Annotated in this window: 88 protein-coding genes and 3 pseudogenes (1 of these 91 only partly in view); 53 read left to right on the plus strand and 38 right to left on the minus strand. The window is 71.5% G+C overall.

Annotated elements, in window-relative coordinates; genetic code table 11:
• Nucleotides 1–413: the 5' portion of a MarR family transcriptional regulator gene (locus AB0M88_RS07290; RefSeq protein WP_364096772.1), read on the minus strand. It extends 52 nt beyond the left edge of the window; only the first 413 of its 465 coding nucleotides appear in the window; it begins with the start codon at nucleotides 411–413; its stop codon lies off the left edge, out of view.
• 118 nt (nucleotides 414–531) lie between these two features.
• On the opposite strand from AB0M88_RS07290, the gene AB0M88_RS07295 reads away from it, so the two are divergent.
• From AB0M88_RS07295 to AB0M88_RS07315, 5 genes are all read left to right on the plus strand, one after another.
• Nucleotides 532–3,810 (plus strand): efflux RND transporter permease subunit, encoded by a 3,279-nt coding sequence (locus AB0M88_RS07295; RefSeq protein ID WP_364096775.1) that lies wholly within the window; start codon nucleotides 532–534, stop codon nucleotides 3,808–3,810.
• A 57-nt stretch (nucleotides 3,811–3,867) separates the two neighbouring features.
• Complete coding sequence (locus AB0M88_RS07300; protein ID WP_364096778.1) at nucleotides 3,868–5,190, plus strand: MFS transporter; 1,323 nt, start codon at nucleotides 3,868–3,870, stop codon at nucleotides 5,188–5,190.
• 454 nt (nucleotides 5,191–5,644) lie between these two features.
• Nucleotides 5,645–6,556 carry a homoserine kinase gene (gene thrB / locus AB0M88_RS07305; RefSeq protein WP_364096781.1) on the plus strand — a complete coding sequence of 304 codons (912 nt, stop codon included), beginning with the start codon at nucleotides 5,645–5,647 and terminating at the stop codon, nucleotides 6,554–6,556.
• 356 nt (nucleotides 6,557–6,912) lie between these two features.
• The gene (gene rho / locus AB0M88_RS07310; protein ID WP_364096784.1) at nucleotides 6,913–8,937 is read left to right on the plus strand and encodes a transcription termination factor Rho; all 2,025 of its coding nucleotides are present in this window, start codon (nucleotides 6,913–6,915) and stop codon (nucleotides 8,935–8,937) included.
• A gap of 140 nt (nucleotides 8,938–9,077) precedes the next feature.
• The gene (locus AB0M88_RS07315; protein WP_364096787.1) at nucleotides 9,078–10,211 is read left to right on the plus strand and encodes a nitric oxide synthase oxygenase; all 1,134 of its coding nucleotides are present in this window, start codon (nucleotides 9,078–9,080) and stop codon (nucleotides 10,209–10,211) included.
• On the opposite strand, the gene AB0M88_RS07320 is transcribed toward AB0M88_RS07315, so the two are convergent.
• From AB0M88_RS07320 to AB0M88_RS07330, 3 genes are read right to left on the minus strand one after another with little or no spacing between them, the layout of a single operon-like run.
• Entirely contained in the window at nucleotides 10,200–10,919 is a 720-nt protein-coding gene (locus AB0M88_RS07320) for a class I SAM-dependent methyltransferase (RefSeq protein WP_364096790.1), read from the minus strand. The two genes, AB0M88_RS07315 and AB0M88_RS07320, sit on opposite strands and share 12 nt — an antisense overlap.
• 9 nt (nucleotides 10,920–10,928) lie before the next feature.
• Nucleotides 10,929–11,546 (minus strand): RNA ligase family protein, encoded by a 618-nt coding sequence (locus AB0M88_RS07325; RefSeq protein WP_364096793.1) that lies wholly within the window; start codon nucleotides 11,544–11,546, stop codon nucleotides 10,929–10,931.
• Nucleotides 11,547–12,446, minus strand: coding sequence for an AAA family ATPase (locus AB0M88_RS07330; RefSeq protein ID WP_364096796.1), 900 nt, complete (start codon nucleotides 12,444–12,446; stop codon nucleotides 11,547–11,549). It lies immediately after the preceding gene.
• Nucleotides 12,447–12,657: 211 nt separating this feature from the next.
• Here AB0M88_RS07330 and rpmE point away from each other — a divergent pair, with 211 nt between their 5' ends.
• Together rpmE and prfA are read left to right on the plus strand one after the other, a co-directional pair.
• The gene (gene rpmE / locus AB0M88_RS07335) at nucleotides 12,658–12,882 is read left to right on the plus strand and encodes a 50S ribosomal protein L31 (RefSeq protein ID WP_364096799.1); all 225 of its coding nucleotides are present in this window, start codon (nucleotides 12,658–12,660) and stop codon (nucleotides 12,880–12,882) included.
• Between the two features lie 64 nt (nucleotides 12,883–12,946).
• Entirely contained in the window at nucleotides 12,947–14,038 is a 1,092-nt protein-coding gene (gene prfA / locus AB0M88_RS07340; RefSeq protein WP_364096802.1) for a peptide chain release factor 1, read from the plus strand.
• On the opposite strand, the gene AB0M88_RS07345 is transcribed toward prfA, so the two are convergent.
• A complete protein-coding gene (locus AB0M88_RS07345) occupies nucleotides 14,022–15,359 on the minus strand; it encodes a hypothetical protein (protein ID WP_364096805.1) in 1,338 nt (445 codons plus the stop codon). The genes prfA and AB0M88_RS07345 overlap by 17 nt on opposite strands.
• Entirely contained in the window at nucleotides 15,356–16,861 is a 1,506-nt protein-coding gene (locus tag AB0M88_RS07350; protein WP_364096808.1) for a GGDEF domain-containing protein, read from the minus strand. The genes AB0M88_RS07345 and AB0M88_RS07350 overlap by 4 nt, the downstream gene beginning before the upstream one ends.
• A 92-nt stretch (nucleotides 16,862–16,953) precedes the next feature.
• Between AB0M88_RS07350 and prmC the strand changes: the two genes are divergently transcribed.
• Genes prmC through AB0M88_RS07370 form a run of 4 tightly spaced genes read left to right on the plus strand, consistent with a single transcriptional unit; the run spans nucleotide 16,954 to nucleotide 20,006 of the window.
• Nucleotides 16,954–17,811, plus strand: coding sequence for a peptide chain release factor N(5)-glutamine methyltransferase (gene prmC, locus AB0M88_RS07355; RefSeq protein ID WP_364097021.1), 858 nt, complete (start codon nucleotides 16,954–16,956; stop codon nucleotides 17,809–17,811).
• A 37-nt stretch (nucleotides 17,812–17,848) separates the two neighbouring features.
• On the plus strand, nucleotides 17,849–18,493 hold the full coding sequence (locus tag AB0M88_RS07360; protein WP_364097024.1) for an L-threonylcarbamoyladenylate synthase: 645 nt from the start codon (nucleotides 17,849–17,851) through the stop codon (nucleotides 18,491–18,493).
• A gap of 2 nt (nucleotides 18,494–18,495) precedes the next feature.
• Entirely contained in the window at nucleotides 18,496–19,089 is a 594-nt protein-coding gene (locus AB0M88_RS07365) for a phosphotyrosine protein phosphatase (protein WP_364096811.1), read from the plus strand.
• Nucleotides 19,086–20,006 carry an L-threonylcarbamoyladenylate synthase gene (locus tag AB0M88_RS07370; RefSeq protein ID WP_364096814.1) on the plus strand — a complete coding sequence of 307 codons (921 nt, stop codon included), beginning with the start codon at nucleotides 19,086–19,088 and terminating at the stop codon, nucleotides 20,004–20,006. The genes AB0M88_RS07365 and AB0M88_RS07370 overlap by 4 nt, the downstream gene beginning before the upstream one ends.
• Here AB0M88_RS07370 and AB0M88_RS07375 read toward each other — a convergent pair.
• Nucleotides 19,984–21,462 (minus strand): SDR family oxidoreductase, encoded by a 1,479-nt coding sequence (locus AB0M88_RS07375; RefSeq protein ID WP_364096817.1) that lies wholly within the window; start codon nucleotides 21,460–21,462, stop codon nucleotides 19,984–19,986. The genes AB0M88_RS07370 and AB0M88_RS07375 overlap by 23 nt on opposite strands.
• A gap of 80 nt (nucleotides 21,463–21,542) precedes the next feature.
• On the opposite strand from AB0M88_RS07375, the gene glyA reads away from it, so the two are divergent.
• From glyA to AB0M88_RS07450, 15 genes are all read left to right on the plus strand, one after another.
• On the plus strand, nucleotides 21,543–22,838 hold the full coding sequence (gene glyA, locus AB0M88_RS07380) for a serine hydroxymethyltransferase (RefSeq protein ID WP_364096820.1): 1,296 nt from the start codon (nucleotides 21,543–21,545) through the stop codon (nucleotides 22,836–22,838).
• A gap of 82 nt (nucleotides 22,839–22,920) precedes the next feature.
• Entirely contained in the window at nucleotides 22,921–23,472 is a 552-nt protein-coding gene (locus AB0M88_RS07385; protein ID WP_364096822.1) for a hypothetical protein, read from the plus strand.
• A 208-nt stretch (nucleotides 23,473–23,680) separates the two neighbouring features.
• Entirely contained in the window at nucleotides 23,681–23,920 is a 240-nt protein-coding gene (locus AB0M88_RS07390) for an AtpZ/AtpI family protein (RefSeq protein ID WP_364096825.1), read from the plus strand.
• A gap of 15 nt (nucleotides 23,921–23,935) precedes the next feature.
• Nucleotides 23,936–24,739 carry a F0F1 ATP synthase subunit A gene (atpB, locus tag AB0M88_RS07395; RefSeq protein WP_364096828.1) on the plus strand — a complete coding sequence of 268 codons (804 nt, stop codon included), beginning with the start codon at nucleotides 23,936–23,938 and terminating at the stop codon, nucleotides 24,737–24,739.
• Nucleotides 24,740–24,812: 73 nt separating this feature from the next.
• A complete protein-coding gene (locus AB0M88_RS07400) occupies nucleotides 24,813–25,052 on the plus strand; it encodes an ATP synthase F0 subunit C (RefSeq protein WP_364096831.1) in 240 nt (79 codons plus the stop codon).
• Nucleotides 25,053–25,077: 25 nt separating this feature from the next.
• Nucleotides 25,078–25,632 carry a F0F1 ATP synthase subunit B gene (locus AB0M88_RS07405; RefSeq protein WP_364096834.1) on the plus strand — a complete coding sequence of 185 codons (555 nt, stop codon included), beginning with the start codon at nucleotides 25,078–25,080 and terminating at the stop codon, nucleotides 25,630–25,632.
• Nucleotides 25,632–26,453 carry a F0F1 ATP synthase subunit delta gene (locus AB0M88_RS07410; RefSeq protein ID WP_364096837.1) on the plus strand — a complete coding sequence of 274 codons (822 nt, stop codon included), beginning with the start codon at nucleotides 25,632–25,634 and terminating at the stop codon, nucleotides 26,451–26,453. The genes AB0M88_RS07405 and AB0M88_RS07410 overlap by 1 nt, the downstream gene beginning before the upstream one ends.
• A gap of 86 nt (nucleotides 26,454–26,539) precedes the next feature.
• The gene (atpA, locus tag AB0M88_RS07415; protein WP_364096840.1) at nucleotides 26,540–28,189 is read left to right on the plus strand and encodes a F0F1 ATP synthase subunit alpha; all 1,650 of its coding nucleotides are present in this window, start codon (nucleotides 26,540–26,542) and stop codon (nucleotides 28,187–28,189) included.
• Between the two features lie 2 nt (nucleotides 28,190–28,191).
• Nucleotides 28,192–29,121 carry a F0F1 ATP synthase subunit gamma gene (locus tag AB0M88_RS07420; RefSeq protein WP_364096842.1) on the plus strand — a complete coding sequence of 310 codons (930 nt, stop codon included), beginning with the start codon at nucleotides 28,192–28,194 and terminating at the stop codon, nucleotides 29,119–29,121.
• Nucleotides 29,118–30,563: a F0F1 ATP synthase subunit beta gene (atpD, locus tag AB0M88_RS07425; RefSeq protein WP_364096845.1), complete on the plus strand. Its 1,446-nt coding sequence runs from the start codon at nucleotides 29,118–29,120 to the stop codon at nucleotides 30,561–30,563. Before AB0M88_RS07420 ends, atpD begins: the two co-directional genes overlap by 4 nt.
• A gap of 241 nt (nucleotides 30,564–30,804) precedes the next feature.
• Complete coding sequence (locus AB0M88_RS07430; protein ID WP_364097027.1) at nucleotides 30,805–31,851, plus strand: LCP family protein; 1,047 nt, start codon at nucleotides 30,805–30,807, stop codon at nucleotides 31,849–31,851.
• A 110-nt stretch (nucleotides 31,852–31,961) separates the two neighbouring features.
• Nucleotides 31,962–32,243: a F0F1 ATP synthase subunit epsilon gene (locus AB0M88_RS07435; RefSeq protein WP_364096848.1), complete on the plus strand. Its 282-nt coding sequence runs from the start codon at nucleotides 31,962–31,964 to the stop codon at nucleotides 32,241–32,243.
• 9 nt (nucleotides 32,244–32,252) lie between these two features.
• A complete protein-coding gene (locus AB0M88_RS07440; RefSeq protein WP_364096851.1) occupies nucleotides 32,253–32,720 on the plus strand; it encodes a DUF2550 domain-containing protein in 468 nt (155 codons plus the stop codon).
• 115 nt (nucleotides 32,721–32,835) lie between these two features.
• Complete coding sequence (locus AB0M88_RS07445; protein ID WP_364096854.1) at nucleotides 32,836–35,367, plus strand: tetratricopeptide repeat protein; 2,532 nt, start codon at nucleotides 32,836–32,838, stop codon at nucleotides 35,365–35,367.
• Nucleotides 35,368–35,377: 10 nt separating this feature from the next.
• Nucleotides 35,378–36,169, plus strand: coding sequence for a PhzF family phenazine biosynthesis protein (locus AB0M88_RS07450; RefSeq protein WP_364096857.1), 792 nt, complete (start codon nucleotides 35,378–35,380; stop codon nucleotides 36,167–36,169).
• Here the strand turns inward: AB0M88_RS07450 and AB0M88_RS07455 are convergent.
• Together AB0M88_RS07455 and AB0M88_RS07460 are read right to left on the minus strand one after the other, a co-directional pair.
• The gene (locus tag AB0M88_RS07455; protein WP_364096860.1) at nucleotides 36,166–36,555 is read right to left on the minus strand and encodes a VOC family protein; all 390 of its coding nucleotides are present in this window, start codon (nucleotides 36,553–36,555) and stop codon (nucleotides 36,166–36,168) included. The genes AB0M88_RS07450 and AB0M88_RS07455 overlap by 4 nt on opposite strands.
• Nucleotides 36,555–37,127, minus strand: coding sequence for a cob(I)yrinic acid a,c-diamide adenosyltransferase (locus AB0M88_RS07460; RefSeq protein ID WP_364096863.1), 573 nt, complete (start codon nucleotides 37,125–37,127; stop codon nucleotides 36,555–36,557). Before AB0M88_RS07460 ends, AB0M88_RS07455 begins: the two co-directional genes overlap by 1 nt.
• Before the next feature lie 42 nt (nucleotides 37,128–37,169).
• On the opposite strand from AB0M88_RS07460, the gene murA reads away from it, so the two are divergent.
• Nucleotides 37,170–38,456, plus strand: a complete 1,287-nt coding sequence (gene murA, locus AB0M88_RS07465) for a UDP-N-acetylglucosamine 1-carboxyvinyltransferase (protein ID WP_364096866.1) — start codon at nucleotides 37,170–37,172, stop codon at nucleotides 38,454–38,456.
• On the opposite strand, the gene AB0M88_RS07470 is transcribed toward murA, so the two are convergent.
• Nucleotides 38,453–38,764: a hypothetical protein gene (locus tag AB0M88_RS07470; RefSeq protein ID WP_364096869.1), complete on the minus strand. Its 312-nt coding sequence runs from the start codon at nucleotides 38,762–38,764 to the stop codon at nucleotides 38,453–38,455. The two genes, murA and AB0M88_RS07470, sit on opposite strands and share 4 nt — an antisense overlap.
• Before the next feature lie 135 nt (nucleotides 38,765–38,899).
• Between AB0M88_RS07470 and AB0M88_RS07475 the strand changes: the two genes are divergently transcribed.
• Nucleotides 38,900–39,748 carry a 3-hydroxyacyl-CoA dehydrogenase family protein gene (locus AB0M88_RS07475; RefSeq protein ID WP_364096872.1) on the plus strand — a complete coding sequence of 283 codons (849 nt, stop codon included), beginning with the start codon at nucleotides 38,900–38,902 and terminating at the stop codon, nucleotides 39,746–39,748.
• A gap of 75 nt (nucleotides 39,749–39,823) precedes the next feature.
• Complete coding sequence (locus tag AB0M88_RS07480) at nucleotides 39,824–40,150, plus strand: hypothetical protein (RefSeq protein WP_364096875.1); 327 nt, start codon at nucleotides 39,824–39,826, stop codon at nucleotides 40,148–40,150.
• Between the two features lie 6 nt (nucleotides 40,151–40,156).
• Here the strand turns inward: AB0M88_RS07480 and AB0M88_RS07485 are convergent, their stop codons facing one another.
• The 4 genes from AB0M88_RS07485 to AB0M88_RS07500 are packed head-to-tail and all read right to left on the minus strand — an operon-like array spanning nucleotide 40,157 to nucleotide 45,559.
• Nucleotides 40,157–40,909, minus strand: a complete 753-nt coding sequence (locus tag AB0M88_RS07485) for a hypothetical protein (RefSeq protein WP_364096878.1) — start codon at nucleotides 40,907–40,909, stop codon at nucleotides 40,157–40,159.
• Entirely contained in the window at nucleotides 40,902–43,526 is a 2,625-nt protein-coding gene (locus tag AB0M88_RS07490) for an FtsK/SpoIIIE domain-containing protein (protein ID WP_364096881.1), read from the minus strand. Before AB0M88_RS07490 ends, AB0M88_RS07485 begins: the two co-directional genes overlap by 8 nt.
• A gap of 57 nt (nucleotides 43,527–43,583) precedes the next feature.
• Nucleotides 43,584–44,933 carry a hypothetical protein gene (locus tag AB0M88_RS07495; RefSeq protein ID WP_364096884.1) on the minus strand — a complete coding sequence of 450 codons (1,350 nt, stop codon included), beginning with the start codon at nucleotides 44,931–44,933 and terminating at the stop codon, nucleotides 43,584–43,586.
• A gap of 8 nt (nucleotides 44,934–44,941) precedes the next feature.
• Nucleotides 44,942–45,559 (minus strand): DUF4126 domain-containing protein, encoded by a 618-nt coding sequence (locus AB0M88_RS07500; protein WP_364096886.1) that lies wholly within the window; start codon nucleotides 45,557–45,559, stop codon nucleotides 44,942–44,944.
• Nucleotides 45,560–45,611: 52 nt separating this feature from the next.
• Here AB0M88_RS07500 and nucS point away from each other — a divergent pair, with 52 nt between their 5' ends.
• Nucleotides 45,612–46,271: an endonuclease NucS gene (nucS, locus tag AB0M88_RS07505; protein WP_364096889.1), complete on the plus strand. Its 660-nt coding sequence runs from the start codon at nucleotides 45,612–45,614 to the stop codon at nucleotides 46,269–46,271.
• Here the strand turns inward: nucS and AB0M88_RS07510 are convergent.
• Genes AB0M88_RS07510 through AB0M88_RS07520 form a run of 3 tightly spaced genes read right to left on the minus strand, consistent with a single transcriptional unit; the run spans nucleotide 46,268 to nucleotide 49,954 of the window.
• A complete protein-coding gene (locus AB0M88_RS07510) occupies nucleotides 46,268–47,776 on the minus strand; it encodes a DUF6297 family protein (RefSeq protein ID WP_364096892.1) in 1,509 nt (502 codons plus the stop codon). The two genes, nucS and AB0M88_RS07510, sit on opposite strands and share 4 nt — an antisense overlap.
• Nucleotides 47,773–48,432: an ATP-binding cassette domain-containing protein gene (locus AB0M88_RS07515; protein WP_364096895.1), complete on the minus strand. Its 660-nt coding sequence runs from the start codon at nucleotides 48,430–48,432 to the stop codon at nucleotides 47,773–47,775. Before AB0M88_RS07515 ends, AB0M88_RS07510 begins: the two co-directional genes overlap by 4 nt.
• A gap of 25 nt (nucleotides 48,433–48,457) precedes the next feature.
• On the minus strand, nucleotides 48,458–49,954 hold the full coding sequence (locus AB0M88_RS07520) for an aldehyde dehydrogenase family protein (protein ID WP_364096898.1): 1,497 nt from the start codon (nucleotides 49,952–49,954) through the stop codon (nucleotides 48,458–48,460).
• On the opposite strand from AB0M88_RS07520, the gene AB0M88_RS07525 reads away from it, so the two are divergent.
• The gene (locus tag AB0M88_RS07525; protein WP_364096901.1) at nucleotides 49,953–50,342 is read left to right on the plus strand and encodes a hypothetical protein; all 390 of its coding nucleotides are present in this window, start codon (nucleotides 49,953–49,955) and stop codon (nucleotides 50,340–50,342) included. The genes AB0M88_RS07520 and AB0M88_RS07525 overlap by 2 nt on opposite strands.
• A 49-nt stretch (nucleotides 50,343–50,391) precedes the next feature.
• Nucleotides 50,392–51,183 carry an alpha/beta hydrolase gene (locus tag AB0M88_RS07530; RefSeq protein WP_364096904.1) on the plus strand — a complete coding sequence of 264 codons (792 nt, stop codon included), beginning with the start codon at nucleotides 50,392–50,394 and terminating at the stop codon, nucleotides 51,181–51,183.
• A 79-nt stretch (nucleotides 51,184–51,262) separates the two neighbouring features.
• On the opposite strand, the pseudogene AB0M88_RS07535 reads toward AB0M88_RS07530, so the two are convergent.
• The 4 genes and pseudogenes from AB0M88_RS07535 to mce all read right to left on the minus strand — a co-directional run.
• Nucleotides 51,263–52,453: pseudogene (locus tag AB0M88_RS07535) on the minus strand (AI-2E family transporter); the annotation flags it as partial.
• Nucleotides 52,454–52,664: 211 nt separating this feature from the next.
• Complete coding sequence (locus AB0M88_RS07540) at nucleotides 52,665–54,305, minus strand: Laminin subunit beta-1 (protein ID WP_364097030.1); 1,641 nt, start codon at nucleotides 54,303–54,305, stop codon at nucleotides 52,665–52,667.
• A 285-nt stretch (nucleotides 54,306–54,590) separates the two neighbouring features.
• Nucleotides 54,591–55,883 (minus strand): DivIVA domain-containing protein, encoded by a 1,293-nt coding sequence (locus AB0M88_RS07545; RefSeq protein WP_364096907.1) that lies wholly within the window; start codon nucleotides 55,881–55,883, stop codon nucleotides 54,591–54,593.
• 279 nt (nucleotides 55,884–56,162) lie between these two features.
• Nucleotides 56,163–56,648: a methylmalonyl-CoA epimerase gene (mce, locus tag AB0M88_RS07550; protein WP_364096910.1), complete on the minus strand. Its 486-nt coding sequence runs from the start codon at nucleotides 56,646–56,648 to the stop codon at nucleotides 56,163–56,165.
• 70 nt (nucleotides 56,649–56,718) lie between these two features.
• Between mce and AB0M88_RS07555 the strand changes: the two genes are divergently transcribed.
• Both AB0M88_RS07555 and meaB read left to right on the plus strand, forming a co-directional pair.
• Complete coding sequence (locus AB0M88_RS07555; RefSeq protein WP_364096913.1) at nucleotides 56,719–57,903, plus strand: acetyl-CoA C-acetyltransferase; 1,185 nt, start codon at nucleotides 56,719–56,721, stop codon at nucleotides 57,901–57,903.
• Entirely contained in the window at nucleotides 57,900–58,853 is a 954-nt protein-coding gene (meaB, locus tag AB0M88_RS07560) for a methylmalonyl Co-A mutase-associated GTPase MeaB (RefSeq protein WP_364096917.1), read from the plus strand. The genes AB0M88_RS07555 and meaB overlap by 4 nt, the downstream gene beginning before the upstream one ends.
• A 39-nt stretch (nucleotides 58,854–58,892) precedes the next feature.
• Here the strand turns inward: meaB and AB0M88_RS07565 are convergent, their stop codons facing one another.
• Together AB0M88_RS07565 and AB0M88_RS07570 are read right to left on the minus strand one after the other, a co-directional pair.
• Nucleotides 58,893–60,566 carry a methyl-accepting chemotaxis protein gene (locus AB0M88_RS07565; RefSeq protein WP_364096920.1) on the minus strand — a complete coding sequence of 558 codons (1,674 nt, stop codon included), beginning with the start codon at nucleotides 60,564–60,566 and terminating at the stop codon, nucleotides 58,893–58,895.
• An 82-nt stretch (nucleotides 60,567–60,648) separates the two neighbouring features.
• Entirely contained in the window at nucleotides 60,649–61,254 is a 606-nt protein-coding gene (locus tag AB0M88_RS07570) for a PadR family transcriptional regulator (protein ID WP_364096923.1), read from the minus strand.
• A 53-nt stretch (nucleotides 61,255–61,307) separates the two neighbouring features.
• On the opposite strand from AB0M88_RS07570, the gene AB0M88_RS07575 reads away from it, so the two are divergent.
• Entirely contained in the window at nucleotides 61,308–62,498 is a 1,191-nt protein-coding gene (locus AB0M88_RS07575; RefSeq protein ID WP_364096925.1) for an NAD(P)/FAD-dependent oxidoreductase, read from the plus strand.
• 370 nt (nucleotides 62,499–62,868) lie between these two features.
• Here the strand turns inward: AB0M88_RS07575 and AB0M88_RS07580 are convergent, their stop codons facing one another.
• Entirely contained in the window at nucleotides 62,869–63,123 is a 255-nt protein-coding gene (locus tag AB0M88_RS07580; protein ID WP_364096928.1) for a hypothetical protein, read from the minus strand.
• Nucleotides 63,124–63,431: 308 nt separating this feature from the next.
• Here AB0M88_RS07580 and AB0M88_RS07585 point away from each other — a divergent pair, with 308 nt between their 5' ends.
• Nucleotides 63,432–64,067 (plus strand): GGDEF domain-containing protein, encoded by a 636-nt coding sequence (locus AB0M88_RS07585; RefSeq protein WP_364096931.1) that lies wholly within the window; start codon nucleotides 63,432–63,434, stop codon nucleotides 64,065–64,067.
• On the opposite strand, the gene AB0M88_RS07590 is transcribed toward AB0M88_RS07585, so the two are convergent.
• Genes AB0M88_RS07590 through AB0M88_RS07600 form a run of 3 tightly spaced genes read right to left on the minus strand, consistent with a single transcriptional unit; the run spans nucleotide 64,064 to nucleotide 65,826 of the window.
• A complete protein-coding gene (locus AB0M88_RS07590) occupies nucleotides 64,064–64,216 on the minus strand; it encodes a hypothetical protein (RefSeq protein WP_364096934.1) in 153 nt (50 codons plus the stop codon). The two genes, AB0M88_RS07585 and AB0M88_RS07590, sit on opposite strands and share 4 nt — an antisense overlap.
• A 14-nt stretch (nucleotides 64,217–64,230) precedes the next feature.
• Nucleotides 64,231–65,460, minus strand: coding sequence for a DUF6596 domain-containing protein (locus AB0M88_RS07595; protein ID WP_364096937.1), 1,230 nt, complete (start codon nucleotides 65,458–65,460; stop codon nucleotides 64,231–64,233).
• A 3-nt stretch (nucleotides 65,461–65,463) separates the two neighbouring features.
• Nucleotides 65,464–65,826, minus strand: a complete 363-nt coding sequence (locus tag AB0M88_RS07600; RefSeq protein WP_364096940.1) for a YciI family protein — start codon at nucleotides 65,824–65,826, stop codon at nucleotides 65,464–65,466.
• Nucleotides 65,827–65,926: 100 nt separating this feature from the next.
• On the opposite strand from AB0M88_RS07600, the gene AB0M88_RS07605 reads away from it, so the two are divergent.
• From AB0M88_RS07605 to AB0M88_RS07620, 4 genes and pseudogenes are all read left to right on the plus strand, one after another.
• On the plus strand, nucleotides 65,927–66,499 hold the full coding sequence (locus AB0M88_RS07605) for a GNAT family N-acetyltransferase (protein ID WP_364096943.1): 573 nt from the start codon (nucleotides 65,927–65,929) through the stop codon (nucleotides 66,497–66,499).
• 43 nt (nucleotides 66,500–66,542) lie between these two features.
• The gene (locus AB0M88_RS07610; protein WP_364096946.1) at nucleotides 66,543–68,216 is read left to right on the plus strand and encodes a methylmalonyl-CoA mutase family protein; all 1,674 of its coding nucleotides are present in this window, start codon (nucleotides 66,543–66,545) and stop codon (nucleotides 68,214–68,216) included.
• A gap of 72 nt (nucleotides 68,217–68,288) precedes the next feature.
• Entirely contained in the window at nucleotides 68,289–69,215 is a 927-nt protein-coding gene (locus AB0M88_RS07615) for a tetratricopeptide repeat protein (RefSeq protein WP_364096949.1), read from the plus strand.
• 10 nt (nucleotides 69,216–69,225) lie between these two features.
• A pseudogene (locus AB0M88_RS07620) lies at nucleotides 69,226–70,347 on the plus strand (arginase family protein); the annotation flags it as partial.
• Between the two features lie 1,547 nt (nucleotides 70,348–71,894).
• Here AB0M88_RS07620 and AB0M88_RS07625 read toward each other — a convergent pair.
• Nucleotides 71,895–73,808 carry a penicillin-binding transpeptidase domain-containing protein gene (locus AB0M88_RS07625; protein WP_364096952.1) on the minus strand — a complete coding sequence of 638 codons (1,914 nt, stop codon included), beginning with the start codon at nucleotides 73,806–73,808 and terminating at the stop codon, nucleotides 71,895–71,897.
• A 277-nt stretch (nucleotides 73,809–74,085) separates the two neighbouring features.
• On the opposite strand from AB0M88_RS07625, the gene AB0M88_RS07630 reads away from it, so the two are divergent.
• Nucleotides 74,086–79,059 carry an NAD-glutamate dehydrogenase gene (locus tag AB0M88_RS07630; RefSeq protein WP_364096955.1) on the plus strand — a complete coding sequence of 1,658 codons (4,974 nt, stop codon included), beginning with the start codon at nucleotides 74,086–74,088 and terminating at the stop codon, nucleotides 79,057–79,059.
• Here the strand turns inward: AB0M88_RS07630 and AB0M88_RS07635 are convergent, their stop codons facing one another.
• Nucleotides 79,060–79,962 (minus strand): alpha/beta hydrolase, encoded by a 903-nt coding sequence (locus AB0M88_RS07635; RefSeq protein ID WP_364096958.1) that lies wholly within the window; start codon nucleotides 79,960–79,962, stop codon nucleotides 79,060–79,062. It abuts the gene before it with no gap.
• Nucleotides 79,963–80,014: 52 nt separating this feature from the next.
• Here AB0M88_RS07635 and AB0M88_RS07640 point away from each other — a divergent pair, with 52 nt between their 5' ends.
• Complete coding sequence (locus tag AB0M88_RS07640) at nucleotides 80,015–80,653, plus strand: TetR/AcrR family transcriptional regulator C-terminal domain-containing protein (protein WP_364096961.1); 639 nt, start codon at nucleotides 80,015–80,017, stop codon at nucleotides 80,651–80,653.
• Nucleotides 80,637–82,760, plus strand: a complete 2,124-nt coding sequence (locus AB0M88_RS07645; protein WP_364096964.1) for a heavy metal translocating P-type ATPase — start codon at nucleotides 80,637–80,639, stop codon at nucleotides 82,758–82,760. Before AB0M88_RS07640 ends, AB0M88_RS07645 begins: the two co-directional genes overlap by 17 nt.
• On the opposite strand, the gene AB0M88_RS07650 is transcribed toward AB0M88_RS07645, so the two are convergent.
• The 4 genes from AB0M88_RS07650 to AB0M88_RS07665 form a co-directional block, all read right to left on the minus strand.
• The gene (locus AB0M88_RS07650; RefSeq protein ID WP_364096967.1) at nucleotides 82,728–83,504 is read right to left on the minus strand and encodes a hypothetical protein; all 777 of its coding nucleotides are present in this window, start codon (nucleotides 83,502–83,504) and stop codon (nucleotides 82,728–82,730) included. The two genes, AB0M88_RS07645 and AB0M88_RS07650, sit on opposite strands and share 33 nt — an antisense overlap.
• A gap of 23 nt (nucleotides 83,505–83,527) precedes the next feature.
• Entirely contained in the window at nucleotides 83,528–83,944 is a 417-nt protein-coding gene (locus tag AB0M88_RS07655) for a hypothetical protein (RefSeq protein WP_364096969.1), read from the minus strand.
• Nucleotides 83,945–84,246: 302 nt separating this feature from the next.
• Nucleotides 84,247–85,008, minus strand: a complete 762-nt coding sequence (locus AB0M88_RS07660; RefSeq protein ID WP_364096972.1) for a TetR family transcriptional regulator — start codon at nucleotides 85,006–85,008, stop codon at nucleotides 84,247–84,249.
• A 120-nt stretch (nucleotides 85,009–85,128) separates the two neighbouring features.
• Complete coding sequence (locus AB0M88_RS07665; RefSeq protein WP_364096975.1) at nucleotides 85,129–86,580, minus strand: glycoside hydrolase family 3 N-terminal domain-containing protein; 1,452 nt, start codon at nucleotides 86,578–86,580, stop codon at nucleotides 85,129–85,131.
• Between the two features lie 180 nt (nucleotides 86,581–86,760).
• Between AB0M88_RS07665 and AB0M88_RS07670 the strand changes: the two genes are divergently transcribed.
• The 4 genes from AB0M88_RS07670 to fliQ are packed head-to-tail and all read left to right on the plus strand — an operon-like array spanning nucleotide 86,761 to nucleotide 90,036.
• Complete coding sequence (locus AB0M88_RS07670; protein WP_364096977.1) at nucleotides 86,761–87,951, plus strand: ROK family transcriptional regulator; 1,191 nt, start codon at nucleotides 86,761–86,763, stop codon at nucleotides 87,949–87,951.
• A 34-nt stretch (nucleotides 87,952–87,985) separates the two neighbouring features.
• Nucleotides 87,986–88,801, plus strand: coding sequence for an ABC transporter ATP-binding protein (locus tag AB0M88_RS07675; protein WP_364096980.1), 816 nt, complete (start codon nucleotides 87,986–87,988; stop codon nucleotides 88,799–88,801).
• Nucleotides 88,802–88,806: 5 nt separating this feature from the next.
• Nucleotides 88,807–89,718, plus strand: a complete 912-nt coding sequence (locus AB0M88_RS07680; protein WP_364096983.1) for a ribokinase — start codon at nucleotides 88,807–88,809, stop codon at nucleotides 89,716–89,718.
• Between the two features lie 48 nt (nucleotides 89,719–89,766).
• Nucleotides 89,767–90,036, plus strand: coding sequence for a flagellar biosynthesis protein FliQ (gene fliQ, locus AB0M88_RS07685; RefSeq protein WP_364096986.1), 270 nt, complete (start codon nucleotides 89,767–89,769; stop codon nucleotides 90,034–90,036).
• A gap of 13 nt (nucleotides 90,037–90,049) precedes the next feature.
• On the opposite strand, the gene AB0M88_RS07690 is transcribed toward fliQ, so the two are convergent.
• Together AB0M88_RS07690 and AB0M88_RS07695 are read right to left on the minus strand one after the other, a co-directional pair.
• Nucleotides 90,050–90,409, minus strand: coding sequence for a hypothetical protein (locus tag AB0M88_RS07690; protein ID WP_364096989.1), 360 nt, complete (start codon nucleotides 90,407–90,409; stop codon nucleotides 90,050–90,052).
• Nucleotides 90,406–90,885, minus strand: coding sequence for a DUF6232 family protein (locus AB0M88_RS07695; protein ID WP_364096992.1), 480 nt, complete (start codon nucleotides 90,883–90,885; stop codon nucleotides 90,406–90,408). The genes AB0M88_RS07690 and AB0M88_RS07695 overlap by 4 nt, the downstream gene beginning before the upstream one ends.
• Nucleotides 90,886–90,939: 54 nt before the next feature.
• On the opposite strand from AB0M88_RS07695, the gene AB0M88_RS07700 reads away from it, so the two are divergent.
• The 4 genes from AB0M88_RS07700 to AB0M88_RS07715 all read left to right on the plus strand — a co-directional run bounded on the left by AB0M88_RS07700 (nucleotide 90,940) and on the right by AB0M88_RS07715 (nucleotide 96,108).
• Nucleotides 90,940–91,713, plus strand: coding sequence for an enoyl-CoA hydratase-related protein (locus AB0M88_RS07700; RefSeq protein ID WP_364096995.1), 774 nt, complete (start codon nucleotides 90,940–90,942; stop codon nucleotides 91,711–91,713).
• 40 nt (nucleotides 91,714–91,753) lie between these two features.
• Complete coding sequence (locus AB0M88_RS07705; protein WP_364096998.1) at nucleotides 91,754–92,629, plus strand: hypothetical protein; 876 nt, start codon at nucleotides 91,754–91,756, stop codon at nucleotides 92,627–92,629.
• A gap of 96 nt (nucleotides 92,630–92,725) precedes the next feature.
• The gene (locus AB0M88_RS07710) at nucleotides 92,726–94,495 is read left to right on the plus strand and encodes an Hsp70 family protein (protein ID WP_364097001.1); all 1,770 of its coding nucleotides are present in this window, start codon (nucleotides 92,726–92,728) and stop codon (nucleotides 94,493–94,495) included.
• Between the two features lie 8 nt (nucleotides 94,496–94,503).
• Nucleotides 94,504–96,108, plus strand: a complete 1,605-nt coding sequence (locus tag AB0M88_RS07715) for an acetolactate synthase (RefSeq protein WP_364097004.1) — start codon at nucleotides 94,504–94,506, stop codon at nucleotides 96,106–96,108.
• A 4-nt stretch (nucleotides 96,109–96,112) separates the two neighbouring features.
• Here the strand turns inward: AB0M88_RS07715 and AB0M88_RS07720 are convergent, their stop codons facing one another.
• From AB0M88_RS07720 to AB0M88_RS07730, 3 genes are all read right to left on the minus strand, one after another.
• Nucleotides 96,113–96,451 (minus strand): PLD nuclease N-terminal domain-containing protein, encoded by a 339-nt coding sequence (locus tag AB0M88_RS07720; protein ID WP_364097007.1) that lies wholly within the window; start codon nucleotides 96,449–96,451, stop codon nucleotides 96,113–96,115.
• A 101-nt stretch (nucleotides 96,452–96,552) separates the two neighbouring features.
• Nucleotides 96,553–96,888, minus strand: a complete 336-nt coding sequence (locus AB0M88_RS07725; RefSeq protein ID WP_364097010.1) for a DUF202 domain-containing protein — start codon at nucleotides 96,886–96,888, stop codon at nucleotides 96,553–96,555.
• Nucleotides 96,885–97,271: a DUF202 domain-containing protein gene (locus AB0M88_RS07730; RefSeq protein ID WP_364097013.1), complete on the minus strand. Its 387-nt coding sequence runs from the start codon at nucleotides 97,269–97,271 to the stop codon at nucleotides 96,885–96,887. Before AB0M88_RS07730 ends, AB0M88_RS07725 begins: the two co-directional genes overlap by 4 nt.
• 313 nt (nucleotides 97,272–97,584) lie before the next feature.
• Between AB0M88_RS07730 and AB0M88_RS07735 the strand changes: the two genes are divergently transcribed.
• Together AB0M88_RS07735 and AB0M88_RS07740 are read left to right on the plus strand one after the other, a co-directional pair.
• Nucleotides 97,585–98,364, plus strand: a complete 780-nt coding sequence (locus AB0M88_RS07735) for an electron transfer flavoprotein subunit beta/FixA family protein (RefSeq protein ID WP_364097015.1) — start codon at nucleotides 97,585–97,587, stop codon at nucleotides 98,362–98,364.
• A gap of 12 nt (nucleotides 98,365–98,376) precedes the next feature.
• A pseudogene (locus tag AB0M88_RS07740) lies at nucleotides 98,377–99,009 on the plus strand (electron transfer flavoprotein subunit alpha/FixB family protein); the annotation flags it as partial.
• Between the last annotated feature and the right edge of the window lie 95 nt (nucleotides 99,010–99,104).

The raw sequence follows: 99,104 nt of genomic DNA on the forward strand, positions 1-99,104 counted from the left end.
AGCAGGGCGGTCGCCCGCGAGACGATCTCGAGCTCCTCGGCTGAGAGCCGGCTGAGGAGCGCGCGCATCTTTTCCTGCCCGGCGTCGACGATGCTCGCGATGAGTGTGGAACCCGTCCTGGTGAGACCGATCCGGCGCACCCGCCGGTCGTGCAGGTCTTCGGTGCGTGTCACCAGGTCCTGCACCACGAGCCGGTCGATCATGCCGCTCGAGGTGGCCAGTCCGACTCCCAGCATGCGGGCGAGTTCGCCGCCCGTGAGGGTGCCGTGGCGGGAGAGCAGCATGAGAATTTTGAGCTGCGACAGGGTGAGGTGCGAGCTGAACAGCGGGCCGGACCGGTCGGCCGCAAACAGGCTCCGGAGCCGCTGCTGCACCACCATAATATCGGCGATGAGCTGCTCGTTCTCGGTCACCGCAAACCCCTTGAGTGTCACGCGCTGATCGGACGTTATCAGCGACCCCGATGGAAAACCATTTGTTCGCGTCGGGCAAACTATTAGCACAGGACGAACCTTTACCGGGGGAGCGCCCATGTCCTTTCTGACTCGGCTCAGTCTCGCCAACCGAGGTCTCGTTGCCCTGATCGCGATCGTGATCGTGGGCTTCGGTGCAGTTGCGATCCCGTCGCTGAAGCAGCAACTGTTCCCGTCGATCGAACTGCCGGCGGCGTTCATCGGCGCGTCGCTTCCGGGCGCCAGCCCGGAGATCATCGAAGACCAGATCACCAAGCCGATCGAGGACGCGGTCAAGGGGACCGACGGCATCGACACCGTCACCTCCACGACCAAGGAGGGCTCGGCCACCGTCACCGTCGCCTTCGTCTTCGGCACCGACATCGACCAGGCCGTCAACCAGCTGACCACGTCGATCAACCGGATCCAGTCCACGCTGCCCGACAACGTCACGCCGACGATCTTCGCGGGCAGCACCGACGACATCCCGGCGATCGTCCTCGCCGCCTCGGGCGGCAGCGACGAGACCGACCTGCTCAACCGCATCAACCAGACCGTCGTCCCGGAGCTCAACGGCATCGCCGGCGTCCGGGACACGCAGGTCACCGGCGCCCGCTCGGCCCGGGTTGTGATCACGCCGGACCTGGCCAAGATGGGCGCCGACGGCGTCGATCCGAAGTCGCTGACCACGGTGCTCCAGGCCAACGGCGTCTCGGTCCCGGCCGGTGCGGTCACCGACGGCCAGCAGTCGCTCAACGTGCAGGTCGGCACCCCGGTCACCTCGGTCGACCAGCTCAAGGGCGTCTATCTGACCGGCTCGCACGGCCCGGTCAAGCTGGGCGACGTCGCCGCGGTGGAGAGCAAGCTGCCGACCGCGACCTCGTTCACGCGGACCGACGGCGTCGACAGCCTGGGCATCGCGGTCACCGCCAAGCCCGACGGCAACCCGGTGCAGATCTCCGTGGCGGTGCGCGACCAGCTCGACCAGCTCCAGAAGGACTCGGGCGCCAAGCTGACCGTCATCGTCGACCAGGCGCCGTTCGTGCAGCGCTCGATCAAGAGCCTGACCACCGAGGGCCTGCTCGGCCTGGTGATGGCCGTGATCGTGATCCTGATCTTCCTGCTCTCGATCCGGTCGACGCTGGTCACCGCCGTGTCCATCCCGCTGTCGGTGCTCATCGCGCTGATCGCCCTCTGGACCGGTGACTACACCCTCAACCTGCTCACCCTCGGGGCCTTGACCATCGCGGTCGGCCGGGTGGTCGACGACTCGATCGTCGTGCTGGAAAACATCAAACGACATCTGGAGTACGGCGAACCGAAGGTCCACGCGATCACCTCCGCCGTGCGTGAGGTGGCCGGCGCGGTGACCGCCTCGACGCTGACCACGGTCGCCGTCTTCGCCCCGATCGCCCTGGTCGGCGGTCTGGTCGGGCAGATCTTCTCGTCGTTCGCCATCACGGTGACGGTCGCGCTGCTGGCCTCCCTGTTCGTGGCTCTGACCGTGGTGCCGGTGCTGGCGTACTGGTTCCTCAAGCCGCCGCCCGCCGGGGCCGATACCGAGGCGATCCGCCGGGCCGCCGAGGAGAAGGAGAAGCGCAGCCCGCTCCAGAGGGCCTACCTTCCGGTCATCCGGTTCGCCACCAAGCGCCGCGTGAGCACGCTGCTGATCGGCGTGATCGTGCTGGTCGGCACGCTCGGCCTGGCCACCAAGCTGAAGACCAACTTCCTCGACCAGTCGGGCCAGGACACGCTGTCGATCACGCAGACCCTGCCGGTCGGCACCAGCCTGGCCACCACCGACGCCGCCGCCAAGCAGGTCGAGGCGGTCCTGGCCGGCCGGTCCGACGTGAAGACATATCAGGTCACGGTCGGCAACGGCGACTTCAACCCGTTCGCCGGCAACAGCGGGGCGAGCACCGCCAGCTTCTCGGTCGCTCTCGACGAGGGCGCCGACGCGGCCAAGGTCGGCGACGAGCTGCGGGCCAAGTTCGACTCGATGAGTGGCGTCGGCGAGGTCAAGCTCGGCGACGACAACTCCGGGCTCGGCGGCAGCAAGCTTTCGGTCGACGTGCAGGCGGCCGACGCGAACGTGCTCGCCGCGGCCACCGATCAGGTGCGCCAGGCGATGGCCGGGGTCAGTGGGGTCAGCGAGGTCGACACCACGCTGGCGGCCAGCGTTCCCCGGCTCGACGTGCAGGTCAAGCGCGATGTCGCCGCCGGCTACGGCCTGACCGAGGCGTCCATCGGGCAGAGCGTGGCGGGGGCCTTCCGGTCCGCGCCGGCCGGCCAGATCACGGTCGGCGGCGCCACGGAGAACGTGGTGGTCTCGTTCGGCACGGCCCCGGCCGATCCGAACGCACTCAAGGCGCTGCCGATCAGCACCGCCCGCGGCATCGTGCGGCTCGACGCGGTCGCCGACGTCAAGCAGGTCGACGGGCCGGAGCAGGTCACCCGGGTCGACGGCAACCGCACCGCGACGGTCGACGGCACGGTCACCGGCTCGGACCTCGGCCAGCCGACCGCCGACCTGAAGAAGAAGCTGGCCGCGCTGAAGCTGCCGGCCGGCGCGTCGTACTCGCTCGGCGGGGTGAGTGCCGACCAGGCCGACGCGTTCAAGCAGCTGGGTCTCGCCGTCCTGGCGGCGATCGCGATCGTCTTCATCATCATGGTGGCGACCTTCCGCAGCCTGATCCAGCCGGTGATCCTGCTGGTCTCGATCCCGTTCGCGGCGACCGGCGCCATCGCGCTGCTGCTCGTCACCGGTACGCCGCTCGGCGTCCCGTCCCTGATCGGCGTGCTGATGCTGGTCGGCATCGTGGTCACCAACGCGATCGTGTTGATGGACTTGATCAACCACTACCGCTTGCAGGGCATGGGCGTACAGGAGGCGGTGATCGAGGGCGGCCGGCACCGTCTGCGGCCGATCCTGATGACCGCCATCGCCACCGTCTTCGCGCTGCTGCCGATGGCGCTCGGGCTCACCGGCGAGGGCGGCTTCATCTCCCAGCCACTGGCCATTGTGGTCATCGGTGGCCTGGTCAGTTCGACGCTGCTGACCCTGGTGCTGGTGCCCACGCTCTACACGATGGTCGAGAACCGTAAGGAGAAGTCGCGGGCCAAGCGGGCCGCCAAGCGGGCCCGTAAGGCCGGCGGGGCGGTCGAGGAGCCGAGGCACGCGGCGGAGCCGGAGGAGAACGACGAGCCGGTGGCGGTCGGCGAGCCGGTCCCGGTGGCCGGCGGTGGCGCTCATGAGGCGCAGGAGAGCGCCCAGCCGAACGGCGCGCTGCGCGGCTACACCGATCAGTTCGAGGTGCTCAAGGTCAACCGGAAACCGCGCCCGGAGCCGAACGCCTGACATCACCATCAATCTGGCCGGACCGGCGACGCCGGTCCGGCCAGTAATGTTCGGTACGTGTCATCAGCTCTTTCAGTCGTTACCGGCAACCGTGACTTCCGCCGTCTTTTCGGTGCCGAACTGGTGGTTTTCGGCGCCGACTGGTTCGTCATGGTGCCCCTGCTCAGCCTGTTGCCCCAGCTCACCGGCAGCGGCGTCTGGGGCGGCCTGGTGCTGGCCGTCGACACGGGCACCAACGCGTTGCTGCTGCCGTTCACCGGCACCCTCGCCGACCGGATCGACCGCCGGCGCATCCTGATCGCCGCCAACCTGGCCGAGTTCGTCGCGGTGCTGCTGCTGTTCCTCGTCCGTTCGGCCGCCACCGCGCCGCTGGCCCTGGTCGCGGTCGCCGCGATGGCGGTGGCCAAGTCGTTCTACAGCCCGGCCGCGTCGGCCGCGCTGCCCAATGTCGTCGAGCCCGAGGACCTGGCCGCGGCGAACGCGGTCGCCGGGTCGTCGTGGGGCACGATGACGATCGTCGGCGCGTCGCTGGGCGGGGTGCTTGGCAGCGCTTTCGGACCGTACGCGTGTTTCGGCGTCACCGCGGTCTGCCTGCTCACCGGGGCCCTGCTGACCGCGCTGATCCGCCGTCCGCTGCAGGCCCCGCGCGAGGCCGGCACGGCCGCGCCGGCCACCCTGCACGCGCTGGGTGAGGCGCTGCGCTACATCGTCGCCCGGCCGCGGGTCGGCGCGCTGGTCACGGTCAAGTCGGCGGCCGGGCTCGGCAACGGGGTGCTCACGGTCTTCCCGCTGATCGCGGCGGCCCACGGGGCCGGTGTGCTCGGTGCCGGCCTGCTCTTCGCCGTACGCGGGGCGGGCGCGCTCGTCGGCCCTTTCGTGTTGCGGCCGGTGCTCCGTCATCGGTCCTGGCTGATGCTCAGCCTCGCCCTGTCGATGGCGCTCTACGGAGTCGGCTATCTCGGGGTCGCGCTCAGTCCGTGGTTTGCCCTGGTGCTGGTGCTGGTCTTCGTCGCGCACTTCGCCGGCGGCGCCAACTGGACCCTCTCGAACTATGCCCTGCAGGGTGAGGTGCCCGACCGGTTGCGGGGCCGGGTCTTCGCGGTCGACATGATGCTGGCGACGCTGGCCATCGCGGTGAGCCAGTTGGGGGCGACCGCGGTCGTCGACCACGTGGACCAGCGCGTGATCCTGGCCGGCTGCGGCCTGATCACTCTCACCTATGCCGTCGTCTGGCGGCTGGCCACCCGCAAGCTGTCATTGAGCCCGGGCGGAGTCACCGCTCCAGGGGTCCTGAGCGTCGGGGAGGATGCGGCCGGTCTCCCCGGCGACACCGGGCTGAAAGGGCGCCGGCTGGACCGGGGCAGCCGGGAAAGAGATTGAGGCGTCGGGTGCCGGCTCGGCGGGTGCGGCCCGACGGGCGGTGACCAGGCCCGCGATCAGCAGCGCCAGGCCGACCGCGAAGATCGCGCCGAGGACGAAGCTGATGCCCGCACTGAGATAGCCGATCGCCTGAATGCCCAGCGTGCGGTCGGCGTAACCACGTCGGAGCACCACGTGCGGGAACAGCACCGACCAGATCAGCGACAGCGCCTGGTTGAGCACCATCAGCAGCAGGCCGCTGCGGGCGAGCGTCGCGCTGCGGGCCGGCAACCGGCCCCGGGCCGAGACCAGAACCAGGCCGACGATCAGCACCGCGAGCGTCGGTAACGACAACACCAGATTGCTGAACAGCGTAATCACGGGACCCACGACGGCGACCGTAGCCGGTCGGTACGACATTCCGGTGTCCACCAGGGGGCGTCACGTTGAGATGATCTAGCCCTAGCATGTGGCGATGGGCCTGACCTTCGCCACCGAACCGGTGTCCGTGAGCACGCCGGCCACCAGCGCCAACCTCGGTCCCGGCTTCGACGCCCTGGGCCTCGCGCTCACCCTCTACGACGACCTGACCGCGACCGTCACCGGTGATTCCTTCCGGGTGACCGTGCGCGGCGAGGGCGCCGGCGATCTCCCGGACGACGAGGAACACCTGGTCGTCCGGGCGATGCTGGCGGCGTTCGACGCGCTCGGTGAGCGGCCGCCGGGAGTCGCCGTGCGATGCCACAACCGCATTCCGCAGGCGCGGGGGCTCGGCTCGTCGTCGGCCGCGATCGTCGGCGGCATCCAGCTGGCCCGGGGCCTGGTCGCGGGCGGTCGCCGCTTGCTCGACGACGACGACGCACTGCGCTTGGCGGGCCGGCTCGAGGGCCATCCCGACAACGTCGCGCCCTGTCTGCTCGGCGGCTTCACGATCGCCTGGACCGAGGGGGCGGGGGCGCGGGCCGTGCGGTTGGCGACGGCCGACCGCGTACGCCCGACGGTCTTCGTGCCCACCGAGCGCGGCTATACCGCCTCGGCCCGGGCGGCTCTGCCGCCGAGCGTGCCCCACGCCGACGCCGCTTTCAACGCCGGCCGGTCAGCCCTGCTGACCCATGCCCTGACCACCGATCCGGCGCTGCTCTTCGCGGCGACCGAGGACCGTCTCCACCAGGGCTATCGGTCCGAGGCGATGCCCGGCACGGCGTCGCTGGTGGCCTCGCTGCGATCGGTCGGCGTGGCGGCCGTGGTGAGTGGTGCCGGGCCGTCCGTGCTGGCGTTGTCCGAGGTACCGGCCGATTTCCATCCGGGAACAGAGTGGCACGCCGAGACGTTGGGCGTGGATGCCACCGGAGCTCTTGTCAAAGGGAGTATGGTGGAACTCGCCTAGCGGGGTCCTGTTGCCGCAGGTCGTACGAGTTGACTAGTCGCATTAGTTGGCTACGCTCAAGACCTAGCACAGCCGCGAAGCAAGCGATCCCTGCGGTTCGGCGCGCACCCCCTGAGACTTCCCAGGCTCCTTAGAGCCGTCTCAATTCTCATCAAGGCACACGCCGCGCAGCAGGACTCTCAAGATTGCTGCACTCGCCGAGACCTACCCGTCAATGTCTGACGGACAGGACAACCGTCGAGCTGCCGTGCTGCACAAACTCCCGCGCCGCTTGGCGGAGGCGGGTTCCGAGGGCACCCGGGCCACCAGGCTGCAGAACCGGGCGCTCCCGGGCTTTTTCCGACGGAAGGAATCCATTGAGCGACACCACCGACGTGACGTCGGGTGTTTCTGACGTCGCTGACGGCGCCGGCAGCACCGCGACCGCCACAAAGCGCCGCCGAGGTGGCACCGGGCTGTCCGCGATGCTGCTGCCCGAGCTGCAGAGCCTCGCCGCTTCCCTCGGCATCTCCGGCACCGCCCGGATGCGCAAGGGTGAGCTGATCACCGCCATCACGGAGCGCCAGGGCGGCGGCCAGGCCGCCGAGTCCGCGCCCCGTCCGCGGGTCCGGGAGGCCGCTGCGGCCGCCGCACCCGTGGTCGCGACCGCTCCGGTCGTGTCGGCCCCGGTCGTCGAGGCCCCGGCCGCCCCGGTCGCCGCTCCTGTCGAGGCGCCGCAGACCGCTGCCGTGCAGCCGGAGACGGCTCCGGCCGAGGGTGGCAGCCGGCGTAACCGGGAGCGCAACAACGCCCCCCGCGAGTCGGCTCCGGTCGTCGAGGCGACCCAGACCGCGACGCAGACGGCCCCGGCCGCGCCCGCGCCCGCCGAGGGCACCGAGCAGCGCACCGAGCGGCCCGAGCGCGAGCGGGGCGACCGCAACAACCGCGACCGCGGTGACCGCGACAGCCGCCGCCGTGACGGACAGAACAACCAGCGTGACGACCGTGGCCCGCGGGACGACCGTGGCCCGCGCGATGACCGTGGCCCGCGCGATGACCGTGGCCCGCGGGACGATCGCGGCCCGCGGGACGACCGTGGTCCGCGCAACAGTGACCAAGCTCACGACGATGACGACAACGACGGCGATGGCAGCCGCCGCAGCCGTCGCAGCCGGTTCCGCGACCGTCGTCGCGGCCGCAACGACCGCGACGGCAACGAGGGCGGTCAGCGCGACACCGGCGGCCGCGAGCCGCACGTCAGCGAGGACGACGTCCTGGTCCCGGTGGCCGGCATCCTCGACGTGCTCGACAACTACGCGTTCGTGCGGACGACCGGCTACCTGTCCGGCCCGAACGACGTCTATGTGTCGATGTCGCAGGTCAAGAAGCACGGGCTGCGCCGCGGTGACGCGGTCACCGGCGCCGTGCGGGCCGCCCCGCGCGACGGCGAACAGCGCCGCGACAAGTACAACCCGCTGGTCCGGCTCGACACGATCAACGGCATGGAGCCCGACGAGGCCCGCCGGCGTCCCGAGTTCTACAAGCTCACGCCGCTCTACCCGCAGGAGCGCCTGCGGCTGGAGACCGAGCCGCACATCCTGACCACCCGGGTCATCGACCTGGTCATGCCGCTCGGCAAGGGTCAGCGTGCGCTGATCGTGTCGCCGCCCAAGGCCGGTAAGACGATGGTGCTGCAGGCGATCGCCAACGCGATCACCCACAACAACCCCGAGTGCCACCTGATGGTCGTGCTGGTCGACGAGCGGCCCGAAGAGGTCACCGACATGCAGCGCACGGTCAAGGGCGAGGTCATCGCGGCCACGTTCGACCGGCCGCCGCAGGACCACACCACGGTCGCCGAGCTCGCCATCGAGCGGGCCAAGCGGCTGGTCGAGCTGGGTCACGACGTGGTCGTGCTGCTCGACTCGGTGACGCGACTCGGACGGTCGTACAACCTGGCCGCGCCGGCCTCCGGCCGGATCATGTCGGGTGGTATCGATTCGACCGCGCTCTATCCGCCGAAGCGGTTCCTCGGTGCGGCGCGCAACATCGAGAACGGTGGCTCGCTCACCATTCTCGCGACCGCGCTGGTCGAGACCGGTTCGATGATGGACACGGTGATCTTCGAGGAGTTCAAGGGCACGGGTAACGCCGAGCTCAAGCTCGACCGCAAGATCGCCGACAAGCGGACGTTCCCGGCCGTGGACGTGCCCGCCTCGAGCACGCGTAAGGAGGAGATCCTGCTCGGCAAGGAGGAGCTGGCGATCGTCCACAAGCTGCGCAAGGTGCTGCACTCCCTCGATTCGCAGGCCGCACTCGACCTGCTGCTCGACCGGCTCAAGCAGACCCGTACGAACGTCGAGTTCCTGATGCAGATCGCGAAGTCGACGCCCGGCGAATAAGTGCCTTTCGATACGGCCTCACCGCAAAGGTGAGGCCGTATCTTTTTGTCCGGACTTTGTCGCACAGCATGTGTGATAAGCCGCACTCCACCGTGCCAACCTCCGAAAGCACTTCAGCATCGCGCTTTGGGAGGCTCTCGATGAACGTGCCGGGCTACCGCGACCATCCGGTCGAACCATGGGACCGGATCGCACCAGCGGATCCGGCCGAGGCCGAGGACTTCCTCCGCCGCTGCTACGCCGAAAACCCGCGACTCGGGCCGGTCGAACCGCGACTGGCGATCGTACGGGCGCAGATCGCGGCCACCGGCACCTACGTCCACACCGTCGACGAACTCGGCCACGGCGCGAAGATGGCCTGGCGCAACGCGAGCCGCTGCATCGGCCGGCTCTACTGGAAGAGCCTGCTGGTGCTCGACCGGCGCCGGGCCCGCACCGCCGACGAGATCTTCTCGCTGCTCGTGCACCACCTGCGGGCGGCCGGCGACGGGCCGATCCGACCGGTGATCAGCATCTTCGCGCCGGCTACGCCGGGACGGCCGTTCGCCCGGGTCCGCAACGAGCAGCTGATCCGCTATGCCGGTTACCGGGGCACGAACGGGTGCCCGGCCGGCGATCCCCGCCAGGTCGACTTCACCGAGGCCATGCAGGGGTTCGGGTGGCACGGCAAGGGCGAGCACTTCGATGTGCTGCCGCTGGCCATCGAGACGCCGGAGGAGGGGCTGCGGCTCTACGAACTGCCGGAGCGGGCGATCCGGGAGGTGCCGATCACCCATCCCGAGTACGCGTGGTTCGCCGAGTTGGGGCTGCGGTGGCACGCCGTACCGGCGATCAGCAACATGCGGCTGTCGATCGGCGGCGTCAACTACCCGCTCGCGCCGTTCAACGGGTGGTACATGGGAACCGAGATCGGCGCCCGCAACCTGGCCGACGCCGACCGCTACGACATGTTGCCGACGATCGCGGCGCGGCTGGGCCTGGACACCAGCCGTGAGTCGACGCTGTGGCGCGACCGGGCCCTGGTCGAGCTCAACCGGGCGGTGCTGCACTCGTTCGAGCAGGCCGGGGTGCGGATCAGCGACCACCACACGGAGTCGCAGCGGTTCCTGGCCCACATGCGCAGCGAGGCCAAGGCGGGGCGGCCGGTGCCCGCCGACTGGACCTGGATCGTCCCGCCGATGTCGGGCGCCCTCAGTCCGCTCTACCACCGCTATTACGAGGAGATGGACCTGCGACCGGCTTTCTATCCGGACGCCGAGGCGTCAGGGTTTTGAGGTGCTGACCAGGGTGGCGGCGACCCACGGGCCGCCGTACCACATGCGCCAGCCGAGCGGCCGCAGCGTCGTCGACAGGCCGCGCTCGACCAGGTGGGTGCGGTAGTCCGGGGCCGCGTTGATGTCGGCGATCACCAGCCGGCCGCCCGGCCGCAGCACCCGCAGTGCCTCGTCGAGAGCGCGCAGGCGGCCGGCCGCCGGCTGGATGTTGTGGATGGCGAGGCTGCTGACGACCAGGTCGAAGGACTCGTCGGGGTAGGGGAGCGCGGTCATGTCGGCGGTGTCGAGGCGGACCCGGCCGGAGACGCCGGCCGCCTCGGCATTGGCCCGGGTGACCTTCTCGGCGTTACCCGACTGGTCGGCCGAGCGCCAGAGGTCGGCACCGCTCGCCCGCCCGGTGGTGAGCCGCTGGGCGACCGCGATCAGCACCGCGCCGCGGCCGCAGCCCATGTCGAGGGCGTGCTCGTCGCCGCGCAGGGCCAGCCCGTCGAGCACCTCACCCCAGACCGCGAACTTGCCCCGCCGGGTGGCGTGCAGGTAGAGCAGGGTGCTGGCCGCGAAATAGACGGCGAAGAACAGCGGCCACAGGCCGACGATCCAGCCGCCCAGGGCGAAACCGATGATGCCGGCGGCCAGCATGAGCAACGAGGCGATGGTCAGTCCAATGAGGAACGGCGGAGCGTCGAAGCCGTAACGGGGACGGGACATCGTGAACTCCTACGCGAACTCGTTGACCGCGAAATCGTCCCGGTGGCGCCAGGACGCCTCGGTGCGTACGTGTCCCGCGCGCACCCATTTGAGCACCTTGTGGGAGAACTCGGCGGCCGGGATGCGGCCGGCCACCCGCAGAACGTAGCCCTCCGAGGTCTCGGCGTCGCGCCGAGCCGCCCAGGCCGCCCGCGCCTCGGAGATGCTGGCGCCCCGGAAGAGCACCGGGACCACCGGCAACTCCAGCCGCTGGGCCCAGTCGACGGTGTCGTCCCAGCCGAGCAGCGTGTCGGTCTCGTCCCAGATGCCGAAGACGATGAAGACACCGGGCAGATCGTGGTAGGCGATGGAGCGGCGCGCCCACATCGATTCGCCGCAGACCCGCCAGTCATCGGGGATCCGGTGTGCGGTCATCGCCCAGAGCGCCTTGGCCGGCCGGTCCCACGGCTGGGTGCCGGAATCGAGGGAGCGGGCGTACATCTCGTCGCGGGTGAAGGTGAGGTTGCCGCCGTCGAGCTTCTCGGTCACGACCAGCTCACCGTCCAACCACGACAGATCGTTCTGGATGCGGTCGTCCTTCGTCGCGCCGGGCGAGTCGGGCAGATGGTATGTCCGCGGATACTTCAACTAGAAGTCCCCCTCCGCGACCTGGAAGACGGTCAGACCGAGCTCACGCCACATGCGTACCACCTGACGGCGGTCGTCGAAAACGCCGACTATCCGCCAGCGTTCGCGGATCTCGGCCTCGAAGAGCTCCCGCTTGACGATCGCGTCCTTGCGGTTGTCGCCCGGTGGCCGCATGAAGAGTCCTTCGTACGGCACGCCCACGAAAAGGTCCAGCCAGGCCTCGGTCTCGGCGCGAGCCTCGTCGTCGCGGCCGGTGCAGAACACGATCGCGTTGCCGGCCGCGTGCATCGCCCGGACCGCCTCGATCACGGCCGGATTGGGCGCGTCGAAGCCGACCTGCTGCCAGGCGTAGGGGCTGCGGTCGCCCATCAGCGCGACCGTGCCGTCGATGTCGACCAGCACCGCCGGCGGCAGTTCGGGATCGGGGTGGTAGCCAATTATGCCGGGGTCGGCTGGGTCTATATACGGCACCGGCAGGGGCAGGTTGCGCCCGGCGAGGTACCGGTCGTGCATGCGGCGGATGTTGCGCTCCCCGACGCGTACGTCGGAAGGCCGCGCCGCATCGCGGCGCAGGCACTCCTCCAGCGGCACCTCGGTGAGGTCGTGCACCTCGAACGTCGCGCCGAAGCGGGCGGCGAGCACGGCCCACTCGCGGACGGTCGAGCCGCGCAGGTTGGTGTCGTCGACGATGACGTCGGCCCGCTGGGCCAGCAGCGCCTCGACCGCCATCCGCTGGATGTGGGTGACCTGGCCCTCGGCCGTCTCGGTGAACAGCCGCCGCCCGTGCAACATCAGCCGCAGGTCGTCGCGGTTGACCCGGAGCACCCGCGGCTGCAGTTTGCGGGCGAAGGTGGTCTTGCCCGACGCGGGCAGTCCACGGGTGATGAGCAGTCTGGTCATTGAAGTCCGATTTATGCAGCGGGGAATGCGGCGAGCACCGCTCACGTTATCGACCTTGCACTACCGATTTTCGGTCGGCACGTGTCACGTGGCAGACTGGTACATCGGCCGGCAACCGGTTCCGGTTCACGCTCGAGTCCACCGCCCTGGCGGGGCGGCGAGGCGTTGACGGCGACCCGGCGACCACATCACTGAGAGGGACCGAGAAACCATGAAGAGCGGCATCCACCCGGAGTACACCTCGACCGAGGTCATCTGCTCCTGCGGCAGCACCTTCACCACCCGGAGCACCGCCAAGGGCGACGAGATCCGCGTCGAGACCTGCAGCGCCTGCCACCCGTTCTACACCGGCAAGCAGCGCGTCCTCGACACCGCCGGCCGGGTCGCGAAGTTCCAGGCCAAGTACGCGAAGGTCAACGCGGCCAAGAAGAAGTAACCGCTTCGACGGCGCCCGCCCCTGCGAAAGGGGGCGGGCGCCGTTCGCGTATCGGGAGATAACTTTGAGTAACGATCGGCTTACCACTCTTCTAGCGGAGTACTCGGACCTGGAAAAGCGGATGGAGGATCCGTCCATCCACGCCGACCAGGCCCTCGTGCGCCGCGTCGGGCGCCGCTTCGCCGAGCTGGCGCCGATCTATGCTGCCCACGCCGAGCTCGAGGCGGCCCGGGCCGACCTGGTCGCCGCCCGCGAACTGGCCGCCGAGGACCCGGCGTTCGGCGCCGAGGCCGACGCGGTCGCGGCCACGCTGGCACCGCTGGAGGAAAAGCTCGGCGAGATGCTGATCCCGCGCGACCCGAGCGACGCCAAGGACGTGATCATCGAGATCAAGGCGGGCGAGGGCGGCCAGGAGTCGGCGCTGTTCGCGGGCGACCTGCTGCGCATGTACACGCGCTACGCCGAACGGCACGGCTGGATCGTCGAGGTGATCGACTCGCAGGAGTCGGACCTCGGCGGGGTCAAGGACATCTCGGTCGCGGTCAAGACCAAGGGTGTGCCCGAGGGCGGCCACGGCGTCTGGTCCCGCATGAAATGGGAGGGCGGCGTGCACCGCGTCCAGCGGGTGCCGGTGACCGAGTCCCAGGGCCGCATCCACACCTCGGCGGCCGGGGTGCTGGTACTGCCCGAGGCCGAGGACGTCGACATCCAGATCGAGCCGGGCGACCTGCGGATCGACGTGTTCCGGTCGTCCGGGCCGGGCGGCCAGTCGGTCAACACCACCGACTCCGCGGTGCGGATCACGCACCTCCCGACCGGCACGGTCGTCAGCTGCCAGAACGAGAAGAGCCAGCTGCAGAACAAGGAGTCGGCGCTGCGCATCCTGCGCTCCCGCCTGCTGGCCATCGCCCAGGAGGAGGCCGACGCGGCGGCGTCCGACTCGCGCAAGGCCCAGGTGCGTACGGTCGACCGCTCGGAGCGCATCCGCACGTACAACTTCCCGCAGAACCGGATCACCGACCACCGGATCGGTTACACGGCTTACAACCTCGACCTGGTGCTCGGCGGCGAACTCGACGCGGTGCTCGACGCGCTGGGCGAGGCCGACCGTCAGGCCCGCCTGGCCGGTGGCACGGAGCTCAGCCGACGGCAGTGACCTCGAGGCCGTCCGGGCGCGCGCAGACCAGATAGCCGGGCGTGCTCTGGCAGCCGAAGTGCACGACCTCCCTGATCGTGCCGAGCAGGTAGCTCGCGCCGGTGTCGAGGTCGAACTGGGTCACCGAGCTCAGGTGGTAGTCGCCGGCCACGACGCCGACCAGCAGCACCGCCCCGGCGGGAATGCTGCCGGTCCAGGTCGGCTCGCCGCGGACCACGTCGCCGACGCCGCGGCCGGTCGCCGAGTCGACCAGTTGGTAAGGGCCGAGCGACCCCGCCCCGTTGCCCAGGAAGCGGCCGTTGGCCACCGGCCACATGCCGCTGAGGTCGGATCGCCGCCAGAGGGGCCGCCCGGTGGCCGGATCGCGCCCGACCAGGCCGGTCGCCTCCATCGAGCAGAGCACCTTGCCGCAGTCGATCACGAAGCCCTCGGAGTGCCAGAGCTCCTGGAAGTCGTCGAGCCGATAGACCGTCGACTCGTTGCTCTCGTTGTCGGCCCGCGAGACCACCAGCCGGTCGCCGATCACCGCGAGGCTGGCGTAGACCCCGCTGTCGTCGATGCGGGGCCACTGCCCGCTCACCCGGCCGGAGTGCAGGGTCGAGCCGTCGGCGTAGTCGAGCACGGTCAGCATGCCGGACGGGTCGCCGAGCACGAGGCGGGTCGGCCGGCCGCCGGCGTCGGCAACGGCGACGGCCCAGACGTTGACGTCGTGCACGGGCGTGCTCCAGCGGGTGACGCCGTCGCGCAACCCGACCACCCGCAGACGGGTCAGGCTGCCCTGGCCGTCGCTCTCGCCGAGCAGCACCGATCCCGGATAGGTCTCGATCGCGTCGCCGGGCATCGTCCACAGCGCGCGGCCGGTGCCGGCGTCGCGGGCGACCGTGCTGCTCGTGTTGGTCTGGACCATGAACGTGCCGTCGTCCTGGGGGACGCGGACGTCGTAGGTGGTTTCCGGAATGACCAGCACACCGCCGACCACCGGACGCAGCGGGACCGTCTCGTCGCCGGCCGGCACGGCCCAGCGCTTGCGGCCGGTCGCCAGGTCGTACGCCGTGAGCGTGACGCCGCCGTCCTGGCGCTGGCCCGCATAGAGGGTCGTCTCGTCGAGCTCCATCGAGTCGCCCTCGCCGTAGGCGGTGCTCCACAGCGGCCGCACGGCGTGCCGCACCGACGGGGTCGACCCGGTGACGCCGAGCACCGTGAGCACCGTGAGCACCGCGACCGTGGCCTGGCGGATCAGCCGCCGGTCGAACCGGACCGGCGGAACCGGTGGCGGGGTCTCCCCGTCGCGCGTGAGCTCCCCCAGCTCGATCACGGTCATCTCGTCGGGCTGCGATTGGCTGCCGCGGCCGCCAGTGCCGCGCTCAGCGTGCGACCGTTGACACCGATCTCGGACCAGCCGGCGGCCAGCCCGATCGGGGTGCCGGGGACCAGGATCTGCCAGTTTTCCGCGTTGGTGGCGGCGGTGATGCGGCGCGACACCTCGGCCGCCTGGGCCGGTCCGGCGCCGGGCAGCAGCACCACGAACTCGTCGCCGGCGAACCGGGCCACGAAGTCGCCCCGGCGCATGACCCGGTTGAGGACGCCGGCGATGCGCTGGAGCACCAGGTCGCCACAGTGCCGGCCGTGCCGGGCGTTGACCGCGGTGAAGCCGATCAGGTCGCACACCCCGATCGCGGCCCGCTCGCCGCGCTCCAGCATGTCGCCCACATAGCGCTCGAGCTGGCGGCGGTTGGGCAGGCCGGTCAGGGGGTCGGTGAGGGTCTCGTCGCCGTACCGGTCGGCGTCGCGCTGGGTCTCCTGGGCGTCGAGTCGGGCCGCCACGCCGTCGAGGTAGCCGTCGCGGAGCTGATCGATGCGCTGGGCGGTCAACCGGAACGCGTACCGGTCGGCGGCGTGCGCGGCGGCGTGATCGCCCGCCGCGGCGTGGCAGATGCTGCGTAATCGGGCCGGCTCGGCCGCGCCCAGCACCTCGGGGGAGACCGGCACCGAGTCGAGCATGCTCAGTGCCCGCTCCGGCTTGCCGGCCGCGATCGCCAGGCAGACGTTGCCCAGGTGCTGCAGGTCGCGGGCGCGCACGCTGTCGCCCCCGCCGGTCAGCCAGCCGGCCGCGTCGGCCTCGGTGTCCTCGCCGAGCGCCTCGCGGCGGGCGAGGGCATAGCCGTACGCCGTGCGGCTGCTCGGCCGCATGCGGTCGGTGCCGATCGCGACGTAGCGGATCAGCTCGGCCTCGATGTCGCGCAGCACCCGCAGGCAGCCGTCGGTGTCGCCCTGGTGGTCGAGCCAGACCGCGCTGCGCAGCCGGATGCCGGGCGCCGCGAAGAGCTCGGGGGACAGGCCGACCGCCGCGCCGACCTGTCGGGCCTGCTCGATCGCGGTCAGCGCCTGGCCGTGAAAGCCCAGGTAGGAGTAGGCCATGGCGAGGTCGTGCCAGCCCCAGGCGGTTTCCGAGTCGCTCTCCGGCACCGCGGCCAGCGCCCGGGAGGCCTGCACGAGATGGGTGACGCCGCGGTCGAGGTTGCGCTGAAGATAGGCGCCGAGCGCGGCGAACGCGTGCATCTGGCCGCGCAGATAGGGATCGGGGAGCTCACGGACGGCGTTGGACGCGATCGACATCGCCGTCGCGAGCTCGGCGACCCGGCCCAGGTTGATCAGGGCGCCGAAGCGCTGGACCGACGCGTAGGCCCGCGTGGTCGGGTCGGTGACGGCCGCGAGCACCCCGTCGAGGATCGGCAGGGCTTCCGCCGAACGCCCGTCCTGCTGCAGGTGCCCGGCCTGCCGCAGCTCCTCGACGTGTTCCGCGAGCTGGTCCAACCAACTCAACGCCTCGCCTCCCAAGACCCGGCCGGTCGCCGGCGCGACCGACGATTGATGATTATGCCGTGGACCCGGACAGCGAACACACCTCCCGACCTTTGGTACGCATCCGCCTGAGCCCGATCGTCGCGGCCGCCACCGACGAACTCGCCGAGGCGGGCGTCGCATCACCGCGGGTCGATGCCGAGCTGATCGCCGCGCACGTTCTCGAGGTGCCGCGCGGTCGCCTCGCGCTGATCGAATCGCTGCGGCCGGACCAGCTGCACCGATTCACCATGCTGGTGGGCGAGCGGGCCCGCCGGATCCCGCTGCAGCACCTGCTCGGCACCGCCGCCTTCCGGCATCTGGAACTGGCGGTCGGCGACGGCGTCTTCGTGCCCCGGCCGGAAACCGAGCTGCTGGCCGGCTGGGGCATCGAGCGGACGCCGCCGGGCGGCGTCGTGGTGGATCTCTGCAGCGGTACGGGGGCGATCGCGCTGTCCGCGGCCGACGAGAGCAAGGCCGCGCGGGTGATCGCCGTCGAGCGCTCCCCGGTGGCGATCGACTACCTGCGGCGCAACGCGATCCCGTTCCCGTCGGTCGAGGTGGTCGAGGGCGACGTCACCGACCCGGCGCTGCTGACCGACTCGCTTCTGGCCGCCGAGCACGGCGCGGTCGACGTGGTGCTGTGCAACCCGCCGTACGTGCCGGACGGCACCGAGGTGCCGCCCGAGGTGGCCGACCACGACCCGGCCGAGGCGGTGTTCGGCGGCGCCGACGGGCTGGCGGTGATCCGGCCGGTGATCGCGCTGGCCGCGACCCTGCTGAAGCCGGGTGGATTCGTCGGCATCGAGCACGACGACGTGCACGGCGACGCGGTCCCCGATCTGCTGCGGGCGGACGGCCGGTTCGCCGAGGTGACCGCGCACCTGGACCTCAGCGGGCGGCCACGGTTCGCGACGGCCCGGCGCACGTGATGCGTACGGCGCGCCACATGGCAGACTGCATCTCGTGATGCTCTACGACTGCCGTACCACCGCGGACCGCGATCGCGGCATCGCCGCCGCCGTCGAGGCGGTCAAGAGCGGCGAGCTCGCGGTGTTCCCCACCGACACCGTGTACGGCATCGGCGCCGACGCGTTCACCCCGCACGCGATCACCGCGCTGCACCACGCCCGCAGCGTGACCCGGCAGGTGCCGCCGCCGGTGCTCGTCGGCTCCCGCCACACGCTGGACGGACTGGTCTACTCGCTGCCCAAGGCGGCCCGGGAGCTGGCCGACGCGTTCTGGCCGGGCGCGTTGACGCTGCTGGTCGAGCACTCGCCGAGCCTCCAGTGGGACCTCGGCGACACCGGCGGCCAGGTCGCCGTGCGCATGCCGCTGCACCCGGTGGCGCTCGAGGTGCTGCGCGAGGTCGGGCCGATGGCGGTCACCACGGCCAACAAGATCGGCCAGCCCGCGCCCAGGACGGCCGAAGAGGCGCGCGAGCAGATGGAGTACGCCGTACGCATCTATCTCGAGGCCGGACCGGCTTCCGACCCGACGCCGAGCACGTTCGTCGACGTGAGCGGCGACGTCCCGCGGGTCCTGCGGGCCGGTGCGATTCCCCTGGAGAAACTCCGCGACGTGGTGCCCGACCTCCTCGCCGCGGAGGAGTGAACGTGGCGCCGTTCACCGTCCTGCACGTCTGCATGGGCAACATCTGCCGCTCGCCGATGGCCGAGCGGCTGCTCGACCGGGCGGTCCGCGACCGGGTCGGGCCGGTCGGCGCCGATCTGGTGCGCAGCGTGAGTGCGGGCACCGGCGGCTGGCACGAGGGCGAGGAGATGAACCCGCCCGCCGCCCGCCAGGTGCGCGGCCGGGGCGGTTCGATCGACGGCTTCGAGGCCCGCAAGCTGCGCGGCGACTTCCTCGACGACGCCGACCTGATCCTGACCGCGACCGCCGACCAGTACGACTACGTGGTCGCGCTGCGGCCCGAGGCGGCCGAGCGCACGTTCGTGCTCGGCGAGTTCGGCCGGCTGATCGGCGCGCTCGACGTGTCCGGGTTGCCGCCCGCCGGGGCCGACGCCGAGGCGGTGCGGGCCCGGGGCGAGGCGATCGTCGCCGCGGTGGCCCGGCTGCGCGACGGCGACGGCCCGCGGCCCGGCGACGACCTCGACGACCCGTGGGGCCGCGGCGACCAGACGTTCCTGCGCATCGGCGACGAGATCGAGGACACGACGGTCCCGTTCGCCGGGCTTCTCCTGCCGTGACCGGCCGCATCGTCGTTCCCGACGAGGCGGGCCTCCGGGAGGCCGCCGATCTGCTGCGGGCCGGGTCGGTCGTGGCGTTCCCCACCGAGACCGTCTACGGACTGGGCGCGGACGCCTTCTCGGAGAAGGCCGTCGCCGAGATCTACCGGCTCAAGAACCGTCCCTCGTGGAACCCGCTGATCGTGCACGTCCCGTCCGCCGAGGCGGCCCGTTCGCTGGTGATGGAGTGGCCGGCGGTCGCCGGCGAGCTGGCGGCCCGGTTCTGGCCGGGGCCGCTGACGATGGTTTTCCAGCGGACGGACACCGCGACGCTCGCTGTCCGGGTGCCCGCCCACCCGGTCGCGCTGCGTCTGCTCGTGGCGTGCGGGTTGCCGCTGGCCGCGCCGAGCGCCAACCGCTCCGAGAGCATCTCGCCGACGACGGCCGAGCACGTGCTGCGCAGCCTGCCCGACGTTCCGCTGGTGCTCGACGGCGGGCCGAGCTCGTGGGGCATCGAGTCGACCGTGCTCGACCTGACCACCGACCCGCCGACTCTGCTGCGGCCGGGCGCGCTCGGGCTGCGGGCGATCCGCGAGGTCACCGGTCGGATCGCGCTGCCCGGCGACGGTCCGGCCGACGGGACCGCCCGTCCATCCCCCGGGATGAGCCGGCGCCACTACGCGCCGCGGGCCCGCGTGATCCTCACCCGCGAGGTCGGCGAGGTGGACGACGAGACCGGCGTGCTCGGCTTCTCCACAGAAACCGGCAAAAACCGGGAACTGCTGTCGGCCGACCCGCGCGAGTACGCCGCCGACCTCTACGCCGCGCTGCATCGGCTCGACGACGCCGGGGTGGCGACGATCCTCGTGCAGGAGCCGCCGGACACCGAGGACTGGCTGGCGATCCGCGACCGGCTCAAGCGGGCGGCCGCGGTCTAGAGCCCGGCGTCTCCGCTCCGCGGGCGATGTTGCGGGCCATCCCGTTGAACACGATCCCGTGGAACGGCAGCACCGACGCCCAGTAGGCGTGCCCGGCCAGCCCGCGGGGCAGGAACACCGCCCGCTGCCGGTAGACGCTGGCCCGGTCGCCGTCCGGTTCGGCCGACATCTCCAGCCAGGCCCGGCCCGGCACCCGCATCTCGGCCCGCAGGCGCAGCAGCTTCCCGGGCACCAGCTCCTCGACCCGCCACCAGTCGAGCGCCTCGCCGATCCGGAGGTGGTGCCGGTCGCGGCGGCCGCGGCGCAGCCCGACCCCACCGACCAGTCTGTCCAGCCATCCGCGGACGGCCCAGGCGAGGGGGAACGAGTACCAGCCGTTGTCGCCGCCCACGCCCTCGATCACCCGCCACAGGTCGGCGGCCGGGGCGGACACCTCGCGGCAGCGCTCGTCGACGTACATGCTGCCGCCCGACCAGTCCGGGTCGCTGGGCAGCGGCTCGGCGGCGGCGTCCCAGGCGGCGGCGGTCGACCAGCGGGTCTCCACGTTGGCGTCCCGGACGCGGCCGAGCGCCAGGCGCACCGCCTCGTCGAAGCCGATGGGAGGGGCCTGGTCGGGGAGGTACGCGTCGAGGTCGTGCTCGTGGGCGACCGCCTCGTGCACCAGGCTGGCGACCAGCGGGCGGGCGATCGCGTTCGGCACCGGCGTGATCAGGCCGACCCAGTGCGCGGAGAGCCACGGGCTCAGCGGCCGAAGCGGGACGATGTGGCGCGGGCGCAGGCCGGCCACCCGGGCATAGCGGCGCATCATCTCGGCGTAGGTGAGCACGTCCGCCCCGCCGATGTCGAAGGCCCGGCTCACCTCGGGCGGCAGCGTCGCGGCCGCGAGCAGGTAGCGCAGGACGTCCCGGACGGCGATCGGCTGGATCCGGTTGGTCACCCAGCGCGGCGTCACCATGACCGGCAGCCGCTCGGTCAGATAGCGCAGCATCTCGAACGAGGCCGAGCCGGAGCCGATGATCACCGGGGCACGCAGCACGGCGGTCGGCACCCCGCTCCCGAGCAGGATCCGGGCCACCTCGGACCGGGACCGCAGGTGGGGCGACGGCCGGTCGCCCGGTGGCGGTTCGGGGCCGCCGAGATAGACGATGCGGTGGACGCCGGCCGCGCGGGCCGCGGCGGCGAAGTTGCGGGCCGCCTGCCGGTCGAGCGCCTCGAAGTCGCCGCGGCCGAGCGAGTGCATCAGGAAGTAGGCGACCTCGATGCCGTCGAACGCCGGCACCAGCGACGCCGGGTCGGCCAGGTCGCCCCGGACGATCTCCGACTCGCGGGCCCAGGGCATGTCGCGCAGGCGGTCGGGGCTGCGCGACAGGCAGCGCACTTCGTGGCCGGCTTCCAGCAGCCGGGGCGTCAAACGGCCGCCGATATAGCCGGTCGCGCCGGTGACCAAGCAACGCATAACGGTGACTGTGCCCTGGAGCAGCGGATTTACGCCATATGCTCGACACCAGGCAGCGTTGCCACAGCTGGGGAGGGCGCGTGGACTCGACCTTCTGGGGGCCGGACTTCGCGGAACTCGAGCGCGACGATCCGGAGATCGCCCGTGTGCTCCTCGACGAACTGGGCCGGCAGCGCGGCGGCCTGCAGCTTATCGCCAGCGAGAACTTCACGTCGCCGGCGGTGCTGGCGGCGCTCGGCTCGACGCTGGCCAACAAATATGCCGAGGGCTATCCGGGCCGGCGCTACTACGGCGGCTGTGCCCAGGCCGACCGAGCCGAACAGCTCGCGATCGACCGGGCCACGCTGCTCTTCGGCGCCGAGCACGCCAACGTGCAGCCGCACTCGGGCGCCTCGGCCAATCTCGCCGCCTACGCCGCGCTGGCCGAGCCGGGCGACACCGTGCTGGCCATGGAGCTGCCGCACGGTGGGCACCTGACCCACGGCAGCCGGGTCAACTTCTCCGGCAAGTGGTTCCACCCCGTCGGCTACCGCACCGCGCCGGACACCGGGCTGATCGACTACGACGAGGTGCGCGACCTCGCGCTGGCCCACCGGCCCAAGCTGATCATCTGCGGCGCCACCGCCTACCCCCGGCTGATCGACTACGCGGTGTTCCGCGCGATCGCCGACGAGGTCGGGGCCTACCTGATGGTCGACGCCGCGCACGTGATCGGCCTGGTCGCCGGCGGCGCGATCCCGTCGCCGGTCGAGCACGCCGACGTGGTCACCTGCACCACCCACAAGGTGCTCCGCGGGCCGCGCGGCGGCATGATCCTCTGCCGGGCCGAGCTGGCCCGGCGGATCGACAAGGCCGTCTTCCCGTTCAGCCAGGGCGGTCCGATGATGCACGCCATCGCGGCCAAGGCGGTCGCCTTGCGCGAGGCGGGGCGCTCGCGCTTCCAGTGGTACGCGCGGCAGATCGTCGACAATGCCCGGACCCTGGCCGCCGGACTGGCCGCCGAGGGGATGCGGCCGTTGACCGGCGGCACGGACAACCACTTGGTCCTGGCCGACCTGCGCGAGCTGGGCGTGTCCGGTTGCGACGCCGAACTGCGCTGCGAGCGGGCCGGCATCACGCTCAACAAGCACGCCCTGCCGTACGACCCGGAGCGGGCCGCGGTGACCTCGGGCGTGCGTCTGGGTGCGCCGGCGGTCACCACGCAGGGCATGGGCGAGGCGGAGATGCGTACGATCGCAGGGTTGATAGGCGCGGCCGTCCGCGCCGATCCGCAGACCGAGGGTGGTGCTCGCGCCCTGCGCGAGCTCGCCGGGCAGACCCGCGCCCTGGTCGATCGCTTTCCCGCTTACGCCGCCAGGCAGGATGTCATGGCATGACCGCCCGCACCGAGCCGCAGCAGCCGCACCAGACGACGGCGTGCCAGGCGAGGGCCGGAACGGCATGCCCAGGGAGGACAGAATGACCGACCCCGACGTCACGCTCGAACCCAAGGCGCCGGTTCAGGCGCATGTCGGCATCGTGCGCACGATCCTGGGCCGCGACGACGAGGACGACGACCGTCCACTGCCCGACCTCCCGCCGCTGCCGGAGGACCCGCGCTGGCGCATCGAGCACCTGCCGCTGGTCACCGCGGTCGGCATGGCGCTGGTGCTGTGCGCGTTCTCGGTCGGTTTCCTGGCCGACGGTGTGCCGGGCGCGCTCGGCGCGGCCGGCGGGGTGCTGGTCGTGTCGGCCGGGGTCACCCTGACCACGCTCGCGATCGCCTGGGCCGACGTGATCCGCCCGGAACTGGTCATGCCGGTCGGCCTGGGCGTCTACGTTGTGAAGTACGCGGCGATCGTGTTCCTGCTCTTCGCCGTGGCCGGAAGCGGCTGGAGTGGAGCCCGCCCGATGTTCTGGGGCGTGGCCGTCGGCGCCGTGCTGCTGACCGGCATGCAGGCCTGGTGGCTCACCCGGCTCGCCTCCCGGCGGGCGTCGGCCGCTCCGCCGTCCTCCAAGGACCCTGCGTAAAGGGCCAGTTCAGAGGGCGAATCCGGCAAGATCGACTTGAGGGATGATGCCCGATCCGGTGACTGGCGCGTGCCGTGCGTGGATTCGACTTGCGCCAGAGGAGTACTGTTTCGCCAATTGGCGCGGCCACCCGTCGCCCGGACAACATCGCGTTGCCCGGGGGGTGCTGCATAGGCGCCTCCTTCCGGCTGATATCTTTCTCCCAGTCATGGCCGGTCAGTTACCCCCTTCTGATGAATCCCCCGAGGACGAGATCCCGCCACCCCCCATCGATTCCGGGGCCGGCATGGCGGCGGTCAGTTATCTCATCGGGGGCATGGTCATATGGGGTGGGATCGGCTGGCTGGTGGATCACCACTTCCACACCCACGGCATCGCGTTCGGCATCGGAACGGTCGTCGGGGCTGCGGCTGGTGTCTACCTTGTTGCGCGCCGCTTCGGCGCCTGACCTGGAAGGGCTATCGTGACCGGTCAGACGATCGTTCTCGCTGAGGGCACGCCGTATTGGCCGCCGTCGGTCCACGACTTCTACGCGCCTTCGATCGCGCCGTGGGGGGCCGACGGCTACGACAACCCGTGGATCACCCGGATCACGGTGATGCTGTGGCTCTCGGTCGCCGTCATCATCCTTTACTTCCTGCTGTCCTACCGGAAGCCGCAGCTGGTTCCGACCAAGAAGCAGTGGCTCGCCGAGTCGATCTACGGCTTCGTGCGGAACAACATCTCGATCGACATGCTCGGCACCAAGGACGGCGTGCGTTTCGCGCCCTATCTGGCGACGCTGTTCACGTTCGTCTTCGTGATGAACCTGTGGGGCATCATCCCGTTCTTCCAGGTATCACCGAACGCGCACATCGCCTTCCCGGCCGTGCTCGCGGTGCTGACCTATGTGATCTTCATCGTCCAGGGTGTGAAGCGTCACGGCGCGGGCTACTTCAAGCACGCGCTGATCCTGCCCGCGCCGTGGTTCATCCAGCCGATCCTGATCCCGATCGAGTTCTTCTCGACGTTCATCGTGCGGCCGTTCTCGCTGGCCGTCCGGTTGTTCGCGAACATGTTCGCGGGCCACATGCTTCTGCTGGTGTTCACGCTCGGCGGGTTCGCGATGATCAACGCGAACGCCCTGCTCTCGCCGGTCTCGGTGCTGTCATGGATCATGACGATCCTGCTGACCTTCCTCGACTTCGCGGTCATCGCACTCCAGGCTTACGTCTTCACCGTGCTGACCGCCAGCTACATCCAGGGCTCGCTGGCCGAGGGCCACTGACCCTCCAGTTTGTCTGTAAGTCCCCGTAGTCGTCCCGCGTGACAGACACGCGAGATCTCAGGAGGAACTCCGAATGTCTAGCGTCGCCGAAGTTGTGGGTAGCACCGCTGCCATCGGTTACGGCCTTGCCGCCATCGGCCCGGGTGTCGGTGTTGGTCTGATCTTCGCCGCGTACATCCAGTCGACGGCCCGCCAGCCGGAGGCCGCGCGCATCACCCAGCCGTTCATGTGGATCGGCTTTGCCGTGGTCGAGGTTCTCGCGCTGCTCGGTATCGCGTTCGGCTTCATCTGGGCCGGCAACCCCATCCAATAGTTCTCCGCCCTCGAAGGGGGTGCACATGATTCACACCACCACCTACCTGGCCGCGGAAGAACAGATCAACCCGATCATCCCGCTCTGGCAGGAAGTCGTGCTCGGCTTCGTCGCGTTCGCGGTCGTTGCCTGGGTGTTGATGAAGTTTGTGTTCCCGCGCATGGAGGAGACCTTCCGGGCGCGTGTGGACGCGATCGAGGGTGGCATCAAGCGGGCCGAAGAGGCTCAGGCCGAGGCCAACAAGACTCTCGAGCAATACCGGGCGCAGCTGGCCGAGGCTCGCACCGAGGCCGCGCGCATCCGCGACGAGGCCCGGGCCGACGCCGAGGGCATCCGCCAGGACGTCCTCGCCAAGGCGCGGGAGGAGTCCGAGCGGATCATCCAGGCCGGCAACGAGCAGCTCGCTCAGCAGCGCGAGAGCATCCTGCGCGAGCTCCGGTCCGATCTGGGCACGCTCGCGGTCGACCTGGCCGGCAAGATCGTCGGAGAATCCCTCGCCGACGAGGCTCGCAGCCGGGGCACGGTCGAGCGCTTCATCAACGAGCTCGGTGCGGCCGGCTCGGCGGGCGGGCGGCGCTGATGGCGTCGAGCGTCAGCCGGGAGGCCCTCGCCAAAGCGTCCGAGAAGCTCACGGCGGACACCGCGAAGGTCACGGCCGCGCAGTTGGCCACGGTCGCCGACGAGATCCTGTCGGTGGCCGGCCTGCTGCGGGCCCAGCCGCGTCTGCGGCGGGCGCTGACCGATCCGGCCCGGTCGGGCGCCGACCGGGCCGAACTGCTCCGCTCGCTGCTGGCCGGCAAGCTGTCGGAGATCACAGTGGACGCGCTGGCCACCCTCGTGGGCGGCCGGTTCGGTTCGCCGTCCGAGCTTCTCGACGCGACCGAGCGCCTCGGCACCGAGGCGCTGCTCGACTCGGGCGACCGGGCCGGTGACCTCGCCGACATCGAGGACGAGCTGTTCCGGTTCGGGCAGATCGTCTCGGGCAGCGGAGAGCTGGCTGTCACGCTGAGTGACCCCGGTGCGGCCGCGTCGCGGCGGGTTAAGCTGGTGGAGGACTTGCTCAAGGGCAAGGCCAAGCCGGTCACGCTCCGCCTGGTCGAGGTGGCACTGGAAGGCTTCGGTGGCCGCAGTTTCGAGGGCTCGCTGACCCGCCTGGTCGAGATGACCGCGGCGAAGCGCGACCGCCGGGTGGCCTACGTCATCGTGGCCAAGCCCCTCACCGACAGTGAGGAGCAGGCCTTGGCGAGCAAGCTGTCCGACCTGTACGGCCGACCGGTGTCGCTGAAGATCGACGTCAACCCCTCCGTCATCGGTGGCGTCAGCGTCAAGGTCGGCGCCGACCTCTACGACGGCACGGTTCTGCGGCGACTCAACGAGGCCAAGCAGGCCTTCGCTAAATAGATATTCTTCGCACCAGGGGTTGACAGCCCCGGTGACCAGGCCCCTCGGTGGCGGCGACGTCCCGAGCTAGACAGAGAAGGCAGAGGATGGCCGAGCTGACCATCTCCTCGGACGAGATCCGGGGGGCGCTAGAGCGCTACGTCTCGTCCTACACGCCCGAGGTCTCCCGCGAGGAGGTCGGCATCGTCTCCGATGCGGGCGACGGCATCGCACACGTCGAGGGACTCCCCTCGACCATGGCCAACGAGCTGCTCGAATTCCAGGACGGCACGCTGGGTGTCGCCCTGAACCTGGACGTCCGCGAGATCGGCGTCGTGGTGCTCGGCGAGTTCACCGGCATTGACGAGGGCCAGCAGGTCAAGCGGACCGGCCGGGTCCTCTCGGTGCCGGTCGGCGACGGATTCCTCGGCCGGGTCGTCGACCCGCTGGGCAACCCGATCGACGACCGCGGCGAGATCGCCAACGAGGGCTTCCGCGAGCTCGAGCTGCAGGCGCCGAACGTCATGGCCCGGCAGCCGGTGAAGCAGCCGCTGCAGACCGGCATCAAGGCGATCGACGCCATGACGCCGATCGGCCGCGGCCAGCGCCAGCTGATCATCGGCGACCGCAAGACCGGTAAGACCACGGTCGCGATCGACACGATCATCAACCAGCGCGCCAACTGGGAGTCCGGCGACCCGGAGAAGCAGGTTCGCTGCATCTACGTCGCCATCGGCCAGAAGGCGACCACCATCGCCTCGATCCGGGGCACCCTCGAGGAGCAGGGGGCGATGGAATACACGACCATCGTCGCGGCTCCGGCGTCCGACCCGGCCGGCTTCAAATACATCGCGCCCTACACGGGCTCGTCCATCGGCCAGCACTGGATGTACGCCGGCAAGCACGTCCTGATCGTCTTCGACGACCTGACCAAGCAGGCCGAGGCCTACCGTGCGGTGTCGCTGCTGCTGCGCCGCCCGCCGGGCCGCGAGGCCTACCCGGGTGACGTCTTCTACCTGCACTCCCGGCTGCTGGAGCGCTGCGCCAAGCTCTCCGACGAGCTGGGCGGCGGCTCGATGACCGGTCTGCCGATCATCGAGACCAAGGCGAGCGACATCTCGGCGTACATCCCGACCAACGTCATCTCGATCACCGACGGCCAGATCTTCCTGGAGACCGACCTGTTCGCCTCGGGTGTCCGCCCGGCGATCAACGTCGGCACCTCGGTGTCCCGGGTCGGCGGTTCGGCACAGGTCAAGGCGATGCGCTCGGTCTCCGGCCGGCTGCGCCTCGACCTCGCCCAGTTCCGCGAGCTGGAGGCCTTCTCGGCCTTCGCGTCCGACCTGGACAAGGCGTCGCGGGCCCAGCTCGACAAGGGCGTACGCCTGGTCGAGCTGCTCAAGCAGCCGCAGTACTCGCCGTACTCGGTGGTCGACGAGGTCATCGTGATCTGGGCCGGCACCACCGGCCAGCTCGACGACGTCCCGGTCGGCGACGTGCGCCGCTTCGAGACCGAGTTCCTGCCCTGGATCAAGCGGCACCGCAGCGACACCTACACCGCGATCGAGTCCTCGGGCCTGCTCAACGACGACAACATCGAGAGCCTGAAGTCGGGCATCGACGAGTTCAAGGAACTCTTCCGCCAGGGCGACACCGGCATCAAGGTCAACGAGACCGAGGCGGCCGCGCTGGCCGACGGCCGCGAGACTCACGAGACGGTGACCCGCGAGGTTCCCCGTCCCGCGGACAAGAGCTAGTCATGGCCGGTCAGGTACAGGCCCTCCGGCGGCGCATCCGCACCGTCCGGTCGACCAAGAAGATCGCGAAGGCGCAGGAGCTGGTCGCCACCAGCCGCATCGCCAAGGCGCAGGAGCGGGTCGCCGCCTCCAAGCCGTACGCGGAGGCGATCACCCAGGTCCTGACCGCCCTGGCGTCCAACGCGACGATCGACAACCCCCTGCTGGTCCCGCGCGAGCGGGTCCGGCGGGCGGGTGTCCTGCTCATCACCAGCGACCGCGGCCTGGCCGGCGCCTACAACGCCAACGCCATCCGCACCGCCGAGCAGCTGATCTCCCGGCTGCGCGCCGACGGCAAGGAGCCGGTTCTGTACGTCGTCGGCCGTAAGGGCGTCGGCTACTACCGGTTCCGCAACCGTCCGATCGAGACCAGCTGGACCGGATTCTCCGAGCGGCCCTCCTTCGAGGACGCGAAGCGGATCGGGGACGCGCTGCTCGAGGCCTTCCTCGCGGGAGCCGACGACGCCGACGCGCACTACGGCCCGGACGGCATCCAGGGCGTCGACGAGCTGCACATCGTCAGCACCCAGTTCAAGTCGCTGATGACGCAGTCGGCCGAGGCGCACTTCCTGGCGCCGATGGAGGTCGAGGACCGGGAGGCCGAGCCCGGCCTTCGCCCGGCGTACGAGTTCGAGCCGGACGCCGACGAGTTGCTCGACGCGTTGCTGCCGAAATACCTCAACACGCGGATCTACGCGGCGTTGCTGGACTCGGCGGCCAGCGAGTCGGCATCGCGCCGACGGGCGATGAAGAGTGCGTCGGACAACGCGGACGACCTGCTCAAGCGGTACACGCGCGAGATGAACTCCGCGCGGCAGGCTGCGATCACCCAGGAAATCAGTGAGATCGTCGGCGGCGCCAACGCGCTGGCCTCGTCGGGAAGTGATGAGTGATGACTGCTACAGCTGAGCCCACCAAGACGGAGACCGGTGTCGGCCGCGTCGTCCGGGTCATCGGCCCGGTCGTCGACGCCGAGTTCCCGCGTGACGCCATGCCCAACATCTACAACGCGTTGCACGTCGACGTGACCCTCTCCGGGGGCACCAAGACGCTGACCCTGGAGGTCGCCCAGCACCTGGGTGACAATCTGGTCCGCGCGATCTCGATGCAGCCGACCGACGGTATGGTCCGCGGCGCCGAGGTCACCGACACCGGCGCGGGCATCTCGGTGCCCGTCGGCGACGTGACCAAGGGCCACGTGTTCAACGCCCTCGGCGAGGTGCTCAACGTCGACCCGTCGACCCTGGACATCCAGGAGCGCTGGGCGATCCACCGGGAGCCTCCGGCGTTCGCCGACCTCGAGCCCAAGACCGAGATGCTGGAAACCGGCATCAAGGTGCTCGACCTGCTCGCGCCGTACGTGCGCGGTGGCAAGATCGGCCTGTTCGGTGGCGCGGGCGTGGGCAAGACGGTGCTCATCCAGGAGATGATCATCCGGGTGGCCCGCAACTTCGGCGGTACGTCGGTGTTCGCCGGCGTCGGCGAGCGCACCCGTGAGGGCAACGACCTCATCCTGGAGATGGAGGAGGGTGGCGTTCTCGACAAGACCGCCCTCGTCTTCGGCCAGATGGACGAGCCGCCGGGCACCCGCCTGCGGGTCGCCCTGACCGCGCTGACCATGGCGGAGTACTTCCGGGACGTCCAGAACCAGGAGGTGCTGCTCTTCATCGACAACATCTTCCGGTTCACCCAGGCCGGTTCCGAGGTTTCCACGCTGCTCGGCCGCATGCCGTCGGCCGTGGGCTACCAGCCCACCCTGGCCGACGAGATGGGCCAGTTGCAGGAGCGGATCACCTCGGTCCGGGGCAAGGCGATCACCTCGATGCAGGCGATCTACGTGCCCGCCGACGACTACACCGACCCGGCGCCGGCGACCACGTTCGCCCACCTGGACGCGACCACCAACCTCGAGCGGTCGATCTCCGACAAGGGCATCTACCCCGCCGTCGACCCGCTGGCCTCCAGCTCGCGGATCCTGGCGCCGGAATACGTGGGTGCCGAGCACTACGCGGTCGCCCGTGAGGTGCAGCGGATCCTGCAGAAGTACAAGGACCTGCAGGACATCATCGCGATCCTCGGTATGGACGAGCTCTCCGAGGAGGACAAGGTCACGGTGCAGCGGGCTCGCCGCATCGAGCGTTTCCTCTCGCAGAACACGTACGCGGCCGAGCAGTTCACCGGCGTCCCCGGCTCGACGGTCCCGCTGAAGGAGACCATCGAAGCGTTCAAGAAGATCAGCGAGGGGGAGTACGACAACTTCCCTGAGCAGGCCTTCTTCATGTGCGGTGGCCTCGAGGACCTCGAGAAGAACGCGCACGAGCTGATGAAGGGCTGACCCCTGCGGCAGCTCGACGGGCCGCACCGATCCTCGATCGGTGCGGCCCGTTGCCGTTTCTCCGGTGGTTTTCGTCCGTTTGTACCCAATACGTGCGGTTTTACGGTATACGCCGTTGGATAGGCTTTCCCGTGCACGCTAGGTGATCAAACGGTCTACCCACGGAGATCAAGTGCCTGAGCCCTCAAGACGCCGCACCCCGCTGTGGGCGCGCCTGTGCGCGGTTTTCGGCTGCGTGCTGATGATGGCCAGCGGCGCCGCGATCGTGGCGAGCAAGCTCCTCGTGGCCCGGTACGAGAACGCGGTGCACAACCAGGACCTGTTCGGCGACACCGCCGCGGCCGACCGGCCCTCCGACATCCGGGGCCCGCTCAACATCCTGCTCGTCGGCATCGACCCGCGCGACGCCACCACCGCGCCGCTCTCCGACTCGATCATCGTGGTGCACGTGCCGGCCGGCATGGACAAGGCGTACCTCTTCTCGATCCCGCGCGACCTGCTGGTCGACATTCCGGCGTTCGACAAGACCGGGTTCCGGGGCGGTCGCTCCAAGATCAACGCGGCGATGTCGTACGGCAGCTCGGTCGGCAACGGCAAGCACGACGTCGCCCAGGGTTTCGACCTGCTCGCCAGGACGGTCTCCCAGCTCACCGGCATCCACGACTTCGACGCCGGCGCGATCGTCAACTTCGGCGGCTTCAAGAAGATCGTCGACGCGATGGACGGCGTGACGATGACGATCGACCAGAACGTGAAGTCCGAGCACCTCCAGCCCGACGGCAAACCCCGGCCGAGGTACGCGCGGTGCGCCGACAACACCTGCGCGCACCCCTATTACGGCCCTCAGGCCACCTACAAGCCCGGCACCTACCACCTGCAGGGCTGGCAGGCCCTCGACTATGTACGGCAGCGCTACGGCCTGCCCAACAGCGACTACGACCGCCAGCGGCACCAGCAGCAGTTCATCAAGGCGATGGCCCAGCAGGCGCTGAGCAAGGACGTCATCACCAACCCGGGCACGCTCGACAAGGTCCTCAAGGCGGCCGGCAGCGCGCTGATCTTCGACGGCAAGGGCCACAGCGTCGTCGACTGGGGCTTCGCCCTCAAGGGCATCCGGTCGCTGAACATGACGCTGATCAAGATGCCGGGCGAGTCGCTGTTCGACGGACGTACCTATCTGGGCGAGGGCCTGAAACCGAGCGCGACCGACTTCTTCGCCGCGGTCGGCCGCGACGACATCGGCAATTTCCTCTTCGACCACCCGGAATACCTGAACAAGGCCGGCTGATCGGGCCTGTGGCGGTCGCCACCCGCTGCTACGCGCGGTGGCTGCTCCGTTTAGACTTCACCCAATCGGTTCCCTCTCGCCGTCCGGTGGGATCTAACCAGGGAGATAGCGTGGCCAACCAGCTGCACGTGAACGTCGTAGCCGTCGAGGAGCGCGTGTGGTCCGGCGATGCCGAGATGCTCGTCGCCCGCACGACCGAGGGCGAGATCGGCGTGCTCCCCGGTCACGCCCCGCTGCTGGGCCTGCTCAAGGAGCCGTCACAGGTGAGGGTCAAACTCGCCGGCGGTGAGCAACTGACCTATGACGTGGCCGGCGGCTTCCTCTCGATCGACGCCGACGGGGTCACGGTTCTCGCCGAGAGCGCCACGCCCGCCCAGCCCGAGACCCGCTGACGGCCCGCGATGCGGGTTCTGGAAGTCTTCGGAATCTGCGTCGTCGCGCTGATCGCACTTCTCTTCGCGATCTTCTTCCGCGCCCGGCTGTTCATGCTGGGCGGCGGCACCATCCGGCTGCAGGTCCGGGTCAGCACGATGATCCCGGGCCGCGGCTGGTCCACCGGCATCGGCCGGTTCCACGGTGACGAGCTGCGGTTCTACCGCATGTTCAGCCTCGCCTTCCGCCCCAAGCGGGTCCTCGACCGGGCCGACCTCGTCATCGAGGAGCGACGGGTGCCCGAGGGGCCCGAGCGGCTCACCATGCCCGGCCACTGGATCGTGCTGCGGCTCTCGACCCGCGGCGACCAGTTCGACATCGCGATGGCCGAGTCGACGGTCACCGGCTTCCTGTCCTGGCTCGAGGCGGCCCCGCCCGGGGCGCCGGGCTCGGTGGCTCCGCGCCCGGCGATCCACCCGCGCCCCATCGACTACTGAGCGCCCGACTGCCGAGCGCCCGACTGCCGAGCGCCGGGCGGCGGGCGCCCGGACTATGAGCGCTCGGTTACATAACGCTCGCCGTCGATGACTACGGCGGGTAAGTTGCTTGCCGATGAGCGACCTTCCCGACCTCGGGCGGGCGTCCACTCTGGACGACTTCGCCGAGACCCTGCGCGGCCTCAAGACGTGGGCCGGTAACCCCTCGTTCGAGACGATCACGGCCCGGGTCAACGCGCGGCGCGCGGTTGTCGAGCAGGTCGGCAAGACGACCGTGGTCGACTGCTTCCGGGCCGGCCGCCGCCGGCTCGACGCCGAGCTGGTGGCCGCGGTCGTCGAGGCGCTGCACCCCGACCCGGGCTACGTGTCCCAGTGGCAGCAGGCACTGAGGGTGATCAGCGGCGAGACCCAGGCCGCCGCCCAGGTGCGGGTGCTCGACGCTCTGCCCCCGGACCTGCCGACCTTCACCGGGCGTTCGGCCGAGCTCGACCGGTTGCGTGACCTGGCGCGGACGGGCCAGGCGGTGGTGATCTCGGCGCTGGCCGGGATGGCCGGAGTGGGCAAGACCCAGCTGGCCGTGCACGTCGGGCACGTCCTGCACGAGGAGGAACCGTTCGAGCGGATCCTGTTCGTCAACCTGCGCGGCTTCCACCCCGACCCGGCGCAGCCGCCGGCCGACCCGGCCGCGGTGCTCGACGGCTTCCTCCGCCAGCTCGGCGTCAGCGGGCATCAGGTGCCGCACCCGGTCGAGGCCCGGGCCGAGCTGTTCCGGCGGAAGCTGACCGGGCTGCGCAGCCTCGTGGTGCTCGACAACGCCTCCGACGAGAAGCAGGTCGCGCCGCTGCTGCCCGACCTGCCCGGCTGCGTGACCCTGGTGACCAGCCGCCGCAACCTGGGGGCGCTCGACCCGGTGTCCCGCTTCGCGGTCGACGTCTTCAGCGAGGCCGAGGCCCTGCGCTATCTGGCCGCCGCGGTGCCGCGGATCCCGGTCGGCTCCGATCCTCAGGCGGCGGCCCGCATCGCGCGCCGGTGCGGCCATCTGCCGCTGGCGCTGGCCCTGGTCACCGGGCACATGCGGGCCAAACCCGGCTGGACGCTGACCGATCACGCCGACTGGCTCGACGAACGCCACGAGAACCGGCGGCTCGACTCGGAGATCGAACTCGCGCTCGAGGTTTCGTACCGGAATCTGCCCGCCGGAGGGCGGGAGTTCCTTCGCGTGATCGCCCAGCACCCGGGCCAGGATTTCGACGCCCGGGCGGCGGCCGCGCTGGCCGGCACCGACCTGCCGACCGCCGAGGTGCGGCTGCGCGAGCTGGCCTCCGACAACCTGGTGCAGTCGGCCGCCACCGGCCGTTATCAGCTGCACGACCTGGTGCGGGACTATGCGGCGGCCCGGTCGGCGGACGAGGACCGCCGGGCCGACCGGGACGCCGCGATGACCCGGCTGCTCGAGCACTATCTGGCGACCACGGCGGCGGCGATGGACCGGCTCGACCCGGCCGGCCGGACGCTCCGGCCCGAGATCCCGCCGCCCGACCTGCCCCTGCCCGATCTCGGCGAGCCGCTGACCTGGCTCGAGGCGGAGCGCCACAACCTGATCGCGTCGGTCACCTACGCGGCGGCGGCCGCCCGGGCCGGGCACGCCACCCGGATGGCGGTCGTGCTCTCGCGCTACCTGCAGGGCCGCTACAACACCGCCGCGCTGCTGGTGCACGAGGCGGCGGCCCGGGTGGCGCGGGAGGCGGGCGACGAGGTCGGCTACGCGGGCGCGCTGACCAACGCGGCCAACGCCGAGATCTTCCTCGGGCGGCACGACGCGGCGGCCCGCCGGCTCGAGAACGCGCTGCGCATTCTCGGCCGGCATGACCGGCCGGTCGACACGGCCCGCGTGCTCAACAACCTCGGCATCGCCAATGCCCGGCGCGGGCTCTACCAGGAGGCCCTCGACTTCTCCCAGCAGTCGCTGGACCGCTACCGGTTGCTGGGCGATCGCACCGGCCAGGCGCGGGCGCTGATCAACCTGGGCAACCTGGCCGGCCGCCGCGAGCAGCCGGACGCCGCGGTCGAGCATTACCGCGAGGCGCTGCTGGCCTACCGGGAGACGGGCGACCGCAACGGCGAGGCTCTCGCGCTCGGCAACCTCGGCGGCGCCGAGATGAAGCGGGAGCGGTACGACTCGGCCGAGAACTATCTGATCCGGGTGCTGGAGATCAACCGGGAGCTGCGCCGGCCGAACATCGAGGCCAACGCGCTCGACGATCTGGGCCTGCTCAGCACCCGGCGCGGCGACGGCGACCGGGCCGCCGACTACCACCGGCAGTCGCTGAAGATCTATCGCGATCTCGGCGACCGGGCCGGCGAGGCCTGCGCGCGGAACGGGCTCGGCGAGACGGCCCGGGCTCGGGGACGGTTCGAGGAAGCCCGGGACGAGCACCTGCGGGCCCTGGAGATCGCCGCCGACCCGGACGTCGACGAACGGAGCGAGCAGGCCCGCGCGCACACCGGGCTGGCCGAGGCCTGCCGGGGGCTCGGGGCGGTCGCCGAGGCCCGCGAGCACTACCTGGTGGCCGAGGGGCTGTGGACGAAGCTCGGCTCACCCCGGGCGGCCGAAATCACCGAAGCGCTCGCGTCGCTCGGCGGATAGCGTTGCCAATATGCGAATTCGGATCGTCGACGCGTTCACCGACCGGCCCTTCGCCGGCAACCCGGCCGGAGTCGTGGTTCTCGAATCGGCGTTTCCCGACGACGAGTGGATGCAGTCGGTGGCGGCCGAGGTCAACCTCTCCGAGACCGCGTTCGTGCACCCGCTGCCGCCGGGCGGAGACGCCGACTTCGCCCTGCGCTGGTTCACGCCCGCGGTCGAGGTCGCGCTCTGCGGCCATGCCACGCTGGCCACCGCGCACGTGCTGGCGCGGCCGGGCACCGTCCGCTTCGCGACCCGCCGGAGCGGCGTGCTGACCGCGACCGCGGCCGACGACGGGGCGTACACGCTCGATTTCCCGGCCGCGCCGCTCAGCCCGCTGCCGCCCGACCCCGATCTGGCCGAGCTCCTCGGCACCGAGATCGTCTCGCTGCACCACACCGGCCCGATCACCGACGACTACCTGGTCGAGCTGGTCTCCGAGCAGGCGGTCCGCGAGCTGATCCCCGACCTGGCCGGGCTGGCCGGGTTCTCGCACCGCGGCATCGTGGTGACCGGCCCCGGCGCCGACTACGACTTCGTCTCCCGCTTCTTCGGCGTGGGCGTCGGCGTGCCGGAAGACCCGGTGACCGGCAGCGCCCACACCGCGCTCACCCCGTTCTGGGCGCAGCGGCTCGGCCGCACCGAGATGGTCGGCTACCAGGCGTCCCGTCGCGGCGGTGTCGTGCGGGTCGCGCTGAAGGGCGACCGCACCCTGCTCACCGGCCACGCCGTCACCGTGATCGACGGTGAACTCAAGGCCTAGGAGGGCGGCGACGACTGGATCTCGACCTCGTAGCCCCAGTTGTCCTCCAGATAGGCGGCGTAGGTGTCGGGGCCGCCGGCGTGCGGGTGGCGGTCGGCGAAGAGCAGCGACCAGCCGTGCTCGGGAGCGTCGGTGGTGAGCCGGTCGACCTGCTCCCGGCCCGAGGCGGTGAAGGCCAGGTGGTTGAGGCCGGGCGCTCGGCGATCGTGGACGTCGCCGGTCAGGGCCGGCGACTGCTCCAGCACGATGTAGACGTCGCCGTGGCGCCACGAACGACCGGCCGGCCAGTCCTGGAACTGCTTCCAGCCCAGCTCGCCCAGCAGCCAGCCCCACGGGCCGGCCGCTGCCTGGAGGTCGGGCACCCACAGCTCGACGTGGTGCAGCATCAGGCGCCGCCCCCCGGCACCCAGGTGACGTCGCCGCCCGGGTTGGCCACCCGGGACAGGATGAAGAGCAGATCACTGAGCCGGTTGAGATATTTGGCCGGCAATTCCGAGGTCCGCGACGGCTCGGCTTCGAGGAGGGTCCAGGCCGAGCGTTCCGCTCGGCGTGCGACCGTACGCGCCACGTGCAGCAGAGCCGCACCGGGCGTGCCGCCGGGCAGGACGAAGCTGTTCAGCGCCGGAAGCGTCTCGTTGTACTCGTCGCACCAGCCCTCGAGCCGGGTGATGTAGTCCTCGGTGATCCGCAACGGGGGATAGGGCGGGTCGTCGGCGATCGGATTGCACAGATCGGCGCCGACGTCGAAGAGGTCGTTCTGCACGGTGCCGAGCACACCGCGTACGTCCTCGGAGAGCGCGCCCAGCGCGAGCGCCACGCCCAGGGCCGCGTTGCACTCGTCCGCGTCCGCGTAGGCGGAGATCCGCGGGTCGGTCTTCGCGACCTGCTCGTTGTTGCCCAACCGGGTCTGTCCGCCGTCGCCGGTCCGGGTGTAGATGCGGGTGAGATGCACGGCCATGCACCCACCCTACGGACGTTCGCCTTCCGGGCGACTCCTACCATGGCCCGCGTGGATGTGATCAGGGTCAAGGGCGGCGCACGCCTGGCCGGAGACGTGACGGTCGGCGGCGCGAAGAACTCGGCGCTCAAGCTGATGGCGGTCACGCTGCTGGCCGAAGGTCGCAGTGTGGTCGAGAACGTTCCCCGGATCACCGACATCGCGATCATGGCCGAGGTGCTGCGCCGGCTGGGCTGCCAGGTCGCGCTGGAGGGCAACCGCGCCACCATCGACGTGCCGGCCGAGCCGGGCAGCGAGGCCGACTACGACCTGGTCCGCCGCCTGCGCGCGTCGATCTGCGTGCTCGGCCCGCTGCTCGCCCGCCGCGGATACGTGCGGGTGGCGCTGCCCGGCGGCGACATGATCGGCTCGCGCGGTCTCGACATGCACATCTCCGGCCTGACCCGGTTGGGCGCCGAGATCTCCGGCGAGCACGGCTACGTGATCGCGTCGGCGCCCAAGGGCCTGCGCGGCGGCAAGATCTGGCTCGACTTCCCGAGCGTCGGCGCGACCGAGAACATTCTGATGGCGGCCGTGCTGGCGCGCGGCGTCACCGAGATCGACAACGTGGCCCGCGAGCCCGAGATCGTCGACATCTGCTCGATGCTGACCGCGATGGGTGCCCGAATCGACGGCGCCGGCACGTCCACCCTGACGATCGAGGGAGTGGATTCGCTGCGCCCGGTCAACCACACCACGGTCGGCGACCGCATCGTGGGCGGCACGTGGGCGTTCGCCACCGCGATGACCCGGGGCGACGTGACCGTGCGGGGGGTGCGGCCCGAGTTTCTCGACATCGCGCTCGACAAGCTGGTCAACGCCGGGGCGGTGATCGAGCCGGGCGACAACCTGTTCCGCGTGCGCATGGACGACCGTCCCCGCGCGGTCGACATCGTGACGCTGCCCTATCCCGGCTTCGCGACCGACCTGCTGCCGATGGCGATCGGCCTGGCCTCGGTGGCCGAGGGCGCCTCGCTGATCACCGAGAACATCTTCGACGGCCGGTTCATGTTCGTGAACGAGATGGTCCGGCTCGGCGCCGACATCCGCACCGACGGGCACCACGCGGTCGTCAACGGCCGGGAGCGGCTCTCCGGGGCGCCGGTGCGGGCGACCGACATCCGGGCCGGGGCCGGGCTGGTCATCGCCGGCCTGTGCGCCGACGGGGTGACCGAGGTCGGCGAGGTGCACCACATCGACCGGGGCTACCCCGACTTCGTCTCCGACCTGGCCAAGCTGGGCGTCGACGTGGAGCGGGCCGACGTGCCCGAGCCGACCTTCGACTTCTAGAAAGCCCCGACCACCCGCCGCGCCTCCTCCAGCTGCTCGGTGAAGACCAGCACCGCGGTGCGCCCGTCCGGGCCGGTCGCCTGGGTGGCCCGGATGCCGGCGTCGACGAGCATCCGGCGGATCTCGTCGGCGGTCTCCGGGCTGTCGGCGAACGCGGCCGGGCCGAGCAGGCCGTAGTCGTCCCCGAGAACCGGCTCGCGGTGGATCGTCCATTGCAGGCCCATGCGCCAGAAGACGGCGCCGAGGAAGCCGACCAGGCCGACGGCGATCAGCGGCCCGATGAGGTACCAGCCGTTGCCTGAGGGCATGGGCACAGTCTGGCACCGGGGATTCGCGTTTTACCGGGATTTGCCCCGATAGGAGCAGGTGCCATCCCTGAGTTTCCGTTCAGTAGGGTGGTGATGCCGGGCATCGGCGCCCGGCTCGGTGAGAGGGAGATTCACATGGCGGGTCGACTCGCGGTCATCGGCTCCGGGCTGATGGGTTCCGGCATCGCGCAGGTCTCGGCGCAGTCCGGCTGGCACGTCACCATGCGGGACGTGGACGACGCGTCGCTCAACCGCGGCATGACGGCGATCCGCGACTCGCTGAGCCGGTTCGCCGCCAAGGGCAAGATCAGCGAGGACGACGTCGAGGCGACGCTCGGCCGCATCACGCCGACCACCGACATGGACGCGGCCGCCGACGCCGACGTGGTGGTCGAGGCGATCTTCGAGAAGGTCGAGGCCAAGCACGAGGTCTTCCGCGCCCTCGACAAGATCTGCAAGTCGGGTGCGGTGCTCGGCACCAACACGTCGGCGATCCCGATCACCCAGATCGCCGCGGTCACCGAGCGCCCCGAGTCGGTCGTCGGCATCCACTTCTTCTCGCCGGTGCCGATGATGAAGCTGGTCGAGCTGGTGCGCGGCTACCAGACCTCCGACGACACGCTGATCAGCGCCCGCACCTTCGCCGAGGAGGTCGGCAAGACCTGCGTCGAGGTGAAACGCGACGTCGCCGGCTTCGTCTCCAACCGCCTGTTCTCGGCGATCCTGGTCGAGGCGATCAAGCTGGTGGAGTCGGGCGTGGTCAGCGCGGCCGACCTCGACACGGTGATGAAGCTGGGCTTCGGCCACGCCATGGGCCCGCTCGCCACCGTCGACCTGACCGGCCTCGACGTGATGCTCAACGCGGCCGGCAACATCTACCGCGACACCCAGGACGACAAGTTCTTCCCGCCCGAGCTGCTCCAGCGCATGGTCACGGCCGGCGACCTGGGTCGCAAGACCGGCAAGGGCTTCTACACCTACTGAGCGGTTCCGGCCCTCTCCGGCCCTCCGCGGCCGTACCGTTTGCCCGGACATTTCGGCGCGGGGGGAGCGGCTGACATGGTGGTGCAGGCACCGGCACCGGAAGATACCCAGTGGGCGCTGGCCGAGGCGCGGCGGGAGGCGCTGGCGGTCGCGCCCGGGTGGTTCCGGGCCTGGCCCAAGGGCGGCGAGAAGTGGTCGGCCGTCAACGTACGGTCGGCCACCCAGGTCATCGTCAACCACAGCCGCGAGGACGACCGGCACCCGGACAGCTGGACGGTGCGGGCGCTCTTCGGCGGCCAGGCGGTCGAGCTGCGGGTCGGCCCGTACGACTCCAAGGACCAGGCGATCCTGGTCGCCCACGCGGTCCTGAAGGTCGCCTTCGGCGACGACGTACCGGGCTAGGCCGGGTCAGCGGGCGCCGGCGAAGGCCAGGGAGATCAGCGTCGCGGCGATCATGCCGCCGAGCAGGGTCAGGCCGACACCGCCGATGTCGAGGCGGGCCCGCAAGCGGCGCCGGGCGACCAGGGCCGCGATCGGCACACCGACCGACGGGGCGGCGACGAACGTGGCCCAGCCGAGTCCCCGCAGGACCGAGCCGCCCCAGATGCCGGTGCTGCCGAACGTGACCAGGCCCGCCGCGAGCAACGAGGCCATCGCCGCCAGGACCGCGCCGGCCGGCGGCAGCAGAGCCAGCGCCCAGCGCGGCAGCGGGCGCCGGCCGAGCGGCCGGATCGTGTCGTCGATGCGGGAGGCGGCGCGGGCCAGCAGCGTACGCGGAGACTCGCGACCGCTGGTCGAAGCCGCCGTCAGCGGATCGGACGGGTTGCGCGGCAGCGCGACCCGCGGCAGCGACTCGACCGGGGCCGGCTCGGGAAGCTCGCCCAGCGCCCGCACCCGCAGCCCGCGGGCCCGCCGCAGCTGGTCCCAGAGGCGGGACGCCTCGCGGTCGATGTCGAGCACCTGGGCCGCGGCCGCGCCCGCCCACCGGTCGGCCGAGGTGGCGTCGCCCTCGGCGCGGGCCAGTTCGCCCGCCGCCTGGGCGGCACTGTCCTGATAGGCCTGTTCGGCGCCGGTCAGGTCGTCGTCGCGTTTGCGGTTGGCCTCGGCCAGGGCGTTGACCATCAGCTGATAGTCGTGGCCGGGCGGGCGTCGATCACGCATGGTCACTGTTCACCTCGTACGGGATGATCACTTCCGGCGTGCGGTGCACCGAGCGGTCGAAGAACAGACCTCGGCGGCGTCGCGGGTACCAGACCGGGCCGCCCGGCTGGGGGTGCAGCGGGGCCAGGTCGGCGCCCTGCACGTCGAGGGCGACCCACGCGCCGATCGCGTCCAGCCGCGCCCCCGGGCCGCCCAGGCTGTCGCGTAGCCGGGCCACCGAACGCCACCAGCCGAGCATGTGGGTGCGCCGCTCGGGGCCGTCGGTCAGCAGCCGGCGCAGCGCCTCCGGGGAGGGCACCGCGTCGAGCGCGTAGCCGAGCACGTAGTGCGGGCGGTCGAGCACCGGCACCTCGGCCAGGTCGTCGTGCCAGTCGGCCGAGGGCAGCTCGGCGACCAGGCGGGCCGCCGCCCGGCCGGCGTCTGGGTCGAGGCAGACCACGCTGAAGTGGGCCGGGCCCTGCGCGGCCAGCGACAGCGCGGCCGCCGCGAGCACGTCGCAGGCCTCGTCGACCCGGGTGCCGAGGACGGCCAGGTTGCGTCCGGGCATCCGGCCCAGCCGCAGCCGGGCCGGCCGGGCGGCCACGTCGATCCGTTCGCCGAGCACCGCGCCGGGTGACGAGCCGACCGGCGCGTCGAGCGAGGGCACCGGGCCGGACGGCCGGCACGAGGCGGGGAGCTGGGGGATCGCGTCGCCGTCGAAGATCCGGGGCTCCTCGCAGCCGGCCGGCCGGGCCCGCCACAGGCGTCGTTGCAGGCCGCGCCAGCGGGTGCGGTCGCCGGCGTCCGGCAGCCGCACGATCAGGTTGGCGCCGGGTGCGCCCGATTCGGCGTTCACGACCGCGTGGTGCCGCGGGATGACCGCGGCGGCCAGGTTGTCGTCGGCCAGGATGCGGCGCGCCTTGGGCAGCGCGATCCGCAGGGTGAACTGTCCGATCAGGCCGGAGCGGCCCCACAGCGCCTCGATGCCGGAGACGTCCTGGGACGCCAGGATCAGGTGGATGCCCTGCGAGCGGCCGCGCCGGGCCAGGTCTTCGAGCAGGGTGACCGCCTCGTCGGCGACCGCGTCGCGGCCGGCCAGCAGCACCTGGAACTCGTCGATCACGGCCACGATCCGCGGCCAGTGGCCGTGCGGGTCTTCCACCCGCAGCTCGGACAGCTTGGCCGCGTCGTGCCGCTTGGCCGCCTGCGCCCGCATGCGCAGCTCCTCGCTCAGGTGCCGGAGCATGGCCAGGCCGAACTCGCGGTCGCCGTTGACGTTGAGCCCGGCCAGGCGCACCTGGGGCAGCCAGCTGGAGTCGCGCGGTCCCGGCACGAACCGGGCGAACGACACCCCCTCCTTGAAGTCGAGCAGGTAGAGGGCGAGCTCCTCGGGTCCGTAGCGGGTGGACAGCGCGGCCAGCCAGGCGTACAGGAGGTTGGTCTTGCCGGACCCGGAGGGTCCGCCGATGAGCGCATGCGGCGGGTCGTCGCCGAGCGGCACCTCGATGAGCCCGCCGGCGCCGTCGGTGCCGTCGCCGATCGGGGCGAGCAGGCCGTGGGCCGACGACTCGGACCAGAACTTCGGCGGCTCCAGGTCGGACATCCGGGCCGGTGGGGGCCCGGCGCGCAGCCGCTCGGCGGTCGCCCGGCAGAACGCCGCCACCTGATCGGCGGCGGGCGGCGGGTCGAGGCGGATCTCCAGGTCACCGGTGAGATCGCAGGTCGCCGTCTGGTCGCGCACGGCGAGGCGGCGCACGGTCGGGTGCTCGGCGAGCTCCAAACCCCGGGCAACCACGTGTACGCCGCAGGCCACGCCCGTCCGCACGATGCGGTCGAGTTGAGCCCGCTGGGCGGAGGTCAGCTCGCCGGCGGTCGCGGCGTCGGCGAGCAGGACGACGACCTGCCACGGTTCGGGTCGCGGGCCGGCGCCGGTGCGGGAGCCGCCGCCCGCCGCGGTCAGGTCGGCCAGCGAGACGTATTCGCCGGCCAGCACCGTCTCGTTGACCCGGCAGATGTGCTCGACCAGCCCGTCGAGCATGCCGCTGAGCCCGCCCGGCCCGACGAACGAGATGCCGAGCGGCGCGAACGAGGCGAGCGTGCCGCCCAGGTGCTCGGGGTCGTAGACGGTGAGCTGCACCTCGCCCGGCCGGGTGCTGCCGAGGGCGCGCAGCAGCAGGCCCGTGATCATCCCGTCGACGGTCGCCTGCGGGCCGCTCAGCTCCAGGTGGGCGGCGTCGAGCAGCGGGACCAGGCCGGGCAGCGCCACCGCGTCGTCGAGTCCGAGGGTGCCGATGCGCAGGAGCCCGGGGCGGGTGCCCGGTTCGGGTTCGGTCGGCGACCACATTCGCCAGGGCAGGCCGGCCGCGCCGGAGGCGCTCAGGGCGGCCAGGTGGCGTACGTTCCCGGCGAGCCGTGCCGTTTCGAGCTGATAGCGCTGCTGGATGTCGCGGCGGGCCGAGTCGCGGGCTTCGGCGAGCTGGTTGAGGCAGGTCGCGTACGCGTCCCGCACCAGGCGCCGGCGATGCTCTGCCTCGCCGCGGGCCGACTCCGCGGCCGCCAGCACTGCCCGGGCGGCCCCGCGCGCCTCGGCCAGTTCCTGGCGGACGACGGCGACCAGCGCGTTGCGGTGGTTACCCACTCGACCCCCCGGAATCCACGTAGGGGGATTTTACCGATTTTGACCCATTCTGCAGGATTATGTGCTGCGTGTCGTGGTCGGGCGCTTCCCGGCCGACAACCGGGTCAGCCAGCGAGGGTCGGTGCTGACCATGTCGTCCCACAGGTCGCGGGCCACCTGCGCCGCCCCTTCGGACTGCCAGCGGCGCAGCAGATGGCGCGGCACGTACTGCCGGATCCACTCGATCGTGCGACGCGCCTCCCGGTCGAGGCCGTCGGTGCGCAGACGCCGGGAGTACGGCCGGAGACCGAGCAGACAGCAGAAGTAGATCGCGTTGTAGTGGCGCCACTCCTCGCCGGTGTCGAACGGCCCGGTCGGGCGCAGCGCGCTCACCGCCTCCTGGAGCACGTTGCGCAACTCGTGGGCCCGGGCCAGCGGCTCCTCGACCGGGCTCTTGGCCAGCCGCCGGTCGACCGCGGGCAGGTCGGTCAGCGGGCTGCGCATCAGCCGGCCCAGGTCGCCGTAGCTGTCGAGGGCCTGCCGCACGAACCGCACGAAGTCGGTCTCGGGCGTCGCGATCATGCGGCTGCGCTCCCGGCGCCGAGGCAGCGCCTCGCCGCGCAGGAACAGCGCGTGCCGGTCGGCCCGGAGTCGCTCGTCGGACCAGAACGCGACCCGGTCGAGCAGCCGGTGCACCGGGCCGCCCAGCCCGATCACCGTCATCACGAAGCCGACCACGGCGAACTGGAAGACCGCGACCATCCGCGACGAGGTCACGAACATGGTCAGGATGACCGGGCCGCCGGCCAGCAGCAGACCGCCCACCGCGGCGACCAGGGAACGGCTCAGGTCGGGCCGCAGCCGTTCGCCCGCGTCGGTCGCCTCGGCCACCGCCACCAGATAGCCCAGAACCAGCACGTCGACCCCGATCGCGGCGATCGCCAGCCAGGGCGCGCCGAGATCGGCCGGCCCGAACAGCAGCACCAGCGCGGTGCCGTAGAGCACCGCGACCAGGCTCAGCGCGAGCGGGATCAGGCGCGGCTCGACCTGGTCGCGGAAACGCCAGAGCAGCGACAGGCCGCCGAGCAGCGGGGCCAGCACGACCAGCCGCCCGGACGGCGGCAGCAGCACCGTGATCAGCACGAACGCCGCCGAGACGACCAGCCAGCCGCGCTCGATCTGGCGGCGCTCGGGCACGAACGAGGGCAGCAGGGCGACCGCGGAACCGGCCCAGAACAGGGCCGGGGCGGCCAACAGAACCTCGGCCGTGGTGCTGGCCGGGGCCAGCGTCCAGGCGACGACGCCGGCCGCGTACGCGATCAGGGCCGCGGCAGCCCGCCGGCCGGCCGCGCGGGCGGGGTCACGGCCGACCAGATAGCAGGCGAGCCACCAGGTCAGGGCGAAGGCGGGTACGGCGATGGCGGGCACGCGAAGAGTCAACCAAAGATCTGCTGGGTCTCGACAGTCTCCCTTTTGACCCGCCGGTGTCGTCGCCGGCGCACCACCCAGACCGCGAACCAGAGCATCAGCAACAGACCGACCAGCACCAGCACCGGCAGCAGCACCGCCAGCAGCGACATCGCGACGCTGCTGAAGTCTTCGAGCGTGGAGACGATCGGGGCGCCGAAACCGGCCGTGGAGACGTTCACCACCGGGCGGGCGGTCGCCTTGACCCCGTGCACGCAGAACGCGATCAGGATGCCGGCCACCACCGGCACCCACTGATGCGAGGTGAAGAAGGTGCCCGGGTCGGAGACGGTCACCGTCTTGGACTCCGAGCCGGCGCCGAAGGCGAGACCACCGGCGGTCGGCCGGACCACGGTCTGCACGATGTCGTTGAAGTGGTCGACCACCGGCACCTTGTCGGCGACCGTCTCGATCGACAGCAGGACGGCCAGGATCAGCAGCACCCAGCCGTTGGACAGCCAGGCCCAGCCGCTCGGCAGCTGTATCGCGTCGGTGAACCGGGCGAGCAGGCCCATGAGGAGCAGGGGGATATAGGCATTGAGGCCCGCGGATGCGGCCAGACCGGTTCCGGTCAATGCTTCGAGCACGACACCAGGATGGCATCCGTGGGCCACCGGCGCCTTCCGCTACTGTCGTCGGGTGCGTCTGGTCATCGCGAAATGCTCCGTGGACTACGTCGGACGGCTCTCGGCCCACCTGCCCTCGGCCGTGCGCCTGGTCATGGTGAAAGCCGACGGATCGGTGTCGATCCATGCCGACGACCGGGCCTACAAGCCTCTCAACTGGATGAGCCCGCCCTGCAAGCTGCAAGAGGCGCCCGGGGTGTGGAAGGTCGTCAACAGGGCGGGCGAGGAGCTGCGGATCACCCTCGAGGAGATCTTCCAGGACACCTCGTACGAGTTGGGCATCGATCCGGGCCTGGTCAAGGACGGGGTCGAGGCCCATCTGCAGGAGCTGCTGGCCGCCCACCCGGAGACGTTCGGCGAGGGCTTCACGCTCGTACGCCGCGAGTTCATGACCGCGATCGGCCCGGTCGACCTGCTCTGCCGGGACGCCGCGGGCGCCGCGGTGGCGGTCGAGGTCAAGCGCCGCGGCGAGATCGACGGGGTCGAGCAGCTGACGCGCTACCTCGAACTGATGAACCGCGACCCGCTTCTCACCCCGGTGACCGGCATCTTCGCCGCCCAGGAGATCAAGCCGCAGGCCCGGGTGCTGGCCACCGACCGGGGCATCCGCTGCGTCGTCGTCGACTACGGCAAGCTGCGCGGCATGGAGCGCGACGAGCTCACGCTCTTCTAATAGTTGTTGGTCAGCTCGACCCGGTCGTGGCCGGTCGTGCCGGCGATGTAGGCCCGCGCGCCGAAGCCGCCGACGACCGCCTGCACCAGCACGAGGGTCCAGGTGAGCGGGTGGCCCTGGGCGATCTGCAACAGCGTCGGCAGGCCGAGCAGCAGCGCGTCCGGCCCGAAGATGGCCTTGAACAGCGGGCCGGGCGAGATCGAGACGCCCATCTGGGTGTCGAACGCCATCGTGTCGTTGCGGACGAAGCCGACCCGGGCCTTGCGGATCGCCGCCGTCGCGCCGACCGGGCCGAGCACCAGGCCGAGCACCCACCACTGGCCGGGCGGCAGGTCGCCGAGCGCCTGCAGGACTCCGAGCGCGACCGTCGACCAGATCGTGGCCAGCACCGCCGGCACCCAGATCCGCTGCGACACCGCCTGCCGCGAGTCGAGCCCGAGCAGGCGCAGGAGCACCGGGTTGGCGGCGTCGGTGCGGACGTTGGCCGTCGACGCCCCGGCCGCGAACATGCCGCCGAGCAGCACCGCCGCCCCGAGCACCCAGGCCGGGAAGTGCACGAGCAGGCCGGGCAGCGCGGCCGACCCGGCCGTCCACAGAAGCCGGCGCGGCCGGCGCAGCGCGAGCAGCAGATCCTGAGCCACCAGCGCGGGCACCCGCGGCCAGAGCCGCACCGAGCGCAGCTGCCGCTTCGCCCAGTAGCGCCGCTCGATCATCTCCGTCACGAACGACGGCTCCACCCCGAACGCGCTGTCGAGCAGCGTGCCCGCGGTCTGGGCCGACTCGAGGATGCGCTCGTTGGGGGTGCCGCCGAGCCGGATCACCGAGACCGTCATCAGCACGACCACGAGCACGCCCAGCGCACCGGCCGCGAGGCCGGCGGTCGCGATCGGCCAGTCGGTGCCGGCCCGCGGGGCGTGCACGGCCGAGTCGACGACGAAGCCGGCCAGCCCGGCCGCGAGCACCAGGCCGGCCAGCCGGTCGGCCCACGGCGCCCAGCTGTGGGCCGCCTGGGTGGCCAGCGCCAACAGCATGATGACGATGCCGGCCAGGGCGCTGCCGACGAGAAGGGCGGCGGCCAGGCCGCCGGGCATCGGCCGGTACGCCACGTGCCCCGTGATCGCCAGCCCGAAGAGCGCTCCGACCAGGGCCGCCGCGAGGGTCGCCAGACGCAGCGAGGGCGCCAGCAGCCGCCGCCGGCTGACCGGGGCCGTGAGCAGGAACGAGGCGGCCGGACGGCTGAGACCGAGCGGGCCGAGCCGGCGCAGGGCCAGGAAGATGCCGCCCACCCCGGTCGCCAGCAGGGCGAGTCCGGCCAGTTCGGACGCGTTCGGGTGGGCCGGCCAGAAGATCACGGCGAGTTGCTTGTGCAGCATGCCGCCGACGATCGCGATGAAGAGCACCACGAAGTAGACGTTGCCGGCCGTCGCGCCGCGCTCGCGGTGCGCGGTCTGGCGCTGCCGGATCCACTTGCGCAGCGCGGGAAGGTCGGTCGCCTGGAGAGTCATGGCTTGCCCACGGCCCCGTCCGCCGTCAGCGTCTCCATGTTGGTGATCTGGGCGCCCGAGGCGGTCGCGAAAACGTCGTCGTGGCTGGCCATCAGCAGGGAGCCGCCGCTCGCCACGTAGTCGGCCAGCATCTCGGCGACCGTGGCCCGGCCCTCCGGGTCGAGGCGCTGCTCGGGCTCGTCCAGGATGAGCAGCGAACTCGGCCGCAGCAGGGTGAGCGCGAGGGTGAGCCGCTGCTTCTGCCCCGAGGAGAGCGACGGCGGGATCGCGTCGGTGTGCCCGGCCAGGCCCAGCCGCTCCAGCGCCTCGTCGACGCCGGCCTCCTCCGGGTCGGCGCCGTGGGCGCGGCAGACCAGTTCGGCGTGCTCGCGGGCGGTCAGACCCGCGTACCAGGTCGGGGCCTCCACGGTGGTCACCACCTGCCGCCAGAACTCCGGTGTCGACCCGGCCGGCTTCCCGAAGATCTTGATATTTCCCTGGTCGGGCCGCTGCAGGCTGCTCACGCACCGCAGCAGCGTCGACTTGCCGATGCCGTTCTCGCCGGTCACGCAGACCCCGGCGCCGGCCGGGACGCGCAGCGACACGTCGACCAGCACCGGCGTCGAGCCGTAGCTGACGTAGAGCCCATCCACCGCGACGGCGGGTTGATCTACCACGTGACGGACGGTAGCAGCCCGGATTTCAGGCGCGCCCGCGGCCGTAGAGGAGTCGAACCGCCTTGACGATGCGGGCGACCTGGGCCGGGGTGCGTTCGAAGGTCATCGCCGGCAGCATCGACGGGCCGCGGCGTACGGTGATCGCCTTGGCCCGGGCGAACTCACGCAGCCCGTCCTCGCCGTGGATCCGGCCGAAACCGGAGTCGCCGACCCCGCCGAACGGCAGGTTGCCCATGCCGACGAACGTGAGCGTTCCATTGACCGCGACCATGCCCGAGCGCAGCCGGCGGGCGATGCGCACCGCGTTCGCCTTGCCGAAGACCGCGCCGCCCAGGCCGTAGGACGTGTCGTTGGCCTGCCGCAGGGCCTCGTCGGCGTCCGCCACCTTGGTGATCGTCAGGGTCGGGCCGAACGTCTCGTCGCGGATCTCGCTCGAATCGGCCGGCACGTCGACCAGCACGGTCGGCGCGACGTACGGCGGCTGGACCGCCCCGGCCCCGCCGAGCACCGCCCTGCCGCCCTTGGCCAGGGCGTCGTCGATGTGGTCGCGGATGATGTCGATCTGCCGCGGCATGGTGATCGGGCCGATCTCGTGGCCGGTGCGCAGCCTGCCGGCCTTCTCGACCACGGCGGCCACGAACCGGTCGTAGACCGGGGCCACGACGTAGGCCCGCTCGATGCCGATGCAGGTCTGGCCGGCGTTGGTCATCGAGCCCCAGACCGCGGCCTCGGCGGCGGCCGGGACGTCGGCGTCGGCGTCGACGATCAGCGCGTCCTTGCCGCCCGCCTCGATCACCACCGGAACCAGGTTTTCCGCGCACGCGGCCATGACCTTCTTGGCGGTCGCGGTCGACCCGGTGAACGCGACCTTGCCGACCCCGGACCGGCAGAGCGCGCCGCCGACGTCACCGAGGCCGTGCACCACCTGGAGCACCGGCTGCTCGGGCACCACCTCGGCGAACGTGTCGGCCAGCCACTGGCCGACGACCGGGGTGTATTCACTCGGCTTGAAGACGACCACGTTGCCGGCGGCCAGCGCGCTGCTGATCGGGCCGATCGGCGTGAGGATCGGATAGTTCCACGGGCCGATCACGCCGACCACGCCGTACGGCTGGTATTCGAGGTGGCCCACGTGTTCGGCGGTCAGCAGCCGGGTGCGGGTGCGGCGCGGGCCGAGCACCGCCTTGGCGTGGTGGGCGGCCCAGTCGAGATGCTCGATCGCGCCGACCGCCTCGACGATCGCGTCGGCCTCCGGCTTGCCGGTCTCGAGCCGGGTGACCCGGGCCAGTTCCTCGATGCGGCGGCTGACCAGCGTGCGCCAGCGCACCAGCCGCTCCTTGCGACCGGTGAACCCGAGGCCCTGCCACCAGAGGGCGGCCTCCCGCGCGCGGGCCACCGCCGCGGCGACTGCCCCGGCGTCGGCGACCGGCACCCGGCCGGCCTCCTCGCCGGTGGCCGGATTGGTGGAGATGAGCACGCCGTCTTCGATCTCCGGCACGCCGGGCACACGGGTAGCGGTCATGAACGTGAGTCTAAATCGCGTACGGCTTCCCCCGTACCCTGGAAGGGTGAGCCCCCGCCGTAACCATCCCCGTCGCCGCGGCGCGTCGGAGACGCCGCCGTCGTCCCTCACCGACGAGCGGGTCCGCAAGGGCATCGAGGGCGTCCAGCAGTGGCAGGACGGCGAGTGGATGGTCCGTTCGATCTTCGGCGGCGCGGCGGTCAAGACCTACCGGTGCCCCGGCTGCATGCAGGAGATCCGCCCCGGCGTCGCCCACGTGGTGGCCTGGCCGATCGACGGGCGGGGCGACGAGAGCGACCGGCGGCACTGGCACACCGGTTGCTGGAAGGCGCGTGACCGCCGCGGCCCTAACGTGGAGCGGTCACGCAACGCCCCACGCTATGGGTAAGCCTTCCAACCGCCCCGCCCACCGCCCCAAAACGACTGAAGGCCGACCTATGAACATCCGCGCGAACTCGATCCTCCCGGCCAAAAGGGAGGACATCGAGCTGCAGACCGCCGACGGCCTCACGCTCGTCGGTGAGCTGGCCACGCCGCTCGACAGCGACCCGGTCGCCACGCTGGTCTGCCTGCACCCGCTGCCCACCCACGGCGGCATGATGGACAGCCACATCTTCCGCAAGGCCGCCTGGCGCCTGCCCGCGCTGGCCGGGATCGCCGTGCTGCGGTTCAACACCCGCGGCACCAGCAGCGTCCGCGGCACCAGCGAGGGCACGTTCTCGTCCGGTGTCGACGAGCGCTACGACGTGGCCGCCGCGATCGAATACGCGGAGTTCGCCGACCTGCCCGGCATCTGGTTGCTCGGCTGGTCGTTCGGCACCGACCTGACGCTCATGCACGGGCTCGACCCGGCGGTGAAGGGGGCGATCCTGCTCTCGCCGCCGCTGCGGTTCAGCCAGACTTCGCACCTGGCGGCCTGGGCGGCCGACGGCAAACGGCTGACCGCGTTGATCCCCGAGTTCGACGACTACCTTCGGCCGGCTGCGGCTCTGGAACGCTTCGCGGCCATTCCGCAGGCCGAGGTGGTGCCGGTCGCCGGGGCCAAGCACCTTTGGGTCGGCGACGCCGAGAAGGTGCTCGACGAGGTCGTGCGGCGGGTCGCGCCGGGCGTTCCGGTCCCGCTGCCGCGGACCTGGGACGGCCCGATCGAGACGGGCGACATGAACGCGTACGCCGACCGGTCCGTCGCCGCCTTCGCCGACGTGCCCGTGCCCAAGCAGTTGGACTAGCGGCGCGCCGTTTCTTGCCCCGCCCTCGCTGACTAGCGGTACTCCGGCGCGCCGTTGCCGTGCCTCGGGCTCTCGCTGACTAGCGGTGCTCCTGCGCGGGGACCAGCACCTCGCGCATGATCAGCTGGACCGCCGCGACCATCGGGATCGCCACCAGCGCACCGATCACGCCGAAGAGCGCCACCCCGAGCAGGGCCGCGACCACCGCGGCCACGTCGCTGACCTTGACCGAGCGGCGCATCACGTTCGGATAGATCAGGTAGTTCTCGATCTGCTGGTAGACGATGAAGAACACGGCGCAGACCAGCCCGGCGGTCAGCGAGTGGGCGAACCCGACCAGGCTCACGATCACCGCACCCAGCGTGGCCCCGATCTGCGGGATCAGGTCGCAGACCGCGACCACCACGGCCAGCGCGAACGGGTAGCCCAGGCCGAGGATGAGGGCGAGCACGAAGCTGCTCGCCCCGGCCACCAGCGCGATCATCAGCGCGCCGACCATGTACGCCCCGACCTTGGTCAGGATCTCGTCGGTGAGCAGGCGCACCCGCTTACGCCGGGACGCGGGGACCAGCGAATAGCCGCCCTCCCGGATGCGGTCGAACGACGCCATGAAATAGATCGTCAGGACCAGCACGGTGAGAACGTTGAAGATCGTGCCGAACAGCAGCCGGGCGCCACCGAGCACGCCGCCGACCGCGCTGGCGGCCGTGCCCGGGTTGAGCGCGCTCTTGACCTTGGTGAGGACGTCGTAGCGCTGGACCAGGTCGTTGACCGTCTGGTTGCGCTGAAGGCTCTCGATGTACCCCGGCACGTTGTCGATCAGCTGGGTGGTCTGGCTGACCAGCGGCGGGATCAGCGAGACGATGGCCCCGCCGAGCAGGCCGACCACCAGCAGCGCGACGATCGCCACCGCGCCGCCGCGGGGAAGACCCCACTTGCGCAGCCGGACCACCGCCGGGTTGAGGCCGATGGCCAGGAACAGCGCGATGAAGATCAAAACCAGGATCGAGGCGGCGTTGCGGACGCCGAGGAAGACCGCGTACGCCAGGATCAGCCCGAGCCCCATCAGCAGGCCGAACATGAACGGGTTGCGCCGGCTCAACGGCGGCCCGGGCTGCCCGAAGCGCCCCTCCCGGTGGTCCTCCTCGGCGGCGTCGACGGGCGCCCCGTCCCCCGGCGGCGCCGAGGCGGGCGACGCTGAAGTGGGCGGCGCCGAAGTGGGCGGCGCCGAAGTGGGCGACGCTGAAGTGGGCTGCGCTGAAGTGGGCTGCGTCGAGGTTGGCTGCGCCGAGGTTGGCGGTGTCGCGGCCGTCGTCGGCCCGGCCGTCGTCGGCCCGGCGGTGGTCTCCTCGGGCGCGGTCGGGTGATCGGTCACCGGAGAGCCTTCCGTCGTCGGCCGAACCTGTCGGCCGGGACGTTATCCCCACCGAAGCCGAAAACGCTACGCCTTACTTCGGTGTCGACCGAATTTGCGACGGTGATTACTCGGCGTCGGCCCCGACCCGGGTCGCCGGCGGCACGGTCACCTTGGCCGACGCGCTGATTTTGCCCGAGGTGTGCTGGCCCGCGCCCGGCTTGTCGGTCGCGCTGTGGGCGCCGCCCGACGCGCCGTTGTCGGCGGCGTGCGCGCCCTTGGCCTCGGCGTGCGCGCCGTTGACCTCGGCGTGCGTGCCCTTGACCTCGGCGTGCGTGCCCTTGACGTCGGCCGCGTGGGCCGCCTTGGTGTCCACGGCGTGGGCCGCCTTCACGTCCGAAGCGTGGGCGGACTTGGCGTCCGAAGCGTGGGCGGCCTTAGCGTCGGCGGAGTGGGCCCCGACCGGGCCGCCCGCCACCGCCCTCTCCGGCTCGGCGGCCTCCTCCGGCAGGTCGTCGGGGGAGGCGGCCGCGGCCAGCACCGCCGCGGCGGCCAGCTCGGCGACGCGCTTCGCTTCTCGCTGCACCTGACGGCGTACGTCGGTCGCGTGCCGCTCGGCGGCGTCGCCCGCCTTTTTCGCCTCGGCCAGCCGGTTGTTCTCGGTTTCGAGGTCTTTCCGGGCCGCGGCCAGCCGCTGGGCGATCCGCTCGGCCTCCTGCTCACTGCTCTGCGCCCGTTCCTGGGCCGCGGTCACCCGGCCCTGAGCCGCCGCGACCTTGGCCTCGGCGGCCTCCAGATCGCGGGCCGCCTGGGCGATCTTCTCCTGCTGGGCGGCGATCTCCTTGCGGACCGCGGTGGCCTGGTCGTCGGAGCGGCGCAGCACCTCTTCGGCGTATTTGTCGGCCTCGCTGCGCAGGTCGGCGCACTGCTTCTCGACCCCGCTGCGGAGCTGGGCCAGCTCCTGCACCACGGCCTGGCGGCGCTGGGCCAGCTCGTGCTCGACGGTCGCCTTGAGCTCGCTGTGGTCGCGCTCGGCGTTGGACCGGGCCGCCGCGATCTCCTGCTGCGCCTTGTCGCGCAACGCCTTGATCTCCTGGTCGGCCTGCATGCGGGTGGACTGAACGTAACCGTCGGCCTCGGCGCGGGCCCGCTGGGTTTCGCGGGCCGTGCGGTCGGTGATCTGCTGGGCCTCGGCGCGGGCCCGGCCCAGCCCCTGCTCGGCCTCGGCGCGCATCTGCTCGGCCGAGTGGCGGGCGGCGGCCAGCGCCTTCTCGGAGGCGGCGCGGCGGGCCGCGTCGGCCCGCTCCTCGTCCTTGCGGCGGGCGGCCAGCGCGACCTCGAAGTCGCGGACGGCGTCGTGGGCGTGTGCCTCGGCCTCGGCCCGGATGCGCTCGGCCTCGGCCAGCCGGGCGGCGATGTCGTCGGTGGCCGACGCCTTGATCGCCTCGGCCTGTTCCTCGGCCAGCGTCAGGATCTGCTCGACCCGCGGCCCGAGGTGGCGGAACGAGACCTCGCCGCTGAGCGGGCCCTGCCGGCGGGCCTGGACGGCCTCCTGCTGGAGCTGCTCGATCCGCGCGTTCATCGCCTGGATCTGCGCGTATGCCTGCTCGCGCTCGGCGGACAGTGCCGCTATCTCGTTCTCGGCCCGGGCGACGTAGCGCTCGACCTGCTTCTTCTCGTAACCCCGCAGGGCGGTCTCGAAGCTGGGCTCGGTGGCCGCGTCCCCGCCGAGACCGAAGATTTCACCGCCGTGCGACATGTTGTCCATCCTCACATACGCATCGTCCCGCGACGTACCGATACACACCGTCCTGAGCGGAGTATGCGTCTAGTTGTGATTTGTCTGGGCCGGCCGATGAGGCCAGGCTACGCGCCCCAAACGAGTCAGGCCGCACCGGAGAAACTCCGATACGGCCTTCGTCGTACAGACTGACCGCCGTTCGCTTTACCGTGGCGTACCCACAAGGAGTACGCAACCGGAGCGACCAGTGGCGAATGACTCAGCTGTGAATCACCTGGTGGCGCGGGCGTTGGCCGGTCTCAGCTGGTGGTCTCAGCCGTTGCGCTGGGCCACGACCGGCTTCTCGCCGTCGGTCTTGGCCGGCTCGGGAGCGCGCTGCGCCGGCGCCTCGGCCGCCTTCGCCGCTTCGGCCGGCTTGGCCGCCGCGCCGACACCCGGAACGAGACCGGACAGGCCGGAGAGCATCTGGCCGAGCTGGTTGGTGACCGCGTCCTTCTGACGGGTCAGGTCCTCCACCTCGCGCTTGGCCGCCTGGGTGGTCAGCTCGGCCTCGGTGCGGGCCTCGCTCAGCAGACGCTGGGCCTCGGCCCGGGCCTCGCTGACCGTCTTCTCGGCCAGGGCGCGCGACTTCTCGGTGGTCTCGTTGACGTGCCGCTCCGACTCGACCCGGCGCTGCTCGGCCCGCTGCTCGATCTCCTTGGCCCGGTCCTCGGCCGCGCTGGCCCGCTGCTCGGCCTCGGACACCATCTTCTGGGTGGCGTTGACCTGGGCGGCGTGCCGCTCCGACTCCTCGCGCTCGGCCTTCTCGCGCCGCTCGGCGATCTCGAGCGCCAGCGCCTGCAGGTCTTTGTCGCGCTTGTCGCGGGCGTCGGTCAGCATCTTGGTCGCCTCGGCGCGCTTCTCCTCCGACTCGCGCGACACCTTGGCCCGCAGCTGGGTGATCTCGCGCTCGGCGGTCGCCCGCAGCGACGCCACCTCGCGCTCGACCGTCGACTTCAGCTCGGCGACCTCGTGCGCGGTGACCGTGCGCAGCTGCTTGGTCTCGCGGTCGGCGTCGGACCGCAGCGTGTCGGCCTCGCGACGGGCCTGCACCCGGGCCTCGGCGGCCTCGCGCTCGGCGTGCGTGCGCACCTGGCCGGCCTCACGCTCGGCGGTCGCCTTCATCGCGGCGGCCTCGGCCCGCGCCTTGTCGGTGATCTCCCGCGCCTCGAGGCGGGCCGCGGAGAGGATGCCCTCGGACTCTCGCTTGGCCTCGCTGCGGTGATCGTTGGCCTGTTCCTCGGCCAGCCGCAGGATCTGCTCGACCCGGGTGCCCAGCCCGGAGAGCGTCGGCCGGTTGTTTTCCTCCAGCAGCTTGTTGCTGTCGGCCAGCTTCTGCTCGAGGGTGTTGAGACGTTGCTCGGCCTGGCGCAGACGGCGCTGCGCGTCGTTCATCCGCTGCTCGGCCTCACCACGGGCCTGCTCGGACTGATTGAGCGCGGCGACCAGGCGACCGAGATGGGCGTCGACCTGCCCACGGTCGTAGCCACGCAGCACGACGGTGAAATCATGCTGGGAATTAGCGGTGTCGAAGAAGGCCAGGTTCTGATCCTGCTGCTGGGGCATTGGGCCATCCTGGCGAAGACGCACCTGCCACGCAAGAGCGTGGCGACATCAGAAAGGCAAACCTAGATCACCTTTGACCTGCCCGGGAGCATCACCGCTGGCCGTTCGGGCGGACGCGACCGTCCGGCCGTCGGCGACGACTCGCCGGGCCGCCACCTGCTACATCCGGGGTTCGGTCAGCAACCGTCCACTGAGTATCGCGGTCGCGCCCCTCAATGCCCTCGATCCTGCCAGCCCCGGCCGCCGATGTGCGGGCGATTCACTCACAAGAGGTACTAATCACGCTGGCTGGACTAATTCCACCAAAACTCCGCCGGCGTCCTTCGGGTGGACGAAGTTGATCCGCGACCCGGCCGTACCCCGCCGCGCCTTCTCATAGAGAAGGCGCAACCCCCGCGCCCGCAGGGCCGCGGCGGTCGCCTCGACGTCGGCCACCGTGTAGGCCAGTTGCTGCAGGCCCGGGCCGCTGCGGTCGAGGAACCTGGCGATCGCCGAGTCGGGGCGGGCCGGGGCCAGGAGCTGCAGGCGCGGTCCGGTGCCGTCGCCGACCGCCAGCATCGCCTCGCGGACTCCCTGCTCCTCGTTGGTCTCCTCGTGCACACAGCGCAGGCCGAAGGTGTCGGCATAGAAGGTCAGTGCCGCGTCCAGGTCGGCAACCGCGACACCGACGTGGTCGATGCGCAAGAATTCGACGGCGAGGCCCGGGGCCGGTGACGGTGGTGTGACATGGTCGGCGCCGGCCGGGCTGGGTGAGGTGTCGGTCATAGCACTAGTCTTACCTGTCTAAACGTCCGTTAAGGCGATAGCCCGCCCCAGCTTTCGAAGGCAGAGACCCGTGACCAGTTCGGTGATCGTCAGCGGCGCCCGCACTCCGATGGGCCGCCTGCTCGGCAACCTCAAGAACGTGCCCGCCACCACGCTGGGCGGCCGGGCCATCGAAGCCGCCCTGGAGCGCGGCGGGGTCCTCCCCGACCAGGTCGAATACGTGATCATGGGTCAGGTGCTGCAGGCCGGCGCCGGGCAGATCCCGGCCCGCCAGGCCGCGGTCGCGGCCGGCATCCCGATGACGACGCCCGCCGTGACGGTCAACAAGGTGTGCCTCTCCGGGCTCGACGCGATCGCGCTGGCCGACCAGCTGATCCGGGCCGGCGAGTTCGACATCGTGGTCGCCGGCGGCATGGAGTCGATGACCAACGCGCCCCACCTCCTGATGAACCAGCGGCAGGGCACCAAGTTCGGTGACGTGCTTGTGCGCGACCACATGGCGTACGACGGTCTGATGGACCCGTGGGACGGCGTCGCGATGGGCGAGTCGACCGAGCGCAGCGGCCAGGGCCTCGGCATCAGCCGCGAGGAGCAGGACGCGTTCTCGGCCCGCAGCCACCAGCGGGCGGCCGCCGCCCAGCGCGAGGGCCGGTTCGCCGACGAGATCGCGCCGGTCAAGGCCGGAAACCGCGGGACCGACACCGCGATCGACACCGACGAGGGCGTGCGCCCCGACGCCACCGCCGAGTCGCTGGGCAAGCTTCGCCCGGCGTTCCTCAAGGACGGCACGATCACCGCGGGCAGCTCGTCGCCGATCTCCGACGGCGCGGCCGCGGTCGTGGTGATGAGCCGGGCCAAGGCCGAGGAGCTCGGCCTGACCTGGCTCGCCGAGATCGTGTCCCACGGCAACGTGGCCGGCCCCGACGCCTCGCTGCAGTCGCAGCCCTCCAACGCGATCCGGCACGCCCTCGGCAAGGCCGGCCTGACCGTCGACGACCTCGACCTGGTCGAGATCAACGAGGCGTTCGCGCAGGTGGTCATCCAGTCGACCCGCGAGTTGAAGGTCGACGAGGAGATCGTCAACGTCAACGGCGGCGCGATCGCGCTCGGCCACCCGATCGGCATGTCGGGCGCCCGCTTGGTGCTCACCCTCGCGCTGGAACTGCGCCGGCGCGGCGGCGGCCTCGGCGCGGCCGGACTGTGCGGCGGCGGTGGCCAGGGCGACGCGCTGATCGTGCGGGTGCCCGCCGCGTGAGGCGGAGCCGCGACGTCCCGGCGCTGGTCGCGGCGGCCCGCGAGGGCGACCCGCGGTCGGTGGCCCGGCTGATCAGCCTGGTCGAGAACGGCGACCCGGCGCTCCCCGACGTGGCGGCCGCGCTCGCGCCGTACGCGGGCCGCGCCCAGGTCGTCGGCCTGACCGGCGCACCGGGCGTGGGCAAATCCACGACGACCAACGAACTGGTCCGGTCGCTCCGCGCGGGCGGCCACCGGGTCGGCGTCCTCGCCGTCGACCCGTCCTCGCCGTTCACCGGCGGAGCGATCCTCGGCGACCGGGTGCGCATGCAGGAGCACACCACCGACCGCGGCGTCTACATCCGCTCGATGTCGAGCCGGGGCCAGCTGGGCGGCCTGGCCGCGGCGACCCCGCAGGCGGTCCGGGTGCTCGAGGGCGCCGGCTGCGACGTGATCGTGGTCGAGACGGTCGGCGTCGGCCAGGCCGAGGTCGAGATCGCCTCCCTCGCCGACACCACGCTGGTGCTGCTGGCCCCCGGCATGGGCGACGCGATCCAGGCGGTCAAGGCGGGCGTGCTCGAGATCGCCGACATCTTCGTGATCAACAAGGCCGACCGGCCGGGCGCCGACGCGACCTACCGCGACATCCAGGGCATGCTCGCGCTGGGCGAACGGGAGCCGGGCGACTGGCGGCCCCAGGTGGTGCGGGCGACGGCGGTGCGCGGCGAGGGCATCGACGACGTGGTCGCGGCGATCCAGAAGCACCGGGCCTGGCTCGCCGACACGGGCAACCTGCGGCTGCGGCGCGAACGCCGGGCGGCGGGCGAGGTGGAGGCGATCGCGCTGGGCACGCTGCGGGCCCGAATCGGCAGCCTCCGCGAGGGCACGGCGCTGACCACCCTCGCCGCCCGGGTCGCGGACGGCGACACCGACCCGTACGCCGCCGCCGACGAGCTGATCAAGGGCCTCTGACCGGCCCGGAAATCAAAAGCGAAAATCGAAAGGCGGAGTTCAGAACCGGTAGTGCCCGACCATCTCCTTCAGGCTCGCACCCATCTCGGCCAGTTCCGCCGCCGCCCGTTCGGCTGCCGCGATCTCGCCGGCGGCGGCCTGGGTGGCCTCGGTGACCGAGGAGATGTTCGCCGCGATGCGGCCCGAGCCGTTCGCGGCGTCGGTGACATTGCGCGCCATTTCGTTCGTGGTCGCGGTCTGCTCCTCGACGGCACCGGCGATCGCGGTCTGGTAGTCGTTGATCTTTCCGATGACCTCGGAGATCCGGTGGATCGCTTCGACCGCCGCCTGCGTATCGGATTGGATCGCCTGAATTCGCGACGAGATCTCCTCGGTCGCGGTGGCGGTCTCCTGGGCGAGATCCTTGACCTCGCTGGCGACGACGGCGAAGCCCTTGCCCGCCTCGCCGGCCCGCGCGGCTTCGATCGTGGCGTTGAGTGCCAGCAGGTTGGTCTGCGCGGCGATCGCCGTGATCACCTTGATGACGTTGCCGATCTCGGCGCTGGACTGCCCGAGTTTGATCACGGTCCCGTTGGTCGCGTCGGCGACGGTCACCGCGTCGGCGCCGACGCGGGCCGCCTCGTTGGCGTTCTGCGCGATCTCCCGAATCGAGGCACCCATCTCCACGGCGCCCGCGGACACGGTCTGCACGTTCGTCGACACCTCGTTCGCGGCGGTGGATATCTCCTGCGTACCGTCGCTCGCCTGCTGAGATCTGGTCGCCACACGCCGGCTGGTCAGGGCGAGCTCGCCGGCCGCGGTGGCCAGCGCCTCGGAGTTGGCGGACACCGCCCGGACCAGATCGAGGCTGCGGTCCAGCTCCTCGTTGAACGCGTTGCCCAGCTCACGCAGCTCGTGGGTGCCGAACGGCCGGATGCGGAACAGGAGGTCGTCGGGGTCCCGGGACGACAGGGCCCGCGTGTATTGGACGACGACGCGGCCGACCTTGGACTGCAGCACGAACAGCACGGTCCCCATCGCCAACGGAAGCAGCACGGCGACTCCCAGCAGCAACGCGAGGAGCGCGCCGATGCGGTCCTGGCTGGACCGTACGGCGGCGGCGGCGCGCTGGTTGAGGGCGGTCTGGAACTGAACCAGCGGCCCGGAGATCACGGCCTTGTCGGCGGTGTACTTGGCGTCGAACATGATCCGTCGCGCCGCCGCCAACTTGTCGGCGCGGCTCAGTGCGCGGTCGGCGGCGCCGAGGGCGTATCCGGCGATGGCCGTCGGCATGTCGGCCGGCGCCGTCCCGGTGGCCTCGAGCACCAGGCGCTGGGAGCGGGTCTCGGTCTGGACCAGCGCATCGGAGTTCGCCTTCGCCTGGGCCACCAGGTCGAGCTCCGACTTCTCGGCGCCGAGTTGCTGGAGTCGGGCGATCACGTGGTCGCGGGTCCTGGTCTCGTCGATTTCGCGCCAGTACGCGTCCAGGTGGGCACGGTCCGCGGTCACCGCATAGGCCCGGGCCTCGTCGGTCAGGAAGTCGGACGCGGCCTGCAACTGCAGACCCAGTGCCTTGAACTCGGCCTGACGCTGTTGGGCGTCCCGTTCGCGATGGACTGCCCCGTTCAGCAGGATCACGGTCAGAACGAGCAGGCCCGCGATGGCGGCGAGCGTGCCCACCGCGGCCCGGTTGACGACGGCCTGCCGTAGCCCCGCCCGTTTCGCTGCCGACATCTACGGCTCCTCCGGGTCGGAGCGCCAACGTGGAGCCCGCCGACATTCCCATCGGCCACGGCCGCCCCAAACTGAGCTCGGGTCAAGTGCTCGAGCTGAACTGCTCCAGCGTCTGGGTGATCATTTCCAGGTCCCAGGTGAGGCGGCCCGAGGACAGGTCGTCGATCACGCCGTGGAGCCAGGCGATCTCGGCGGTCAGCATCGCGGCGCGGTATTCGTCCTCGATCAGGAACAGCCGGGGCATGCCCGGGGGTGCCTGCTCGCGCAGCGCGGTCAGTCTTTCCTGCTGGGCCGCGGCCCGCTTCTCCAGGAGCTCCCGCACGGCGGCCGGGGCCAGTACCGCGATCAGCGCGAGCGCGACCGGGAACTCCGGGAACTCGCGGGCCGGGGCGGGCAGCATAGAGGTCAGCCAGCGGTGCATGGTCTCGGCGCCGGCGTCGGTCACCTCGTACGTCGTCCGCTCGGGGCGTCCCGCCTCGCGGGCGGTGCTCGCCGGGCGGGCCAGGCCGTCCCGGACCAGGCGGTCGAGGGCCTGGTAGACGCTGTTGCGCTGAGCCACGTTGACCAGTTGGTCCTGCCCGCGCTCCTTGATCACCTGCTGCATCCGGTAGGGGTGCATCGGCGCCTCGACGAGCAGCGCCAGCAACACCAGTCCGAGCGTCGAGCGGCGCGGTTCCGTGGAGGTCACCGGCTCAGCCTAGAGGGCTTGCGGAGCTTAGTCATGTAATAGATAGTCAACATATGACTAAGACTGCTCTGGTCGCGGGCGGCGGCATCGCCGGTGCCGTCGCGGCCATCGCCCTGCACGACGCCGGATGGCGTCCCACGATCTACGAGGCCAACGCGGCCGACGCCGACGAGCGCGGCGCCTTCCTGACCGTCGCGGTCAACGGGCTCAACGCGCTGAGGGCGCTCGGACTCGACCCGGGCCAGGTGCTCGAGGCCGGATTCGCCACGCCGACCCTGCATCTCGGCAACGGGGCCGGGCGGCGGCTCGCGGTTCTCCCGCTCGGCGGGCCGCTGCCCGACGGCACGACGACCACGACGATCCGGCGGGCCGACCTCTACACCGCGCTGCGCACGGCCGCGGCGGAGCGCGGCATCCCGATCGCGTACGGGAAACGGTTGCGCGACCTCCAGCAGGAGCCCGAGCGTGTGACCGCGCGGTTCGACGATGGAACGGTCGCCGCCGGTGAGCTCCTTGTGGGGGCGGACGGGCTTCGGTCCCGTACGCGAAAGGTGCTCGACCCCCACGGCCCGGCGCCGAGTTATCTCGGCCTGCTCAACGCCGGGGGTTTCACCGACCGGCCGGTCGGGGCCGACCTCGACCGCACGCCCGGCGTCGTACACATGACCTTCGGCAAGCGGTCCTTCTTCGGCTGGACGATCGCGCCGGACGGCGCCGTGTGGTGGTTCGCGAACCCGCCCCGCAAGCAGCCGGTGCGCGCCGGCGAGTTCACCCCGGAGACCTGGCGGGCCCACCTGATCGAGCTGTTCGCCGACGACGCCGGCCCGGCCGCCGCGATCGTCCGGGCGACCGGCGAGGCGCTCGGCCCGTGGAACACCGAGGACCTGCCGCGGGTGCCGGTCTGGCACCGCGGCCGGGTGGTGCTGCTCGGCGACGCGGCGCACGCGGTCTCGCCCGCCTCCGGCCAGGGCGCGTCGATGGCGATGGAGGACGCGGCGACGCTGGGCCGTTCTCTGGGCCTCGCGCTGGCCCGGGCCGGCGACGTGCCGGCCGCGCTCGCCGACTACGAGCAGCGGCGGCGGGAACGGGTCGAGAAGGTGGTCGCGGTCGGCCGGCGCAACGGCAGCGGCAAGACCGCCGGGCCGGTCGGCGCGGCGATCCGGGACGCGCTCACGCCGCTGATCATGAAGCTGGTCTATCGCCGGGGCGACCCCCAGGCCTGGATCTTCGAACACCGGGTCTAGGAACGCCTCATCCGCCCGCCCCGACCGCCGATCATCTGGTCGGACCCGCGCCGCCCGGCGCGGGGAAGCTGCAGATCGAGGTGCTCATGAGCGGGCAGCGACGCCCGGACCCCCTTGCCGTGGTCCTGGCCGTGCTCGGTGTGCTGGTGATCCCGCCGGCCATCGGTCTCGCCCCGCACGGGTGGACCACGATCGGCGTGCCGTACTGGGCCGTGCTCGCGGTGATCCACGTGGCGTACATCCACATCTCCCGCCGCGTCGCGGTGGCGAACCGGGAGGACGACGGCGCACGCCGGCTGTGGACGCTCGCCGCCTGGGCCGGGGTGCCCCTCGCCGTCGGCGACCTGGTCGAGATCTACGAGTGCCTGCACTACCCGCCGACCCGCTTCACGATCATCGGCGGCAACGTGCAGGCGTTCCTGGTCGTCGTCGCGATGCTCCTGCTGCTCGCCGGCATGCTGCGGTTCCCGACCGGGCGCGGCTCACCCGGCGAGCGCTCACGCATGCGGATGGACATGGCCACGGTCATGGGCAGCGCGACCACCTGCGGGATGCTGCTCCTCCAACTCCCCCGGGAGGAGACCGGCTGGCGCTGGGCGGTCGACTTCACCACCGCCGTACTCATCCAGCCGGGACTGTTCCTGGTCGCCCTCTTCGCCCTGGTCAAGCTGTTCCTCGGGGAGCGGCCCCCGTTCACCCGGGCCGCCGCCGTCGTCGCGGGACTCGGCGGCGTGGTCCAGGCGATCACCCAGGCGATCCCGGAGGCGCTCTATCTGAAGCCACACGGCGGCACCTGGGTGATGGCCGGGGAACGTCCTGGCGAGCACGCTGCTGGCGGTCGGCTTCCGCATCCAGTGGCTACAGAGCGGGCCGCGGGCCCGCGAGGTGGTCCGGCGCCCTCGGCGGGCTTACAGCTCCCTTCCGTACGCCGCGATGGCCGTCACCTGGGCAGCGGCCATCGGGTCGATGATCGTCGACGACCTGTCGCGGCGGACCTGGAGCGTGATCGTCGGCGCGGTCATCACCACCGCCCTGGTGGTGGGCCGGCAGGTGTTCGCGTTCCGGCACATCGAGGAGCTGCTGCGCGAGCGCGACCTGCTCACCGCCCGGCTCACCGAACAGGCCTACCACGACGCGCTGACCGGCCTGGCCAACCGCGCCCTGTTCATGAACCGGCTGACCGAGTCGCTGGCCACCCGCCCGGTCACCGTGTTCCTGATCGACCTCGACGACTTCAAGCCGGTCAACGACTCGTTCGGGCACGCGACCGGCGACCAGCTGCTGGTCGAGGTGGCGTCCCGGCTGCGGCTCGGCGTGCACCCCGAGGACACGGTGGCGCGGCTCGGCGGGGACGAGTTCGCGGTGCTGGCCTTCGACCCGGCCGGCCTGTTCGACGCGCTGACCGCCGCCCTGAACGACACGCTCCGCCTGGGCGACGCCGAGGTCCGCCTCCGGGCCAGCGTCGGCACGGCGACCGGCCGCCCCGGTCGGGACGACGCCGACAGCGTGCTGCACTCGGCCGACATGGCGATGTACGCCGTCAAGAACGCCGCCCGCGCGGTGCGCTAGCCCAGGTAGTCGGCCCCGCCCACGTAGATGGTGTGGCCCTCCGGGACGTCGGCGGTGGCCGCAGCGGCGACCTCGGCCGCGAACTCTTCGACCTTCGGCAAGGTCACCGCGCCGGTCATGGCGGCCGCGATGCGCCGTGCGAACGTCAAGGACCTCGCCCTCCTCAAGAAGATTCTGGAGGCGGGCGCAGCCGGGCGGCGCGGCGGGTGAGATAGCGCTGCTCCGGCCGGCTGGCGGTCATCCGCGCCGCCCGCAGGTAGCCGTCGCGGGCGGCGTCGACCTCGCCGGCCTCGTCGAGCAGGTGCGCCCGGACGGCTTCCAGGCGGTGGCTGTGTGCGAGCCGGTCGCTGGTGTCGAGCGTGCCGAGCGCGGCGAGGCCCGCGGCCGGGCCGTGCACCCGCGCGACGGCGACCGCGCGGCTCAGCGTGACCACGGGCCCCGGCGCGACACGGTCGAGGACGTCGTACAGGGCGAAGATCTGCGGCCAGTCGGTGTCGGCGGCCGTCGTCGCCTCGTCGTGCAGGGCGGCGATCGCGGCCTGGATCTGGTACTGCCCGACCGGGCCGGCGCCGAGGGTCCGCGTCAGCAGGGCCTGCCCCTCGGCGATCGCCACGGCGTCCCAGCGTCGCCGGTCCTGCTCGGCGAGCGGCACGAGCCAGCCGTCGGCGTCGGTGCGGGCGGCCCGGCGGGCGTCGGTGAGCAGCATCAACGCGAGGAGTCCGGCGGCCTCGCCGTCGCCGGGGAGCAGGCGGTGCAGGAGCCGGGCCAGCCGGATCGCCTCCGCGGTCACGTCGGGCCGGTGCAGGTCCGGGCCCGAGGTGGCGGTGTACCCCTCGTTGAATATCAGGTACAGCACGTGCCGGACCACCGCCAGCCGGGCCGCCCGCTCGCCGAGCTCGGGGACCTCGAACCGGGCGCCGGCGTCGCGGATCCGCTGCTTGGCCCGGCTGATCCGCTGCGCCATCGTCGGCTCGGGCACCAGGAACGCCGCGGCGATCTGCGCGGTGGACAGGCCGCCGACGGCACGCAGGGTCAGGGCGAGCTGGGACGGCGGTGACAGCGCCGGGTGGCAGCACAGGAACAGCACCAGCAGGGTGTCGTCCGGGTTGTCCGGGGTCTCGCTGGTGGGGTCGAGCGCCGCGGCGGTCTCCCGGCGGCGGCGGGCGCTGTCGCGCCGCCAGTGGTCGACCAGGGCCCGGCCGGCCACGGCGAGCAGCCACGACCGGGGCCGGTCCGGGACGCCCTCGACCGGCCACTGCCCGGACGCGGCGAGCAGCGCTTCCTGCACCGCGTCCTCGCAGGCGTCGAACTGGCCGTGCCGGCGAACGAGCGTGCCGAGGACTTGCGGCGCCAGCTCGCGCAGCAGATCCTCGAACGATCCCGCCGATGTCACCGCCTAGTCCTGCGGGGGTGCCTCGTCCATGACCCGGCGGATCTCCATCGGATATTCGGTGACCGCGACCACCTGCGTGACGATTTCGACCGCCCGCTCATGGCTGGCCTCGACCACCCAGTACCCGGCGAGGGACTCCTTGATCTCGGCGAACGGCCCGTCGGTCGGCGCCGGCGCGCCGTCGGCGAACCGGACTGTGGTGGCCTGGCTCGGGTCGGTCAGGTGCCGGCTCTCCACCACTTCACCCGACTCTCGCAGCTCCTGGTCCATCCGCATCATCGTCGCCTGCATTCCGCTGATCCACTCCGGGCTCCGCTCGGCGAGGGAGGCACCCAGCCCACCGAACATCATGATCATGTACTTCATGGCGTTCCTTCCGTTTCGTTCGCCCGCCGACCGGGCGTCGGCGCCAGGTCGAAGCCGCCACCACCGTTCTCGACATCCTCATGCCTCTAAGTTGCTCGGCATGGGATTGCTTACCGGTCCGGTGGTGCCGGCCGGGTCGATGGCCGGTCTGACGCAGCCGGAACTCGCCGGCGACCGGGTGCTGCTACGGCCTTGGCGGGACGACGACCTGGGGACTGTGCTGGCCGGATACGCCGACCCGGCCATCCAGAAGTGGCACGTCAAGTCGATGGACGAGGGGGAGGCCCGCGCCTGGATCGCCCACTGGCCGGCCCGGTGGTCAGCCGAGACGGGGGTCGGGTGGGCGGTCACCCGGGACGGCGCGACGGCGGTCGGTCAGATCAGCCTGAGCCGGCTTGACCTGAGTCAGGGCGGGGCCAGTGTGTCGTACTGGATGCTGCCGGAGGCCCGCGGAGCGGGACTGGCCCACCGGGCGCTCGAGGCACTGGCCGGCTGGGTTTTTCCGACGCTGGGGCTCTATCGGCTGCAAGCCTCGCACTCGACCGCCAACCCGGCGTCGTGTCGGGTGGCCGAGAAGGCCGGTCTGCGGGCCGAGGGGACCAAACGGGGCGAAGGGTGGCACGTCGACGGATGGCATGACATGCACCTGCACGCGCGGCTGGCCATCGATTGACAAGACCTTAGCGATCGTTCAGTTCTGCTCTACGATGGTGGCCATGGATGCAGCCGACATCGCCGCCGGCCGGGAGCGCTGGCAGCAGCGCTACGACGCGGCCCGCAAGCGGGACGCCGACTTCACGACGCTCTCCGGTTCGCCGGTCGAGCCGGTCTACGGGCCGCCCGACGGGGTGAGCTATCCGGGCTTCGACCGGATCGGGTGGCCGGGCGAGTTCCCCTACACACGCGGGCTCCATCCGACCGGCTATCGCGGCCGCACCTGGACCATCCGGCAGTTCGCCGGCTTCGGCAACGCGTGGCAGACCAACGAGCGCTACAAGATGATCCTGGGCGCGGGCGGCGGCGGGCTGTCGGTGGCGTTCGACATGCCGACGCTGATGGGCCGTGACTCCGACGACCCGCAGTCGCTCGGCGAGGTCGGGCACTGCGGCGTGGCGATCGACTCGGCCGCCGACATGGACGTGCTGTTCGACGGCATCAACCTGCAGGACGTCACGACCAGCATGACGATCTCCGGCCCGGCCGTGCCGATCTTCTGCATGTACCTGGTGGCGGCCGAGCGTCAGGGCGCCGACCTGGGCAAACTCGACGGCACGCTGCAGACCGACATCTTCAAGGAATACATCGCGCAGAAGGAGTGGCTCTTCGGGCCCGAGCCGCACCTGAGGCTGATCGGCGACCTCATGGAATATTGCGCGCGCGAGATCCCCAGATACAAGCCGTTGTCGGTGAGCGGCTACCACATCCGCGAGGCCGGATCGACGGCCGCGCAGGAGCTGGCGTACACGCTGGCCGACGGCTTCGGCTACGTCGAGCTCGGCATCTCCAGAGGGCTCGACGTCAACACCTTCGCCCCCGGGCTCAGCTTCTTCTTCGACTCGCACGTCGACTTCTTCGAGGAGATCGCCAAGTTCCGGGCCGCCCGCCGCATCTGGGCCCGGCACCTGCGCGACGACTACGGCGCGACCAGCGAGAAGGCGCTGTGGCTCAAGTTCCACACGCAGACCGCCGGGGTCAGCCTGACCGCCCAGCAGCCGGTCAACAACGTCGTGCGGACGGCGGTCGAGGCGCTCGCCGCGATCCTCGGCGGCACCAACTCGCTGCACACCAACGCCCTCGACGAGACGCTCGCGCTGCCGACCGACGAGTCGGCCGAGATCGCCCTGCGCACCCAGCAGGTGCTGATGGAGGAGACCGGCGTCGTCAACGTGGCCGACCCGCTCGGCGGGGCCTGGTTCGTCGAGGCGCTGACCGACCGCATCGAGGCCGAGGCCGAGGAGATCTTCGCCCGCATCCGGGCGCTCGGCTCGGACGGCAGCATCACCCAGGGCATCCTGCACGGCATCGACGACGGGTGGTTCACCGCCAACATCGCCGAGGCGGCCTTCGTCTATCAACAGGCCCTGGAAAAGAACGCTAAGCGCATCGTCGGGGTCAACGCGCACACCGGCACGGTGACGAAGGATCTTCAGATCCTTCGGGTCTCCCACGAGGTCGAGGTCGAACAGAACCGCGCGCTCACCGCGCGGCGGGCTGAGCGCGATTCCGTACGCGTGAAAGCCGCGCTCGAAGCGCTGGTGGCGACGTCCCGCACCGAGCAGAACATGATCCCCGCGATGCTCGAGGCGGCCCGTGCCGAGGCGACCCTGGGCGAGATCTGTGACGCCCTGAAGGGGGAGTGGGGCATCTACCGCGAGCCGGCCCGATTCTAGGTTTGTGACGTCCGATATCAGCTGTCCGGCGGCGCGGCGAATCGCCTCGTCAGCGTGCGAGACTAGGTAGCTATGAGCGACCCACGGACCACTCCGTCGATCTTCACCCGCGGCGCGGTCGACCTCAGCGCGCTGCGTACGCCGGCTCCGTCCGCGACGCCGGCCTCCAGCCGTCCGGCCGCGAGCGGCGACGCCGGCGCGCCCCCCGCGCCCGCGGGCCTCCCCGGCACTGAGACGATCATCGAAGTCACCGAGGCCAACTTCCAGGCCACCGTTCTCGAGCGGTCCATGTCGACCCCGGTCATCCTCGACTTCTGGGCCGACTGGTGCGAGCCCTGCAAGCAGCTCTCGCCGATCCTCGAGCGGCTGGCCGCCGAGGGCGCCGGCACCTGGGTGCTCGGCAAGATCGATGTGGACGCCAACCCCCGGCTCGCCCAGGCACTGCGCGTGCAGGGCATCCCGATGGTCGTCGCGGTGGTCGGCGGCCAGCTCGTCGAGGGCTTCACCGGCGTGCTCCCCGAGCACCAGGTCCGGCAATACGTCGACGCCGTGCTGAAGGCCGGCGGCATCTCGGTCGAGACGCCCGCCGACCCGCGGCTCGACGAGGCCGACGACGCGCTGATGACCGGCGACCTCGACGACGCCGAAGCCGCCTACCGCAAGATCCTGGCCGAGGCGCCCGGCGACGCGGCCGCCACCTCCGGCCTCGCCCAGGTCGAGCTCTACCGGCGCATCAGCGGCGCCGACCCGTCGGCCGTGCTGGCCAAGGCGGCGGCCAACCCCGACGACCTCGAGGCGCAGCAGCTCGCCGCCGACGTCGAGGTGCTCAGCGGCCAGGCCGAAGACGCCTACTCGCGACTGGTCGCCGTGATCAAGCGCACCTCGGGCGACGACCGTGATGCCGTCCGCAAGCACCTGCTGTCGCTGTTCAGCGTGGCCGGCCCGGACGATCCCGCGGTGGCCGGGGCGCGGCGCGCCCTGGCCAGCGCTCTCTTCTAGGGAAGCCTCCGTGCGCCGCATCGCTGTCCTCGACGCACCGTCCAACCTCGGTCTGCGCCCGCCGACCGAGACGTCGGTGCCGGGCTGCGCCAAGGCGCCCGGAGCCCTCCGCGACCACGGCCTGCTCACCCGGCTGGGCGCCCGCGACGCCGGCTGCCTGACCCCGCCACGCTACGACGCGGGCGACTGGCGGCCGGGCGACGGTGTCGCCCACGCCGCGCAGATCGCGGCCTACTCCCGCCGGCTGGCCGACCGCATCGGCGCGATCCTCGACGCCGGCGAGTTCCCGGTGATCCTGGGCGGCGACTGCTCGATCCTGCTCGGCTCGGGCATCGCCATGCACCGCCTCGGCCAGGCGATCGGCGGCCAGATCGGCCTGGTCTTCGTCGACGGCCACTCCGACTTCCGCCACCCCGGCAACGCGTCCTACGTCGGCGCGGCCGCCGGCGAAGACCTGGCCCTGGTCACCGGCCGCGGCCAGGCCGACCTGGCGTCGATCGAGGGCCGCCGCCCCTACTTCCGCGACATCGACGTGGTCGTGATGGGCATCCGCGCCCAGGACGAATACCGCCTCGACCTCCAGGCCGCCGGCATCATCACCCGCCCGGTCCCGGCCCTGCGCGCGGAGGGCGCGGCCCGAAGCGCCCAGTGGGCCCGCGACCAACTGGCCGACTGCGCCGGCTACTGGGTGCACGTCGACGTCGACGTGCTTGACCCGGCGGTGATGCCCGCGGTCGACGCGCCCTCCCCGGGCGGCATCGCCTTCCCCGAACTCGAACTCCTCCTGGCCGGCCTGGTCGAATCCCCCCACTGCCTGGGCGTCGAACTCACGGTCTTCGACCCCGACTACGATCCCGACGGCGAATACGCGGCCGAGATAACCTCAACGGTCTCGGCCGGCCTGGCCCCGGCCAAGACGGTCGCGCTCCGCCCCGACCTGGCAGCAGCCCGCCGCGACCTGGACCGCACCCCTCAGGAAAAGTCCGAGGCGGCCCGAGAAAACCGCCGCGCCGAGGCAGCCGCGGAGAGCGTCTCCCTCGCGGCCTCAGGCGCCTCCGGCGTTTCCGGTACGCCCGAGGAAGCCCCCCTGCCCGCAACCACTCTCCTGGCGGTTGAGGACGGCGCCGACCTGCCCGCTGAGCGCAGTGTCTCCGAAGGGCGCCCCCACTCCGGCGACGAGCCCTTCGAAGGTGCCCCGGCCGCTGACGACCAGGGCGATGCCATGCCCGACGGCGAGACCACCGAGGGCGCCCCCGTCGAGGCCGCGCCGCATGACGGTCCTTCCGGGGGCGGTCGGGCGGTTGACCCTTCCGGGGTTGCCCAGGCGGGCGACTTTTCCGGGGTTAGGTCGGCCGCTGATCTTTCCGGGGTTGTGCGGGGGGCTGATCTTGCTGGGGTGGCGCAGGCGGGTGGATCTTCCGGGATTGGGCCGGCGGGTGGTCCTTCCGGAGCCGCACTGGCGGCTGATCTCTCCGGAGTTGCGCAAGCGGGTGGTCCTTCCGGAGTTGCGCAAGCGGGTGGTCCTTCCGGAGTTGCGTCGTCGGCTGATCTTTCCGGCACTGCGCCGGCCGGTGGTCCTTCCGGGGCCGGGCAGGCGGGTGATTCCTCTGACGGGGCGTTGGGCGGCGGTTCCTTGGTCGCGCGGGCGGGGAGTTTTCTCGAGGCGGGGCAGGCAGGTGATCCCTCTGAGGTCGCGCTGCCTGGCGACTCCTTCGTTGCGGTGGCGGGTGATTCTTCCCGCGCCGCGCTGGCAAGCGATCCCTCCGGGACCGCGTTAGCAGGCGATTCTTCCGGGGCCGTATTGGCAAGGGATCCCTACGGAGCCACGCTGGCCGGCGATTCCTTCGCTGCGCCGGCAGGTGACCCTGCTGAGGCCGCGTTGGCCGGCGAATTCTTGAAGGTCGTAGCGGCCGACGGGCCGATCGACGCGGCGGAGGCCGACTCCCGCGTCGGCGAGGGGCGCGAGGCCGAGCCTTCGGAGGAGAGCGCCGAGGCGGCGACCGCCGACTCCTCGGAGCCCGGCGATCTGGCAACGGACCTGGCCGCCTCCGATGAGCCCGCCGAACTGTCCGCCGAGGACGCGACTGGCCGCCGGGCAACTGACGCCTCCGATCAGGACGACCCGTCGGCTGCGGTGGCCGACGAGCCGGAGCAGATCGTGGCGGCTCCCGATGAGGCGTCTCGAGGCGGCCGCCGCCGGAGCCGCCTGGCCCCGCGCGGCGGGTCGCCCGACAGCGCCGACGCCGCCGTCCGGATGCGGCCGCTGGGCTCGGCGCCGCTGCTCGACTCCGAGCCGCTGCCGGCGACCCGTCCCGGCATGTTGCGGCCCCGGCGCCCCGAGGCGTCCGAAGACGAGGCGGTCGCGCCGCACACGTCCGAAGGCTTCTCGCTGCCCGCCCAGCGTCCCGTCTTCGACGCCGGCCCGGGCGAGCCGGCTGATATCACCTGATCCAGACGCTGCCCGCGCGGCGGCCGAGGTGGACCTGTGCCGACCGACGGCGACCTGAGCGTTGGGGCCACCGTCGTGATGCGGGCGCGGTCCTCCTGTCGATGGCGGTTCCGGGCGAACCAGGCCCGGACCCTGCAGCGACCGATCGCCCCCACCCCGGTTCGGGAGGGGGCGATTTAACCAGCCGGGTCCGACAATTCTTGGCCGCTGTCCACCGGCCGGCGCGGGTCCTACTTGTTGAGGGCGGTCAGGAAGCGGTCGACGGCCGGGACTGCGGCGTCGGCTCCGGCGCCGCCTTTCTGGATCATGCAGGCGAAGGCGATGTCGCCCTGGTAGCCGATGAACCAGGAGTGGGTGTCCTTTGAGTTGGCGTCGAACTCGGCGGTGCCGGTTTTGCCGTACACCGGCTTGCCGGGCACCGACTTCAGCGCCGTGCCCGTGCCGCCGGTGACCACCTCGCGCATCATCTGGCGGAGCTGGGACACCGCCGTCGCGTCGAGGGGGGCGCCGTCGGCGGCCGGGCTGGCCGGCTTGGGGTCGAGCACCAGCTGGGGCTGCTTGAACTGGCCGCGGGCGATCGACGCCGCCACGCTCGCCATCGCGATCGGGCTCACCACGGTCTTGCCCTGGCCGAAGGAGGCCGCGGCGAGTTCGGTCGGGCTGTCGGCCGGCGAGACCTGGCCGGAGAACGCGCTGACGCCCATGTCCCATTTGCTGCCCAGGCCGAGCGCGCTCGCCGCCTGGTGGAATTTGTCGGCGCCGAGTTTGCCGCCGAGGGCGATGAACGCGGTGTTGCACGACTTGGCGTAGTCGACGTGCATCTGGACGTTGCCGAACGCCTCGCCGCCCGAGTTTTTGAACTGGTGGCCGTCGATGTTCGCGTTCTTGGGGCAGGCGACGGTCGAGCTGGGCTGGGCGATCTTGTTGGAGAGCACGCCGTACGCCGTGATCGTCTTGAAGGTCGAGCCCGGCGGAACCTGCCCGGTGAGCGCGGTGTCGACCGTGCCCCCGTCGGGTCCGTTGGCGACCGCCAGCACCGCGCCGTCGCTGACCCGGATCGCCACCAGCGAGCTCGGCTGCTTCACCGCGGTCAGGGCCGCGTCGGCCGCGTTCTGCGTGGTCACGTCGAGGCTGGTCTTGACCGCCTTGCCGTTGACCGGCTTGGTGGTGAACAGCGGGGTGTCCTTGACGGTGCCGTCCGGCGCCTGCTGGGCGATCACCACCGAGATGCCGGTGGTGCCGCGCAGCGTGTCGTCGTACTTCTGCTGGAGGCCGCCGTGGCCGACCACGTCGCCCTGGGCGAGTTCCTTGTTCTTCTGCAGGTCTTCGGCCGTGGCCTCGTCGGCGGTGCCGAGCAGCGCCCGGGCGAAGACCCGGGTCGGGGCGAGCGGTTTCTTGCCTTCGTTCCAGACGACGCCCTCGAGGGTTTGCACGCTATCGCTGATCTTGTCCCAGTCGGGGCGTCGCAAAGTGATCAGTTCGACGAAGGCGTCCGGCTTCGAGTTGTCGACCCGGTCCTTGAAACCCGAAAAGTCCATGTCGACACCGATTTTCTTGAATGCGGTGTCGAGGCCCTTCTGCAACTGTGCCAAATTCTTGATTTTCTGCGGCTCGACGCCGATCGTCACGACATCACGTGGAGTGACGATGGCGTCGCCCTTCGAATCCTGGACGATGCCTCGCTGGGCGGCCACCCGGCGTACGGCGAGAGCATCGCCGACCGCCAGCTGGGGGTGCACGATGGCCGGCTCCCAGATCACCTGCCAGCCGTCGCTGTCGCGTTTGCTGAGGCGCACCGTGCTCGCGTACGTCCAGTGGGTGCCGCCGGGCAGGGTCCAGTCGAGCTTGATCGGGCTGGTGGCGTTGTCGCCCTTGGCCTTGGGGTCGCCGGCCGCGCTGACCGTCAGCGGCTGCTTGGCCAGGCCGCCGGAGAGCTCCTTGATCTGCTTGACCACGTCCGCGTCGGCGACCTTGCCGCCGCTGGCGCTGACGAAGCCGACCGTATGCAGGTCACCGCTCTTCCACCCGCTCAGGAACGCCTTGACGGTGCCGTCCGGCCCGTCCTTCGAGCACGCGGCGAGTCCTCCGCCGGCGAGCGTCAACGTGGCCAGCGCGGCGACCGCGCGGCGGCCGTAGCGATGCATGGGCGCCCCTTCGTCAGGCCCGAGTCCCGGGCAACTTCCGGCACGGTAGTAAACCCGAGCCCGTCTTGTGCACCCGAATCCGGTCGGAAGGCATCCGAATCCGGTCGGAAGGCACCCGAATCTGGTCGGAGGGCACCCGAAATCCGGTCGGAAGGCACCCGAATCATGAGAGACGACTCGGGCACACCACGCGTGTGATCGTCGGTCCGGGGCAAGTTCTAGGCTGTGGGTGAGAGATTCGAGCCCACAGAGTCGTGGGTGAGGGGAGCACCAGACCATGGCTGTCGCCGACGAGGCAGCGACCGATTCTGATCCGATCGACGATCGTGAAACGGGGCCCGGGTTAGCGCTGACGGGCCATCTCGGCACCGGCGACGAGGGTGACCTCGACGAGCCGTTGCCCAACGCGGAGAGTCTGGTGGCGCAGGCGGTCGGGGTGGCCGGTCCCGACCATGCCACCGCGTCGCTGGTCAGCCGTTTCTGGCGCTTCGCGCCCGACGAGGAGCTCGTCGGTTTCACCGCCCAGGAGATGTACGACGCGGCCTGCGCCCACCGTGAGCTGGCCGCGACCCGGCTGCCCGGCGAGCTGAAGCTGGCGATCACGCCGCCGTCCGGTGAGCAGTGCCACACCGTGGTGCAGATCGTCACCGACGACATGCCGTTCCTGGTCGACTCGGTGATCGCCCTGCTCACCGCCCACCAGCTGCAAGTGCACCTGCTGGTCCACCCGCTGATCGTGGTGCGGCGCGAGCCGCTGGGCGCGCTCGGTGAGCTGGCCGCCGACGTCGAGCCGGACGACGCGATCGACGGCGATCTCGTCGAGAGCTGGATCCGCATCGAGATCGACCCGATCCGCCGTCCGGAGGCCCGCGAGCAGCTTCTCAACGAGGTGCGCCGGGTTCTGATCGACGTGCGTGACGCGGTCGAGGACTGGCCGCGCATGCGCCAGCGGGCCCTCGTCATCGCCGACGAGCTGGCCACCGCCCGCGGGTCGGAGACCAAACTGCCGGTGCCCGACAAGGACGTCACCGACTCGATCGAGCTGCTCAAGTGGCTGGCCCACGACCACTTCACGTTCCTGGGTTACCGCGAATACCGCCTCGACGGCGACGTGCTCAACGCGGTGCCGGGCAGCGGGCTGGGCATACTGCGCGGTGACAGCACCCCGCGCCAGCTGAGCTCGATGTCGCCCGAGGCCTACCAGCGCGCCCTCGAGAAGCGCCTGCTGGTGATCACCAAGGCCAACTCGCGGGCCACCGTGCACCGCTCGGCCTACCTCGACTACATCGGGGTCAAGCTGTTCAACGACCACGGCGAGGTGGTCGGCGAGCGGCGCTTCCTCGGCCTGTTCTCGAGCTCGGCCTATCGCACCAGCGTGCGCGAGCTGCCGGTGGTCAAGCGCAAGGTGATGGAGGTGCTCGACCGCTCGGGCCTCTCCCCGCGCGGCCACTCCGGCAAGGATCTGATGCAGATCCTCGAGACCTACCCCCGCGACGAGCTCTTCCAGATCAAGACCGACGACCTCTACGAGGCCGTGATCGGTGTGTTGCGCATGGCGGGCCGGCGTCAGCTGCGTCTTTTCCTGCGCCGTGACGGGTACGGGCGTTTCATCTCGTGCCTGATCTACCTGCCCCGGGACCGGTTCACCACCGTCAACCGGCTGAGCATGCAGGAGATTCTGCTGCGCGAGCTGAACGGGATCGGGGTCGACTACACCACCCGGGTCACCGAGCGCATGCTCGCGCGCATCCACTTCATCGTGCGCACCGACCCGGCCGACCCGCCGGGCCGTGTCGACCCCAACGCGCTGGCCGAGATGCTGGCCGACGCGACCCGCATGTGGGACGACGACTTCTCGCTGGTGCTCGAGCGCAAGCTGGGCGAGGAACAGGCCCGCGACCTGTTCACGCGATACGCGGGCGCCTACCCCGACAGCTACAAGGACGGCCACACGCCGTACGAGGGGATGCAGGATCTCGCCAAGCTGGAGCTCCTCGAGGAGGCCGGCCAGCTGGAGATGCACCTTTACCGCAAGCGCCGGCCGGGCAAGACCGGCGAGCCGGAGCCCGACGACCGCAACGTGCGGTTCAAGGTCTACCGGTACGGCGAGCCGATGATGCTTTCGGCGGTGCTTCCGGTGCTGCACTCGCTCGGCGTGCAGGTGGTCGACGAGCGGCCGTACGAGATCCGCCGCAGCGACGGCACGATCTACCTGTACGACTTCGGTCTCGAGCCGCCGTCCGCCCACCGTGACCTGTCCGAGGTGCGGCCCCAGGTGGAGAACGCGTTCGCGGCCGCCTGGCGGGGCGAGGCCGAGGTCGACGGCTTCAACGAGCTGGTGCTGCGGGCCGGGCTGACCTGGCGCCAGGTGGTGGTCCTCCGGGCGTACGCGAAATATCTGCGCCAGGCCGGCAACGTGTTCTCGCAGGTCTACGTGGAATCGACGTTCACGGCCTATCCGGAGATCGCCCGCAGCCTGGTCGAGCTCTTCGAGACCCGGTTCTCGCCCCGCCTGGTGGTCGGCGAGGCCGAGCGCACCCGAGCGGCCGACGAGATCGCCGAGCGGATCACCACCCTGCTCGACGGGGTCGACAGCCTCGACCAGGACCGCATTCTCCGGTCCTATCTGACGCTGATCCAGGCCACGCTGCGCACCAGCTTCTTCCAGCGGGGCGCCGACGGCCGGCCCAAGTCCTATGTCGCGTTCAAGCTCGACCCGCAGGCGATCCCCGACCTGCCGCAGCCCCGCCCGAAGTACGAGATCTTCGTCTACTCGCCCCGGTTCGAGGGCGTGCACCTGCGGTTCGGCAACGTCGCCCGCGGCGGTCTGCGCTGGTCCGACCGCCGGGAAGATTTCCGCACCGAGATCCTCGGCCTGGTCAAGGCGCAGATGGTCAAGAACGCGGTGATCGTGCCGGTGGGCGCGAAGGGCGGCTTCGTGCTCAAGCAGAAGCCGGGCGACCGCGACGAGGCTGTGGAGTGCTACAAGCAGTTCATCACCGCGCTGCTCGACGTCACCGACAACATCCTCGGCGGCAAGATCATCCCGCCGGGCGACGTGGTCCGGCACGACGGCGACGACCCCTATCTGGTGGTGGCGGCCGACAAGGGCACGGCCACGTTCAGCGACACCGCCAACGCGATCTCGGTCGGCAAGGAGTTCTGGCTCGGCGACGCGTTCGCCAGCGGCGGCTCGGCCGGCTACGACCACAAGAAGATGGGCATCACCGCCCGGGGGGCCTGGGAGTCGGTCAAGAAGCACTTCCGCGACCTCGGCCTCGACACCCAGCGGGAAGAGTTCACCGTGGTCGGCGTCGGCGACATGTCGGGCGACGTGTTCGGCAACGGCATGCTGCTCTCCGAGCACATCCGGCTGCTGGCCGCCTTCGACCACCGGCACATCTTCCTCGACCCGTCACCCGACGCCGCGACGTCGTTCGCCGAGCGCCGGCGGCTGTTCGAGCTGCCCCGCTCGTCGTGGGCCGACTACGACGCCGCCCTGCTGTCCGAGGGCGGCGGCGTCTATCCGCGGACGGCCAAGTCGATCCCGATCAGCCCGCAGGTGCGGGAGGCGCTCGGACTCGGCAACGACGTCAAGGTGCTCAGTCCGGCCGAACTCATGCGCTCGATCCTGCTCGCCCCGGTCGACCTGCTGTTCAACGGCGGCATCGGCACGTACGTCAAGGCGGCCAGTGAGTCCCACCTCGACGTCGGCGACAAGACCAACGACCCGATCCGGGTTAACGGCCGCCAGTTGCGGGCGCGGGTGGTCGGCGAGGGCGGCAACCTGGGGCTCACCCAGCGGGGGCGCATCGAGTTCGCCCGCGCCGGTGGGGTTTCCGGCGCCCTGGACAAGCACAGTGCCGGTGGTCGAATTTTCACTGACTTCATCGACAACACGGCCGGTGTGGACTGCTCCGACCACGAGGTCAACATCAAGATTCTGCTCGGCGGCGCGGTCACCGACGGCGAGATGACCACCGGGGAACGCGACGAGCTGCTGGCCACGATGACCGACGAGGTGGCGGCCCAGGTTCTGCGGGACAACTACGAGCAGGCGTTCGCGCTCGGCACGGCCCGGTCGCAGGCCCACTCGCTGCTCCCGGTCCACCGGCGGATGCTCAACGAGCTCGAGGCGAGCGGCCAGCTCAACCGCGAGCTCGAGGCGCTCCCCACGGACGCCGAGCTCAAGACCCGCTCGGACAACGGTGACGGCCTTTCCGCGCCGGAGTTCGCGGTGCTCCTCGCGTACGTGAAGATTTCGCTGGAGCGTGAGGTCCTCGCCGACCAGATCGTCGACGAACCTTGGACCAACGAGGTGATGGCGCGTTATTTCCCGGCGCCGTTGCGGGAGAGGTTCGCCGGCCGGATGGCCGGCCACCGGCTGCGCCGCGAGATCATCACCACCGCCCTGGCCAACGAGGTCGTCAACCGCGGCGGCACCTCCTTCGTCTTCCGGGCGATGGAGGAGAGCGGTGCGTCGGCGGCCGACGTGATCCGGGCCTATGTGGTGGTGCGCGACGTCTACGGCCTGGGCGCGATCTGGGAGGCCGCCGAGCGGCTGGACAACCAGGTGCCGACGAGCGCCCAGGTGCTGGTCTTCCTGGAGTCGCGGCGCCTGCTCGACCGGGCGGTGCGCTGGCTGGTCACGACCCGGCGCTCGCCGATCGACGTGGTCGGCGAGACCGCCAAGCTGCAGCCGGGCATCTCCGAGCTGCTGCCGCTGCTGCCGTCGGTGCTGGTCGGCGTCGAGCGGCGGTCGATGGACGAGCACATGGCCACTCTGGTCGACAAGGGTGTCCCGGTCGACCTGGCCGAGAAGGTGACCTGGGCCAACTACGGCTTCGGGCTGCTCGACGTGCTGGAGACCGCACGCTCCACCGATCGGCCGCCGGCCGAGGTGGCCCAGGTCTACTTCGTCCTCTCGGAGCGGTTCCAGATCGACCAGCTGCTGTCGCACATCTCCAAGCTGCCGCGGGGCGACCGGTGGCAGACGCTGGCCCGGATGGCGTTGCGCTACGACCTGTACGGCGCGTTGGCCGCCCTGACCGCCGAGGTGCTGCTGTCGACCTCGTCGGAGCCGTCGGCCGACGAGCGGGTCTCGGAGTGGGAGCAGACCAACAAGGCGTCGATCGCTCGCGCGTCGAACGCGATGGGCGACGTCGAGGACACCCCGGCCGAGCTGGCGGCGCTGTCGGTGCTGCTCCGCCAGATCCGCACCCTGGTCAAGACGTCGGCCGCGCCGTCCTGATCACCCCGCGGCGAACTGGCCGACGACCTCGGCCAGGCGCTCCGGTGCTGAGCGCTCGGCGTTGTGGCCCTCCCCGGGGAGGGTCGCGCGCCGGGCGTCCGGGAGCACCGCCTCGAGGGCGCTCAAGCGCTCCTGGAGATGGCGCGGGCTCTGGTCGCCGGTGATCAGCAGGACCGGCAAGTCGATCTTGGAGTAGGCGGCCAGGCGGTTGCCGAGCGCGTCGATCGCGTCGTTGTCGTCGAGTTGGCGTTCGACGACCGGGGCGATTTCGGTGCGCTGGTTGATCGCGGCCTCGGCGGCGTCGAACATCGGGTCGCGCAGGCCGGCGATCTCGCGCAGGAAGATCACGAACGCGGTGCCGGGCCGGCCGTCGGCGAGCGCGGCGCGCGCCCGGTCGACCGGGCGCCCCCCGCCGGCCCGCGAAACGCCGCCGCCATCGGGCCGGGCGCTGTCGGATTGGGCGCGGTCGGATTGGGCGCCGCCGGGTTCCGCGCGGCCGGGTTCTGCTCCGCCGGCGAGATCAGTCTGGGCGCTGCCGCTCTCGGACTGGGTGCCGTCGCCCAGGCGCTGGTCGCTGATCAGCAGGGGTGGTTCGTAGAGCGCCGCCGCCGAGAACAACTCCGGCGAAGCCACCAGCGCCTCCAAAGCCAGCACCGCCCCCGACGAGTGCCCCACCAGCACCGGCCGGTCGAGGGTCGCCGCCGCGGCCAGCACCTCGACGACCTCGTCGGCCATCGTCACCTTGCGGGGCACATCGAGCCGGTATTGCGGTCGGTACAACCGCGCGACCCGGAACCGCTCCCGCAGCCGGTCGGTCACCTTTTCCCAGCTCGACAGGTCGCCCATGCCCCCGTGCAGGACCAGGATCGAGCGCCCGCTTCCTTCGACGATCAGGTTCTCCATGGTTCCCCCTTAGCAGTGATAAGGAGAAACTTAACACTGCTAAGCTGACTTCGTGAAGGGCCTTTCGCGGGAACTGCTGATCGAGACCGGGCTACGGCTGCTCGACGAGGTCGGCCTCGACGGTCTGAGCGTGCGGCGGCTCGCGGCCGAGCTGGGCGTTCAGTCGCCCGCGCTCTACTGGCACGTCAAGACCAAGCAGGAGCTGCTCGAGGGCATGGCGTCGGCGATCATCATGGCGGCCGGCATGGGGCCGCCCGAGGGCGACGAGACGTGGCCGGTGTGGTTGCGGCGCCGGGCCCAGGCGTACCGGAAATCGCTCTTGTCCCACCGGGATGGCGCCCGGCTGATCACCTCGGCCCGGCGGGCGCCGGAAGCGCTCGCCGGCTTCGAGCGTGAGCTCGAAGCCATGGTCGGGCTGGGGTTCACGCCGGCGCTGGCGTTGCACACGATCATGGTGATCGCCGACTACACGAACGGGTTCGTCCTGCAGGAGCAGGCGATTCAGAGTGCGCCGAGCCCGCAGGAACTGGAGATGCTGGCCCGGATGCCGACGCTGAGCGAGGCGTTCAAAACGGGTGGCTACCGGCAGCCGGACGCCGCTTTCGCCCACGGGATCGATGTGATCGTGGCCGGAACGGAAGCGCTCCTACCCCCTAGGGGTATAGGGTGGGCCCATGGATCGCGTGGTTGAACTCGAGATCGGCGGCATGACGTGCGCCGCGTGCGCCAACCGCATCGAGAAGAAGCTGAACCGGCTCGAGGGCGTCACCGCGACCGTCAACTACGCGACCGAGAAAGCGCGCGCCACCGTGCCGGCCGCCGTGACCGAGGACGACCTGATCGCGGTGGTCGAGAAGACCGGCTACACGGCGTCCCGGAAACCGCCGGCTCAGAAGGACACGCTGAAGGAACGCCTCCTCGTCTCGGCCGCGCTCAGCCTCCCGGTCGTCGTGCTGGCGATGGTCCCGGCCTGGCAGTTCACCTACTGGCAGTGGCTGTCGCTGACCCTCGCCGCGCCGGTCGTCGTCTACGGCGGCTGGCCCTTCCACCGCGCCGCCGCCGTCAACCTGCGCCACGGCGCGGCGACCATGGACACGCTGGTCTCGCTGGGCACGCTGGCCGCGTTCGGCTGGTCGCTGTGGGCGCTGTTCCTCGGCGACGCCGGCATGCCGGGGATGACGCATCCGTTCTCGTTCACCGCCCAGGACGGCGACGCGATCTATCTCGAGGCGGCCGCCGGGGTGACCACGTTCCTGCTGGCCGGGCGCTATCTGGAGGCGCGTGCCAAGCGCCGGGCCGGAGACGCGCTGCGGGCGCTGCTGGAGCTGGGCGCCAAGACCGTGACCGTGCTCCGCGACGGCGCCGAGACCCCGATCCCGGCCGCCGACCTGCGCGTCGACGACGTCTTCGTGGTGCGGCCGGGGGAGAAGGTCGCGACCGACGGCGTGGTCACCGACGGTTCCTCGGCGATCGACGCGAGCCTGCTGACCGGGGAGTCGGTGCCGGTCGAGGTGCGGCCGGGCGACCCGGTGACCGGCGCGACCGTCAACGCGGGCGGCCGGCTGCTGATCCGGGCCACCCGGGTCGGCGCCGACACCCAGCTCGCGCAGATGGCCCGGCTGATCGAGGAAGCCCAGAACGGCAAGGCGGCCGTCCAGCGGCTGGCCGACCGGATCTCCGGCGTCTTCGTGCCGGCGGTGATCGCGCTGGCCCTGGGCACGCTGGGCTTCTGGCTCGCCACCGGCGGCGGCGCCTCGGCGGCCGTCGCGGTGCTGATCATCGCCTGCCCGTGCGCACTCGGGCTGGCCACGCCGACCGCGCTGCTGGTCGGCACCGGGCGCGGCGCGCAGCTGGGCATCCTGATCCGCGGCGTCGAGGCGCTGGAGTCCACCCGCAAGGTCGACACGGTGCTGCTCGACAAGACCGGGACGGTCACGACCGGGCAGATGACGGTGGTGCGGGTCGTGCCGGCGCCCGGATGGGGGGTGCCTCAGGTGCTCCGGCTGGCCGGGGCGGTCGAGGCGGCGTCCGAGCACCCACTGGGCCGGGCGATCGCGGCGGCGGCCCGTCTCGCCGGTGATCTTCCGCCGGTCACCGACTTCCAGGCGTCGGCCGGGGTCGGCGTGCGGGGCCAGGTCGGGGACATCCTGGTCACGGTGGGTGCGGCGACGCCGGACGCGCCCGTACCGGGCGACGTCGCGGCGACCTGGGTCGAGGTCCGGACCGACGGCGCGGCCGCCGGGTGGGTTGCGCTGGCCGATCGCGTACGCGAGAGCAGCCTCCCCGCCGTTGCCGCGCTGAAACGCCTGGGCCTGCGCCCGATCATGGTTACCGGCGATCGGCTGAAGGTCGCCTCGCTGGTGGCGTCCCATGCCGGGATCGGCGAGGTGATCGCCGGCGTGCTGCCCGCGGGCAAGGTCGACGTGGTCAAGGAACTGCAGGCGGCGGGCAGCGTGGTCGCGATGGTCGGCGACGGGGTGAACGACGCGGCGGCGCTGGCCCAGGCCGACCTCGGGCTGGCGATGGGCGCGGGCACCGACGTGGCGATCCAGGCCTCGGACCTGACGCTGGTGCGGGGCGATCTGACGGCGGCCGTGGACGCGGTGCGGCTGTCCCGGCGCACCTTGGCGATCATTCGAGGCAACCTGTTCTGGGCCTTCGCCTACAACGTGGCCGCGCTGCCGCTGGCCGCGGCCGGGCTCTTGAATCCGATGATCGCCGGGGCCGCGATGGCGTTCAGCTCGATCTTCGTGGTCCTGAACAGCCTACGGTTGAGGGGCTTCAAGTCCGCCTTTTGAGACCTGCCGATCGATCGTCGCTCGGAGCGCGTCATGGACCACTGTCGGCTCGTGCAGAAGGAGCACGCTGCGGGCGCGTGCTTCTTCGCCGAGTTCCTTGAGCCAGTCCTGCGAGGCGCCGGCAGCGCGTTCGGCGAGCGAGGCATAGCTGGCCGCGGCCTCGGCGTAGCGGCCGAGCACGACCTCGGTCGCGGCCAGGCAGCGCAGGTCGTGCGGGTTGACGTGGCCGGCGGGGGCGGCATCGACGCGCTCCCGGCACAGCGCTCGCAAGCCGTCCGGATGCCCGTAGCGGTCGAAGAACGGGAGCGCCACGCCGGTCAGTTCGGCCAGCAGTGGCTCGATCGGGTCCGGTGCCCGGTCGTTGACCGCGGAACGCAGACCGACGCTGAACTGCAGGCTGAACTGGTCGGGGATATACATCGGGCAAATCACGGCATGCCCGCTCAGTCGGCCGGGCGACACCAGACACGTCACGGGTGATGCCGGGAGGCGAACGAGGTCGTAGTCACGGGCCAACCACCGGCCGGGCAATCGTGGCACCACCTGCCGAGCGACCGCGTCGCGCCATATCGGCCCCGGTCGAAGGTTGATCGGTGGGCCGCCGGCCGCGCCGACCCACTCGAGTCCGAGCGCGTCACGCCACGCCGATGGCGCCCCGACGGTCAGCGGGGAGAAATCTTGTGGGATCCGGTTGGCCGCTGCCTCGATCAGGAGGGGAGACACTCCGAACAGGTCGGCGACCATCGCCCGGGCGGCGGGATCGTCGATCACTGCCCCGGGCACCGAGCCCGGCCCGATGCCACTGGCACCAGGGTCATCGACGGCTCCCCCTCGACGAAGTATTCGTCGGTGTCTTCGTCGTAGGGGTAGGCGAACACGTGGTGGACCCGGCGCACCAGGCCCTCGGCGTCGCGCGCCATGACGATGTGTTCGTCTCCGTATTCGTCGTGGTCGAGGTACACCACCGCCCGCCGCACGGCACCGGTCCGCTGCATTGTCGCGGCCACCAGGTCGGCGAGGCGGTCGTAACGGTCGCGGCTGTACAGCTCGATCCGCGAGCCGCGTACCCAGGCCCGCAGGGTGGTCGGCTCGGCCGGCTCGCCCGTCCGCAGATCGGCGAGCACCGCCTCGACGTCGTCGGGGTGGGTCACGTCCAGCCAGGCCGCCCCCATGAACGAGCTCACCGGCCGAGCGTTCCACAATCCGCAACAGCGTGAACCGGGCGCCGCGGGACTGCTCCCGAAGTCCTGCCGCACCCGGCTCACTGTCTGCGCCGCGGAGGCTCGAACTGGTCCCGAAGTTCGAGTCCCCGCGACGTCCCCAGACCCACCTGCGGACATGACGCTACGTGCTGGTCCGGCTGCTCCGGAAGCTCTCGGTGACCTAAATGGCCGTTCGGGTGGGGGATTTTCCCTGACAGTCCGGCCGAAATCGTGCAGATGCTGACGAAGCTACGGCCGCAATTACTTAGCGTAACGACGGAATGCTACGACGGAGAGTCACCGCGGACGCTGTCGATCAGCGCCAGGACCTGTCGCAGCGCGGGCCGCAGGACGCGCAGCCGGGAGAGCGACACCAGCCGGTCGATCAGCGGCACCACGCCGTCGATCAGGCGCCGGGTGCGGCGCTGGTCGGGCGACCGGTCGTGCACCCAGAACAGCACCACGCCCATGTAGGCCAGCCAGAGCAGCTCCGGCAGCTCCCTGCGCAACTCCGGGTCGAGCTTGGCCGAGGACCCGTCGACCACGTCGCGGAACATCGCGATCGCCGCGTCGCGGGCCGGCGACGACTCGCGGGAGAACGGGCTCAGCGGTGACGTCGGCTCGGCCGCGGTCTTGAAGAAGGTGGCCGCGAACGCGTGGTAGGACGCGTTCACGTCGATGCCGGCGTGCAGCACTGCGCGTAACCGTTCGGCGAAGCCGGTCTCCCGGGCCATGATCTCGTCGGCCCGCACCCGCACCTCGGCCTGGCTGCGGTCGTAGAACCCCTGGATCAGGTGTTCCTTGGAGTCGAAGTAGTAGTAGGCGTTGCCGACCGCGACCCCCGCCTCCTTGGCGATCGCCCGCATGGTCGTGTCGGCGTATCCCCGCTCCTGGAACAGCCGCAGCGCCGTCTCGAGGATGACCTGCCGCGTCTGCTCGCCCCGGCCCCGGCGCGGCTTGTCGGCACCGCCGGAGGGAGCGCCGGAAGGGGCGCCGGAAGGGGCGCCGGAGGGAGCGCCGGAGGGGTCAGCGCCAGCTCTCGTCACATACGTCACCGTAGTCCGCCGAAGTACCGATCCGGCCGGCCCCGTGACCGGCCGGATCGGCGTATTCCGAAAGGCCGGTCACCAGCATAGGGCTCTGGCTTGAACGTGTTCAAGTAGGAATCAGCGGGCGACGCCCAGCACCTCGGCCGCCGCGCGGCCGTTGGCCAGGCTCGCGCCGTGGGTGGTCACGAAGGCCCGCGCGTGGGCCGGCCGCCACGCCGACGGCCAGCCCATCTCGACCACGCCGACCGGGTGCGCGGCGGCCAGGGCCTCGATCAGCTCCCGCCCGGCCGGAGACCGGTGGGTGTGCCGGCCGACCACCACGATCGGCCGTCCGCCCGCCTTCGCGGCGATCTCGTCCGGCGACGCCTCGGCCGCCACCACCTCGACCTGCTCGGTTCCGTCGAGGTGCGGCCCGAGACCCCATGGCACCCGGCCCTCGGCGATCGAGGACCCCGAGACCAACTGCACGACCAGCGGACGGGCGAGCTCGTCGAGCGAACCCTCGACCCGCACCGCGCGGCGCGCGGCGGAAAGACCCAGGCCTTCGTCGGGGCCGGGCCCGCTGCGGGGCGTCGCGGCCCAGGCCGCCATCGCAGACGTACGCGCGACCGCGTCCTCCAGCCGGCCCAGCGGCAACCGCCCGTCCTCGACCGCTCCGACGATTTCCGAAACCACCGCCTCGACCAGCGAAAGGTCGACCTTGGCGCCGATGCAGAGCAGGTCGGCTCCGGCGGCCAGTGCGCGTACGGCCGCCGGACCGATTCCGCCCGCGGTGACCGCCGCCCCCTTCATCTCCAGGGCGTCCGTGACGATCGCGCCGCCGAAGCCGTATTCGCCCCGCAGCAGGTCGGTCAGCACCCGCTTGCTGAACGTGCCCGGGTCGTCCCCGGTCAGCGCCGGCACCCGGATGTGCGCCGACATGATCGCCCGCGTGCCGGCCGCGACCACCGCGGCGAACGGCGGCAGGTCGCGCTCGCGCAGCAGGTCGAGCGTGGCGTCGATGGTCGGCAGTTCGAGGTGGGAGTCGCTGACCGTGGCGCCGTGACCGGGGAAGTGCTTGGCGCAGGCCGCGACCCCGGCCGACTGGAGGCCCTCGATCGCCGCCGCCGCGTGCCGGGCGACCCGCATCGGGTGGCTGCCGAACGAGCGTGTCCCGATGATCGGGTTGTCGTCGGCACTGTTGACGTCGACGGTCGGGGCCAGGTCGAGGTTGATGCCGGCCGCGGCCAGGTCGCCGCCGATCGCCGCGTACACCGCACGGGTGAGCTCGGGGTCGTCGACCGTGCCGAGCGCCGCGTTGCCCGGGTAGGGGCTGCCGGTGCGGTGGGCGAGGCGGGTGACGTCGCCGCCCTCCTCGTCGATCGCGATCAGCGCGTCCGGGCGTACCGATCGCAGCCGGGCCGTCAGGCCGGCGACCTGGGCCGCGTCGACGACGTTGGTGCCGAACAGGGTGTGCCCGGCGAGGCCTTCGGTGAGCAGTCCGAGTGCCCAGTCGGGCGCGGTGCCGCCGGGGAAGGCGGCCAGCAGGGTGCCGAGGGCGAGGCGGCGAAGCCCCGGGTCGATCGCCATAGTGTCTCTCCGGTGAGGTGACGGTGAGGTGGTGCAACTCTGGCCCGGCAGGCCCACGAGCTGCCATGATCGCTCATCGATACTGAACGCAGAGCGGACGGCGACGGTGCCGACCGTTACGCTGCGGCTACATCCGAGCGCGTTAATAGGAAACAATCCTAAATAGTAGGGGACGTTGTTATGGCCGCCACCCGCCTTCCGGGCACCCCCCGGCTGCTGCGCGCACTCAACGACCGCGCGGCGCTGGAGCTGCTGCTGGCCCGAGGGCCGCTCACGCGCGCCCAGCTCGGCGAGCTGACCGGGCTCAGCAAGGTGACCGCTTCGCAGCTGGTCGAGCGCCTCGAGGAACGGGGCCTGGTGCGCCGGGTCGGCGAGCAGGCGGGCGGCCGCGGGCCCAACGCCCAGCTGTACGCGGTGACCCCCGGCAGCGCCCACGTGATCGGGGTCGACGTCGGCCCGGAACGCGTGGTCGCCGCCTGCGCCGACATCACCGGCGCGATCATCGGCCAGGTCGAACAGTCCACCCGGGACACCGACGACCCGGTCGGCGTCGTCCACCGCGCGGTCGTCCAGGCCGCGACCGAGGCCGGCGCCGAGATGTCGTCCGTACGCCGCGTCGTCCTCGGCACGCCCGGCCTGGTCGACCCCGGCACCGGCGAGATCTCGTTCGCGTGGGACCTCCCGCGCTGGCACCGCGGCCTCCTCGACGACCTGCGCCGCGACCTGAGCACCCCGGTCGTCTTCGGCAACGACGTCAACCTGGCCGCGGTCGCCGAGTCGAGCATCGGCGCGGCGGTCGGCGTCACCGACTTCGTGCTCATCTGGATCGGCCGCGGCGTCGGCCTGGCCAGCGTCATCGACGGCCGGCTGCACCAGGGCAGCACCGGCGCGGCGGGCGAGATCGGCTACCTGCCGGTGGCCGGCGCCGAGGTGCCGCGCAACTCGGGCAAGCGGGCGACCAAGGGCGCGATGCGGGGCGCCTTCCAGAGCGTCGCCGGCGGCGAGGCGGTCAAGGCGATCGGCAAGAAGTACGGCTTCCGGGGCACCGAGGCGGCCGACGTCGCCCACGCCGCCGTCGCCGCCGGTGAAGCGGGGGAGCCCTTCCTCGACGAACTCGCCAACCAGCTGGCTCTCGGTGTGGCCGCCACCTGTGTGGTCCTCGACCCGCCGCTGGTCGTGCTGGCCGGCGAGGTCAGCCAGGCCGGCGGCGCGTCGCTGGCCGAACGGGTCGAGCGTGAGGTCGCCGCGATCACCCTGGTGTCCCCCAAGGTGGTGATCACCGAGGTGGCCTCCGAGCCGGTCCTGCACGGCGCCCTGCACACCGCCCTCGATGCCGTGCGCGACGAGGTCTTCGGCTCGACCACCGCGTAACGGGCCCGGTCGCGGCGCGTGGTTGGATGGAGTCGTGCTCGAGCCGACCGTGACTCTCCCGCCTGACGACGACACCGTTCTCGCGTTCGACCGGGTGAGCGTGATCCGCTCCGGAAACTTCCTGGTCCGCAGCCTGTCCTGGCAGGTCGAGCTGGACGAGCGATGGGTGGTCCTGGGTCCCAACGGGGCCGGCAAGACCACCCTGCTCAACCTCGCCTCGGCCCGCCTGCACCCGTCGCGCGGCCAGGCCTGGGTGCTCGGCGAGCGGCTCGGCCGGGTCGACGTCAACGAGCTGCGCACCCGCATCGGCATCACCACCGGCCGCTTCGCCGACCAGGTGCCGTCCGGCGAGCGGGTGCTCGACGTGGTGGTCACGGCCGCCTGGTCGGTGGTCGGGCGCTGGCGCGAGTCGTACGATCCGCAGGACGAGGCCCGCGCCCGGGCCCTGCTCGGGCAGTTCGGCATGGGCGCGCTGATCGACCGCGAGTTCGGCACGCTCTCCGAGGGCGAGCGCAAGCGCACCCAGATCGCCCGCGCGCTGATGACCGACCCCGAGCTGATGCTGCTCGACGAGCCGACCGCCGGGCTCGACCTCGGCGGCCGCGAAGATCTGCTGGCCCGCCTCACCGACCTGGCCCTCGACCCCGAGGCGCCGGCCATGGTGCTGGTCACCCACCACGTCGAGGAGATCCCGCCCGGCTTCACCCACGGCCTGCTGCTGCGCGAGGGCACGAGCGTGGCGGCCGGCCTGCTCGGCGAGGTCATGACCGCGGACAACCTGTCCAAGACGTTCGGCCTGCCGCTGGTCGTCGACCGGTTCGGCGACCGCTACACCGCCCGGGCGGCCTGATCGCCGTGGCGCCCCGCATCGTGATCGCCGGCAGCGCGAACATGGACGTGGTCGGCCTGGCCGCCCGCCTGCCGCTGCCCGGTGAGACGGTGCTCGGCGACGACTTCATGATGACGCCGGGCGGGAAAGGTGCCAACCAGGCCATCGCGGCGGCCCGGGCCGGCGGCCGGACGATCTTCCTCGGAGCCATCGGCTCCGACGCCTTCGGCGTCACGATCAACGCGAGACTCACGGCCGCGGGGGTCGACGCTTCCGGCGTACGCACGAGCTACGGCCAGTCCGGAGTCGCCGTGATCATGGTGGATCGGTCCGGGGAAAACTCGATCCTGGTCGCCCCGGGCGCCAACACCAGCTTCACCGGCCTGACCGAGCCCGAGCGCCGGACGATCGCCGAGGCCGACGTGCTCGTCTGCCAGCTGGAGATCCCGGTCGAGACGGTGACCGAGGCGATGCGGGTGGCCCGGGCGGCCGGCACCCGCACGATCCTCAACGCCGCCCCGGCCCGGTCGCTCCCGCCGGAGCTGCTCGACAACGTCGACCTGCTGGTCGTCAACGAGACCGAGGCGGCGACGATCAGCGGCCGTTCCGAGATCGACATGTCGGCCCTGCTCGCGCTGGTGCCCCGGGTCGTGCTGACCCTGAGCGGCGCCGGCTCGCGCTACGCCGACCGTGAGGGGGTCGACACGCGGGTGCCGGCCTATGTTGTCGAGGTCGTCGACACCACGGCGGCCGGCGACGCCTTCACCGGGGCGATCGCGGTCGCCTGGGGCGAGGGCCGCTCGCTGCTCGAGGCGGTGGGCTGGGCCAACGCGGCCGGCGCGGCCTGCGTGCGCCACGTCGGCGCCTCCAACGCCCTGCCGACCCGCGACGAGATCGACGCCCTCTACCTGAGCGTTTCTCCGCCGCGAACCGAATAGCAACCGGTTCGCACTCGTCGCCGGCCGGGCCAGGCCGAACAGCAGGGTATGACCGACGCGATGATTGTGCAGCTGGCCCTGCAGGCGATGACCATCGCGGCCAAGATGGCGGCGCCGGTGTTGTTGACGGCGTTGGTGGTGGGGTTCGCGATCTCACTGTTCCAGTCGGTGACGCAGATTCAGGAGGCGACGCTGTCGTTCGTGCCGAAGGCGGCGGCGATCGGGGCGGTGCTGCTGTTCGCGGGCAACTGGATGCTGCACCAGATGATGACCTATACGACGCAGCTGTTCGAGCACATCCCCGACCTGCTGCGCTGAGGACACTTCGGCTTCAGGAGTCCTTCGCGACCTTGCGCGCCCACAGGACCAGCGGGATCTGCAGCGGCAGGCGGCCGAAGGCGACCGCTCGCCGGGCCGGTGCGGCCTTTCGCCAGTCGACGGCCATCTTGACGTTGGCCGGGAAGACGCCGGCGAACAGCGCGGCCGCCGCCAGACCACCCCGGCGGCGGGTGCGGGGACAGGCCACCGCGGCGGCCACGGCCAGCTCGGCGGCGCCGCTGACGTACGTCCAGGTGCGCGGCTTTCCCGGCAGCGAGCGGGGGACGATCGAGTCGTACGGGCGCGGCCGGGCGAAATGCAGCACGCCGGAGGCGCCCAGCAGCGTGGCCAGGCCGAGAGCCTGCCTGGTCATTTCGCGAACGTAGCGGGGGCGTGGGCGGGCAGCTCCAGCGCGCGCTGCAGCGCCCGGTAGATGCGTCCGAAGCGGGCCCGGTCGCGGGTGCTCAGCAGCAGGATCTCGCCGGCCGGGGTGCGGGCCCAGATCTGCAGCATGCGGCTGCCCCGGTCGTAGGAGCGGTCCACGCGGTCGAGCACCAGGTCGGCGACCGGGACGGTGGCCAGGCCGAGCAGGACGCCGCCGCCGAGCAGGGCCGCGGTGACCGGCGCCGACGCGTGGAGGATCAGCCCGATCGCGATGCCCTGGCCGCCGATCGCGAGCGGGGCCAGGATGGCCAGGGCCAGCATGCCCCGGCTCGCGACGGTGCCCCAGGAGCGGGGGCCGCGGCGGTGCCAGACCTGCCGGAGGGCGGCCAGGGGCACGTCCCGGCCATTCGTGTGGACGGCGGAGGACGTGATCCATACCTCGGGGTCACGGTAGTAGGTCGTCACACCATTCCTCTTACCCGTCGTAGGCTGTGGCCAACCGAGAGTCAGGGAGGGCCCGTGGGCGAGTTCGTGCGGCTGGAGACCACCGATGGCATCGCGACGATCAGGCTGGACCGACCGCCGATGAACCCGCTCAATACCCAGGTGCAGGAGGAACTGCGGGAGGCCGCGCACACCGCCACGACCGACGACTCGATCAAGGCGGTGATCGTCTACGGCGGCGAGAAGGTGTTCGCGGCCGGCGCCGACATCACCGAGTTCACGACCGTGGGCTACCAGGAGATGGCCGTCCGGGCGGTCGCGCTCTCCGGCGCGTTCGACGCCGTGGCCCGCATCCCCAAGCCGGTCGTCGCCGCGGTCACCGGCTATGCGCTCGGCGGCGGGTGTGAGCTGGCGCTGGCCTGCGACTGGCGGGTGGTGGCCGACGACGCCAAGCTCGGCCAGCCCGAGATCCGGCTGGGCATCATCCCGGGTGCCGGCGGCACCCAGCGCCTGGCCCGGCTGGTCGGCCCGGCCCGGGCCAAGGATCTGATCTTCTCCGGCCGGATGGTCGACGCCGAGGAGGCGCTGCGCATCGGCCTGGCCGACCGGGTCGCCCCGGCAGCCGAGGTCTACGAGACGGCCGTGCAACTGGTGAGGCCCTATGTCACCGGCCCGTCGCTGGCGCTGCGCGCGGCCAAGCAGGCGATCGACGGCGGCCTGAGCGTCGATCTCGCCTCCGGCCTGGCCCTGGAGTCGCAGCTCTTCGCCGGCCTGTTCGCGACCGACGACCGGATCGAGGGCACGACGGCGTTCGTCGAGAAGCGCAAGCCCACATTCACCGGGCGTTGATTCTCGCTTCGATCGATCTCGTGCCATAAAGTCCGTCGATGTGGAAGCGGTTCCGGCGACGAGCGGGGTACGGCGCACGGTGCGCCTGGCCGCCGTGCTCGTCGTCGGTCAGGTCTTCCTGGTCGCGATCGTCGGCTGGGTGACGCTGACCCGGGCCGGCGACCACACGGCCCCGGCCGCCCGCGGCGTCGACCAGCTGGCCGCGCCGATCGCACCGGCCCCGTTTGTCCCAGCGCTCCCGGGCGCCCCGAAGAGCCCTGCCCCGAAGAGCCCTGCCCCGAAGAGCCCCGCCCCGAGCCGGAGCGGCGACCCGGCCGGCAACGGCAACGACGGCTCGGCGGGCAACGACGGCTCGGCGGGCAACGACGGCTGGGCCGGTAGCGGACACGACGGCTCGGCCGGCAACGAAGGCTCGGCCGGCGACGACGGCTCGGCCGTGGGCCGGCGCCCGCGACCCACCGACCAGCAGGCCGGCCCGCCCGCGCCGAAAGTGCCCGTCGGCCCGGCCGTCACGCCGCCCCCGCCCGGCACCTCGTCGGGGCCGCTCGGCCTGAATCCGCCGACAACCGCGCCCACCCCGGCGACCGGAGCGCCGCCGGCCGTGGCCACCCCGCCGACCGGAGCGCCGCCGGCCGTGGCCACCCCGCCGACCGGAGCGCCGCCGGCCGCGCCCACCCCGCCGACCGGAGCGCCGCCGGCCGTGGCCACCCCGCCGACCGGAGCGCCAGCGGCCGTGGCCACCCCGCCGCCGGTCTCGCCCGCCGCCACCCCGTCGCCGAGTGCCGGCGCGGCGGCCGCCCAAATGCTGGCCGGCCGGCCGTGCGACCGGCTGGGTGCCCTGGCCCGGACCGGGGACGGCCGGATCGTGGGCTGTCTCCCCGCCCGCGGCCGCCAACTCCGCTGGAAGATCGTGTAGTGGACCGGACCACCAGGGCTGTCCCGCCGATCAGGCGCCGGCTGGGCCACGCCGCGGCCCCGCGTCATCGGCCGGACAGGCCCTAGACTCTGCCTCATGTCCATCGACCGCCACGGGCCGCAGCCGCCGAAACGGCATGCTCTCGGCGTGGACTTCGGCACGTCCAACACGGTCGCGGTGGCCCGCTGGCCGGACGGGCGGGCCCGCCCGATCCTGGTCGACGGCTCCCCGCTGCTGCCCTCCGCGGTCTATGCCGAGCCGAGCGGTGCCCTCGCCGTCGGCCGCGACGCGGTGCACAGCGCCCGCCTCGAACCGGCCCGATTCGAGCCCAATCCGAAGCGCCGCATCGACGACGGCCTGGTGCTGCTCGGGGAGAACGAGATCCCGGTCGTCGACCTGATCGCCGCCGTGCTGGCCCGGGTGGCCGAGGAGTGGCACCGCGCGGTCGGACCGGTGCGTCCCGACGTGACCCTCACCTGCCCGGCGACCTGGGGCGCGGCGCGCCGCACGCTGCTCGCCGAGGCGGCCGCGATGGCCTCTCTGGAGGGCGCCCGCCTGGTCGCCGAGCCGGTGGCGGCCGCGACCTACTTCGCCGAGGTGCTCGGCCGCGACGTGCCGATCGGCTCGGTCGTGGTGGTGCACGACTTCGGCGCCGGCACGTTCGACGCCAGCGTGGTCGCCCGCACGGCCGAGGGTTTCGAGGTGATGGCGGTCGACGGGCGCGACGACATCGGCGGGCTCGACGTCGACGCCGCGATCGTCGAGCACCTGCGCACCCCTGAATGGCAGCGGCTGATGGAGCCGTCGACGGTCGAGGAGCGCCGGGCCCAGCGCCAGCTGTGGGACGACGTCCGCATCGCCAAGGAGCGGCTGTCGCGCGCCCAGGCGGCCGACTTCGTGGTGCCGCTGCTCGACGTCGAGGCCCACCTGACCCGCGACGAGCTCGAACGGGTCGCCCGCCCGGTGCTCGACCAGACCGTGCAGGTCACCAAGGGCCTGCTCAACTGGGCTGACCTGCCGCCGGGCCGGCTCGCCGGGGTGTTCCTGGTCGGCGGCGCGAGCCGGATTCCGCTGGTCGCGACGCTGCTGCACCGGGCGCTTGGCGAGGCCCCGGTGGTGATCGAGCAGCCCGAGCTGGTGGTCGCCGAGGGCAGCATCCTGGCCGACGCGGCGCTGCTGGCCGCCGGGCCGTCCGCGCCCGGGCCGACCGCCGAACTGAAGCTGGTCTCCAGCGGCCGGGCCGACGGCCCGCCGAGCCGCCGCGCCGAGGGGCCGCCGGATAACGGGGTCGACGGGTCGCCGGCCACCACGGCCCGGGGCCCGCAGAACGGCCGGACGGCTACGGCGACCGCCCCGGCACCGGTGCACCTGCCGGGCACGACCGGGCTGCAGCCGCCGGTCGACCCGTGGCCGAACGCCGATCACGGCTGGGTGCCCGATCCCGATGCCACGGTGCCGACGCCACGCGATTTCGGCGCTCCGGCCGCGCCCCCGGGCGTACCGCCGAAGGCGCAAGCCGCCGCGCCCCGGCCGATGTCGCCCGCCGCATCACCCACCCGGCCGGTTTCTCCGTCGCCGCAGGCGACCGGAAAGGCCGCGGCGCCGGTCCGGAAGCCTCAGAAGTCCCCGCCGGCGCAAAAGACGGTGAAGCAGCCGAGGCCGGCCCGGCCGAAGCCGTCCAAACCGCCGCGGCGACCCGGGCGTTTCGTGCGCTTCCTGCAGATCCTGCTGAGCATCATCATGATGATCGCGGTGCCGCTGGTCGCGCTGCTGCTGGCCTACGGCTGGGGCAACGGCGAGCCGATCAAGGACGACGCGGTCGACCTGGTCAAAGAGATCGCCGACCTGCTCGGCATCCGGTCCTAGGAGGCGGCGTGCCCGAAGGCCACGGCGGCGAACTCGCGCTCTGCGCGCTGCGGGCCTTCGGCGTACGCGAGATGTTCACGCTCTCCGGCGGTCACGTCTTTCCGCTCTACGACGCTTTCCACCGGGCCGGCCTGCCGATCTACGACGTACGCCACGAACAGTCGGCGGTGTTCGCCGCCGAGGCCGTGGCCAAGCTGCAGCGCCGCCCCGGCCTCGCCGTGCTCACCGCCGGCCCCGGCGTCACCAACGGCATCTCCGGCCTGACCAGCGCCTTCTTCAACGCCTCGCCGGTGCTGGTGCTCGGCGGGCGGGCGCCGCAGTTCCGCTGGGGCTCGGGCAGCCTGCAGGAGTTCGACCCCGTCCCGCTGGTCACCCCGATCACCAGGTACGCGGCGACGGTCGGCGCGACCGAGTCGATCCCGGGCGCGATCGCGGCCGCCCTGACCAGCGCGCTGACCGCGCACCGCGGGCCGGTCTTCCTCGACCTGCCGCTCGAGGTGGTCTTCTCGACGGCCGAGGCGGCGGCGCCGGGTGAGCCGGCGGTGCCGGTGATCGAGCCCGATCCCGACGAGGTCGTCAAGGCGGCCGGCCTGCTCGCGGCGGCCGAGCGCCCGGTGATCATCGCGGGTTCGGACGTCTGGGGCGGCGACGCCATCGAGCAGCTCCGGGCGGCCGCCGAGGCGCTGCACGTGCCGGTGTTCACCAACGGGATGGGCCGCGGCGCGCTGCCGCCCGGCCACCCGCTCGCCTTCGCCAAGGCGCGCCGGGCGGCGCTCGGGGAGGCCGACGTGGTCGCGGTGATCGGCACCCCGCTCGACTTCCGGCTCGGCTTCGGCGAGTTCGGCTCCGCCCGGGTCGTGCACGTGGTCGACGCGCCGTCCCAACGGGCCGGGCATGTCCAGACGGCCGCCTCGCCGGCCGGTGACCTGCGCCGGATCCTTGCCGCCTTCGCCGGTTTCGGCGGCGACCACGCCGACTGGATCGAGGGCCTGCGCGCGGCCGAGGACGCGGGCCGGGCCCGCGACGCCGAGGCGATGGCGGCCGACGGTGACCCGATCAAACCGGCCCGCGTCTACGGCGAACTCCGCAAGATCCTGGCCGAGGACGCGGTCACGATCGGCGACGGGGGCGACTTCGTCTCCTACGCCGGCCGCTACCTCGAACCGGCCCGCCCCGGCACCTGGCTCGACCCGGGGCCCTACGGCTGTCTCGGCACCGGCCTGGGCTACGCGATGGGCGCCCGGGTGACCTATCCCGACCGGCAGGTCTGCGTGCTGCTCGGCGACGGCGCGGCCGGCTTCTCGCTGATGGACGCGGAGTCCCTGGTGCGACAGGGTCTTCCGGTCGTCATGGTGGTCGGCAACAACGGCGTCTGGGGTCTCGAGAAGCATCCGATGAACGCGATGTACGGCTACGACGCCGCGGCCGACCTGCAGCCGGGTCTGCGCTACGACGAGGTCGTGCGGGCCCTCGGCGGGGCCGGCGAGACGGTCGAGCGGGCGAGCGGTATCGGTCCGGCGCTTCAGCGGGCCTTCGCGTCGGGCGTGCCCTATCTGGTCAACGTGCTGACCGACCCGGCGGACGCCTATCCGCGGTCGTCCAACCTCGCCTGACTATCTATTTGTCGTCGTCTCCGAAGTCCTGTTCCCACTGGGCCAGGAGCTCGCGGTCGCGGCGCGACTGCTCGGAGTCGACCGTGCGCAGGAATTCCGGGTCGTCGTCGGGCGAGGACGGGCGGCGGGGCGCCCGGCGGACCAGGCTGCCCTCCAACGGCGGGCTGACCGGGCGACCCCAGACGAAGTAGGCCGCGGGGCCGGCCAGCGGGATGAACAGGATGAGCAGCACCCAGGCGAACCGGGGGAGGGTGCGCACGCGCTCGACCGACAAACAGCTGATCAGGGCCAGCACGAAGAGGGCCAGCTGCGCGGCAGCCAGGAAGATGAACAACCGGACCATGAGGCAATGATGACGCGGCCGGGCGCTTACGGCGACGAGCAGAGCGTGACAACCAGCCGCCCGGGAAGGGCTCGGCCGGCGGCCGCCGGGGCGGCTCGCGCTCAGAGCAGGACGACGAGACCGCCGAGGAGGGCGAAGGCCGCCGCGGTGAGGGCATAGACGGGCACGAGGCGGCGGCCCGGTTTCGGCGGGAGGGTGGCGAGGCCGCGGGCCCGGCGGTAGGCCAGGGCGACGAGCAAAACCCAGGCGGCCATGGCGACCGCGGCGACGAGCCAGGTCAGCGGTCCGGCGCCGGGCCGGAACGCCGGGCGTACGGCCAGCAGGCCGACGGCGGTGGCCGACAGTCCCGTCCTTCGCCAGGCGAGGCGGGTGCGCTCGGCCGAGGCCCCGTGATCGGGGGTCGGCGGAGTCTGGTCCGGCTCCTCGGGCGCCGTCACCCGAAGGCTCGCAGCAGCACCGCGATGACCAGCAGCACCGCACCCGCCCCGACCGCCAGCGCGAGGATGGCCGGGAACTTCGACGGCGGCAACTCCTGGCCGAGCCGCATCGCCCGCTCGGTGCGAGCCCAGTGGTCGACCGCGCGCAGCGCGACCACCCCGCCGAGCACGAGCAGGCCGATCGCGATGATCTCCCGCAGGTGGTGGATCGAGAGCGACGGCAGGAACTGGGCGCAGGCCATCCCGCCCGCGATCAGCGCCAGTCCGGTGCGGATCCAGGCCAGGAAGGTCCGCTCGTTGGCGAGGGAGAACCGGTAGTCGGGGGTGCGGCCGACCGTGGGTTGCTTCTCCGGATCGAACCACTGGGTGAGGGCTCGGAACACGCGCCGATTATCGACCGTGAAGGTCAAGAAGGCGGTTCCAGAGGCTGCGTAGTTCGTCACTGACGCAGGCTTCGCGCGGCCGTCCGCAGAGGCACCAGGGCGAGTCCGGCCCGCTGCGGCCGTGTGAGGGAGTATGAGGTACGGGCGGGCGCGGCTCGTCCAGCAGCGGAGCAATTTGGCCGGACATGTCAGACACCTCCCTATCGCGACTGTAGCGTCCGGGCAGTCGTGATGGTGAGGTGAGTCACCGTCTTCCCTAAGCTACTCGCGGGTAACGTACGGATGGGTTCTTCACAGGAGGTCAAGAAGCGCGATGAACATCGTCGTTCTGGTAAAGCAGGTGCCCGACTCCGGCACACCGCGTGAGCTGGCCGCGGGTGATTTCACCGTCGAGCGGGCCTCGGCGAGCAACGTCATCAACGAGATGGACGAGTACGCCATCGAGGAGGCGCTGAAGATCAAGGAAGCGCACGGGGGCGAGGTCACCGTGCTCACGATGGGCCCGGCCGGCGCCGCCGACTCGATCCGCAAGGCGCTCTCGATGGGCCCCGACAAGGCGGTCCACGTGACCGACGACGCGCTGCACGGCTCGTGCGCGGTCGCCACCTCCAAGGTCCTCGCCGAGGCGCTGAAGACGCTGAACGCCGACCTGATCGTCTGCGGCGCCGAGTCGACCGACGGCCGCGTGCAGGTCATGCCGCACATGCTGGCCGAGCGGCTGGGCATCGCCGCGCTGACCGGCGCCCGCAAGGTCACCGTCGACGGCTCGCAGCTGACCGTCGAGCGGCAGACCGACGACGGCTACGAGACCGTCACCGCCGCCACCCCGGCCGTGATCAGCGTCTGGGACACCATCAACGAGCCGCGCTACCCCTCCTTCAAGGGCATCATGGCGGCCAAGAAGAAGCCGGTGCAGACCCTGTCGCTGGCCGACCTGGGCGTCGACGCCTCCTCGGTCGGCTCGGCCGGTGCCACCAGCGCCGTGGTCGAGTTCGCGAAGCGGCCGCCGCGCTCGGCCGGTCAGAAGGTCACCGACGAGGGCGACGGCGGCACGCAGCTGGTGTCCTACCTCGTCTCCGAGAAGTTCGTCTGAGAGGGGTCGGTCATGGCTGAAGTTCTGGTAGTTGTCGAGGCCGGCGTCAAGAAGATCACGCTGGAGCTGCTCACCGTCGCCCGCACGCTGGGCTCCCCGAGCGCGGTGGTGTTCGGCGAGGCCGACACCGGCAAGCTCGCCGAGTACGGCGCCGAGAAGATCTACGTCGCGTCCGGCGACGACATCTCCGGCTACCTGGTCGCCCCCAAGGCGACCGTGGTCGCCGAGCTGGTCAAATCGGTGCAGCCGGCCGCCGTGCTGCTCGGCTCGACCCAGGAGGGCAAGGAGATCGCCGGCCGGCTCGCCGTCAAGCTCGACAACGGCCTGCTCACCGACGTGGTCGCGGTCGACGCCGACGGCACCGCGACCCAGGCGATCTTCGCCGGCTCGGGCATCGCCAAGTCCAAGGTCACCCGCGGGCTGCCGATCATCACCATCCGCCCCAACTCGGTCACCCCGGTGCCCGAGGCCGCGACTCCGTCGACCGAGCAGCTGGATGTGGCGGTCAGCGACACCGACAAGCTGACCAAGGTCGTCGAGCGGGTCGCCGAGAAGAAGGGCTCCCGCCCCGAACTGACCGAGGCGTCGATCGTCGTCTCCGGCGGCCGCGGCGTCGGCAGCGGCGACAACTTCAAGCTGGTCGAGTCCACCGGGAGGCGCTGTATCAGTTGATACATGACGTCCTTGGAGTCCATCCCGGCGTTGCGAACGCTCGCCCCGACGGCGTCTCAGCGCCTGGC

The sequence above is a fragment of the Actinoplanes sp. NPDC051411 genome (assembly GCF_040682075.1).
In the GTDB taxonomy this organism is placed as follows: domain Bacteria; phylum Actinomycetota; class Actinomycetes; order Mycobacteriales; family Micromonosporaceae; genus Actinoplanes.

What these genes read in the sequence shown, in the direction of transcription:
- AB0M88_RS07295 (WP_364096775.1), top strand. Translation starts at nt 532, where the DNA reads ATGTCCTTTCTGACTCGGCTCAGTCTCGCCAACCGAGGTCTCGTTGCC.
- thrB (WP_364096781.1), top strand. Translation starts at nt 5,645, where the DNA reads ATGGGCCTGACCTTCGCCACCGAACCGGTGTCCGTGAGCACGCCGGCC.
- AB0M88_RS07315 (WP_364096787.1), top strand. Translation starts at nt 9,078, where the DNA reads ATGAACGTGCCGGGCTACCGCGACCATCCGGTCGAACCATGGGACCGG.
- AB0M88_RS07320 (WP_364096790.1), bottom strand. Translation starts at nt 10,919, where the DNA reads ATGTCCCGTCCCCGTTACGGCTTCGACGCTCCGCCGTTCCTCATTGGA.
- AB0M88_RS07330 (WP_364096796.1), bottom strand. Translation starts at nt 12,446, where the DNA reads ATGACCAGACTGCTCATCACCCGTGGACTGCCCGCGTCGGGCAAGACC.
- rpmE (WP_364096799.1), top strand. Translation starts at nt 12,658, where the DNA reads ATGAAGAGCGGCATCCACCCGGAGTACACCTCGACCGAGGTCATCTGC.
- AB0M88_RS07345 (WP_364096805.1), bottom strand. Translation starts at nt 15,359, where the DNA reads ATGACCGTGATCGAGCTGGGGGAGCTCACGCGCGACGGGGAGACCCCG.
- AB0M88_RS07360 (WP_364097024.1), top strand. Translation starts at nt 17,849, where the DNA reads ATGCTCTACGACTGCCGTACCACCGCGGACCGCGATCGCGGCATCGCC.
- AB0M88_RS07375 (WP_364096817.1), bottom strand. Translation starts at nt 21,462, where the DNA reads ATGCGTTGCTTGGTCACCGGCGCGACCGGCTATATCGGCGGCCGTTTG.
- AB0M88_RS07385 (WP_364096822.1), top strand. Translation starts at nt 22,921, where the DNA reads ATGACCGACCCCGACGTCACGCTCGAACCCAAGGCGCCGGTTCAGGCG.
- AB0M88_RS07390 (WP_364096825.1), top strand. Translation starts at nt 23,681, where the DNA reads ATGGCCGGTCAGTTACCCCCTTCTGATGAATCCCCCGAGGACGAGATC.
- AB0M88_RS07400 (WP_364096831.1), top strand. Translation starts at nt 24,813, where the DNA reads ATGTCTAGCGTCGCCGAAGTTGTGGGTAGCACCGCTGCCATCGGTTAC.
- AB0M88_RS07405 (WP_364096834.1), top strand. Translation starts at nt 25,078, where the DNA reads ATGATTCACACCACCACCTACCTGGCCGCGGAAGAACAGATCAACCCG.
- AB0M88_RS07410 (WP_364096837.1), top strand. Translation starts at nt 25,632, where the DNA reads ATGGCGTCGAGCGTCAGCCGGGAGGCCCTCGCCAAAGCGTCCGAGAAG.
- atpA (WP_364096840.1), top strand. Translation starts at nt 26,540, where the DNA reads ATGGCCGAGCTGACCATCTCCTCGGACGAGATCCGGGGGGCGCTAGAG.
- AB0M88_RS07420 (WP_364096842.1), top strand. Translation starts at nt 28,192, where the DNA reads ATGGCCGGTCAGGTACAGGCCCTCCGGCGGCGCATCCGCACCGTCCGG.
- AB0M88_RS07430 (WP_364097027.1), top strand. Translation starts at nt 30,805, where the DNA reads ATGATGGCCAGCGGCGCCGCGATCGTGGCGAGCAAGCTCCTCGTGGCC.
- AB0M88_RS07440 (WP_364096851.1), top strand. Translation starts at nt 32,253, where the DNA reads ATGCGGGTTCTGGAAGTCTTCGGAATCTGCGTCGTCGCGCTGATCGCA.
- AB0M88_RS07445 (WP_364096854.1), top strand. Translation starts at nt 32,836, where the DNA reads ATGAGCGACCTTCCCGACCTCGGGCGGGCGTCCACTCTGGACGACTTC.
- AB0M88_RS07450 (WP_364096857.1), top strand. Translation starts at nt 35,378, where the DNA reads ATGCGAATTCGGATCGTCGACGCGTTCACCGACCGGCCCTTCGCCGGC.
- AB0M88_RS07455 (WP_364096860.1), bottom strand. Translation starts at nt 36,555, where the DNA reads ATGCTGCACCACGTCGAGCTGTGGGTGCCCGACCTCCAGGCAGCGGCC.
- AB0M88_RS07460 (WP_364096863.1), bottom strand. Translation starts at nt 37,127, where the DNA reads ATGGCCGTGCATCTCACCCGCATCTACACCCGGACCGGCGACGGCGGA.
- murA (WP_364096866.1), top strand. Translation starts at nt 37,170, where the DNA reads ATGGCCCGCGTGGATGTGATCAGGGTCAAGGGCGGCGCACGCCTGGCC.
- AB0M88_RS07470 (WP_364096869.1), bottom strand. Translation starts at nt 38,764, where the DNA reads ATGCCCTCAGGCAACGGCTGGTACCTCATCGGGCCGCTGATCGCCGTC.
- AB0M88_RS07475 (WP_364096872.1), top strand. Translation starts at nt 38,900, where the DNA reads ATGGCGGGTCGACTCGCGGTCATCGGCTCCGGGCTGATGGGTTCCGGC.
- AB0M88_RS07480 (WP_364096875.1), top strand. Translation starts at nt 39,824, where the DNA reads ATGGTGGTGCAGGCACCGGCACCGGAAGATACCCAGTGGGCGCTGGCC.
- AB0M88_RS07485 (WP_364096878.1), bottom strand. Translation starts at nt 40,909, where the DNA reads ATGCGTGATCGACGCCCGCCCGGCCACGACTATCAGCTGATGGTCAAC.
- AB0M88_RS07510 (WP_364096892.1), bottom strand. Translation starts at nt 47,776, where the DNA reads ATGACTCTCCAGGCGACCGACCTTCCCGCGCTGCGCAAGTGGATCCGG.
- AB0M88_RS07525 (WP_364096901.1), top strand. Translation starts at nt 49,953, where the DNA reads ATGAACGTGAGTCTAAATCGCGTACGGCTTCCCCCGTACCCTGGAAGG.
- AB0M88_RS07520 (WP_364096898.1), bottom strand. Translation starts at nt 49,954, where the DNA reads ATGACCGCTACCCGTGTGCCCGGCGTGCCGGAGATCGAAGACGGCGTG.
- AB0M88_RS07530 (WP_364096904.1), top strand. Translation starts at nt 50,392, where the DNA reads ATGAACATCCGCGCGAACTCGATCCTCCCGGCCAAAAGGGAGGACATC.
- AB0M88_RS07540 (WP_364097030.1), bottom strand. Translation starts at nt 54,305, where the DNA reads ATGGACAACATGTCGCACGGCGGTGAAATCTTCGGTCTCGGCGGGGAC.
- AB0M88_RS07545 (WP_364096907.1), bottom strand. Translation starts at nt 55,883, where the DNA reads ATGCCCCAGCAGCAGGATCAGAACCTGGCCTTCTTCGACACCGCTAAT.
- mce (WP_364096910.1), bottom strand. Translation starts at nt 56,648, where the DNA reads ATGACCGACACCTCACCCAGCCCGGCCGGCGCCGACCATGTCACACCA.
- AB0M88_RS07565 (WP_364096920.1), bottom strand. Translation starts at nt 60,566, where the DNA reads ATGTCGGCAGCGAAACGGGCGGGGCTACGGCAGGCCGTCGTCAACCGG.
- AB0M88_RS07575 (WP_364096925.1), top strand. Translation starts at nt 61,308, where the DNA reads ATGACTAAGACTGCTCTGGTCGCGGGCGGCGGCATCGCCGGTGCCGTC.
- AB0M88_RS07580 (WP_364096928.1), bottom strand. Translation starts at nt 63,123, where the DNA reads ATGAGTACGGCGGTGGTGAAGTCGACCGCCCAGCGCCAGCCGGTCTCC.
- AB0M88_RS07585 (WP_364096931.1), top strand. Translation starts at nt 63,432, where the DNA reads ATGGCCGTCACCTGGGCAGCGGCCATCGGGTCGATGATCGTCGACGAC.
- AB0M88_RS07600 (WP_364096940.1), bottom strand. Translation starts at nt 65,826, where the DNA reads ATGAAGTACATGATCATGATGTTCGGTGGGCTGGGTGCCTCCCTCGCC.
- AB0M88_RS07605 (WP_364096943.1), top strand. Translation starts at nt 65,927, where the DNA reads ATGGGATTGCTTACCGGTCCGGTGGTGCCGGCCGGGTCGATGGCCGGT.
- AB0M88_RS07610 (WP_364096946.1), top strand. Translation starts at nt 66,543, where the DNA reads ATGGATGCAGCCGACATCGCCGCCGGCCGGGAGCGCTGGCAGCAGCGC.
- AB0M88_RS07615 (WP_364096949.1), top strand. Translation starts at nt 68,289, where the DNA reads ATGAGCGACCCACGGACCACTCCGTCGATCTTCACCCGCGGCGCGGTC.
- AB0M88_RS07625 (WP_364096952.1), bottom strand. Translation starts at nt 73,808, where the DNA reads ATGCATCGCTACGGCCGCCGCGCGGTCGCCGCGCTGGCCACGTTGACG.
- AB0M88_RS07630 (WP_364096955.1), top strand. Translation starts at nt 74,086, where the DNA reads ATGGCTGTCGCCGACGAGGCAGCGACCGATTCTGATCCGATCGACGAT.
- AB0M88_RS07635 (WP_364096958.1), bottom strand. Translation starts at nt 79,962, where the DNA reads ATGGAGAACCTGATCGTCGAAGGAAGCGGGCGCTCGATCCTGGTCCTG.
- AB0M88_RS07645 (WP_364096964.1), top strand. Translation starts at nt 80,637, where the DNA reads ATGGATCGCGTGGTTGAACTCGAGATCGGCGGCATGACGTGCGCCGCG.
- AB0M88_RS07650 (WP_364096967.1), bottom strand. Translation starts at nt 83,504, where the DNA reads ATGGTCGCCGACCTGTTCGGAGTGTCTCCCCTCCTGATCGAGGCAGCG.
- AB0M88_RS07665 (WP_364096975.1), bottom strand. Translation starts at nt 86,580, where the DNA reads ATGGCGATCGACCCGGGGCTTCGCCGCCTCGCCCTCGGCACCCTGCTG.
- AB0M88_RS07670 (WP_364096977.1), top strand. Translation starts at nt 86,761, where the DNA reads ATGGCCGCCACCCGCCTTCCGGGCACCCCCCGGCTGCTGCGCGCACTC.
- fliQ (WP_364096986.1), top strand. Translation starts at nt 89,767, where the DNA reads ATGACCGACGCGATGATTGTGCAGCTGGCCCTGCAGGCGATGACCATC.
- AB0M88_RS07690 (WP_364096989.1), bottom strand. Translation starts at nt 90,409, where the DNA reads ATGACCAGGCAGGCTCTCGGCCTGGCCACGCTGCTGGGCGCCTCCGGC.
- AB0M88_RS07710 (WP_364097001.1), top strand. Translation starts at nt 92,726, where the DNA reads ATGTCCATCGACCGCCACGGGCCGCAGCCGCCGAAACGGCATGCTCTC.
- AB0M88_RS07720 (WP_364097007.1), bottom strand. Translation starts at nt 96,451, where the DNA reads ATGGTCCGGTTGTTCATCTTCCTGGCTGCCGCGCAGCTGGCCCTCTTC.
- AB0M88_RS07735 (WP_364097015.1), top strand. Translation starts at nt 97,585, where the DNA reads ATGAACATCGTCGTTCTGGTAAAGCAGGTGCCCGACTCCGGCACACCG.